The sequence below is a fragment of the Sphingobium jiangsuense genome (genome assembly GCF_014196495.1).
Lineage (GTDB): Bacteria > Pseudomonadota > Alphaproteobacteria > Sphingomonadales > Sphingomonadaceae > Sphingobium > Sphingobium jiangsuense.
On the sequence record NZ_JACIDT010000010.1, the window covers coordinates 1 to 115,343 of the forward strand.

The 115,343-nt window shown below is 66.4% G+C and carries 92 protein-coding genes, 2 tRNA genes and 1 riboswitch (1 of these 95 running past the window's edge); of the genes, 54 read left to right on the forward strand and 40 right to left on the reverse strand.

Features of this window, described 5'->3' with window-relative positions; all coding sequences use genetic code 11:
• Positions 1–148 precede the first annotated feature (148 nt).
• Positions 149–235: transfer RNA gene (locus GGR43_RS14005), tRNA-Leu, on the reverse strand.
• A 210-nt stretch (positions 236–445) separates the two neighbouring features.
• Here GGR43_RS14005 and GGR43_RS14010 point away from each other — a divergent pair.
• The 5 genes from GGR43_RS14010 to GGR43_RS14030 all read left to right on the forward strand — a co-directional run bounded on the left by GGR43_RS14010 (position 446) and on the right by GGR43_RS14030 (position 9,446).
• Positions 446–1,363 (forward strand): complex I NDUFA9 subunit family protein, encoded by a 918-nt coding sequence (locus tag GGR43_RS14010; protein WP_188072616.1) that lies wholly within the window; start codon positions 446–448, stop codon positions 1,361–1,363.
• A 292-nt stretch (positions 1,364–1,655) separates the two neighbouring features.
• Complete coding sequence (locus GGR43_RS14015) at positions 1,656–3,107, forward strand: NAD(P)-dependent oxidoreductase (RefSeq protein ID WP_188072617.1); 1,452 nt, start codon at positions 1,656–1,658, stop codon at positions 3,105–3,107.
• Entirely contained in the window at positions 3,104–3,901 is a 798-nt protein-coding gene (locus GGR43_RS23895) for a DUF2059 domain-containing protein (RefSeq protein ID WP_188072618.1), read from the forward strand. The genes GGR43_RS14015 and GGR43_RS23895 overlap by 4 nt, the downstream gene beginning before the upstream one ends.
• Positions 3,898–8,436, forward strand: coding sequence for a glutamate synthase large subunit (gltB, locus tag GGR43_RS14025; RefSeq protein ID WP_425502223.1), 4,539 nt, complete (start codon positions 3,898–3,900; stop codon positions 8,434–8,436). The genes GGR43_RS23895 and gltB overlap by 4 nt, the downstream gene beginning before the upstream one ends.
• Positions 8,437–8,660: 224 nt before the next feature.
• Entirely contained in the window at positions 8,661–9,446 is a 786-nt protein-coding gene (locus GGR43_RS14030; RefSeq protein ID WP_188072619.1) for an META domain-containing protein, read from the forward strand.
• A gap of 108 nt (positions 9,447–9,554) precedes the next feature.
• Here GGR43_RS14030 and GGR43_RS14035 read toward each other — a convergent pair whose 3' ends face one another.
• The 3 genes from GGR43_RS14035 to GGR43_RS14045 all read right to left on the reverse strand — a co-directional run bounded on the left by GGR43_RS14035 (position 9,555) and on the right by GGR43_RS14045 (position 13,679).
• Positions 9,555–11,681 carry a malate synthase G gene (locus GGR43_RS14035; protein ID WP_188072620.1) on the reverse strand — a complete coding sequence of 709 codons (2,127 nt, stop codon included), beginning with the start codon at positions 11,679–11,681 and terminating at the stop codon, positions 9,555–9,557.
• 172 nt (positions 11,682–11,853) lie between these two features.
• Positions 11,854–12,015 carry a hypothetical protein gene (locus GGR43_RS14040; protein WP_188072621.1) on the reverse strand — a complete coding sequence of 54 codons (162 nt, stop codon included), beginning with the start codon at positions 12,013–12,015 and terminating at the stop codon, positions 11,854–11,856.
• Between the two features lie 68 nt (positions 12,016–12,083).
• Positions 12,084–13,679, reverse strand: a complete 1,596-nt coding sequence (locus GGR43_RS14045) for an isocitrate lyase (RefSeq protein WP_188072622.1) — start codon at positions 13,677–13,679, stop codon at positions 12,084–12,086.
• Between the two features lie 172 nt (positions 13,680–13,851).
• On the opposite strand from GGR43_RS14045, the gene GGR43_RS14050 reads away from it, so the two are divergent.
• From GGR43_RS14050 to GGR43_RS14075, 6 genes are all read left to right on the forward strand, one after another.
• Positions 13,852–15,252 (forward strand): helix-turn-helix domain-containing protein, encoded by a 1,401-nt coding sequence (locus tag GGR43_RS14050; RefSeq protein ID WP_188072623.1) that lies wholly within the window; start codon positions 13,852–13,854, stop codon positions 15,250–15,252.
• A 132-nt stretch (positions 15,253–15,384) separates the two neighbouring features.
• Positions 15,385–18,210 carry a TonB-dependent receptor gene (locus tag GGR43_RS14055; RefSeq protein ID WP_425502228.1) on the forward strand — a complete coding sequence of 942 codons (2,826 nt, stop codon included), beginning with the start codon at positions 15,385–15,387 and terminating at the stop codon, positions 18,208–18,210.
• 356 nt (positions 18,211–18,566) lie between these two features.
• A complete protein-coding gene (locus GGR43_RS14060) occupies positions 18,567–19,955 on the forward strand; it encodes a TIGR03013 family XrtA/PEP-CTERM system glycosyltransferase (protein WP_188072625.1) in 1,389 nt (462 codons plus the stop codon).
• A gap of 4 nt (positions 19,956–19,959) precedes the next feature.
• On the forward strand, positions 19,960–22,035 hold the full coding sequence (gene prsK, locus GGR43_RS14065; protein WP_188072626.1) for an XrtA/PEP-CTERM system histidine kinase PrsK: 2,076 nt from the start codon (positions 19,960–19,962) through the stop codon (positions 22,033–22,035).
• An 8-nt stretch (positions 22,036–22,043) separates the two neighbouring features.
• The gene (prsR, locus tag GGR43_RS14070; protein WP_188072762.1) at positions 22,044–23,426 is read left to right on the forward strand and encodes a PEP-CTERM-box response regulator transcription factor; all 1,383 of its coding nucleotides are present in this window, start codon (positions 22,044–22,046) and stop codon (positions 23,424–23,426) included.
• Positions 23,410–25,470, forward strand: coding sequence for a tetratricopeptide repeat protein (locus GGR43_RS14075; protein ID WP_188072627.1), 2,061 nt, complete (start codon positions 23,410–23,412; stop codon positions 25,468–25,470). The genes prsR and GGR43_RS14075 overlap by 17 nt, the downstream gene beginning before the upstream one ends.
• Here the strand turns inward: GGR43_RS14075 and GGR43_RS14080 are convergent.
• Complete coding sequence (locus GGR43_RS14080; RefSeq protein ID WP_188072628.1) at positions 25,465–26,055, reverse strand: nitroreductase family protein; 591 nt, start codon at positions 26,053–26,055, stop codon at positions 25,465–25,467. The two genes, GGR43_RS14075 and GGR43_RS14080, sit on opposite strands and share 6 nt — an antisense overlap.
• 184 nt (positions 26,056–26,239) lie before the next feature.
• On the opposite strand from GGR43_RS14080, the gene GGR43_RS14085 reads away from it, so the two are divergent.
• Entirely contained in the window at positions 26,240–27,763 is a 1,524-nt protein-coding gene (locus GGR43_RS14085) for a peptide MFS transporter (RefSeq protein ID WP_188072629.1), read from the forward strand.
• A gap of 22 nt (positions 27,764–27,785) precedes the next feature.
• Here the strand turns inward: GGR43_RS14085 and GGR43_RS14090 are convergent, their stop codons facing one another.
• Positions 27,786–27,935, reverse strand: coding sequence for a cation:dicarboxylate symporter family transporter (locus GGR43_RS14090; protein ID WP_188072630.1), 150 nt, complete (start codon positions 27,933–27,935; stop codon positions 27,786–27,788).
• Positions 27,936–28,069: 134 nt separating this feature from the next.
• Here GGR43_RS14090 and GGR43_RS14095 point away from each other — a divergent pair, with 134 nt between their 5' ends.
• A complete protein-coding gene (locus GGR43_RS14095) occupies positions 28,070–29,017 on the forward strand; it encodes a VOC family protein (RefSeq protein WP_188072631.1) in 948 nt (315 codons plus the stop codon).
• Between the two features lie 109 nt (positions 29,018–29,126).
• The gene (locus tag GGR43_RS14100; RefSeq protein WP_188072632.1) at positions 29,127–30,170 is read left to right on the forward strand and encodes an aromatic ring-hydroxylating dioxygenase subunit alpha; all 1,044 of its coding nucleotides are present in this window, start codon (positions 29,127–29,129) and stop codon (positions 30,168–30,170) included.
• 58 nt (positions 30,171–30,228) lie between these two features.
• On the opposite strand, the gene GGR43_RS14105 is transcribed toward GGR43_RS14100, so the two are convergent.
• A complete protein-coding gene (locus GGR43_RS14105) occupies positions 30,229–31,536 on the reverse strand; it encodes a DUF3422 domain-containing protein (RefSeq protein WP_188072633.1) in 1,308 nt (435 codons plus the stop codon).
• A gap of 155 nt (positions 31,537–31,691) precedes the next feature.
• Complete coding sequence (locus GGR43_RS14110) at positions 31,692–32,993, reverse strand: aminomethyl transferase family protein (protein ID WP_223177461.1); 1,302 nt, start codon at positions 32,991–32,993, stop codon at positions 31,692–31,694.
• 323 nt (positions 32,994–33,316) lie between these two features.
• On the opposite strand from GGR43_RS14110, the gene GGR43_RS14115 reads away from it, so the two are divergent.
• The 3 genes from GGR43_RS14115 (at position 33,317) to GGR43_RS14125 (ending at position 36,099) form a co-directional block, all read left to right on the forward strand.
• Positions 33,317–34,186, forward strand: a complete 870-nt coding sequence (locus GGR43_RS14115; RefSeq protein WP_188072634.1) for a methylenetetrahydrofolate reductase — start codon at positions 33,317–33,319, stop codon at positions 34,184–34,186.
• Positions 34,187–34,235: 49 nt separating this feature from the next.
• On the forward strand, positions 34,236–35,087 hold the full coding sequence (gene purU, locus GGR43_RS14120) for a formyltetrahydrofolate deformylase (protein ID WP_188072635.1): 852 nt from the start codon (positions 34,236–34,238) through the stop codon (positions 35,085–35,087).
• A 115-nt stretch (positions 35,088–35,202) separates the two neighbouring features.
• Complete coding sequence (locus tag GGR43_RS14125) at positions 35,203–36,099, forward strand: LysR family transcriptional regulator (RefSeq protein ID WP_188072636.1); 897 nt, start codon at positions 35,203–35,205, stop codon at positions 36,097–36,099.
• A gap of 221 nt (positions 36,100–36,320) precedes the next feature.
• On the opposite strand, the gene GGR43_RS14130 is transcribed toward GGR43_RS14125, so the two are convergent.
• Together GGR43_RS14130 and GGR43_RS14135 are read right to left on the reverse strand one after the other, a co-directional pair.
• Positions 36,321–38,540 (reverse strand): TonB-dependent receptor, encoded by a 2,220-nt coding sequence (locus GGR43_RS14130; protein WP_188072637.1) that lies wholly within the window; start codon positions 38,538–38,540, stop codon positions 36,321–36,323.
• 400 nt (positions 38,541–38,940) lie between these two features.
• Positions 38,941–39,822 carry a VOC family protein gene (locus GGR43_RS14135; protein WP_188072638.1) on the reverse strand — a complete coding sequence of 294 codons (882 nt, stop codon included), beginning with the start codon at positions 39,820–39,822 and terminating at the stop codon, positions 38,941–38,943.
• A gap of 151 nt (positions 39,823–39,973) precedes the next feature.
• On the opposite strand from GGR43_RS14135, the gene GGR43_RS14140 reads away from it, so the two are divergent.
• A complete protein-coding gene (locus tag GGR43_RS14140; RefSeq protein ID WP_188072639.1) occupies positions 39,974–40,543 on the forward strand; it encodes a carboxymuconolactone decarboxylase family protein in 570 nt (189 codons plus the stop codon).
• A 24-nt stretch (positions 40,544–40,567) separates the two neighbouring features.
• On the opposite strand, the gene GGR43_RS14145 is transcribed toward GGR43_RS14140, so the two are convergent.
• The 5 genes from GGR43_RS14145 to GGR43_RS14165 all read right to left on the reverse strand — a co-directional run bounded on the left by GGR43_RS14145 (position 40,568) and on the right by GGR43_RS14165 (position 46,807).
• Complete coding sequence (locus GGR43_RS14145) at positions 40,568–41,974, reverse strand: MFS transporter (RefSeq protein WP_223177462.1); 1,407 nt, start codon at positions 41,972–41,974, stop codon at positions 40,568–40,570.
• Between the two features lie 104 nt (positions 41,975–42,078).
• Positions 42,079–43,116 (reverse strand): Ldh family oxidoreductase, encoded by a 1,038-nt coding sequence (locus tag GGR43_RS14150; RefSeq protein ID WP_188072640.1) that lies wholly within the window; start codon positions 43,114–43,116, stop codon positions 42,079–42,081.
• Between the two features lie 26 nt (positions 43,117–43,142).
• Positions 43,143–44,585 carry an aldehyde dehydrogenase family protein gene (locus GGR43_RS14155; RefSeq protein ID WP_188072641.1) on the reverse strand — a complete coding sequence of 481 codons (1,443 nt, stop codon included), beginning with the start codon at positions 44,583–44,585 and terminating at the stop codon, positions 43,143–43,145.
• Positions 44,586–44,588: 3 nt separating this feature from the next.
• Positions 44,589–46,028, reverse strand: a complete 1,440-nt coding sequence (locus GGR43_RS14160; RefSeq protein WP_188072642.1) for an NAD-dependent succinate-semialdehyde dehydrogenase — start codon at positions 46,026–46,028, stop codon at positions 44,589–44,591.
• Positions 46,025–46,807 carry an alpha/beta fold hydrolase gene (locus GGR43_RS14165; RefSeq protein ID WP_188072643.1) on the reverse strand — a complete coding sequence of 261 codons (783 nt, stop codon included), beginning with the start codon at positions 46,805–46,807 and terminating at the stop codon, positions 46,025–46,027. The genes GGR43_RS14160 and GGR43_RS14165 overlap by 4 nt, the downstream gene beginning before the upstream one ends.
• A gap of 226 nt (positions 46,808–47,033) precedes the next feature.
• Between GGR43_RS14165 and GGR43_RS14170 the strand changes: the two genes are divergently transcribed.
• Genes GGR43_RS14170 through GGR43_RS14185 form a run of 4 tightly spaced genes read left to right on the forward strand, consistent with a single transcriptional unit; the run spans position 47,034 to position 49,627 of the window.
• The gene (locus GGR43_RS14170; protein ID WP_188072644.1) at positions 47,034–47,831 is read left to right on the forward strand and encodes a fumarylacetoacetate hydrolase family protein; all 798 of its coding nucleotides are present in this window, start codon (positions 47,034–47,036) and stop codon (positions 47,829–47,831) included.
• 38 nt (positions 47,832–47,869) lie between these two features.
• The gene (locus tag GGR43_RS14175) at positions 47,870–48,271 is read left to right on the forward strand and encodes a VOC family protein (protein ID WP_188072645.1); all 402 of its coding nucleotides are present in this window, start codon (positions 47,870–47,872) and stop codon (positions 48,269–48,271) included.
• A 33-nt stretch (positions 48,272–48,304) separates the two neighbouring features.
• Positions 48,305–48,748: a GlcG/HbpS family heme-binding protein gene (locus GGR43_RS14180; RefSeq protein WP_188072646.1), complete on the forward strand. Its 444-nt coding sequence runs from the start codon at positions 48,305–48,307 to the stop codon at positions 48,746–48,748.
• 18 nt (positions 48,749–48,766) lie between these two features.
• The gene (locus GGR43_RS14185; RefSeq protein ID WP_188072647.1) at positions 48,767–49,627 is read left to right on the forward strand and encodes a uroporphyrinogen decarboxylase/cobalamine-independent methonine synthase family protein; all 861 of its coding nucleotides are present in this window, start codon (positions 48,767–48,769) and stop codon (positions 49,625–49,627) included.
• A 255-nt stretch (positions 49,628–49,882) separates the two neighbouring features.
• On the opposite strand, the gene GGR43_RS14190 is transcribed toward GGR43_RS14185, so the two are convergent.
• The 3 genes from GGR43_RS14190 to GGR43_RS14200 all read right to left on the reverse strand — a co-directional run bounded on the left by GGR43_RS14190 (position 49,883) and on the right by GGR43_RS14200 (position 53,973).
• Complete coding sequence (locus GGR43_RS14190; protein WP_188072648.1) at positions 49,883–51,574, reverse strand: thiamine pyrophosphate-binding protein; 1,692 nt, start codon at positions 51,572–51,574, stop codon at positions 49,883–49,885.
• Between the two features lie 123 nt (positions 51,575–51,697).
• A complete protein-coding gene (locus GGR43_RS14195; protein WP_188072649.1) occupies positions 51,698–52,576 on the reverse strand; it encodes an amidohydrolase family protein in 879 nt (292 codons plus the stop codon).
• Between the two features lie 110 nt (positions 52,577–52,686).
• Positions 52,687–53,973, reverse strand: a complete 1,287-nt coding sequence (locus GGR43_RS14200) for an MFS transporter (RefSeq protein WP_188072650.1) — start codon at positions 53,971–53,973, stop codon at positions 52,687–52,689.
• A 250-nt stretch (positions 53,974–54,223) separates the two neighbouring features.
• Here GGR43_RS14200 and GGR43_RS14205 point away from each other — a divergent pair, with 250 nt between their 5' ends.
• Positions 54,224–54,652 carry a cupin domain-containing protein gene (locus GGR43_RS14205; protein WP_188072651.1) on the forward strand — a complete coding sequence of 143 codons (429 nt, stop codon included), beginning with the start codon at positions 54,224–54,226 and terminating at the stop codon, positions 54,650–54,652.
• Between the two features lie 57 nt (positions 54,653–54,709).
• Positions 54,710–55,594: a LysR family transcriptional regulator gene (locus tag GGR43_RS14210; RefSeq protein WP_223177463.1), complete on the forward strand. Its 885-nt coding sequence runs from the start codon at positions 54,710–54,712 to the stop codon at positions 55,592–55,594.
• A gap of 18 nt (positions 55,595–55,612) precedes the next feature.
• On the opposite strand, the gene GGR43_RS14215 is transcribed toward GGR43_RS14210, so the two are convergent.
• Entirely contained in the window at positions 55,613–55,912 is a 300-nt protein-coding gene (locus GGR43_RS14215) for an antibiotic biosynthesis monooxygenase family protein (RefSeq protein WP_188072653.1), read from the reverse strand.
• A gap of 144 nt (positions 55,913–56,056) precedes the next feature.
• Here GGR43_RS14215 and lhgO point away from each other — a divergent pair, with 144 nt between their 5' ends.
• From lhgO to GGR43_RS14240, 5 genes are all read left to right on the forward strand, one after another.
• The gene (lhgO, locus tag GGR43_RS14220; protein WP_188072654.1) at positions 56,057–57,259 is read left to right on the forward strand and encodes an L-2-hydroxyglutarate oxidase; all 1,203 of its coding nucleotides are present in this window, start codon (positions 56,057–56,059) and stop codon (positions 57,257–57,259) included.
• A complete protein-coding gene (locus GGR43_RS14225) occupies positions 57,256–57,534 on the forward strand; it encodes a 2Fe-2S iron-sulfur cluster-binding protein (RefSeq protein WP_188072655.1) in 279 nt (92 codons plus the stop codon). Before lhgO ends, GGR43_RS14225 begins: the two co-directional genes overlap by 4 nt.
• A 17-nt stretch (positions 57,535–57,551) precedes the next feature.
• Positions 57,552–58,307, forward strand: a complete 756-nt coding sequence (locus tag GGR43_RS14230) for a siderophore-interacting protein (RefSeq protein ID WP_223177464.1) — start codon at positions 57,552–57,554, stop codon at positions 58,305–58,307.
• Positions 58,308–58,361: 54 nt separating this feature from the next.
• Positions 58,362–58,535: a hypothetical protein gene (locus GGR43_RS14235; protein ID WP_188072657.1), complete on the forward strand. Its 174-nt coding sequence runs from the start codon at positions 58,362–58,364 to the stop codon at positions 58,533–58,535.
• Between the two features lie 127 nt (positions 58,536–58,662).
• Positions 58,663–61,356 carry a M1 family metallopeptidase gene (locus tag GGR43_RS14240; RefSeq protein WP_188072658.1) on the forward strand — a complete coding sequence of 898 codons (2,694 nt, stop codon included), beginning with the start codon at positions 58,663–58,665 and terminating at the stop codon, positions 61,354–61,356.
• A 356-nt stretch (positions 61,357–61,712) separates the two neighbouring features.
• On the opposite strand, the gene rplL is transcribed toward GGR43_RS14240, so the two are convergent.
• From rplL to GGR43_RS14260, 4 genes are all read right to left on the reverse strand, one after another.
• The gene (gene rplL, locus GGR43_RS14245; protein ID WP_188072659.1) at positions 61,713–62,090 is read right to left on the reverse strand and encodes a 50S ribosomal protein L7/L12; all 378 of its coding nucleotides are present in this window, start codon (positions 62,088–62,090) and stop codon (positions 61,713–61,715) included.
• A 72-nt stretch (positions 62,091–62,162) separates the two neighbouring features.
• Positions 62,163–62,678 (reverse strand): 50S ribosomal protein L10, encoded by a 516-nt coding sequence (rplJ, locus tag GGR43_RS14250; protein ID WP_188072660.1) that lies wholly within the window; start codon positions 62,676–62,678, stop codon positions 62,163–62,165.
• Between the two features lie 318 nt (positions 62,679–62,996).
• A complete protein-coding gene (greB, locus tag GGR43_RS14255; RefSeq protein ID WP_188072661.1) occupies positions 62,997–63,479 on the reverse strand; it encodes a transcription elongation factor GreB in 483 nt (160 codons plus the stop codon).
• Positions 63,480–63,495: 16 nt separating this feature from the next.
• Positions 63,496–65,586, reverse strand: coding sequence for a lytic transglycosylase domain-containing protein (locus GGR43_RS14260; protein ID WP_188072662.1), 2,091 nt, complete (start codon positions 65,584–65,586; stop codon positions 63,496–63,498).
• Between the two features lie 102 nt (positions 65,587–65,688).
• Here GGR43_RS14260 and dapA point away from each other — a divergent pair, with 102 nt between their 5' ends.
• The 7 genes from dapA (at position 65,689) to alaS (ending at position 74,940) form a co-directional block, all read left to right on the forward strand.
• Positions 65,689–66,567, forward strand: a complete 879-nt coding sequence (gene dapA / locus GGR43_RS14265) for a 4-hydroxy-tetrahydrodipicolinate synthase (RefSeq protein ID WP_188072663.1) — start codon at positions 65,689–65,691, stop codon at positions 66,565–66,567.
• A 46-nt stretch (positions 66,568–66,613) separates the two neighbouring features.
• Complete coding sequence (smpB, locus tag GGR43_RS14270) at positions 66,614–67,096, forward strand: SsrA-binding protein SmpB (RefSeq protein WP_188072664.1); 483 nt, start codon at positions 66,614–66,616, stop codon at positions 67,094–67,096.
• A gap of 2 nt (positions 67,097–67,098) precedes the next feature.
• Complete coding sequence (locus tag GGR43_RS14275) at positions 67,099–67,647, forward strand: DUF2062 domain-containing protein (RefSeq protein WP_188072665.1); 549 nt, start codon at positions 67,099–67,101, stop codon at positions 67,645–67,647.
• 309 nt (positions 67,648–67,956) lie between these two features.
• Positions 67,957–70,419, forward strand: coding sequence for a hybrid sensor histidine kinase/response regulator (locus tag GGR43_RS14280; RefSeq protein WP_188072666.1), 2,463 nt, complete (start codon positions 67,957–67,959; stop codon positions 70,417–70,419).
• 102 nt (positions 70,420–70,521) lie between these two features.
• Positions 70,522–70,893, forward strand: a complete 372-nt coding sequence (locus tag GGR43_RS14285) for a response regulator (protein WP_188072667.1) — start codon at positions 70,522–70,524, stop codon at positions 70,891–70,893.
• Positions 70,894–70,987: 94 nt separating this feature from the next.
• Positions 70,988–72,061, forward strand: coding sequence for a recombinase RecA (recA, locus tag GGR43_RS14290; protein ID WP_188072668.1), 1,074 nt, complete (start codon positions 70,988–70,990; stop codon positions 72,059–72,061).
• Positions 72,062–72,291: 230 nt separating this feature from the next.
• A complete protein-coding gene (gene alaS / locus GGR43_RS14295) occupies positions 72,292–74,940 on the forward strand; it encodes an alanine--tRNA ligase (RefSeq protein ID WP_188072669.1) in 2,649 nt (882 codons plus the stop codon).
• 466 nt (positions 74,941–75,406) lie between these two features.
• Here alaS and GGR43_RS14300 read toward each other — a convergent pair whose 3' ends face one another.
• A complete protein-coding gene (locus tag GGR43_RS14300) occupies positions 75,407–76,369 on the reverse strand; it encodes an isopenicillin N synthase family dioxygenase (protein WP_188072670.1) in 963 nt (320 codons plus the stop codon).
• Positions 76,370–76,508: 139 nt separating this feature from the next.
• On the opposite strand from GGR43_RS14300, the gene GGR43_RS14305 reads away from it, so the two are divergent.
• From GGR43_RS14305 to GGR43_RS14350, 10 genes are all read left to right on the forward strand, one after another.
• Positions 76,509–76,919 carry an EVE domain-containing protein gene (locus tag GGR43_RS14305; protein ID WP_188072671.1) on the forward strand — a complete coding sequence of 137 codons (411 nt, stop codon included), beginning with the start codon at positions 76,509–76,511 and terminating at the stop codon, positions 76,917–76,919.
• A gap of 433 nt (positions 76,920–77,352) precedes the next feature.
• Entirely contained in the window at positions 77,353–78,537 is a 1,185-nt protein-coding gene (locus tag GGR43_RS14310; RefSeq protein ID WP_188072672.1) for a serine hydrolase domain-containing protein, read from the forward strand.
• The gene (locus GGR43_RS14315) at positions 78,530–79,420 is read left to right on the forward strand and encodes an acyl-CoA thioesterase (protein WP_246343758.1); all 891 of its coding nucleotides are present in this window, start codon (positions 78,530–78,532) and stop codon (positions 79,418–79,420) included. Before GGR43_RS14310 ends, GGR43_RS14315 begins: the two co-directional genes overlap by 8 nt.
• A 164-nt stretch (positions 79,421–79,584) precedes the next feature.
• A complete protein-coding gene (locus GGR43_RS14320) occupies positions 79,585–80,004 on the forward strand; it encodes a hypothetical protein (protein ID WP_188072673.1) in 420 nt (139 codons plus the stop codon).
• Between the two features lie 164 nt (positions 80,005–80,168).
• Positions 80,169–81,101 carry a formylglycine-generating enzyme family protein gene (locus GGR43_RS14325; RefSeq protein WP_188072765.1) on the forward strand — a complete coding sequence of 311 codons (933 nt, stop codon included), beginning with the start codon at positions 80,169–80,171 and terminating at the stop codon, positions 81,099–81,101.
• 250 nt (positions 81,102–81,351) lie between these two features.
• Entirely contained in the window at positions 81,352–82,467 is a 1,116-nt protein-coding gene (locus GGR43_RS14330) for an FAD-dependent oxidoreductase (RefSeq protein WP_188072674.1), read from the forward strand.
• Between the two features lie 12 nt (positions 82,468–82,479).
• Positions 82,480–83,394 carry a VOC family protein gene (locus GGR43_RS14335; protein ID WP_188072675.1) on the forward strand — a complete coding sequence of 305 codons (915 nt, stop codon included), beginning with the start codon at positions 82,480–82,482 and terminating at the stop codon, positions 83,392–83,394.
• 2 nt (positions 83,395–83,396) lie between these two features.
• Positions 83,397–84,554 carry an alpha/beta hydrolase family protein gene (locus GGR43_RS14340; RefSeq protein WP_188072676.1) on the forward strand — a complete coding sequence of 386 codons (1,158 nt, stop codon included), beginning with the start codon at positions 83,397–83,399 and terminating at the stop codon, positions 84,552–84,554.
• A complete protein-coding gene (locus GGR43_RS14345; RefSeq protein WP_188072677.1) occupies positions 84,551–85,345 on the forward strand; it encodes a cyclase family protein in 795 nt (264 codons plus the stop codon). Before GGR43_RS14340 ends, GGR43_RS14345 begins: the two co-directional genes overlap by 4 nt.
• Complete coding sequence (locus tag GGR43_RS14350; protein WP_188072678.1) at positions 85,342–86,316, forward strand: fumarylacetoacetate hydrolase family protein; 975 nt, start codon at positions 85,342–85,344, stop codon at positions 86,314–86,316. Before GGR43_RS14345 ends, GGR43_RS14350 begins: the two co-directional genes overlap by 4 nt.
• 140 nt (positions 86,317–86,456) lie before the next feature.
• Here GGR43_RS14350 and tenA read toward each other — a convergent pair whose 3' ends face one another.
• From tenA to GGR43_RS14365, 3 genes are all read right to left on the reverse strand, one after another.
• Positions 86,457–87,119, reverse strand: a complete 663-nt coding sequence (gene tenA / locus GGR43_RS14355) for a thiaminase II (RefSeq protein WP_188072679.1) — start codon at positions 87,117–87,119, stop codon at positions 86,457–86,459.
• A gap of 19 nt (positions 87,120–87,138) precedes the next feature.
• Entirely contained in the window at positions 87,139–89,334 is a 2,196-nt protein-coding gene (locus tag GGR43_RS14360; protein ID WP_246343760.1) for a TonB-dependent receptor, read from the reverse strand.
• Positions 89,326–89,455: riboswitch (TPP riboswitch) on the reverse strand. Its footprint overlaps the gene before it by 9 nt.
• An 86-nt stretch (positions 89,456–89,541) precedes the next feature.
• Positions 89,542–90,315: an AraC family transcriptional regulator gene (locus tag GGR43_RS14365; RefSeq protein WP_188072680.1), complete on the reverse strand. Its 774-nt coding sequence runs from the start codon at positions 90,313–90,315 to the stop codon at positions 89,542–89,544.
• Between the two features lie 106 nt (positions 90,316–90,421).
• On the opposite strand from GGR43_RS14365, the gene GGR43_RS14370 reads away from it, so the two are divergent.
• Both GGR43_RS14370 and GGR43_RS14375 read left to right on the forward strand, forming a co-directional pair.
• The gene (locus GGR43_RS14370; RefSeq protein ID WP_188072681.1) at positions 90,422–91,636 is read left to right on the forward strand and encodes an MFS transporter; all 1,215 of its coding nucleotides are present in this window, start codon (positions 90,422–90,424) and stop codon (positions 91,634–91,636) included.
• A gap of 78 nt (positions 91,637–91,714) precedes the next feature.
• Positions 91,715–92,017 (forward strand): DNA-binding protein, encoded by a 303-nt coding sequence (locus GGR43_RS14375; RefSeq protein WP_188072682.1) that lies wholly within the window; start codon positions 91,715–91,717, stop codon positions 92,015–92,017.
• Positions 92,018–92,118: 101 nt separating this feature from the next.
• Here the strand turns inward: GGR43_RS14375 and GGR43_RS14380 are convergent.
• The 3 genes from GGR43_RS14380 to moaA all read right to left on the reverse strand — a co-directional run bounded on the left by GGR43_RS14380 (position 92,119) and on the right by moaA (position 94,059).
• Positions 92,119–92,193: transfer RNA gene (locus tag GGR43_RS14380), tRNA-Asn, on the reverse strand.
• 64 nt (positions 92,194–92,257) lie between these two features.
• Positions 92,258–93,040: an NAD kinase gene (locus tag GGR43_RS14385; RefSeq protein WP_188072683.1), complete on the reverse strand. Its 783-nt coding sequence runs from the start codon at positions 93,038–93,040 to the stop codon at positions 92,258–92,260.
• Positions 93,037–94,059, reverse strand: coding sequence for a GTP 3',8-cyclase MoaA (gene moaA / locus GGR43_RS14390; protein WP_246343762.1), 1,023 nt, complete (start codon positions 94,057–94,059; stop codon positions 93,037–93,039). The genes GGR43_RS14385 and moaA overlap by 4 nt, the downstream gene beginning before the upstream one ends.
• A 187-nt stretch (positions 94,060–94,246) precedes the next feature.
• On the opposite strand from moaA, the gene GGR43_RS14395 reads away from it, so the two are divergent.
• The gene (locus tag GGR43_RS14395) at positions 94,247–95,992 is read left to right on the forward strand and encodes a putative bifunctional diguanylate cyclase/phosphodiesterase (protein ID WP_246343763.1); all 1,746 of its coding nucleotides are present in this window, start codon (positions 94,247–94,249) and stop codon (positions 95,990–95,992) included.
• Between the two features lie 22 nt (positions 95,993–96,014).
• On the opposite strand, the gene GGR43_RS14400 is transcribed toward GGR43_RS14395, so the two are convergent.
• The 4 genes from GGR43_RS14400 to GGR43_RS14415 all read right to left on the reverse strand — a co-directional run bounded on the left by GGR43_RS14400 (position 96,015) and on the right by GGR43_RS14415 (position 101,032).
• Positions 96,015–96,746 (reverse strand): TorF family putative porin, encoded by a 732-nt coding sequence (locus tag GGR43_RS14400; protein WP_246343764.1) that lies wholly within the window; start codon positions 96,744–96,746, stop codon positions 96,015–96,017.
• Between the two features lie 2 nt (positions 96,747–96,748).
• On the reverse strand, positions 96,749–97,162 hold the full coding sequence (locus GGR43_RS14405; RefSeq protein ID WP_188072685.1) for a hypothetical protein: 414 nt from the start codon (positions 97,160–97,162) through the stop codon (positions 96,749–96,751).
• 107 nt (positions 97,163–97,269) lie between these two features.
• Entirely contained in the window at positions 97,270–100,746 is a 3,477-nt protein-coding gene (gene mfd / locus GGR43_RS14410) for a transcription-repair coupling factor (RefSeq protein ID WP_188072686.1), read from the reverse strand.
• A 19-nt stretch (positions 100,747–100,765) separates the two neighbouring features.
• The gene (locus GGR43_RS14415; protein ID WP_188072687.1) at positions 100,766–101,032 is read right to left on the reverse strand and encodes an FAD assembly factor SdhE; all 267 of its coding nucleotides are present in this window, start codon (positions 101,030–101,032) and stop codon (positions 100,766–100,768) included.
• Positions 101,033–101,111: 79 nt separating this feature from the next.
• On the opposite strand from GGR43_RS14415, the gene recG reads away from it, so the two are divergent.
• Together recG and GGR43_RS14425 are read left to right on the forward strand one after the other, a co-directional pair.
• Positions 101,112–103,178: an ATP-dependent DNA helicase RecG gene (gene recG / locus GGR43_RS14420; RefSeq protein ID WP_188072688.1), complete on the forward strand. Its 2,067-nt coding sequence runs from the start codon at positions 101,112–101,114 to the stop codon at positions 103,176–103,178.
• Positions 103,179–103,576: 398 nt separating this feature from the next.
• Positions 103,577–104,629 (forward strand): mechanosensitive ion channel family protein, encoded by a 1,053-nt coding sequence (locus GGR43_RS14425; protein WP_343054494.1) that lies wholly within the window; start codon positions 103,577–103,579, stop codon positions 104,627–104,629.
• A 25-nt stretch (positions 104,630–104,654) separates the two neighbouring features.
• Here GGR43_RS14425 and tyrS read toward each other — a convergent pair whose 3' ends face one another.
• Positions 104,655–105,869 carry a tyrosine--tRNA ligase gene (gene tyrS, locus GGR43_RS14430; protein ID WP_188072690.1) on the reverse strand — a complete coding sequence of 405 codons (1,215 nt, stop codon included), beginning with the start codon at positions 105,867–105,869 and terminating at the stop codon, positions 104,655–104,657.
• 30 nt (positions 105,870–105,899) lie between these two features.
• Between tyrS and GGR43_RS14435 the strand changes: the two genes are divergently transcribed.
• Together GGR43_RS14435 and GGR43_RS14440 are read left to right on the forward strand one after the other, a co-directional pair.
• Positions 105,900–106,445 (forward strand): DOMON-like domain-containing protein, encoded by a 546-nt coding sequence (locus tag GGR43_RS14435; protein WP_246343766.1) that lies wholly within the window; start codon positions 105,900–105,902, stop codon positions 106,443–106,445.
• A complete protein-coding gene (locus GGR43_RS14440; RefSeq protein ID WP_188072691.1) occupies positions 106,442–107,644 on the forward strand; it encodes an exo-beta-N-acetylmuramidase NamZ family protein in 1,203 nt (400 codons plus the stop codon). Before GGR43_RS14435 ends, GGR43_RS14440 begins: the two co-directional genes overlap by 4 nt.
• A gap of 318 nt (positions 107,645–107,962) precedes the next feature.
• Here GGR43_RS14440 and GGR43_RS14445 read toward each other — a convergent pair whose 3' ends face one another.
• Positions 107,963–109,141, reverse strand: a complete 1,179-nt coding sequence (locus GGR43_RS14445; protein WP_188072692.1) for a vWA domain-containing protein — start codon at positions 109,139–109,141, stop codon at positions 107,963–107,965.
• Between the two features lie 125 nt (positions 109,142–109,266).
• On the opposite strand from GGR43_RS14445, the gene GGR43_RS14450 reads away from it, so the two are divergent.
• Positions 109,267–110,646: a methyl-accepting chemotaxis protein gene (locus GGR43_RS14450; protein ID WP_188072693.1), complete on the forward strand. Its 1,380-nt coding sequence runs from the start codon at positions 109,267–109,269 to the stop codon at positions 110,644–110,646.
• Between the two features lie 41 nt (positions 110,647–110,687).
• Here the strand turns inward: GGR43_RS14450 and GGR43_RS14455 are convergent, their stop codons facing one another.
• From GGR43_RS14455 to dnaG, 4 genes are all read right to left on the reverse strand, one after another.
• Positions 110,688–111,530 carry an AAA family ATPase gene (locus GGR43_RS14455; RefSeq protein WP_188072694.1) on the reverse strand — a complete coding sequence of 281 codons (843 nt, stop codon included), beginning with the start codon at positions 111,528–111,530 and terminating at the stop codon, positions 110,688–110,690.
• A 72-nt stretch (positions 111,531–111,602) separates the two neighbouring features.
• On the reverse strand, positions 111,603–112,283 hold the full coding sequence (locus GGR43_RS14460) for a DUF6975 family protein (RefSeq protein WP_188072695.1): 681 nt from the start codon (positions 112,281–112,283) through the stop codon (positions 111,603–111,605).
• 691 nt (positions 112,284–112,974) lie between these two features.
• On the reverse strand, positions 112,975–115,005 hold the full coding sequence (gene rpoD / locus GGR43_RS14465) for an RNA polymerase sigma factor RpoD (protein ID WP_188072696.1): 2,031 nt from the start codon (positions 115,003–115,005) through the stop codon (positions 112,975–112,977).
• A 32-nt stretch (positions 115,006–115,037) separates the two neighbouring features.
• Positions 115,038–115,343, reverse strand: partial view of a DNA primase gene (gene dnaG / locus GGR43_RS14470; protein ID WP_188072697.1) — the 3' end only. It continues 1,566 nt past the right edge of the window; 306 of the gene's 1,872 nt are visible here — the last part of the coding sequence; its start codon lies beyond the right edge, outside the window; its stop codon occupies positions 115,038–115,040.

The following is a 115,343-nucleotide window of genomic DNA, read 5'->3' on the forward strand; positions in this document are numbered from 1 at the left end:
TAGCAAATCCGGCCCTCAACAGGCACGCTTTTGCGGGATTTTCGGCCTGATGTTGGGCCATTTTCCCGTAGCAGTTTGGGGTAGCAGATGCTCTCTGGGGACCGTTTTTCGGACGATCCCCGAGAGATTTCAAGCACTTGAGAAGTGCTGGTGCCCAGAAGAGGACTCGAACCTCCACGACCTTGCGATCGCCAGCACCTGAAGCTGGTGCGTCTACCAATTCCGCCATCTGGGCACGGGGTAGGCCGCGGCATCTAGCTGCCGGGTCGGGGGCTGTCAACGCACAAAAATGAAAAAAATGAAATTCGCGCCCAGGCCGGAAAACGGGTGCGGAAAAACGGCCGGGAAAAACGGGCATTGTCTCCTCCGGCGCTCTGGTGCATGGGGAGGCCGAAGGCGCGTCCGGCGCGTCGATAGAGTCCAGTTGAAGAACGGGAAGAGCATCATGTTGGTGACGATATTCGGTGGCGGCGGCTTCGTGGGGCGCTATGTCGCGCAGGAATTGCTGGCCAGGGGGATGCGCGTCCGTGTCGCGGGGCGCAATCCGGGCGATGCGATGCGGGTGAAGCCGCTGGGCGGCCTCGGCCAGACGCAGCTCGTCCGCGCCGACGTCACCGATGCCGCCAGCGTGGCGCGCGCCGTCGCGGGCGCCGATGCCGTGGTCAATCTGGTCGCGGTGCTGGACGGCAAGCTCGACGCGATCAACCATCAAGGCGCGGCCAATGTCGCCCAGGCCGTCGCCGATGCGGGGATCGAAACCTTCGTCCATATCTCCGCCATCGGTGCCGACCCCGCCAGCGATTCGGCTTATGGCCGGTCCAAGGGACAGGGGGAGCAGGCCGTCCGCGCCGCCTGTCCGAATGCGATCATCATCTGCCCGTCGATCATCTTCGGGCGTGAGGACCAGTTCACCAACCGCTTCGCCGGCATGGCCCGGCTGATGCCGGTGCTGCCCGTGCTGGCGCCGGAAACGAAATTCCAGCCCGTCTATGTCGTCGATGTCGCCCGCGCCATTGCCGAGGCGGTCGCGAACGGCAAGGTCCATGCCGGGCGCACTTTCGAGCTGGGCGGACCGCAGTTGATGAGCATGCTGGAGATCAACCGCTTCATCGCCGAGCATAGCGGGCATGGCCGCGCGCTGCTGCCGATGCCCGATGTTGCGGGATCGCTGCTTTCCCTCATCCCCTGTTCGCCGATCACGCGCGACCAGTGGAAGATGCTGGCGCGCGACACCGTCGTCGGCCCGGATGCGGCGGGGCTGGCCGATCTGGGCATCGCGCCCACGCCGATGGGGGCGGTCGCGGACAGCTGGCTGGTGACCTATCGCAAGCATGGGCGCTTTTCCCGCCGCGCAAGGGCCTGAAGCCCGGCGGCGGGTGCCGGTTCTACCAGCTTCTATACCGTTCGAACGGCGATCGCGATTTTCCGCGGTCGCCGTTTTCTTTTTCCCGGAGGAGGCGAGTTCGGCAGGCTTATAGTACAGTATCGGACCTATATTCTTGCTGGAAATCTATTGAGATCGATTCTCAAAAAGAAAAAGCGTAAAAATAAGACAATATCTCTTACCTTAATTGCAGAATCCGCGTGACTCCGTCGCTCCGATCCCTTATGGGCGGGGCGAGCCCCACAATTTGATTGGCGCAGGAGCAACGACTATGGGCGATAACCCCATGCTGAAATTTGTCGGCACGCGGCAGGATTATCCCGACAAGCGCGCGGCGCAGGATCGCGCCCACGATTTTGGCGAGATCAGCCGCAGCTTCGTGATCGACAAGGCGGAGGAGCAGGCTTCGCGGTGCTCGCAATGCGGCGTGCCCTATTGCTCGACCCATTGCCCGCTGCACAATCACATCCCGGACTGGCTGCGCCTGACCGCCGAAGGCCGCCTGCGCGAGGCCTATGAGCTGTCGAACGCCACCTCCACCATGCCGGAAATCTGCGGCCGCATCTGCCCGCAGGACCGGCTGTGCGAGGGCAATTGCGTGATCGAGTTCTCCGGCCACGGCGCCGTCACCATCGGCAGCGTGGAAAAGTTCATCACCGACACCGCCTGGAAGGAAGGCTGGGTCGAGCCGATCGTGCCCGGCAAGCCCAGCGGCCAGTCGGTCGCGGTGATCGGCGCGGGCCCGGCGGGCCTGACGGCGGCGGAATATCTGCGCGTCGCCGGGCATGAGGTGCACGTCTATGACCGGCACGACCGGCCCGGCGGGCTGCTGACCTACGGCATCCCCGGCTTCAAGCTGGAAAAGGACGTGGTGATGCGCCGCATCGATCGCCTGAAGGAAGGCAGCATCGTCTTTCACCAGAATTTCGAGGTCGGTCGCGACGCGACGCTGGAGGACCTGCGGCGCAAGCATGGCGCGGTGCTGATCGCGACCGGTGTCTACAAGGCGCGCGACATCAAGGCGCCGGGCGTCGGCGCGCCGGGCGTGGTCAAGGCGCTCGATTATCTGACTGCCTCCAACCGCGCGAGCTTCGGCGACGATGTGCCTGAGCATCGCGACGGCAGCCTGCTGGCGAAGGACAAGCATGTCGTCGTCATCGGCGGCGGCGACACCGCAATGGATTGCGTGCGCACGGCCATCCGCCAGGGCGCCAAGTCGGTGAAGTGCCTCTATCGCCGCGACCGGGAGAATATGCCCGGCTCCCAGCGCGAGGTGCAGAATGCCGAGGAGGAAGGCGTCGAGTTCGTCTGGCTTTCCGCCCCGGTCGCGTTCGAGGGGACGGAGCAGGTCAGCGGCGTCAAGGCGATCCGCATGCGTCTGGGCCAGCCCGATGCGTCGGGCCGCCGCTCGCCCGAACCCGATCCGGGCAGCGAATTCACGCTGCCCGCCGATCTGGTCGTGCAGGCGCTGGGCTTCGAGCCGGAGGACCTGCCCAGGCTGTTCGGCGCGGAGGATTTGTCCGTCACCCGCTGGGGCACGGTGCGCGTCGATCACAAGACGATGATGACCTCGCTCGACGGCGTGTTCGCCGCCGGCGACATCGTGCGCGGCGCCTCGCTGGTGGTGTGGGGCATTCGCGATGGCCGCGACGTGACCGAGCATATGCACCGCTATCTGAAGGCGAAGGCTGCGGCGGGCGTGAAAGAGAAGGAAGCGGCGTGAGCAGGGCCGTGCGTCTTTGCGCGCTTGTCGGCGCGTCGCTGCTGGCCTGTGCGGCTCCGGCGGCCCTTGCTGTTGAAGGCAAGGTGGCGGCCGACGCCTCCGCCGCTCCGATCGCGCCCGCGCAGATCGATGCGGCGCGGCCGGTGGTCGAAAAGCTGTTTCCTGTCGGCACCTATCGGCGCATGATGGGCGAGAGCCTGTCGCGGGTGATGGACGGCATGATGGACGGCTTCATGAAGATGCCGGTCGCCGATCTCGCCCGCATCGGCGGGGTGTCCGCCGAAAAGCTGGCCGGGATGGATGCCGCCTCGATGGAGGAAGTGTCCGCGATCGTCGACCCCCATTATCGGGAGCGGACGAAGCGCGGCATGGACGCGATGATGGCGGGCATGACCGACCTGATGGACGGGTTCGAGCCGCGCGTGCGCGAGGCGCTGATCCGGGCCTATGCCCGCAAGTTCACCTCCGGCGAGCTGGCGGAGCTGGGCGCGTTTTTCGCGACGCCCGCAGGCGGGAAATATGCCGCCCATTCGATGAGCATCTTCATGGACCCGGAGATATTGGGCGAGATGCAGGCGCTGATGCCGGAGATGATGAAGCAGATGCCGGAACTGGCGCAGCGCGCGCAGCAGGCGACGGCATCGCTGCCGCCGCCGCGCAGGCTTTCCGACCTGTCGAAGGCGGAGCGCAAGCGGCTGGCCACGATATTGGGTGTCAGCGAGGACGATCTGAAGGACAGGCCCGCTCCGGCCTGGCCTGGTGAAGAGAACAGCGAAGAAGGGACCGAGCAATGACCGGGCAGATGAGCTTCATGGCCAGCCCCGAGGAACGGGATCGGATCGCCCGCGAGGGCATGTACCGCCCCGATCTGGAATCCGATGCGTGCGGCGTCGGCCTCGTCGCGGCGATCGACGGCAAGCCCTCGCGGCGGGTCGTGGTGTCGGCGATCGACGCGCTGAAGGCGGTGTGGCATCGCGGCGCGGTCGACGCGGACGGCAAGACCGGCGACGGCGCGGGCATCCATGTCGACCTGCCGGTGCGCTTCTTCGACGACGCGATCGCCGCCTCCGGCCACAAGCCGCTGCCCAACCGACTCGCGGTCGGCATGGTGTTCCTGCCGCGCACCGACCTCAGCGCGCAGGAAACCTGCCGCACCATCGTCGAGAGCGAGATCATCGAGGCGGGCTACACCATCTACGGCTGGCGCCAGGTGCCCGTCGACGTGTCGGTGATCGGCACCAAGGCGCAGGCCACCCGCCCGGAAATCGAGCAGATCATGATCGCCGGGCCGATGCCGGAAGAAATGGACATGGCGGAGTTCGAAAAGGAACTCTACCTGATCCGCCGCCGCATCGAAAAGAAGGTGGTCGCCGCGCAGATCAACGATTTCTACGTCTGCTCGCTCAGCTGCCGCTCGATCATCTACAAGGGGCTGTTCCTCGCGGAATCGCTGTCGGTCTTTTATCCGGATCTTCAGGACGAGCGATTCGAGAGCCGCGTCGCGATCTTCCACCAGCGCTATTCGACCAACACCTTCCCGCAATGGTGGCTGGCCCAGCCGTTCCGTACGCTCGCGCACAATGGCGAGATCAACACCATTCGCGGCAACAAGAACTGGATGAAGAGCCACGAGATCAAGATGGCCAGCCTCGCCTTCGGCGAACGGTCGGAGGACATCAAGCCGGTGATCCCGGCGGGCGCGTCCGATACCGCCGCGCTCGACGCGGTGTTCGAGGCGATCTGCCGCGCGGGCCGCGATGCGCCCACCGCCAAGCTGATGCTGGTGCCCGAAGCGTGGCAGGGCGACGGCAGCACGCCGCAGGCGCATCTCGACATGTATAATTATCTCGCCTCGGTGATGGAGCCGTGGGACGGCCCCGCCGCGCTGGCGATGACGGATGGCCGCTGGGTTGTCGCGGGCGTGGACCGCAACGCGCTGCGCCCGCTGCGCTACACCCAGACGACCGACAACCTGCTGATCGTCGGCTCCGAGACGGGCATGGTCGTGGTGCCGGAATCGACGGTGCTGCGCAAGGGCCGCATGGGTCCGGGCCAGATGCTCGCGGTCGACCTCAACGAAGGCGTCATCTACAACGACCGCGAGATCAAGGACAGGATCGCGGCCGAGCGCCCCTATGGCGAACTGGTCGGCGGCTTCCGCACGATGGACTCGCTGCCCGCCGCGCCGGAGGATGAGCGCCTCGTTTACGATCGCGCGGAACTGACCCGCAGGCAGATCGCGGCCAATATGACGCTGGAGGACATGGAACTGATCCTCTCGCCGATGGTCGAGGATGCGAAGGAGGCGGTCGGTTCCATGGGCGACGACACGCCGCTGGCCGTCATTTCTGACAAGCCGCGCACGATCAGCCATTTCTTCCGCCAGAATTTCAGCCAGGTCACCAACCCGCCGATCGACAGCTTGCGCGAGCGGCATGTGATGAGCCTCAAGACGCGCTTCTCCAACCTCGCCAACATCCTGGAGGAAGGGTCGCAGAACGAGCATGTGCTGGTGCTGGATTCGCCGGTGCTGACCTCGCGCGACTGGGCGCGGCTGAAGAGCTATTTCGGCAAGACCGTGGCGGAGATCGACTGCACCTATCCGGCCGACAGCGGGCAGGAAGGGCTGCGCGCCGCGATCGCCCGCATCCGCAACGAGGCGGAACAGGCGGTCCGCGCCGGGCAGAGCGAGGTGTTCCTGACCGACGAGGCGATCGGTGAGGACCGCATCGGCATCGCGATGGTGCTGGCGGCGGCGGCGGTGCACACGCATCTCGTCCGCAAGGGGCTGCGCTCCTATGCGTCGATCAACGTGCGCTCGGCCGAATGCCTCGACACCCATTATTTCGCGGTGCTGATCGGCGTCGGCGCGACGACGGTGAACGCCTATCTGGCCGAAGCCTCGATCGCGGACCGCCATGCGCGCGGCCTGTTCGGCGATTTCGACCTCGACAGCTGCGTCGAGCGTTATCGCATCGCGATCAACGAAGGGCTGCTGAAGATCATGTCCAAGATGGGCATCGCGGTCATCAGCAGCTATCGCGGCGGCTATAATTTCGAGGCGGTGGGCCTTTCCCGCGCGCTGGTGAACGACCTGTTCCCCGGCATGCCGTCGAAGATTTCGGGCGAGGGCTATGCGTCGCTGCACTACAGCGCGCGGCTGAAGCATGAGGCGGCCTATGACAGCGCGGTCGCGCGCCTGCCGATCGGCGGCTTCTACCGCCAGCGCAACGGCGGGGAGGAGCATGCCTATTCGGCGCAGCTGATGCACCTGCTCCAGACCGCGGTGGCGACCGACAGCTATTCGACCTATCTGCAATTCTCGCGCGGCGTGCGGGATCTGCACCCGGTCTATCTGCGCGATCTGCTGGAGTTCAACTATGCGAACGAGCCGGTCGCCATCGATGAGGTCGAGGCGATCACGGAAATCCGCAAGCGCTTCGTGACGCCGGGAATGTCGCTGGGCGCGCTGTCGCCCGAGGCGCACGAGACGCTGGCGATCGCGATGAACCGCATCGGCGCCAAGGCCGTGTCGGGCGAGGGCGGCGAGGACAAGAAGCGCTACACCCCCTATGAGAATGGCGACAACGCCAACTCCAACATCAAGCAGATCGCGTCCGGCCGCTTCGGCGTCACCGCCGAATATCTGGGCGCCTGCGAGGAGATAGAAATCAAGGTCGCGCAGGGCGCCAAGCCCGGCGAGGGCGGCCAGCTGCCCGGCTTCAAGGTGACCGAGTTCATCGCCCGCCTGCGCCACTCGACGCCCGGCGTGACGCTGATCTCGCCGCCGCCGCACCATGACATCTACTCGATCGAGGATCTGGCGCAGCTCATCTACGACCTCAAGCAGATCAATCCGCGCGCGCGGGTCTGCGTGAAGCTGGTCAGCCAGTCGGGCATCGGCACCGTGGCGGCGGGCGTCGCCAAGGCCCATGCCGACGTCATCCTCGTTTCCGGCAATGTCGGCGGCACCGGCGCGTCCCCGCAGACCAGCATCAAGTTCGCCGGCCTGCCGTGGGAAATGGGCCTGTCCGAAGCCAATCAGGTGCTGACGTTGAACGGCCTGCGCCACCGCGTGAAGCTGCGCACCGACGGCGGCCTCAAGACCGGGCGCGACGTGGTGATCGCGGCGATCCTGGGCGCGGAGGAATTCGGCATCGGCACGCTGAGCCTCGTCGCCATGGGCTGCATCATGGTGCGCCAGTGCCACAGCAACACCTGCCCGGTGGGCGTGTGCGTGCAGGACGAGCGGCTGCGCGCCAAGTTTACCGGCACGCCGGAGAAGGTCATCAACCTGATGACCTTCATCGCCGAGGAAGTGCGCGAGATACTGGCGCGGCTGGGCGTGCGCAGCCTCGACGAGATTGTTGGGCGCACGGAGCTGCTGCGGCAGGTCAACCGCGGCGCGGAGCATCTGGACGACCTCGATCTCAACCCGATCCTCGCCAAGGTGGATGCGCCGGACGAACTGCGCCGGTTCAACATCCCGACCCATCGCAACACCGTGCCCGACAGCCTCGACGCGCAGATCATCGCCGACGCCAAGGCGGTGTTCGACCGGGGCGAGAAGATGCAGCTGACCTATACGGTGCGCAACACGCATCGCGCGGTCGGCACGCGCTTCTCGGCTCGCATCACCGAGAAGTTCGGCATGTCGACCTTGCAGGACGGCCATGTGCATATCCGCCTGCGCGGGTCGGCGGGGCAATCCTTGGGCGCGTTCCTGTGCAAGGGCGTGACGCTGGAGGTGTTCGGCGACGCCAACGACTATGTCGGCAAGGGGCTTTCGGGCGGCATCATCGCGGTGCGCCCGATGGTGTCCAGCCCGCTGGAAAGCCAGCACAACACGATCATCGGCAACACCGTGCTCTATGGCGCGACGGCGGGCAAGCTGTTCGCGGCGGGGCAGGCGGGCGAGCGCTTCGCGGTCCGCAATTCGGGCGCGCAGGTGGTGGTCGAAGGCTGCGGCGCCAATGGCTGCGAATATATGACCGGCGGCATGGCGGTGATATTGGGCGAGGTCGGCGCCAATTTCGGCGCGGGCATGACCGGCGGCATGGCCTTCGTGCTGGACATCGACAACAGCTTCGCCCGCAAGGCCAATGACGAGAGCATCGTCTGGCAGCGGCTGGACAGCGCCCATTGGGAAGCCGTGCTGCGGGACATGATCCAGCAGCATGTCGATGCGACGGGCAGCAAATGGTCGGCCAGCATTCTGGAGGACTGGTCGCGCTGGCGCGATCATTTCTGGCAGGTCTGCCCGAAGGAAATGGTCGCCCGCCTCGCGCACCCGCTGAGCGATCGCACGGCGGTGGAAGCGGCGGAGTAAGCGGCGCTTCTTCCGGGAGATAAGGAGGCGGGGAGGGCGATGCTCTTCCCGCCTCTTTCCGTTTGGGCGGAAAGGGCTATGATGCGGCGGCACCGCGACCTGGACTCGTTCCTGGTCTGGATTGAACCGGAACGAGCCAGAATATTTCTTTGTTTGCCGTGATTTCCGAGCCGGCAGGTGATTCCACCTGCCTCGAAATCACTCTGAAGGGAAGGGATGGCTTCATGAAAATCGGACGTCTGGCGATGGCCGCATTGCCGCTTCTGCTGGCGGGCGGAGGGTGTGCTCCCGTTGCCACGCAGGCGGGCGGGGCCGACGCCGCCCCGGATCCGGCTCATAGTTCGCGCAATGCGCTCGACTGGGCGGGCACCTACAAGGGCGTGCTGCCTTGCGCGGATTGCGAAGGGATCGAAACCATCGTCACGCTGGGCGGGGACGGCGCCTATTCCACCCGCTCCCGCTATCTCGGCAAGGGTGACGGAAACAGTTTCTCGACGCAGGGCCGCTTTACATGGGACGACCGGGGAGGCAGCATCCTGCTGTCCGGCGATCAGCCCGCCCGCTATCTGGTCGGGGAAAACCGGCTGATCCGGCTGGCGCAGGACGGCAGCCGGATCACGGGCGCGCTGGCCGATCATTATGTGCTGGTGAAGATGGACGAAAGCATCACGGAAAAATATTGGAAGCTGGTGGAACTGCACGGCAAGCCGGTGCCCGCGCTGGACCGCGAGCCGCATTTCATCCTGAGCGCGCAGGACAATCGCATCAGCGGCTATGCCGGATGCAACGGCTTCGGCGGAAGCTATACGCTGGATGAAAAGACCTCCCGCATCCGGTTCGGGCAGATGGCCTCGACCATGATGGCGTGCGACAAGGGCATGGACGTGGAGCAGGGCTTTCACGATGTCTTGCGGCAGGCGGACAATTATTCGCTGAACGGCGACAGCATGACCCTCAACCGCGGACGCATGGCGCCGCTCGCCCGGTTCGAGGCGGTCTATCTGCAATAAATTGGGCGGGCTGACCTTCGCCCCATGGCCGAAAACGGCCATATGACGCAGTGAAAAGGCGCCGGAATTGCTCCCGGCGCCTTTTTGATATCGTCAGGCCCGCGCGGGTCAGGCCGGTTCGGCCTCGCGCTCCGCGTCCTGCGCTTTCAGCTTCGCGCGCCAGGCGTGGAGCAGCGGCTCGGTATAGCCATTGGGCTGCTCGACGCCCTTGAACACCAGGTCGCGCGCCGCCTGCCAGGCGAGGCTGGTCGCCTCATGTCCCGCCATCGGACGGTAGAGTGGATCGCCCGCATTCTGCGCGTCGACCTTCGCGGCCATGCGCGCGAAGGCGGCGTCGATATCCTGCGCGCTCACCACGCCGTGCAGCAGCCAGTTCGCCATATGCTGCGAACTGATGCGCAGCGTCGCGCGGTCCTCCATCAGGCCGATGTCGTTGATGTCCGGCACCTTGGAACAGCCGATGCCCTGATCGATCCAGCGCACCACATAGCCCAATATGCCCTGCGCGTTGTTGTCCAGCTCGGCGCGGATATCCTCCGCCGACCAGTTGACGCCTTGCGCTACGGGAAGGGTCAGCAGCCGGTCGAGCGAGGCGACGCCCTCGGCGCGGCGCTCTTCCTGCCGGGCGAACACGTCGACCAGATGATAATGGGTCGCGTGCAGCGTCGCCGCCGTCGGCGAAGGCACCCATGCGGTGTTCGCGCCGGTCCTGGGATGACCGATCTTCTGGTCGAGCATGTCGGCCATGCGGTCGGGCGCGGCCCACATGCCCTTGCCGATCTGCGCCTTGCCGGAAAGGCCGCAGGCGAGGCCGATCTGCACATTGCGATCCTCATAGGCGGCGATCCAGTCGGACGCCTTCATGTCGCCCTTGCGGATCATCGGCCCGGCCTGCATCGAGGTGTGCATCTCGTCGCCGGTGCGGTCGAGGAAGCCGGTGTTGATGAACATGATGCGGTGCCTCACCGCCGCGATGCAGGCGGCGAGATTGGCCGAGGTGCGGCGTTCCTCGTCCATCACGCCCACTTTGAGCGTGTGGCGGGCGAGGCCGAGCAGGTCCTCGATCGCGTCGAACAGCCGGTCGGTGAACGCGCATTCCTCCGGCCCGTGCATCTTGGGCTTGACGATATAGACGCTGCCGGTGCGGCTGTTGACGAAGGCGCCGTTGCGCTTGAGGTCGTGCATCGCGATCAGGCTGGTGACGATGCCGTCGATGATGCCTTCGGGCGCCTCGCCGCCATCGGGCAGCAGGATAGCGGGCGTCGTCATCAGATGGCCGACATTGCGCACGAACAGCAGCGAGCGGCCGGGCAGGATGAAGGTGGTGCCGTCGGGCGCGGTGTAGCTGCGGTCGCCGTTGAGGCGGCGGGTCATCATCGCGCCGTTCTTCTCGAACGTGTCCTCAAGGTCGCCCTTCATCAGGCCGAGCCAGTTGGCATAGGCCAGCACCTTGTCCGCCGCATCGACCGCCGCGACGCTGTCCTCCAGGTCGCAGATGGTGGTGAGCGCAGCCTCCAGCACGATATCGGCAAGGCCAGCCTTGTCGGTGGCGCCGATCGGATGGGCGCGGTCGATCACCAGTTCGATGTGGAGGCCGTTGTGGCGGAGCAGGAGAGTGTCGCCCGCGCGGCCGACGAACTGGCCGGGATCGGCGAGATCGGGCTCGCCGCCCGGCCAGTCGCTCCAGCTCCCTGCACGGAGCGGAACGGCCTTGTCGAGAAAGTCGCGGCCCCAGGCGATGACCTGCGCGCCCCGCGCCGCGTCATAGCCCCTGCCCGCGGGCGCGCCGGGGATCGCATCGGTGCCGTAGAGCGCATCATAGAGGCTGCCCCAGCGCGCATTGGCGGCGTTGAGGAGGAAGCGGGCGTTGAGGATCGGCACGACGAGCTGCGGCCCGGCCATGGTCGCCAGCTCCGCGTCGATGTTTGCGGTCGTCACCTCGAACGGCGCGGGTTCGGGCACGAGATAGCCGATATCGCGCAGGAACGCCTGATAGTCGGCCTGATCGACCGGCTTGCCCGCGCGCCCGCGGTGCCAGCCGTCGATCCGCGCCTGCAAATCGTCGCGCTTTGCCAGCAGCGCCGCATTCTCCGGCACGAAGCGCGCCAATATCCCCGCCGTGCCGGACCAGAAGGCCGAGGCGTCGATGCCCGTGCCGGGCAGCGCCCGCTCCTCGATGAAGCGGGCCAGATCCTCCGCGATCCGAAGACCGGCGCGCTCAACCATGGTGGTCATGTTCTTCTCCATTGCAATCAGGGGCGCAAGGCCGCCGTCCCTTCATCCAGGCCCCTTCATCCGGGCCCCTTCATCCGGGAAGGGATGGCGGAAGTCGACCCGCCGCGGCTGGCGTGCGCAGCCCCGACGGGTCGACTCTTTCCTCCCCAGGAAAGCCCTTGTCGTCCGTCCGTCAGCCGAGGCGGCCGAGACGGTGGTACAGGTTCACGAATTTGGAGGAACGCGGTTCGTCCTGGATCTTCTTGATATATTCCCCGACCGCTTCCTTCATCAGTTCGAAGTCCTCGGTCGAAAAGACCGCGCGGGACCGGGTGGGTTCGGTGGTCGTCGTCATATGCTGCTCCTTTCTTCCGGGCGGGGACGGGTCGAAAGGGAAGACCCGTCCCCTGGTGATCGAAATGCTCAGGCGGCGAACTGGTTCATCGTGTTGTCCTTGCCGCCCGCCTTGAGGGCCGCTTCGCCGGCGAAATATTCCTTATGGTCGTCGCCGATGTCGGAACCGGCCATGTTCTGGTGCTTCACGCAGGCGATGCCCTGGCGGATTTCCTGCCGCTGGACGCCCAGAACATAACCCAGCATCCCTGCTTCGCCAAAATATTCCTTCGCCAGATTGTCGGTCGACAGGGCGGCGGTGTGATAGGTCGGCAGCGTGATGAGATGGTGGAAGATCCCGGCCCGCTTCGAAGCGTCGCGCTGGAAGGTGCGGATGCGCTCATCCGCTTCCTGCGCCAGTTCGGTGCCGTCATAATCCACGCTCATCAGCTTCGCCCGGTCATAGGCCGACACGTCCTTGCCTTCCTCGATCCAGCGGTCATAGACCTGCTGGCGGAAATTCAGCGTCCAGTTGAAGCTGGGCGAGTTGTTGTAGACCAGCTTCGCATTGGGGACGGCCTCGCGGATGCGGTCGACCATGCCCGCGATCTGCTCGATATGCGGCTTTTCCGTCTCGATCCACAGCAGGTCCGCGCCGTTTTGCAGCGAGGTGATGCAGTCGAGCACGCAGCGGTCCTCGCCGGTTCCGGGGCGGAACTGGTAGAGGTTGCTCGGCAGGCGCTTGGGGCGCATCAGCTTGCCGTCGCGGCTGATCAGCACGTCGCCATGACCGAGATCGGCGGCGGAAACCTCGTCGCAATCGAGGAAGCTGTTATACTGGTCGCCGATATCGCCCGCCTCGCGGACATAGGCGATCTGCTTGGTCAGGCCCGCGCCCAGCGAGTCCGTGCGGGCGACGATGATGCCGTCGTCGATGCCCAGTTCCATGAAGGCGTAGCGGCAGGCGCGGATTTTCGCGAGGAAATCCTCATGCGGCACGGTGACCTTGCCGTCCTGATGGCCGCACTGCTTTTCGTCGGACACCTGATTTTCGATTTGCAGCGCGCAGGCACCCGCCTCGATCATCTTCTTCGCGAGCAGATAGGTCGCTTCCGCATTGCCGAAGCCCGCGTCGATATCCGCGATGATCGGAACGACATGGGTTTCGTAATTGTCGATCGCATGCAGCAGGCGCTGTTCCTCGAGCCTGTCGCCGGTTTCGCGCGCCTTGTCGAGATCGCGGAACAGCATGCCCAGCTCGCGGGCGTCGGCCTGCTTGAGGAAGGTGTAGAGTTCCTCGATCAGCGCGGGCACGCTGGTCTTTTCATGCATCGACTGGTCGGGCAGCGGGCCGAATTCGCTGCGCAGCGCCGCGACCATCCAGCCGGAGAGGTAGAGATAGCGGCCCTTGGTCGATCCGAAATGCTTCTTGATGGAGATCAGCTTCTGCTGGCCGATGAAGCCGTGCCAGCAGCCCAGCGACTGGGTGTAGTTGGCCGGGTCGGCATCATAGGCGGCCATGTCCCCGCGCATGATCTTCGCGGTGTAGCGGGCGATGTCGAGGCCGGTGCGGAAGCGGTTCTGCACCTGCATGCGGGCGACCGATTCCGCGTTGATCCCGTCCCAGCGGCCATCATGGCTCTGGATTATCTGGCCGGTGCGGTTGATCTGTTCCTGATAGGACATGGCGTATTCCTCATTATCGATGAACGATTGTCAGGCGCTTTTCCTCCTGACCACGCTTCGATGATGAGGCCCCCGGCATCGCCGCGCCATATAATTTGTCAAAAAAACTGGAAATATGGTCAGCATTGCCGTATCAATTTCTGTGAATTTGTAATTAATTTACAGGCAGGGCATGACGGCGGAGCGGAAGATATTGGCGGGCCATGCGGTGCGGCGGCTGCGGCGGTCTGGCGGGCTGACGCAGGTGGCGCTGGCCGATGCGCTGGATATCTCGCCCAGCTATCTCAACCTCATAGAGAAGAACCAGCGCCCGCTCTCCGCCGCGCTGATGCTGCGGCTGGCCGAGCGGTTCGACGTCGACCCGCGCCAGTTCGGCGGCGAGGCGCCGGGCGGCGGCATCGAGGGGCTGCGGCGCCGGCTGGCTGATCCGCTGTTCGCCGACCTGTCGCTCGACCGCGCCGAGATGGAGGAATGGCTCGCCGCCGCGCCGGGCGGGGTGGAGGCGTTCACCCGCGCCTTCGACCGGATGATCGAGGGCGGCGACGCTGCCGCCAGCGGCGCGGCCGAGGCGATGCCGGTCGCGATGGTGCGCCGGGAAATCGAGCGCTGGCGCAACCATTTCCCCGATCTCGATGCGCAGGCCGAGGCGCTGGCCGACGAACTGCGCCTCGCCAGCGGCGACCTTTACGGCGCACTGGGGGAAAGGCTGCGCCAGCGGCATCAACTCGCGATTCGCATATTGCCCGCCGACGTGATGCCGGACCATGTGCGGCGGCTCGATCTGCATGCGCGGCAATTGCAGCTGTCGGAAATGCTGGAGGGCGCCTCGCGCACCTTCCATGCCGCCTGGCAGATCGCGGACCTGGAGGCGCGAGCGGAAATCGACGCGCTGGTCGCGGGCGCGGCCTTCGCCGACCGCCATGCCGAGCGGCTGTTCCGGCGTCATCTCACCGCCTATTTCGCCGCCGCGCTGATGATGCCCTATGCCCGCTTCCTGCGCGCCTGCGAGGCGAGCGGCTATGACCTGCTGTTGCTGCAACGCCGTTTCGGCGCGAGCTATGAGCAGGTCGCGCACCGGCTGACGACGCTGCAACGGGTGGGCGCGCGCGGCCTGCCTTTCTTCATGATCCGCATCGACCGCGCCGGGCAGTCGTCCAAGCGCTATGCGGGGGCGTCCGCCGCGCCGATCGTCGAGCAGGACAGCCGCTGCCCGCTCTGGGCGTTGCACCGGGCGTTCGGCAATCCGTCAGAAATCCTGCCGCAGCTGGTCGAACTGGAAGATGGCGAGCGCTGGTTCACCCTCAACCGCGCCACCATCGGGCAGGCGGCCGGGTTGCGGCAGGTGCAGGCGACCTTCGCGATCGCTCTGGGGGTGAGGGCAGATTATGCGCGCTCGCTCATCTATGCGCGCGGGCTCGATCTCGACCGGGGCGATGCGCAGCCCATCGGCCTTGGCTGCGCGGCCTGCACCCGTTCGTCCTGCACCCAGCGCAGCACCCCGCCGCGCGGCCGCCCGCTGCGCTTCAACGAACGGGAAAGGGGCCTGTCACCGTTCGATTTTGCGGCTGATTGACATTCGCAACCGACAGGCGACGGCCGAGCGAGGTTCATCATCAATTCATCGTCCATCGCCAACAGGGCGGATGTGGGATCGGCCGTGCCGCATCGGGCATGGCCATCGGCAATAAAGGGTTGCTGTTTCGTGATGTTTTTCCGGGAATTCGCGGCGGAATGCCGCCTGTCTCTGCTTCGTTCCGTTTCGGCAGGCGCGCTGCTGGCCGTGCCGGTCGCGGCATCGGCGCAGGTGCAGGACGGGAATGCGGCAGGGGCGGGGGCTTCCGTGGAGCAGCCGGCGGCGGCGGCCGATGATGCCGCCTATGACGAGGAGGATATCGTCGTCACCGGACGGGCCGTGCCGGGGGCGGTGATCGGCGACATTCCCCCGGAAAACCAGTTGCGCCCCGCCGATATCGCGGCCTTCGGCGTCAGCTCCGTCAGCGAGCTTCTCGACGAGATCGCCGAGCAGACGCAAAGCGCGCAGGGGCGCGGCTCCGGCGGCCCGGTCATATTGGTGAACGGCAAGCGCATTTCCGGCGTCAACGAGGTGGGCGACCTGCCGACCGAGGCCATATTGCGGGTCGACATATTGCCGGAGGAAGTCGCGCTGAAATATGGCTATGGCGCGAGCCAGAAGGTGGTGAACATCATCCTGCGCCGCCGCTTCCGCTCGATGGTCGCGGACGTGCGCGGCGAAATCGCGACCGAGGGGCAGGGCGAGCAGGCGCGGGGGAACTTCACCTATACCCGCATCCAGGACAATGACCGGCTCAACATCGCCGCGCGGGTCAAAACCGAGGCCTCGATCCTCGAAAGCGAGCGGGACATCACGCCTGCCAACCGCAACGCGACCGACCCGACCGGCACCTTCCCGCCCGAAACCCGCTATCGCATGCTGAACCCGAGCGCGCGGGACTATTCGCTCAACACCGTCTATTCCCATGGGGTGAGCAACAAGGTGACGGCGGTGCTGAACGGACGCGCGTCCCTTTCCACCAGCCGCGATCTGCAAGGCTTCGCGTCGGATGAGCTGACCGTCCCGGCGGGCAGCCCCTATGCGCAATCCCCGTCGGGCGAGGTGATCGACCGCTATCTGTCGGACCGGGTGCTGGTGCAGAACAGCCGCACCGCGCAGCTGCATGGCGGCCTTTCGGTCAACGCGACGCTGCCGAAGGACTGGCAGCTTTCGGTCGTGGGCAATTACGACCATGGCGACAGCCGCACCGGCACGGACAGGGGGTATGACATAACCGCTCTCCAGACGGCGATCACCGCCGGGGACCCGGCCGTCAATCCCTATGGGCTGCTGTCCCCGTCGCTGCTGGGCGACGTGCTGCGGGACAAGGCGCGGTCGCGGTCCGACACCGGCGACGCCAGCGCGGTGGCGATGGGCAAGCTGTTCAAGCTGCCCGCGGGCGATGTGCGGACCAGCCTGCGCGTGGGCGGATCGGTGAGCGCCATCGATTCGGAGGTGACGCGCGCCGGGGTGCTCACCAGCGCCAGCGAGATGAGCCGGTCGGAGTTCAACACGCAGGCCAGCCTCGACATTCCCCTCGCCAGCAAGAAGGCCGGTTTTCTGGGCGAGCTGGGCACGCTGACGGCCAATCTCAACGCATCGGCCACGCGGGTCTCGGATTTCGGGACGCTGGGCACCTTCGGCTATGGCCTCAACTGGTCGCCCACCGGCTGGATCAGCCTGATCGCCTCGGTCAACGAGGACAGGAGCGCGCCGAGCCTGTCGCAGCTGAACAGCCCGCTGGTGACGACGGAGAATGTCCGCGTCTACGACTATGTGCGCGGGGAGACGGTCGCCGTCACGCGCATCAGCGGCGGCAATGCGGACCTGCGGGCCGACGACCGGCATGTGCTCAAGCTGGGCGTGACGCTGAAGCCCGCCAGCCGCCTGACGCTGACCGCCAATTATATCGACAGCCGGATCGAGAACGGCGTCGGGTCGCTGCCCGGCATCACCGCCGCGATCGAGGCCGCCTATCCCGACCGCTATGTGCGGAACAGCAGCGGGACGCTGATCCAGATCGACAACCGGCCGATCAATTTCGCCCGGCAGGACCAGCAGCAGCTGCGCTGGGGCATCACCTTCACCAAGGTGCTGCGCGAGCCGGTGCGCCCCGCGCGCCCGCCGCGCGCGCCGGGCGAGGGCGGCGGTGCGTCATGGCGGGCGCGGGCGCAGGGCGGCGAGGCCGGAGCGGGTGCGGAACGGAGCCCCCCGCGCGGCGAGGCGGCGGAGAGCGCATCGCCGCAAGCGCAGGATCGCGACATCGTCGTCAACGGCGACCGGCAGGAGGGCGGCGATTTCGGCCCGCCGCCGCCCGACGGCTTCGGCTTTCCGCGCGGCGAGCGGCGCGACGGCATGGGGCCGCCGGACGGGTTCGGGCCTCGCCCCGGCGGGATGGCGGGCGGCGGTCCGGGCGCGGGCGGTCCGGGCGGTCCCGGCGGCTTCGGTCCGCCGCGCGGCTTCACGCCCGGCGGCAACGGCGCCAATCTGCAATTCTCGCTCTTCCACAACTGGTATCTGCGCGATCGCCTGCTGCTGGCGGATGGCGGCCCGTCGATCGACCTGCTGGACGGCGGTGCGGGGGGCGGCACGGGCGGCGGCCAGCCGCGCCACGTGGTGCAGTTCAACGGCGGGGTCACCGATAACGGCATCGGCCTGCGCCTCAGCGGCGTGTGGCAGAGCGCGACGAAGGTGAGCGCCGACCAGTCCTCCTCCACCGGCACGCTGCATTTCTCGTCCCTGCTGACGATGGACCTGCGCCTCTTCGCCAATCTGGCGAACCGCCTGCCCCGCGAACAATGGGCACGGGGCATGCGCGTCAGCCTCGGCATCGACAATCTGTTTAACCGGCGGCAGACGGTCACCGACGACAGTGGCGCAACGCCGCTCGCCTATCAGAAGGGCTATCTCGACCCGATGGGGAGGACCGTCTCCCTGTCGGTCCGCAAGACGTTCTAGGGTGGATTGACATTCAGCCCATGCGGGCCTGTGAAGCGCGCTATTCTGTGCTTCGGTGCTCATGGACCCTCAAGTCCGCTGTGCTCCGATGCTCGAACAGCACGCTTCTCGGCTCTACCTGAGCTGAATTTCGATCCACCCTGAGATCATCGACATTCGCCCCTGATCGCCGGCTATTTTGCCCTATGGCTTCAAGCGCGCTTTCTTTCCCTTGCGCTTGTTTCGTTCAGATGCGTAAAATATTCCGACATTCTCAACCAAATATTCGTGAATTGGCGCGATAGGGCTAAAGGCGGTTGCGGCCGGCGGACGAAATGTCGGCCATGGCATGCAATGCGGAATAGGCGTGGGGACGGATGGTTCGCGTTTTTAAACATTATGTGCCGCACGCGGTATTGTTTCTGGGGCTGCTCGATTTCATCGTGCTGCTCTGCTCCGCCGAGGCAAGCTGGGTCATCCGCGCGCGCGAAATCGGCATGGATGTCGATTACATCCTCAACCGCGCCATTCCGCTGCTCAGCTTCGCGATCGCCTTTCAGGTCGCGATGATCGCGGTCGGCGTCTACGGCAACGAGGCGCTGCAATCGCGTCGCCACGCGCTGGCGCGGCTGGGCGTCGCGGCCTCGTTGAGCTTCATCTTCCTCGCGATCCTCTATTTCCTCGTGCCCGCTTTCACGCTGTGGCGGTCCCACGCGCTCTACGCGATGCTGATCGCGACCACCGGCCTCGCGCTGGTGCGCCTGCTGCTGGGGTCGATGTTCGGCGGCGAGGTGTTCAAGCGCCGCATCATGGTGCTGGGCGCGGGCAACCGGGCCGACCGCATCCGCAAACTGGAAAAACGCCCCGGCGCCAGCTTCGTCGTGGTCGGCTATATCGGCATGCGGGACAATGAAACCGCCGTGCCCGAAGCGATAAGCCGCGAGGCCATCCACAACCTGTCCGACTATGTGCTGCGCCTGGGCGCGAGCGAGGTGGTGCTGGCGATGGAGGAGCGGCGCAACTCCATCCCGATGGGCGACCTGCTGCGCATCAAGACCACCGGCGTCAACGTCAGCGACTTCTCCACTTTTCTGGAGCGCGAGACGGGCCGCGTCGACCTCGACAGCGTCAACCCGAGCTGGCTGATCTTTTCCGACGGCTTCCTCGCCGGGCGGCGGCTTTCGGGGCTGGCCAAGCGCCTGTTCGACGTGACCGCCAGCCTGATCCTGCTGGTGCTGACGGGGCCGCTGATCCTGCTGGGCGCGATCCTCGTCAAGCTCGACAGCAAGGGCCCCGCCTTCTACCGCCAGCGCCGGGTCGGCCTGTTCGGGGAGGAGTTCTGGATCATCAAGCTGCGCACGATGCGCGTCGATGCGGAGATCGACGGCAAGGCGGTGTGGGCGGAAAAGAACGATCCGCGCGTCACCCGCCTCGGCCATTGGCTGCGCAAGCTGCGCATCGACGAACTGCCGCAAAGCTGGGTGGTGCTGAAAGGCCAGATGAGCTTCGTCGGCCCGCGCCCGGAACGGCGCGAATTCGTCGAGAATCTGGAAAAGGAACTGCGCTATTATGCCGAGCGGCATATGGTGAAGCCGGGCATCACCGGCTGGGCTCAGATCAACTATCCCTATGGCGCGTCGCTGGAGGACGCCCGGCACAAGCTGGAATATGACCTTTATTACGCGAAGAACTATACGCCTTTCCTCGACCTGCTGATCCTCATCCAGACGGTGCGGGTCATCCTCTGGCCGGAAGGCGCGCGCTGACGCCATGAGCGGCCCTGTGCAATTCATCGGCGACTGGGGCCACGCGCTGGGGGCCGCGCTGTTCGCCGTGCTGGCGATCTGGACCGCGCGCCGGGTGGCCGGGCAGCGGATCGGCAAGCTGCTGGTCGCGGCGCTGTCGCTCACCGCCATCTGGTCGCTGGCGATCGCCTTCGACGGGGTGGACGAGACGCATGCGGGCCTGATGGAAGGCCTGCGCAATTGCGGCTGGCTGCTCTGCCTTTCGCTGTTCCCGATGCGCACGCAGATCCGCCATCTGCGCGGCACCTGGCCGCTCTATGTGGTGCTGGCGCTGATGCTGCCCGCCCAATATGCGCTCGACATGGCGAGTGCGATCCTGCCCTTGTCGCGATCGGCGGACGCCGCCGTCGCGGACGGGCGACTGATCCTGCACATATTGTGGGCGCTGGGCGCGCTGGTGCTGACGCAGCGTGTCTACCGGACCTGCGAGGCGAAGGACGCCGCGCAGATGGCCCCGCTTGCCGCCGCGATGGCGGCGATGTGGGGCTATGACCTGCTGCTCTACGCATCCGGCCTGTTTCCGGGCGATGCGATGCCGCTGCTGTTCGCGCTGCGCGGCGTGGCGATGGCGGCGCTGGTCCCGGTCATCGCGCTGACGCTGCGCTGCCGGGGTGGCCAGCCGGTGCGCGCCTCGCGCACGCTGACATGGTATGGGCTGTGGACGGTCGTCGCGGCGGTTTCCACCGTCGCGGTGATGGCGGTGCTGATGACGGTGGAGATGATCGCTTCCCCGCTGGGCCGCGCGATCGTGACCGGCCTGCTGTTCGCGCTGGTCGCGGGCGCGCTGCTGCTGCTGTCGGCGACGCGCTATTCGGCGCTGCTGAAGCTGTGGGTTTCCAAGCATCTCTTCCCCCACCGCTATGATTATCGAGAGCAATGGATGGCCTTTGTCGACACGATCGACAGCGCGGGCGCATCGGGCGCGCCGCTCTACGACCGGTTGCTCAAGGCGATGGCCGACATCACCACCTCGTCGGGCGCGGTGCTGCTGATGCTGGACGAGGACGGGCAGTTTTCCTGCGACGGCGTGTGGAACTGGAAGGGGGAGGCGCCGCAGGGCTTCGCCGCTGATCCCGGCATGCTGGAACTGATGCGCAAGAAGACATGGGTCGTCGATATCGGCCAGGCGAGGCTGGCGAAGGACGGCGCGCTGCCCGCATGGATCGCACAGGACGACACCGCCTGGGCGATGGTGCCGCTGCTGCATTTCGGCAAGCTGCTGGGTGCGATCCTGCTCGGCCGCCCGCCGCTCGTCCGTCCGCTCGATTGGGAAGATTTCGACATGCTGCGCGCCGCCGGGCGGCAGGTGGCGAGCTATATCGCCGAGGCGCGCGGCCAGCAGGAGCTGGAGGAAGCGCGCCGGTTCGAGGAGTTCAACCACCGCTTCGCCTTCATCATGCACGACATCAAGAATCTGGTCAGCCAGATCGCGCTCGTCGCCCGCAATGCGGAGCGCCATGCCGACAACCCGGCCTTCCGCAAGGACATGATCCTGACCCTCACCGAATGCACGGACAAGATGAACATGCTGCTCGCCCGCCTGTCGCGCCACAGCGTGCGGGGCGAGGGCGACCGCGCGCTGTTCGCGCTGGGCGATGCGGTGCGGCAGGCGGTGGCGGGCAAGCGGAAAAGCCATGCGGTGCTGATCGAGGGCGCGCTGGGCGCGGCGGTCGAGACCGATCGCGCCTCGGTCGAGCAGATCATCGCCCATCTCGTCCAGAATGCGATAGAGGCGAGCGCGCCCGACATGCCGGTCATCGTCCGGGTGGAGCGGGCGGGCGCGACGGCGCGGATAGCGGTGATCGATCATGGCTGCGGCATGTCGGCGGAATTTCTGCGCGACCAGCTCTACCGCCCGTTCGCCTCGACCAAGCAGGGCGGCTTCGGCATCGGCGCGTTCGAGGCGCGGGAACTGGCGCAGGCGCTGGGCGGGCAGCTGAAGGTCGAAAGCGTGGTGGGCAAGGGCAGCACCTTCACCCTCGTCCTGCCGCTGGCGGACGGGTTGGCCGACACCCGGCCGGACAAGGAAAGGGCCGCCTGATGACCGCAATGCCGTCGCGCCTCATGCCCAAATTGCTGGTGGTCGAGGACGATCCCGGCCTGCAACGGCAATTGCGCTGGGCCTATGACGATTATGAGGTGCTGTGCGCCAGCACCCGCGCCGAGGCCATCGATTTGTTGCGCGCCGAGGAGCCGGGCGTGGTGACGCTCGACCTCGGTCTGCCGCCCGATCCCGACGGGGTGAGTGAGGGCTTCGCCGCGCTGGAGGAGATACTCTCGCTCAAGCCCGACACCAAGATCATCGTCGCGTCCGGCCATGGCGCGCGGGAAAGCGCGCTGCGGGCGATCGCCGGAGGGGCGTGGGATTTCTACCAGAAGCCGGTCGACATCGACACGCTCGGCATGATCGTCAAGCGCGCCTTCCATGTGCATGCGCTGGAACAGGAAAATGCCCGGCTGGCCGAGCGCGCCACCGACGAGTGGCGCGGCAGCGGTGGGCCGGTGCTGGGGCAGATCATCACCGCCGCGCCCGAAATGCTGAAGATCGCGCGGACGATCGAGCGGCTGGCCGATACCGGCGTTTCGGTGATGCTGCTGGGCGCCAGCGGCACCGGCAAGGAATTGCTGGCGCGCGGCCTGCACGATGCCAGTCCGCGCCGCGACGGGGCCTTCATCGCGATCAACTGCGCAGCCATTCCCGAAACGCTGCTGGAATCGGAGCTGTTCGGCCATGAAAAGGGCGCGTTCACCGGCGCGGTCAAGACCATGCCCGGCAAGATCGAGCTGGCCGAGGGCGGCACGCTGTTCCTCGACGAAGTGGGCGACATACCGCTGCCGTTGCAGGTGAAGCTGCTGCGTTTCCTTCAGGAACGGGTGATCGAGCGGATCGGCGGACGCCAGCCCATCCCGGTCGATACCCGCATCGTCTGCGCGACCCATCGCAATCTCGACGAGATGATCGCGCAGGAAACCTTCCGCGAGGATCTCTATTACCGCCTCGCCGAAATCGTCGTGCGCATTCCGTCGCTGGCCGAGCGGCCCGGTGACGCGGTGCTGCTTGCGCGCCATTTCCTGAAAGTTCACGCCGACGCGATGAACCGTCCGGTCAAGGGTTTCGCCGCCGACGCGCTGGCCGCGATCGACGCGTGGAACTGGCCGGGCAATGTGCGTGAACTGGAGAACCGGGTGAAGCGCGCCGTCATCATGGCCGACGGCAAATATGCGACGGCGGCCGATCTCGACCTTGCGGCGGCGGGCGAGGAGGAGGGCGACATCCTCAACCTCAAGGCTGCGCGGGACATGGCCGACCGCGCCGCCATCCGCCGCGCGCTGGCGCGCAGCCAGGGCAACATAGCGGCCGCCGCGCGCCTGCTCGGCATCAGCCGCCCCACGCTTTACGATCTGCTGAAGAACCATGGCATCCAGATTTAGGGGCAGATTCAGCAGGTTCGTCCTCGTCTTGCTTTCGGGCGGCCTTGCGCTGGCGGCGGTGCCGGTTTCCCCGGTGCATGCCGACGCGCGGGCCGATGCGCGCGCGGCGATGCAACGCGGGCAGGCGGCGATCCTGCGGGGCGACCCCCGCGCGGCACGCGTCGAGCTGATGAACGCGATCAAGGCCGATCCGCAGCTGGCCGAGGCGCGGGTGTTGCAGGCGCGCGCGCTGCTTATGCTGGGCGACGGGCGCGGCGGGCAGCAGGAGCTGGAGCGCGCACAGGCGCTCGGCACCAAGGCCGGGCCGATCCGCCATCTGCTCGCCCATGCGGCGCTGTTGCAGGGGCGCTATGACGAGGCGCTGGCGCAGGCGACCGCGAAGGATGCCGATCCGCGCGAAGCGCCGTTCCTCGCGCGCATGGAGGGGCAGGCGTTGCAGGCGCTGGGCCGCTATGACGAGGCCGTCGCTGCCCTCGCGCGGGCGGAACGGCTGGCGCCGAAGGACGGCGCGGTGCGCGCCGATTCCGCGCGCCTGCACCTCGCGACCGGCAATATGGCCGCCGCCCTGCGCGCGGGCGACGAGGCGCTGGCGCTGGCGCCGCGCAATGCCGATGTGCTGCTGTTGCGCGCGTTGCTGGTGCGGGAGCAATATGGGCCGGAGGCGTCGCGGACGTGGTTCGACCAGGCACTCGGCGTCAGCCCGTCCTATGTCCCCGCGCTGATCGAATATGCCGCGACGCTGGCCGATCTGGGGCAGGCGTCGCAGGCGCTGGCCCTTACCCGCCGGGCGCTGGCGCAGGCACCGGGATATCCGCGCGCTTATTATATCCAGGCGCTGATCGCCGCGCGCGCGGGCGCCTATGATCTGGCGCGCGGCCTGCTGGATCGCACCGGCGGCGCGCTGGACGGGGTGGCGGGCATGCGCCTGCTGCGTGGGGTGCTGCATCTGGAATCGCACAATGCGACGCTGGCCGCCGGGCAACTCGCGCCGCTGCTGGAGAGCCAGCCGCTCAACGTCAGGGTGCGCCTGTTGCTCGCGCGCGCCTATTATGACGACGCGCAATATGCCGAGGCGGAGCGGACGCTGTTCCCGCTGGTGGAGCGCGCCGACGCGGGCAGCTATGCGCTGACGCTCGCCGCCTATATCCACGAAGCGCTCGGCAACCGCCCGCTGGCCGCCGACTTCGCCCGCCGCGCCGCACGTCTGGCGGCCGGATCGTCCGATGTCTATCGCGGCGCGGGCAGGCCGGAGGAGGTCGCCGCCGCGGCCAATGCGGACCCGGCGCGGGCGGGCCCCAATCTGCGTTATATCCGCGCGCTGCTGGAAGCGGGGCAGGGGAATGCCGCCATCGCGCGGGCGCGGACGCTCTCCGCCGCCAATCCGGGCGCGCCCGCCGCGTCGCTGGCGCTGGGGGACAGCCTGATGGCCGCCGAGCGCTATCATGAGGCCGCGCTCGCCTATGCGCGCTCGGCCAATATCCGCTTCCGTCAGGACAATGCGCTGCGGCTGGCCGATGCATGGCGGCGGGCCGGAGAGACGGAGAGCGCCGAGCGGGCACTGGGGCTGTTCGTCGCGCAGAACCCGATGGACGTGGAAGGGCAGCGGCTGGTCGCCTCGCTGCTGCTCGCCGCCGGGGAGCATGACCGCGCCTGGCGCCTGCTGTCGGTGCTGCGCGCGCGGCTGGGCAACCGGGACGCGCTGCTGATGACCGACATGGCGCGCGCGCTGGTCGGCCTGCGCCAGCCGGAGCGCGCCTTGCCCTACGCCGCCCATGCCTATCGCCTCCAGCCGATGAGCGCGGTGACGAGCGACATATTCGGCTGGACGCTGCTGCGCGCGGGGCGCAGCCGGGCGCAGGCGCGCGAGCTGCTGGAAAAGGCGCGGTCGCTCGCGCCCGGCGAGCCGCTGGTCCAGTGGCATCTGGGCCAGCTCTATGCCGCTGCCGGGGAGAAGGATCTGGCGCGCGCCGCCCTTTCCGCCGCCGCCGGCGCACCCGGCTTCCCGGAGCGGGCCGAGGCAAAGGCCGCGCTTGAGGCGCTATAGCGAAGCGACGGGCTTCCAGTCCGAAACGACATCGTCATAGGCCGGGCGGGGGCGTTCCTGAAGCTCCCGCGCGGGCGTGCCGATGAAGATGAACCCGGCGATCCGGTCCTTCTCCGTGCCGAAGGCGTCGCGCACCTGATCGCTATAGGCGGCCCAGCCGGTCAGCCAGCCGCCCGCAAAGCCCATCGCATGGGCCGCGTGCAGCAGGTTCATCGCCGCCGCGCCTGCCGAGAGTTCCTGTTCCCAGACGGGAATGGGCCGTGTCAGGTCGGGGCGCGACAGCAGCACGACGAGGGCGGGGGCCTGCAACGCGAATTCGCGCGCGGCCTCCACATCCTTGTCGGTTGCCTCGGGCTTTTCGGTGCGCAGCGCCTTTTCCAGCAGGCGGGCGAGCGCCTCGCGCTGGTCCTGCCCGACGATGACGAAGCGCCACGGGCCGATCTTGCCGTGATCAGGCGAACGGATCGCGATTTCCAGCATCTCGCGCAGTTGCGCGGCGTCGGGGCCGGGCGCGGCGAGATCGCGCGGCTTGCCGGAACGGCGGGTCCTGAGGAGCGAAAGCGGGGAGGAGAGATCGTTGAACATGAGCGCCCTTTTGGGGGCGGATGCGCGACAAGGCAAGATGCCTGTGGCGTTGGGGTGTTTCGGAGTGGAAGCCCGTCGCGTCGCCGCTTCCTCACTATCGATTTGCGGTCGCGCGTTTTTCCTTTAGGTTCGCTGGCCAATCATGATCGAGCGCATGTCCCTGTGCGCCAACCAAGGGGGTTTCATGTCGGTGTCACCTGCCCAGCAGCCAGCGGAAGGAAAGGGCACTTTGCTCGGCCATCCCAAGGGGCTGTTCATCCTGTTCTTCGCCGAAATGTGGGAGCGCTTCTCCTATTACGGCATGCGGGCGCTGCTCGTCCTGTATCTCACCAAGCATTTCCTGATGTCGGACGGCGAATCCGGCATGGTCTACGGGGCCTATACCAGCCTCGTCTACATCACGCCGGTGATCGGCGGCTATCTGGCCGACCATTATCTGGGGCAGCGCAAGGCGGTGCTGTTCGGCGGCATATTGATCGCGGTCGGTCATATATTGCTCGGCGTCGAAGGAGATGGCGGGCAGGGCGGCTTCGCGATGAACATGTTCTGGCTGGCGCTGGCCTTCATCATCGTCGGCACCGGCTTCCTCAAGGCGAACATCTCCGCCATCGTGGGCCAGCTCTATCCGCGCGACGACATGCGCCGCGACCCGGCCTATACGATCTTCTACATGGGCATCAATGTCGGCGGCATGATGGGGCCGATCATCTGCGGCATATTGGGCGAGACGGTCGGCTGGTCCTGGGGCTTCGGCGCGGCGGCGATCGGGATGATCGCGGGCATCATCGTGTTCGTGCTGGGCAAGCCGCTGCTGCTGGGCAAGGGCGAACCGGCCGAGCCGGAAAAGCTGACCGCGCCCCTCGCAGGGCCGGTGTCGGTGGAATGGGGCATCTATATCCTCTCCGTCGCCTCCGTGTTCGGCGTCGCCTGGCTGGTGCAGAACCATGACGCGGTCGGCTGGCTGCTGATCCTCTGCGGCGCGGGCGCGGTGCTCTATCTGCTGTGGGAAGCCTTTGGCCGCATGGGAAAGATCGACCGCGACCGGATGCTGGCGGCGCTGTTCCTGCTGGCGCTCAATCCGCTGTTCTGGGCGCTGTTCGAGCAGGCCGGGTCGTCGCTCAACCTGTTCACCGACCGCCATGTCGACCGGCATTTCCTGGGGTGGGAAGTGCCCGCTTCCGCCTTCCAGTCGATCAACTCGATGTTCATCATCCTGCTCGCGCCCTTGTTCGCGGCGCTGTGGGTGATGCTGGCGCGGCGCGGGCTGGAGCCTTCCACCCCCGCCAAATTCGGCCTCGCGCTGGTGCAGGTGGGGCTGGGCTTTCTCGCGCTGGTCGCCGGGGCCTATTGGGCCGGGGTCGACAATGCGACGCCTGCGATCTTCATCTTCCTCCTCTACCTGCTGCACACCATGGGCGAACTGTGCCTCTCCCCGGTCGGGCTGTCGGCGATGTCGAAGCTGGCGTTGCCGCGCATGCTGGGGCTGATGATGGGCGTCTGGTTCCTCGCCACGGCGGCGGGGGATTTCATCGCGGGCATGATCGCCGCCAATATCGGCAACCGGGCCGAAGGCGCGACCGATCCCAATCTGGTGACGCTGTCGGTCTATCAGTCGGTGGGCCTGTGGGGCATCGGCATCGGCGTCGTCGTGCTGTTGCTCGCGCCGTTCGTGAAGCGGCTGATGCACCTCGACAAGCTGGCCGATTGAGGCGCGGGAAGGGCGGAGGGCGTCAGGCCGCCCGCCCTTGCTCCCCATCTCCGCGTTCGTCGAGGGTCGCGGTCACGGCCATGTCCATCGTCACATTGGCGAGCGTGCGCATGATGTCGGGGAAGGTCTCGACCGCCACCAGCAGGCCCAGCGGCTCGATCGGCAGGCCCATGGCGAGGCAGATCGGCGCGCGATCGAGCTGATGAAGCTGATCGATCCGGGCAGAAGGAGGTGCTCGACTATCTACTGGACGTGGCGACGCGCGCCTGGGGCATCGATTTCTGATCCGGCCGGGGGGAGGGCGCCATGACCATATATCGCATCGAAGAACTGGTCTTCGGGGTCGAGGACCGTGCCGCCTGCGCCCGGTTCCACGCCGATGCCGGGCTGGACCCGGTCGTGCTGGACGGGGAGGGGCCGGACGGGGAGGGGGACGCGGATGTCTTCACCACCCCCGAAGGCCAGAGGATCATCCTCAAATCCATTGGCGATCCGTCGCTGCCGCCCCCGGCGGAGGCAGGGTCCGGCCTGCGCGAGATCGTCTGGGGCGTGGGCGATCGCGCCGGGCTGGACCGGATCGCCGGGGATCTGGCGCGGGACCGGGCGGTGCAGGTGGATGGGGAAGGCGTCGTCCACAGCCGGGACGAAACCGGTTTCGGCATCGCCTTCCGGCTGCGGCGGGAGCGGCAGGTCGCGACAGAGCCTTTGCCGCGCGTCAACTCCGTCCGGCAGGTCCAGCGCTGGAACGACCCGCCGCTGCTGCCCGGCACGCGGCCGCGCCCGGTGCGGATCGTCCATCTGGCGCTCAACATCCCGAAGGCGGGGCATCGCGAGGCGATCGATTTCTACCTCCGCCGCCTGCGCTTCCGCGCGACCGACGATATCGCGGACACCGGCACCTTCATGCAGTGCGAAGGGGATGTGGAGCATCACAATTTCTTCCTCTGCCACCGGCCGGACAGCGCGGGCATCAACCATTTCGCGCTGGAAATGCGTCATTTCGACCAGCTTATCGAGCGCGGCAACCATATGGTGAGCTGCGGCTGGAGGGAATCGCGCGTGCTGGGGCGGCATCTGCTGGGGTCGAACCTCTACCGCTTCTTCGCCTCGCCAGCGGGCGGGCGGCTGGAATTCGCCTGCGACATGGACCGCATGGACAAGGACTTCCCGACCCGCCGCTGGGATCGCAACCCCGGCCACCATATCTGGACGCTGAAAAGCTCCGGCATCGGCGCGGAGGGGCGGAACGGCTGAGTGCGCGTCCCATCGGCGCGAGCGTCAACATAATGTTCACCGCACGGCCTCTTCCTTCGCCCCCGCGCGCGCGACATAGTCGCTTCCGATAAGAACGAGGGAGAGAGACATGACCACATTCGTCCGCAACAGCTGGTATGCCGCCGCCTGGGTGGACGAGGTGGGCGACGCGATGGTGGCGCGGCGCATATTGGGGGAACCGCTGGTCCTCTTCCGCAGCGCCGACGAGGGCATCGTCGCCCTGCTCGACCAGTGTCCGCATCGCCTGCTGCCCTTGTCGATGGGCGTGGTGGCCGAAGGGCGCATCCAGTGCGGCTATCATGGGATAGAGTTCAACGGCGCCGGACGCTGCGTGCGCGTGCCGGGTCAGGACATGATCCCTCCCACCGCGAAGGTGCGGACATTCCCGGTGGTCGAACGCTTCGGCCTCGTCTGGGTGTGGATGGGCGACGAGGAGGCCGCCGATCCGGCGCTGCTGCCCGTGGTGGAGCGCTATGGCGCGCCGGGCTGGGCGCTGCTCGACGGCGGCTATCAGCATCATGCGTCCAACTATCGCAACATCATCGAAAATCTGATGGACCCGGCGCACACCACCTTCGTGCACAAGGGCACGATCGGCAATCCCGCCGCGACCGACGAGCCGGTGAAGGTCGGCAAGCTGGACGGCGGGCTGGTCGCCTATCGCTGGGTCGAGAATTCGCCGCCTTCGCCATTCGACCGGCTGGTGATGGAGGTGACGGGCAGTGTCGATCGCGGGCAGTTCTTCTATTATTATCTGCCGGGCACCTCCTGCGTCGACATCATCTCCATCCCCGCCGGGACGGAGCGGGAGGACGAGGTGATGGACGCGAAGGGCATGCGGGCGTTCAGCTACAAGTTCCTGACGCCGGAGGACGAGCGCAACACCCATTTCTTCTGGCTGCACCTGCGCAATTACCGACTTGAGGACGAGGAATGGGCGGCGGGGTTGCGCGCCAATCTCGACAAGACCTTTCTGGAGGACGCGGTCATCGTCAAGGCGATCCAGGACGAGCAGGACCGCACCGGCCTGCACCAGCGCACCGCGCTGGCGATCGACCGCGCGCCGGTGATGGCGCTGGCGATGCTCGACAAGATGGTGCGGGAGGAAGGCGCCGCCGTTGCGGCCGAATAATCTCGCCGGGTGAGGAAGAGGGGGAGGGAGGCGCCGCGGCGTTCTTCTCCGTCAGCCTTCAATGCGGTTGCGGGCCGGGCCGCTTTACCTTGCGGATCCGGCGGATGCCTGCCCACACCCCGGCCATGATGACCGGGATCAGCACGATGTCGAGCCAGCCGGGCAGATGCGTACCCTGGTGCTCCGCAGCCTCGCGCAGATGGTGCCAGATGCCCAGCGCATAATAGCTGACCGCGACCACCGACAAGCCCTCGACCGTATGCTGGAGCCGCAGTTGCAGGCCGGTGCGGCGGTCCATCGAGGCGAGCAGGTCGCGGTTGCGGCGGGCCAGTGCGGTGTCGATGCGGGTGCGCAGCAGGTCGCTGGTCCAGGCGGCGCGGCGGGAAAGGTCCTCCAGCCGCCGGGTGAAGGCGTCGCAGGTGCGCATCGCGGGCAGCAGCCGCCGTTCGGTGAAATCGTCGAGCGAGCGATAGCCGCGCACCGGCGCCACCGACAGCCGCCGGATGCGGTCGAGGCACAGCTCCGCATAGGCCTGCGTCGCAGCCATGCGATAGCGGGTGCGCGCGACGATCTGCGCCAGTTCCGCGCTCAGCGCCGACAGGTCGTCCAGCACCGCGTCGTCGTCGCTGTCGCGCGCGGCGATATGGGCGGTGATGCCGGTCAGCCGCTGTTCGAGCGCGGCCAGCAGCGGCGTCGCCTGCTGCGCTTCGGGCAGGCCCAGCAGCGTCATCTTGCGATAATTGCCCAGTTCCTGAAGGCGCTGGACCAGCTGCGCCATCTCCGCTCCTTCCAGCCCCCGGTCCTCGATCAGCAGGCGGCCGAAGCCGTCGCCGTGCAGGCGGAAATCGCTCCAGATGCGGGCATGCCCCTGCGCCACATCGGAGATGATGAGGTCGTCGGTCGCGAAATGCGCGGCGATCTCCGCGTCGGAGGGCGGCCCGGCCACCAGGCTGATCTGGGTGGAGCGGATGATCCGGCCGGGCAGGCGCGCCAGCCATCGCGGCACCTCAGCGAACGGGGAGAGGTCGAACAGCCCGCCGTCGCCGAGCCGCTCGTCACCGGCGGGCTGGCTGGCGATGAAGCTGTAGGTCATGAATTCGGTATGGCGCTCGCAGGCAAAGCCGAGCGCGCCGATGGCGCAGGCGAAGAAGCGCTCGCCGCGGTCGGGCGCGACGCCATGGGGCGCGAGCAGCTCCGCCAGCGCCGCATGGCTCGCCCGCGCTTCCTCCTCGTCCACCAGCAGCACGAATTGCAGCAGTCGGGCCGGGGCGGCAAAGCGCGGTATCGGCCGGGCATGCATTTCCCGCGACAGCGAGGCGCGGAGCGGATGGCTGCGATCCTGCAACCGTGCGAAGGCGTCGTCCATGCTCGCGTCCTCCCTGTTCGATGGCCCCGGCGTGAAAGGACCGGACGCACGGGCGCCCGGTCGCTCTGATGTTATTTACTCGGAGTAATTGTGCAGCGCAACCGGCGTTTCAGACCGCGTCGGCCTTTTGCCGGTAGGCGGTGCGCGCATGCTCGTTATAGGGCGAGGGCGCGACCGTGGCGCGGATGCGGGGGAAGCCCAGATCGGCGTCGGCCGGGGTGCCGGGGCCGGGATGCTCGCCCCACAGCACCTCGACCTGCGTGCCCGGCTCGGCATAACGCTCGTCCACCAGCGACAGCGCCAGCACGGTGCCGACCGGGGTCGATGAAGCCGGTGTAGAAGGTCATGCCCGCCAGCGCGCCGCCCGAGCCCTCGATCCGGTAGCGGGCATAGCTCAGCACATAGCCGGGATCCTCGCCCATCACCCGCTTCACGTCGTCGAGGTCGAACACCAGCGTCACCTTCCTGCGGTGGACGCCCTCGCGCGCCTTTTCCAGCGCGTCGCGGCCGATGAAGTCATGGTTGAACGCGATCGACTTGCCATAGCCCAGTTCGAAGGGGGAGGTGTAGTAATCCTCGATATTCTCGGAAAAATAGCTGCCGTGCAGCGGCTTTTGCCCTTCGAAGGAAAAGAGGCTGATCGACCGGCGATACTCCTCCAGCTCCGGCGCGGAATAGATGGCCGGGGTCGGCGTCGGTATCCAACCGCTTTCGATGCCGTTGGTGAAATAGGCCTTGCCGCCGACATGGACGAGGCCGAACGCTTCGCCCGCTTTCATCAGCGCATCCTTGACCGCCGCGCCGTCTTCCCAGTCGCCGATGAACTCATAGCCCGCCTGTCCCGCCATGCCGTGGCGGAAGGCGCGGAACGACCGGCCCGCCAGCGTCACCGGCGTCGAGTGGAAGAATTTGGTCTGCGGCAGTGGCCCGCCAAAGGCGCGGGCGACCAGATCGAGCGCCAGGGGCCCCTGTATCTGGTAGCGGAACAGCTTCGGCCCGCCTTCCTTGCGGACGCCCGAATCCGGGTCGAAGCTCCAGCTGACGTCATAGCCGCCTTTCTTCGCATGATAGGCGACCCAGTTCTGCGCGGCGGGAACGCCGGAAAGCACATAGCTTTCCTCCCCGCTGCGCATCAGCACGCCGTCGGTGATCAGCAGGCCCTGCTGCGTCACCGGCACGAACTGCTTGGCCTGGCCGACGACGAAATTCTCGTAATTATTGGCGCTGACCTCCATCAGCAGGCGGCGGGCATCGGGCCCTTCGATGAAAAGGTCGGACATATGGTGGGAGAGGTCGGAAATGGCGACCGACGCCCGCCACGCCATCTGCTCCTCGCGCCAGCCGACATATTCCGGTTCCACCACGGGGACGGTCCAGTGCCGGGCATTGGGTTTCCAGAGCAGCCCGATCGGCGAGCCCGCCTTGTCGATACCGTCCTGTAGGCTGGGGGGATTCATCTCTTCTCTCTCCTCATGTCGAATGCTGCCCGGCATTCTTACGCCGAAAGGACGGGGCGCATAGAGGGACGGCGCCCGACCTTATGTTGCAGATTCCGCAATAGCGCGCCGCATCCGGCCCCCGCGCCATTCCCCGCCAATTTCGTGCCCGGTCGAAGCTGCATCTTAGTGTTGACCGAAATGCGCCTTCCGGGCCGCGCCGCTCCGGCGTAGCAGGAAGGGGCCGGACGGAAGGGCGCAAGGCCGCCCCGCCGCCGGTTCGCCGAACCGAGGAAACAGAGAACGCCGAAGGCTGCGCTTCCGGCGGAGGGAGAGCTTGCATCATGGGGAAGGCCGTTGCCCGCTTGCTGGACGACTATTCGCTGGAAGCGACCGCGAAGGATATCGATGCGCTGGAACAGGCGGCGCCCGCGCTGCGGCCGGGAACGCTCGTTTCCGTGCCCTGGCTGCCCGCCGAAACCATGGCGGCGCGGTGCGCGGCGGCGGTCGCCATCCGCCGCCTGGGCTTCACGCCGGTGCCGCACATCGCCGCGCGCCGGGTGAAGTCGCGGCAGGCGTTGCAGGACTTTCTTGCCCGCTGCACCGGCGAGGCGCGGGTCGATCATCTGCTCGTCATCGCCGGGGACAGCGCCGAGCCGGAGGGCCCCTATCGCGATGCGCTCGCGGTGATCGAAAGCGGGCTGCTGGCCGATCATGGCATCGCCGCCGTGACCGTTTCGGGCCATCCCGAAGGGCATCCCGCCATCGGCCGCGAGGCGCTGATGCGCGCGCTTCAGGACAAGAGCGCGGCGCTTGGCGCGCAGGGCATGGACTGCCGGATCGCCACCCAGTTCGCCTTCGACGCCGACGCGATCCTGCGCTGGCTGGCGGAGATACGCGCGGCGGGCATCGGCCATCCGGTCAGGATCGGCGTGCCGGGCCCCGCCTCGATCAAGGCGCTGCTGCGCTTCGCCGCGCTGTGCGGGGTGGAGGCGTCGACCAAGGTGCTCGCCAAATACGGGCTGTCGCTGACGCGCCTGATCGGCACGGCCGGGCCGGACCGGCTGGTCGATGCGCTGGAGGCGCGGCTGGACGGCGATGTGCATGGGCTCGTTCAGGCCCATTTCTACCCCTTCGGCGGCATAGGACGCACCGTGCAGTGGGCCGTGCAATGGGCCGCCGCCCGGCAGTCAGCCGCCGAGACCGCCGCTTGACCCGCGCTGGCTGACCTTTCTCATTTTCGCTGTTTTCAGGATCATCATCATGCCCCAATCCCATATTCTCACCTTGTCCTGCGAAGACCGGCCCGGCATCGTCGCCGAGGTCAGCGGCCTCATCTTCCGCCATGGCGGCAATATCCTGGACGCGCGGCAATTCGACGATCACCAGACCGGCCTGTTCTTCATGCGGGTGCTGTTCGAAAGCGAGGAAACCGGCATCATGCTGCACTCCGCCATCGCCGACATGGCGTGGCGGCGGGAGATGAACTGGCGGCTGTCCCCGGAAAAGAGGCGGCAGAAGGTAATGCTGATGGTCAGCAAATTCGACCATTGCCTCGGCGACCTGCTCTATCGCCACCGCATCGGCGAGCTGGACATGGAGGTCGTCGGCATCCTTTCCAACCATCCGTTGTCGGCGCTGCGCATCACCGATATCGGCGATATTCCCTTTCACCACCTGCCGGTGACGAAGGAAACAAAGCCGCAGCAGGAGGCGCGGATCAAGGCGCTGGTCGAGGAAAGCGGCGCGGACCTCGTCGTGCTGGCGCGCTATATGCAGATATTGTCGGACGACCTGTCCGCCTTCCTCGCCGGGCGCTGCATCAACATCCATCACAGCTTCCTGCCCAGCTTCAAGGGCGCGAAACCCTATCATCAGGCGCATGCGCGCGGGGTGAAGATGATCGGTGCGACCGCCCATTATGTGACCGAGGACCTCGATGAAGGGCCGATCATCCATCAGGATGTCGAGGCGGTCACCCATGCGGATTCGCCGGAGGATCTGGTGCGCAAGGGCCGCAACATCGAACAGCGCGTGCTCGCGCAGGCGGTGCGCCTGCACTTGCAGCAGCGGGTGCTGCTCAACGGCCGCAAGACGGTGGTGTTCAGCGACTGAAGCCGTGGCGTCACCGGTCCGGCTGTTCTATCGTTGCAGGACAGGCGACGATGGAGTGCATTGAACCGGATTCGGCAACGCCGCGCGGCGCCCCGGCAGAGGAGGAAGGACAAGGATGGACAGGCTGGCGACCATGGCGACCTTCGTCCGGGTGGTGCGCAACGGCAGCTTTGCCGGAGCGGGCGGCGAAACCGGCATTTCGCGCGCGCTGGTGTCGCGCCATATTTCCGATCTGGAGGCGCATCTGGGCGTCCGGCTGCTCAACCGCACCACGCGATCGGTGACGCTGACCGAGGCGGGCAAGCATTATTATGAAAGCTGCCTGCGCGTGCTGGACGAGGTGCGCGTCGGCGAGGAAGCGGTGCAGACCATGCAGTCGGCGGTGGAGGGGAATATCTCCATCATCGCGCCCAAATGGGTCGGCTATCTGGAGGTCAGCGCCGCGCTGGCGCAATTCTGCAACCGTTTCCCCAAGGTCAATGTGCATCTGACGCTGGGTGGCCTGTCGACCAAGATGCACGATTTCCTCGATCGCGGCTTCGATGTCGCCTTCCAGACGAAGAAGCTGCCGGATTCGGGCATCCGCGTGAAGAAGATCGCGGACATATCCTACGCCACCTATGCGTCCCCCGGCTATCTGGAGAAGAACGGGGTGCCCGCCAGCCCGCAGGATCTGGAGCATCATGCCTGCCTGATGCAGGCGATGGACGCGATCTGGCGCTTCACCCGCGACAGCGAGGTGTTCACCGTGCGCACCCCGCCGCGCTTTTCGTCGAACAGCTATGCGGTGCTGTGCATGACCGCGCTCAACGATCTGGGCGTGACAGTGGTGCCGCAACGGGTCGCCGACAGCTTTTCCGGCGGCGGCGGGCTGGTGCGCATCATGCAGGACTATGAACTGGAGGACCGCCCGCTCTACGCCGCCTATGCGCCGGGCGGCACCCCGCCGCGCAAGGTACGGGAACTGCTCGGCTTTCTGGGCGAATGGTTTCGCGAGCATCCGCTGAAATAGGGCGGGGGATCAGGAGGCGGTTTTCCGACATCAGCCCCTCCCCTTCAGGGGAGGGGTTGGGGTAGGGTTCGGCCTCGAAATCCGGCATTTGTGCCCTGCGGCACACCCCACCCCTCGGTCTCCTCCCCTGAAGGGGAGGGAAGGATTGATGTCCACAGATATCACCACACAAAAAAAGAGAGGCGGGCGGTCCGTCAAGACCACCCACCCTTTTCGCTTCATCAGAACCGGAAGCCCGCCGTCACGCCATAGGTGCGGGGCGCGGCCTGGACGCCGTTGTCGCTGAAATTACTGGCGCCCAGCTGCTGGAAATAGAAGGCGTTGGTCAGGTTCTTGCCCCAGACGCTGAACGTCAGGCCGCTCTGGGCCCGCCAGCTCAATGAGGCGTCGAGCAGGTCATAGGAACCTTGCGCCACCCGGTTGTCAGGGTCGGCCGCCCAGCCGTCATTATGATAATAGTTGGCGCCGATGGTGAAATCACCGATCGAGGTCGGGATGTCGTAGGTCGCGCCGAGGCTGAGCGTCCAGTCGGGCACGTTCTGCAACCGCTTGCCGCTGGCGTCGCCGATGGTCAGCGTGTTGCCGCCCGCCGCATTGGGGATGGAGATCACCGCCGTATCGAAATTCTTGTAGCGGGCATGGGTGACGTTGACGCCGCCGGTCAGGGTCAGCCCGCCGAACGGGCGGATCTGAAAATCGGCGTCGACGCCGTAAATCTCTGCCCCGTCGGCATTGTAGACCGTCTGGATGCCGTTCTGGATCTGCATGACCTGAACGTTCTTCTGGTCGTAATAATAGCCGGCGACGTTGAAGCGCAGGCGCCGGTCGAACAGGTCGGTCTTCAGACCGACTTCATAGGCGTCGACGATTTCCGGCTTCAGCACCTTGTTTTCCAGCGGGGTGTTGAGCCCGATGTTCTGCGCGACGAAGGCGGCGCTGCGGAAGCCCCGGTTGTAGCTGGCATAGGCCATCATCTCCGGCGAGAAGCGATGGTCGATCGACAGCCGCCACGTCGCGCGAGGGAAGGTCTTGCGGTAGGATTCGATGACCCCCTGTGGGAAGGTCTGCACCGGCAGCGGCTGGCCGGTGGTCGCGCTGTAGGTGATGCGGGAGCCGACCGCGCGGCGCTGGTCGCGGGTATAGCGAATGCCCGCGGTGACGTTGGTGGCCTCGCCGAGGCGATAGGTGCCCTGCGCGAACGCCGCCATGGATTGCAGCGTCTGCTTCACCTCCAGATCGGTGTAGGAGCGCTGCACATTGGTCTGGAACGCGTTGACGTTCCGCGACGGCTCGTAGCGGCCTTCGCCCCACATGTAGAATCCGCCGAGTACCCACTGGAAGCGGCTATCATTGTCGGACAGCAACTGCACCTCATGGGTCAGCTGCGTGTCGATCTGGTTGTTGTCGATGATGAAGCCGTGGGAAAAGCCGAGCGGCGGCGCGTTGGCGGCGGGAACGGCCGCCCAGTCGCCCTCGGTCGTGCCGTCCGGGTCGAAGCTGACGCGCAGCTTCATCTTGCGATAACCGGTCAGGCTCATGAAATCGACGGTGCCGAAATCATGGCGCAGCTCCACGCTGCCGCCATATTGGCGCGAGCGCAGCGTGGGATCGATGTCGGAATCGATGTCGCGGCGCCCGCCGTCGGCGAACTGCCCGCGCACATTGCGGGTGAGCGGACGGAAGGCCGGGCTCGCGGCGTTGACGCGGGAGAAATCGGCCGAGAGGGTCAGCGAGCTGGCGTCGTCTATCTCCCACAGCAGCTTGGCGCGACCCGCATAGGACTTTTCGGTCATTATCTCGTTGCCGGTGTTGACGTTCACGCCATAGCCGTCGCGGCGATTGTCATATTTGAACGCGACGCTGGCGGCCAGATTGCCGGCGAGGCCGCCCGAAAGATAGGCGCTGCCGCCGATGGTGTCGTAATTGCCGTAGCTGGCCTTGAAATCGCCGGTCAGGTCGTAGGACGGCTTCTTCGTCGTGATCTGGATGAGGCCGCCGGTCGCGTTGCGGCCGAACAGCGTGCCCTGCGGCCCCTTCAGCACCGCAACCTGCTCGATATCGTTGAGCGTCATCATCGCGCCGGTGGCCGAGCCGATATAGATGCCGTCGATATAGGTCGCGACCGGGTTCTCGATGCCCGGCCCGGTGCCGGTCGAGCCGACGCCGCGGATGCGCGGCAGGCCGAAGCCGCCGACCGCGGTGTTGAAATTGAGGCTGGGGGCGACCGCCTTCAGGTCGGAGGTGTCGCGCACGCCCGTCGCTTCGAGCGTTTCGGCGTTCAGCGCGGTGACGGCGATCGGCACGTTCTGCATGCTTTCCGCGCGCCGTTGCGCGGTGACGACGATATCCGCGATGCCGATCGGGGCGGCGCTTTCCTGCGGATCGACGGCTTGCGCCCATGCCGGTGTCGAAAGGGCGGACGCCGCGAAAAGGCCGGCCATCACCAGACGCCTGCGCGTGCCGTGTCCGGATGCAATATGGAATGACGCCATCCCCATTTGCCTGTCTCCCATCCTTATGTCTCCCAAAGCCCGCCTGTTTTGCGGTGCTCGTTATTCGATAAAGGCCATCAGTCTCGCCGGGCCGTTAGCGCAGGAGGCCGGGTCGGGAACGGCGCGTCCTTTGCGCAACCGGCTTTCCGTCCAGCCTTCGAACCCGACTATAGGCCGTGTCGATTGGGCGTCGATCCGCAGATAATTGATAGTTATGTTCACCCGGCAAGACTAATGACACCGCCAAACCCCAATATCGGTATCATTTTGCTGCACAATGCGACGCGGCGCCGACGAAGAAGGATCGTCGGCGCCCGCCCGGAATTCTCGATAGGGTGCGAAGGGCGGGTCAATCCTGCCCGTTTGTCTTGAGCATCCAAAGATGATGGGGCGGGCTGGTTTCCCAGTGACGGTGCGGCTCTTCCTTGCGGACCTGATCCATGTCCGCGACATATTCGAACCGCCCGCCCATGGGCGTGGCGAAGAAGCGGAATATGTTGGACCCGACCGTGTGACGGCCCAGCCGCCGGGTTTCCTTCCACCCCTGGCTGACCAGATGGTTGCCGCCTTCCACCACCTCGTCGAAATCGCGCACCTCGAAGGCGACATGGTTGGTGCCCTTGCGGTCGGTGCGGTGGCAGAGGAAGAGCTGGTGATGATCCGTCTCGCCCTCGGCTTGCAGGAAGGTGCCGGTGGGCGCGATGGTCTCCACCGCCTTGAACCCCAGCCGCCCGGTGTAGAAGGCCACCGCCTCGTCCTTGCCCTGCTTCGGTATGTCGAGCGCGACATGGGCGATGCGCAGCGGGCGGGCGCGGCCATAGGTGCCGAGCCGGTCGTTCCAGCGCTCCACCTGTCCGAAGCTGTTGACCGGCCGCCGCTCCGCCGTGGGCGTTTCGACGCTTGCCAGCCGGAAGCCGATGACGAAGCCGGTTTCGTCGCTGGTCAGGAAGCCGCCGTCCGGCTCGTCCACGACCGCGCGGTCGCGTGCCATTTCCGCGCGGATCGCGGCGAGGGCCTGCGCCGTATCGACGCCCCAGACGATGCGGGCGATGCCGCTTTCCTCGCCTTCCCCGGCGGGATCGATGGCGATGACCTGCCCGGTGCCGGTGGCGAAGCGCGCGGCATGGCCGTCCGGCTCCAGCGGCCGCAAGCCGAAATCCGCGCAATAGCGGGCGGGGGCGTCGATATCGGCGACATGGTAGAGGACTTCCTCGGTCCTGATGATGGTCATGGCTCTCTTCTCCCGGCCTTGATCTAGGCCATGGGGCGGGGGGTGGTGTCAATCCGGCCTTGTCCAGCGAGCGCAAACCCTTTGTTCACGAAACGGGGCATTCCGCTCGCGCGCAATCCGATTAGCAGACAAGGGGAGAAGGAGATGAAATATGCGTTTGCCCGATCTGGATTTGACCACCCTCACCGACCGGCAGAAGGAATTGCACGACCGCATCGCCGGAAAGCGCGGCCATGTGCGCGGGCCGTTCCTGCTGTGGCTGCGCAGCCCGGAACTGTGCGACAAGGTGGAGGCGCTCGGCGCCTTCCTCCGCTTCGATTCCGTGCTGCCGCTGCGCATCCGGGAACTCAGCATCCTCGTCACCGCGCGCTTCTGGGATGCGCAATATAGCTGGGCGGCCCATGCGGAAAAGGCCGTCGCCGCCGGAGTGGACGCGCAGGCGGTCAAGGATCTGGCCGAGGGGCGGGTGCCTGCCTTCACCAATGAGGACGAAACCGTTTTCTACAATTTCGCGATGGACCTGTTGCAGAACCACTTCGTCAGCGACGCAAATTTCGACGCCGCGCTCCGCGCCTTCGGGGAGCAGGGGATGATCGACATCATCGGCGCGATGGGCAATTTCTCGATGCTGGCGATGCTGCTCAACACCTTCCAGGTGCCGCTGCGCCCCGGCATCGAGGCGCCGTTCCCGGATATCGAGAATTTCGCCAAGGTGAAATGATGCGGGCGGCGTGGCGGCCCGGCATCAGGCCGCCGCGCCCCGCATCGCCTCGCCCGCGTCGCGCGGCAGGCGCATATAGATGAGTGAGGCCGCCGCCATGAGGATGCTCACCGCCGCGAACGGCATCAGGAAGCTCGATGCGGTCAGCGCGCCGCCGCTGGTTTCCCGCCCCAGATGGATCAGCAGGCCACCCAGGCTCACCCCCATGGCCAGCCCCAGCTGTTGCAGCACCGACGCCATGGTGGCCGCGTCCGACACCTCCGCATCGTCCAGCTCCGAATAGGCGAGCGAGTTGTTCGCGGTGAACTGCATCGACCGGCTGAGCCCGCCGGTGATCAGCACTGCGTACATCAGCAGCAGCGGCGTCGCGTTGCTGAACAGATAGGGGAAGAAGGCCGCCACCGACGCCGCCAGATTGCAGGCGATCAGCGCGTTGCGGAAGCCCAGCCAGCCGATGACGCGCGGCGCGAAGGGCTTGGCGAGGATGACGCCGATGCTGTGGCCGATGATGATGCCGCCCGCTGCCAGCGGCGACCAGCCGAGGCCGATCTGGAAATAGAGCGGCATCAGCAGCGGCCCCGCCCCGAACCCCAGCCGCACCACCGTCCCGGCGATCATGCTGAGGCGGAAGGTGGTGTAGCGGAACAGCTGGAGGTTCAGCACCGGCCGCTCCCGCCGCAGCGCATGGCGGATGTAGCCCGCCATCAGCAGCAGCGCGCCCGCCACCGCGCCTATCGAGAAATAGAGCGGCAGGCCCACGCCGCTCAGCTCGATCGCGCCGATGAACAGGATCATCGCGCTGGCGGTCAGCACGAAGCCCTGCATGTCGAAGGTGCGGATGTTCCGGTCCTCCGCCGTTTCGGGCACCAGCAGGCGGATGGCGACGATCGCCAGCACCGACACCGGCAGGTTGATGAGGAAGATCCAGTGCCAGTTGGCGATCGACAGGATGAAGCCGGACAGCGGCGGCCCGATCAGCGGGCCGAGCAGCCCCGGTATGGTGAACCACGCCATCGCCGACACCAGATTTTCGCGCGGGGTGGAGCGCACGATGATCGTGCGCGCGACCGGCAGCATCAGCGCGCCGCCCAGCCCCTGAAGGAAGCGCGCGGCGACGAGCATGGCAAGGTTGGCGGAAAGCGCGCAGGCGAGCGACCCGGCCATGAAGATGCCGATCGCGATCATGTAGACGCGCCGTGCGCCGAACCGGTCGGACAGCCAGCCGCTCGCCGGGATGAACATGGCAAGCGCCAGTACATAGGTGGTGAGCGCCAGCTTCAACTCTTCCGGCGGAATGCCGAATTCGCGCGACAGTGTGGGCAGGGCGGTCGCCAGCGAGGTGCTGTCGATGAACTCCATCAGCAATCCGCCCGCCACCGCGATGGAGGTCAGCCGCGAGCGCAGCGGGGAAGGGGAAGACGGTGCGGACATGGCGGGCCCTATACGCAAAAAGGACAGGGAACGATAATGCGTTCCCTGCCGTCGGGTGGCGGAGCGGGCATGGCCGTGCCCGGCATGGTGGTCATCGCGGGCGCTCAGTCCACGGCGATGCCCAGCGCGGCGGCGGTCTGGCTGATATCCCCCCAAAGTTTGGGCGCGACGACGATGCCCTTTTGCGCCCGCTCGGCCGCCGCCGCCGCGCCCCGTTCGCCGGGGGCGAGCACCGGCACTGCCTCGTCGGCGCGGGGCAGGGCATGGAGCGCGCCGACCGCCTCCGACACGGCGGCGCGGAAGGCCGCGACGTCCCCGAAGGCGGCGGGATCAACGGCGATCAGCGCAGCGTTCTGGCGATGCTTCTTCGCGCCCTCCGCCCTGGCGTGGAAGGGAGCGAAGGTCGGTACGCCCGCCAGCACGCCGGTCAGTATCTCGAACATGAAGGACATGCCCGATCCCTTGGGCCCGGCCATCGGCGTCGGGATCGCGGCGAGGGCGGGATCGGTCGTCGGCTCGCCCGCCTCGGTCAGCGCCGCGCCTCCGGGCAGCGGCAGGCCCTTCGCCTTGTACTGCTTGATGCGGCCGAGCGCGATGGTCGCGGTCGCCATGTCGAGCAGCACGGCGCCCTTTTCGGAGGGCGCGGCGATGGTGAGCGGGCTGGTCGCGACGGCGGCGCCCTTCACCCCGGCATAGCCCATGTTCGGCATGCCCGCGCAGATGCCGATGCCGACCATCCCCGCTTTCGCGATGCGCTCCGCATAATAGCCGATCGCGCAGATATGCGTCGTCATCGCCACCGACGCCCAGCAGGTGCCGGTTTCGCGCGCGACGGCGATCGCCTCGTCGGCGGCGCGGGTCATCGCCACCGGCCCGGCCGCGCGGTCCGCATGGATGGCGAGCACCGCCGCGCGGGGGCGCTCCACCCGGATGGCGGGCGCGGCCTTGACGATGCCCTTGTCGATCCACTCCATCGTCGGCACCAGGCGGGTGATGCCGTGGGAATCGACGCCGCGCAGGCTGGCCCAGACCAGCACCTCGGCCATGGTCGCGGCATCCTGTTCGGGCATGCCCTTGGCCGCCAGCATCTTCGCGGCGAGGGCCCGGAGCGCGTCGGCGCCGATGGTCTTGCGTTCGGACATGAAAATTCTCCGTTGGAAAGGATGGCTCAGCCGGCGGCGGTGTAGGCCGTCTTGACGCTGGTGTAGAATTCGGCGGCGTAGCGGCCCTGTTCGCGCGGGCCGTAGCTCGACCCCCGGCGGCCGCCGAAGGGCGCGTGATAATCGACGCCCGCCGTGGGCAGGTTCACCATCACCATGCCCGCATTGCTGTTACGCTTGTAATGGCTCGCATATTTGAGGCTGGTGGTGCAGATGCCCGACGACAGGCCGAATTCCGTGTCGTTGGCGACGGCGAGGGCTTCCTCATAATCCTTCACCCGGATCACGGCGGCGAAGGGGCCGAAGGTCTCCTCCCGCGCGATTCTCATGTCGCTGGAAACGTCGGTGAACAGCACCGGCGTCATGTAGAAGCCGGGCGTGCGCGCCTGCGTGCGCTCGCCTCCGAAGGCGAGCGTCGCGCCCGCCTCGCGGCCGAGGCGCACATAGTCGAGATTGCTGTCGAGCTGGCCTTCGCTGACCACCGGGCCGACGATCGTGTCCGGGTCGAGCGCATGGCCGACCTTCATCGCGGAGAGCTTCTCGATCGCGGCGGCGACGAAGCGATCGTGAATGCCTTCGGCCACGATCAGCCGCTCCGGGCTGGTGCAGCGCTGGCCGGTCGAGAGATAGGCGCCGTTCACTGCCACGTCGACCGCGACGACGAGGTCGGCGTCGTCCAGCACGATCAGCGGGTTCTTGCCGCCCATTTCGAGCTGCACCTTCTTCATCGGGCTGGCCGCGACGCAGGCCGCCGCGACCGAACGGCCGGTGCCGACCGAGCCGGTGAAGCTGATCGCGTCGATGCCGGGGTGGGATGTCAGCGCAGTGCCGACGACCCGGCCCTTGCCGAAGACGAGGTTGAACACGCCAGCGGGCACGCCCGCCTCCACCAATATCCGCGCCAGCGCATAGGAGGAGGCCGGGACCATTTCGGCGGGCTTGAACACGACGCAATTGCCGAAGGCGAGCGCCGGGGCGATCTTCCACGCGGGGATGGCGATGGGGAAGTTCCACGGCGCGATGATGCCGACCACGCCCACAGGCTCGCGGGTGATCTCCACGTCCACGCCGTCGCGGATCGAGGGCAGTTTCTCGCCGCCCAGGCGCAGGGCCTCCCCGGCGAAGAAGCCGAAGACATGGGCGGCGCGCACGACCTCGCCGATCGCCTCCGCGATGGGCTTGCCTTCCTCGCGGGCGAGCAGCGTGCCCAGTTCCTCGCGCCGCGCCATGATCGCGTCGGACGCGCGGCGCAATATGTCGTGGCGCAGCTGGATGTTGCTGCGCGCCCAACCGTGCTTCGCGGCCAGCGCGGCCTCGATCGCCGCATTGACCAGCGCTTCGTCGCCGGTCGGGAATTCCCCGACGATCTCGCCGGTGTCGGACGGGTTGATATCGGGGACGAGATCCGTCCCCGCGATCCACTCGCCGCCGATCAGGTGATGCCCCTTCATCGTTTACCTCAGCCTGTGCGAGATGCGCTTGGTGACGAGATAGGCGTCGAGCGCCTCGGCCCCGCCTTCGCGGCCATGTCCGCTTTCCTTGACCCCGCCGGAGGGGGCCTCGCTCACCGACCCGCCGGTGTGGTTGATCGAGAGGATGCCCGCTTCCAGCCGCCGGCCGAGGTCCGCCGCCGTCGCCGCGCTCTCGGTGAAGCCGTAGGCTGCAAGGCCATAGGGCAGGCTGTTGGCGATGGCGAAGGCGTCCTCGATGTCGGAAAAGGCGACGACCGGCGCGACCGGGCCGAACGGTTCCTCCTTCATGATGCGCGCATCGAGCGGCACATCGCGCAGCACGGTGGGCGCGTAGAAATTGCCCGTCTCGCCGATGCGATGCCCGCCGGTGGTCAGCGTCGCGCCCGCCCGCACCGCGTCCTGCACCAACTCGTCGACGGCGGCGAGGCGGCGGGCATTGGCGAGTGGACCCATCTGCACGCCGTCCTTCAGTCCGTTGCCGACCTTCACCGCCTTCGCGGCCTCGGTCAGCGCCTCGACGAAGCGCTCATAGAGGCTTTCATGCACGATGAAGCGGCTGGGCGAGGTGCAGACCTGCCCGGCATTGACGAACTTGCCCGCCGCGCAGGCCTTTGCGGCCTTCACCGGATCGGCATCGGCGCAGATGATCACCGGGGCATGGCCGCCCAGCTCCATCAGCGTCGGCTTCATTTGCGCGGCGGCCATGGCGGCGAGCTGCTTGCCGACCGGGATCGAGCCGGTGAAGGCGACCAGCCGGATGATGGGCGAGGCGATGAGATGTTCCGAAATCGTCGGCGGATTGCCGAAGACGAGGTTGACGACGCCCTTGGGCACGCCCGCCTCGACAAGGCATTCGACGATGGCGACCGCCGTGGCGGGGGTTTCCTCCGAGGGCTTGAGCACCACCGAGCAGCCCGCCGACAATGCTGCGGCAAGCTTGCGCATCGGCGATCCGGCCGGGAAGTTCCACGGCACGAACGCCGCGACCGGGCCGATGGGCTGGCGGATGACGGAAAGCTGCGTGTCCGGGTCGGTCGGGATGATGCGGCCATAGGCGCGGCGGGATTCCTCCGCGTCCCATTCCAGCGTGCCCGCGACGCGCTGCGCCTCGCCGGTCGCTTCCTTGATCGGCTTGCCCTGTTCCAGCGTCATCGCCTCGCCGACACGCGGCGCACGCTCGCGCAGCAGGCGCGCGGCGGTGCGCAGGATGCGGGCGCGCTCCGCCACAGGCGTGTCGCGCCACACGGGGAAGGCGCGCTCGGCGGCGGCGAGCGCGGCGTCGAGATCGGCGATGGTCGCGTGCGGAACCGTGCCGATCGTCTCGCCGGTGACGGGATTGACGACGGGAGAGCTCTCGGTGCCGCTGCCTTTCGTCCATTCCCCGTCGATCAGCAGGCGGATTTCGGGATAGGAAACGCTCATGCCGCCATCTCCGGGTAGATGGTCAGCAGCGCCCGGTGCACCACATGGTTGAACACGTCCGGCATCTCCCAATACATTGAATGCGGGCCGTTGGGGACGATGGTGAGGTGCGATCCGGGCAGCTTTTCATGGGCGCGCCGGACGGTGGAGTTCCACAGCACCGCGTCGCGCTCCCCGGCGATGAAGTGCAGCTTCGGGGCGATCGCCTGCACCTGCTCCAGCGAGGGGCCTTCCGCCGACAGGTTGCGCAGATCCTGCATCGTTGCATGGTTGAACGTGCCCATCTGCCTGAACAGGAAGGTTTCGGCCGGGCGGCCCGACTGGAATTCCTTCGTCAGCAGCCGGTCGATCACCGGCAGCTTTTCCGCCTCGGCACGATTGGCGGCGGCCAGCTGCTTCAGCTCCGGGTCGGAAATGCCGCCCAGCGAATGGGCGAGCAGCACGCCGGACACGCGTTCGGGCTGCTCCACCGCGATGCGCAGCGCCGGGCTGGCGCCGATCGACTGGCCGAGAATGGCGCAGGGGCCGACGCCGCTATGGTCGAGCACGGCGGCGATATCGGCGGTGAAATCGCGCGCATCCGGGCCGCCCTCCACCGGATCGCTGTTGCCGAAGCCGCGCAGGTCGATCGTCAGCACCGTGAACCAGCGCGACAGATAGGCGGTCTGGCGCCACCAGGCGGTATGATGCCCGCCCGACCCGTGGACGAACAGGATGGCGGGGCCGGTGCCGTGGCTTTCATAATAGATATTGACACCACTCGCATTGGTATAGGGCATGAATCTCTCCTGATCCGCAGGTCCGGCGCGGACTTGATGACGCATAATGTCTAGTCGCCGGGATCGCGAAAGGGGAGAGCGCGGACTGTAAAAGCAGTTTTGCCTATTTGTAACCAAAGGACAGGAAACTGGTTACGCTGGTGCAACCAACTGTCCACCCGGCGGCCGCTATACAGGCCCGCCCGCCCGACCTATCCAGAAGGCTGCGAGGAAAGGAGCATTCGGGATGAAGCTGTGTCGGGTGGCCGGTGCGTCCGGCCCTGTTTACGGCATTGTGAAGGAAGAAGACGAGGTGGTCGCCCTTGCCGGCGATCCCTTCGGCGCGCATGGCGAGGGCGAGGTGATCGGGCGGCTGGCCGACCTTACCCTGCTTCCGCCAGTGATACCCAATGTCTTTTACGCGGCGGGCCTCAACTTCTATCATCATATCGAGGAGGCGCGGCGCAAGGGCAACATGAAGGCGGTGGTTCCGCAGCGCCCGGATATCGGCCACCGCGCCAATAATGCGCTGGTCGGCCATGGCGCCGATATCGTCCGTCCCGCCGATTTCGAAGGGCGCCTCGAATATGAGGGCGAGATCGTCGCCGTGGTGGGCAAGACGCTGCGCCGCGCCAGCCGCGAGGAGGCGAGTGACGCCATTTTCGGCTGGACGCTGGGCAATGACGTCAGCGCGCGCGAATGGCAGCATGGCGACCGCACCATGTGGCGCGGCAAGAACAGCGACAGCTTCAAGCCGATGGGCCCGTGGATCGACACCGACGCGCAGCCGATGGGCGAGGACCTGTCCGTCATCATCAACGGCGTGGTGGACAGCGACTATCGGCTGGATGGCATGATCTACGACGCCGAGGATTTCATCGTTGAAATCACCCGATATATCACGCTCACGCCGGGCGACATGATCTGGCTGGGCACCGACCGCACCGCCGGAATGCAGGTGGGCGACCTGGTGGAGGTACATGTTCCCTGCCTCGGCACGCTGTCGAACCGGGTTGTTCATGAAATATTACATGATATATCTTAATTGATTTCAGATATATTCCTATCAGGAGAGCACAGCCCATGAGCCATCTTCCCCATACCATTCACCATGTGAATTTCCCGACCACCGATGCCGAGCGTACCAGGGACTGGTACGGCAAGGTCTTCTCGATGAAATGGGTGGATCCCAAGAGCAATACCGACGTGCTGCTGATGACGCGCGGCAACTGGGACCTGCATTTCACGCCCGTTCCCAAGGACGAGATGCCGCGCATGATGCCGTCCCATTTCGCGATCGAGGTCGAGGATTTCGAAGGCTTTCTCGCGCATCTGAAGGGGCTGGGCATCCGCTATACCAAGCCGGTCGAGCGGCCGCAGAACAACAGCAAATTCTGCTACATCACCGACCCGGACGGCACCGTGATCGAGCTGACCTATCATGGCAAGCTGCACATGGAATCCTCCGTGGACATGAACGCCTGAATCCCGAACCCGAACAAGCCTGAAGGACAGAAAATGGGACCGACCCTTGCCGAGGCAAAAGCCTTGATCGCGGCCGCGCAGAAGGTTGCCGCCGAAATCGACAAGCCGATCACCACCGTGGTGGTCGACAGCGGCGGCTTCATCGTCCCCTGCGAGCGGATGGAGGGCGCGCGCCCGCTGACGCCGAGCATCGCCACCGCCAAGGCCTACACCGCCGCGATCATGCAGCGCCCGGCCAAGATGCTGAAGACCTGGTGCCAGACGCAGCCGGAATTCTTCGCGCAGGTGTCGCGCATGGGGCATCACCCGATCGTCGCGACCGAGGGCGGCGTGACGCTGAAGCGTGAGGGCGTGCTGCTGGGCGGCATCGGCGTTTCCGGCGGCACCGGGGACGAGGATCAGGAAATCTGTGAGAAGGCGCTGGCGGCGACCGGCTATGATATCGATTTCGCCGAGTGGAACCGGGTGAAGAAATAAGGAGGGAGGAGCGCCGCCATGGCCAATCAACTGCGTTTCCGGTCCGACCATGTCGGCCTGCTGATCGCTCCGCCCGATGGCGGGGAAGGGGATGCGCTGCGCCGCAAGCTGATCGCGATGCAGCGCGCGGCCAATTGCTCGGTCGCGACGGACGGGGAGCTGTTCCGTTCCCATTTCATCGAGGCGATCCAGACCGCCGACGCGCCCATCCTCGCGGAGGCGGAGGGCAAGCCGATGGTCGCGCTCGCCAATATGGACGTGAAGGTGTCGCTGCCGTCGGCCTCGGCGCTGATGGAGCGGACCGGCATGACCGAGGGCGCCGCCGTCGGCGCGATCCGGCGCGAGGTCGCGGCGCTGATCGAGGCGGGGGTGCCCTATATCCAGCTCAACGGCACCGCCTACGGCCCGCTGCTCGACGAGGGCAGGGATATCGACGCCCAGCTGGCGGCCGACCGCGCCGTTGTCGATGGGCTGGCGGGCGGGGAGGAGCATCGCCTGGCGCTGCGCATCGGCCGGCAGGGCGCTTCGCCCGAATGGAATGCGGACGATGCGCGGCTGAAGGCGCTGTTCGGCCTCGGCTATGACCGCTATCTGCTCGATTTCGGCACGCAGCCGCGCGGGTTCGAGGTGCTGGCGCTGATCCCCGATCCGGCGATGGTGGTGCTCGGCCTGATCGACCAGAGCGTCGCCGAATTGCAGCCGATCGACCCGATACTCGACCTGATCGACGCGGCGGCGGAGGTGATCGACGGCGACAGGCTGGCGCTCAGCCCGCGCGGGGGCTTTTCCGCCAAATCCGGCCTCAGCTGGGCCGATCAGGACAGGAAGCTGGCGCAGGTGGCCGATGTTTGCGTGCGCTGGTGGGGATTCGCGCGCTGATCCTCCGCCCGATATTTACCACGAAAGCCCGCTGTTCCACGGAATGGCGGGCTTTTTTGATGGCGCGTTGCCGTTGTGGGAAAACCGTTCGGGCTGAACTTGTCGACCGACCGGCTGTCGTTCTTCGTTCAAAGAAGTACAGGGCTTCGGCAGGCTCAGCCCGAACGGTGTGGGGGGCGGGCGATCATCGTCTCCAATCCGCTTGGGGAGCCGAGGCCCGCCCCGCTCGGAGGCGGAGCGGCTTCTGGAGCCCGCCTATTTCTCCAGCATCACGTTCAGGATCGCGGAGCGGCCGCCTTGCACGGCGGCGACCGCGTCGGCCAGCGCCCGTTCCAGTTCGGCGGGGTCGCTCACCGCGGCGCAATGCATGCCGAACGGCTCGCCAAAGGCTTCCAGCGGCGGCTGGCCGGAGAGGTCGACGCCATATTCATAGCCGCCCGCCTTCGTCACCCCGTCCGGGTAGAAGCGCATATGGTTGTAGTGCATCGACAGATATTTGCGGTTGTTGAACACGAGGATCAGCACCGGCAGATCATTGTTCCGCGACGCCGCGAGCGCCTGCACGATCGGGTTGTAGAGCAGCGAGCCGTCGCCCACGGTCAGCACGACGAAGCTCTGCGGCGCGGCGAGCTTCACGCCCAGCGCGACGCCGATGCCCTGTCCGAGCCCGCCCTGCACATAGAAATAGCGATGGGGCTCGTCCCAACTGAGATGCTGCTGCACGATGCGGCTGTGGGTGATGGTTTCATCGACGAAGATCGTGTCGTCCGGCACCGCCTCGCGCAGGGCGGCGACGAGGCCGGGCGCGGTGATGCGCGGGCTGTCCTTCGCGGCGGCTTCCGCCCTGGCGATGCGCTCGCGCTGCGCCTTGTGCGTTTCGGCATGGCGCGCGCGGCGGGACGCATGATCGGCGGGGGCGGCCTGTTCGGCGGCGCGGCGCAGCGTGTCGGCGATCTCGCCCTCGATATAGCGGTCCGCGAACAGCACCTGATAGACCGACTGCGGCCGCTGCGGCACCGGATCGATGACGATGGTGCGCGCCTGCGCGGGCTTGTTCGACGGCGCATACCAGGGCGCGCGGCAGGCGACCAGCAGCACGAGGTCGGCCGTGTCGCGCAGCGCGCCGATCTCATTGCCGAGATAGAGCGGATGCTCCTTCGGGAAATTGCCGCAGACGGTCGACTGGGGCTCGATCACCGGGATGCCGAACGCCTCGGCGAACTGCACCAGCGCGTGGAAGCCTTCGGGATCGCGCCCGGCGGATTCGGTCATGATGACCGGCTCCCTGGCCGCACGGATCGCCTCGACCAGCGCGTCGATATCCTCCTGCGGGCTGATCTTGCGGGCGGGCGGGGCGACCTGCATCGGGAAGGGCGAGGGTTTCCATTCCTCCAGCAGCACCTCGACCGGCGCATTGAGATAGACAGGGCCGCGCGGCTGGCGCTGGCTGATCTCGCCCGCGCGCTTCACCATCTCGTAGAGGGTTTCGATGCCGGGGATCTGGTTCGACCATTTGACGAAGGGCGCGGCGAGCCCGTGCGGCCCGCCGACGATCGACAGGTTGCGATACCATTGCGAGCCGGGATCGACGCTTTCCCGCTCGCCATAGCTGTTGGCCTCGGAGGAGAAGACGAGCATCGGCACCTCGGCCAGCAGCGCGCCATGGATGCCGCAGGCGCCCTGCAACAGCCCCGGCGCGGCATGCAGCAGCACCGCCTGCATCCGCCCGGTGACGAGGCCGTAGCCGATCGCCATGTCCACCGCGAGCGTTTCGTGCCAGAGGTCGATATAGCGCGGGCCGGGCGCGCCCGCCTCGGCCTGGCGCGCGACGGCTTCCCACAGCGGCGCCCATTCGGAACCGGGCGAGGAAAACACATAATCCACCCGGAGGTCGCGAAACGCCTCCAGCAACCCTTCGCCGCCATCCTGATAGATACGCCCCGTCATGCTCGCTCCTCTGGCCGGACCTTCGCCCCGATGCGCGGGACCGATCCCGTTCTTCTCCATTCCGTGAAAAGTCTCAACCGTGCCGGGGAGGGGGGAGAAAGTCCCTCCCCGGTTCCGGTCGCGTCAGGCCGCGGCCTGCTCGGCGGTGACCGGCCAGTCGAGCGCCTTGCAGATGCCCAGGCCCATCACCTGCTCCAGCGCCTCCTGCGACAGGCCCATATGCTTGGTGAAATGCTCGACCGTCTGGAGGTAGGTAAGGCCCTTGGCGTCCATCAGGCGGGTGAGGTCGGTGCCCCAGAAGCAGCGATCCGGCCCCATGCGCTCGATCATCTTACGGACATAGCCGTTGATGTTCTCATAGGGATAGGGGTGGGTCGAATAGCCCGGCACCGCCGACACCTTGACGTGGATGTTCGGGTGGACGTGCAGGTCGGCGGTCTCGTCCATCCAGTAGCCGATCGCGTCGTCCACCGAGCGGGCGAGGATGCCCATGTGGTCGATGATCAGCTTGAGGCCGGGGTGGCGGGCGGCGATCGCGCCCATTTCCGCCTTCCAGATCGGCGCGTGGATCATCAGCGGCAGCTGCAGCTCCTCGGCCAGCGGCCAGATCCAGTCGCAGGTGCCGTCGATCATCCAGTTGCGGTCCTGCGGGCGGTGGAAGGTCAGGCGCAGGCCCTTGATCGCGTCCACGGTGGCGAAATCGCGCATCATCGCCGCGCCTTCGACCGGGTCGTTCTGGACCACGCGGGCCATCACGCAGAAGCGGTCGGGGTGCTTTTCCGACGCCTCGATGCCGTAATCGACGCGATCGCCTTCCCACGAGGGCGGGACGATGCAGACGCGGTTCACGCCCGCGCTGTCCATATGCTCCAGGCATTCCTCATAGGTGAAGGGTTCGAGGCGGTGGCCGTTCAGCACCATGCGCTCGCGCGCGCCGGGGATCCACGGGCGGTCCGGGGTTTCTTCCTTCCAGATGTGAATTTGGGAATCAACGATGAACATGGGTGTTCCTTTTCCTGTGAAAGCTGATTTTGACTATTCCGGTCGATTGGAAATTACATCTGGCCCAATCTTGGCCTTTGCGTTCATGCCCGGTTGACAATGGACCCGGCTCAGGCGGCGCCCTGCGGCGCCTTGGCCGCTTCCCGCGCACCGGCGGCCGCTCCCCCTTCCAGATCGGTCTTGCGCGCGGTGGTGAGGGCGAGGATGAGCAGACCGGCGACCAGCGCGACGGGCGCCATCACCAGCACCGCCTGGTTCTCCGAGGATCCCCTGCCGATGAAGCCGCCGATCAGGATCGGGCCAAGCACCGATCCGATCCGCCCCATCGCCACCGCTATGCCGACGCCCGATCCCCGTCCGGCCAGCGGATAGAGGCGCGGTGCCACGCCGTAGAGCGAGAATTGCGCGCCCAGCACGCCGAAGCCGACCAGCCCCGCGACCAGCAGCAGCGCCGCCGGCGTCTGGGTATGGGCGAAGACGAACAGGCTGGCGGCGGTGGTGAGGTAGAGGCCCAGCATCGGCCAGCGCACGCCGTGCCGGTCGATCAGCCGGCTGATCGCGATGCCGCCGATGATCCCCCCGACATTGAGCGCGATGATCGCGTTGAGACCGACGAACCTGGGCAGGCCCTTGCCCATGACGAGCAGCGGCGTCCAGCTGAGCAGCACCGAGAGCAGCGCCAGCGTCACGATGAAGGCGAGCCAGAGCAGCACGGTTCCGGCCGCGCGCCCGTCGTGGAACAGCGCCTGCGCGGTGGTCAGCGCCTTTGCCCCGCCGCCACCTTGCCCGCGGCCATGCGCCGATCCGCCCGGCTTCGTTTCCGGCAGCCCCCAGACCAGCAGCGGCGCGACCAATATGGTCAGCGCCCCGCCGATCAGGAACAGGCTCTGCCAGCCATAATGGGAGGCGATGGTCTGGCCGACCAGCGCGGAGATGATGCCGCCGGTCGGCTGGCCGCAGATCATCGTGGTGACGGCGCTCGTCGTCTTGCCGCCGCCGGAAACCTCGGCCACCAGCGCGATCAGCGTCGGCATCGCGCCGCCCAGCCCCACGCCCGCGAGGATGCGGATGACCAGCAGGGATTCGAAATTATACGCATAGGCGGTCGCCACCGTGAAGATGCCCAGCGCCAGCACCGATCCGATCAGCGCGGGCTTGCGCCCGAACCGGTCGGCCATCCAGCCCCCGGCGATCGCGCCGAAGGCGAGGCCGATCAGGCTGGCGCTGAAGAACCAGCCGATCTGGCCGGGGCTGAGGTTCATCGCCGCGCGCAGTTGCGGCCCGGCGGAGGAAATGACCTGCAGGTCGTATCCTTCCAGCACGGCGACGAGAAAACAGAGCGGCATGGTAAGCCGCGAAGCGGGCGACGCCGGTGAAGGTCCGGTCCCAGGCTGCATCCGAAAATCTCCTTATCCTGTCGTTCTGATGGCCTAGCATAGTGCGACTTGGCCGGTCCCGAACCCGCGCAATCCGCGAAACTAATGTTCGTGTGGCGTGACCAATCCCGGTGGGTATCAATCAATATATTGAAAATATTCGGATATTTCCGGTTTCAGGGTCAAGCCGGAGGAGCGGGGCGTAATTGACAATCGACGGGGCAAGGCAGACCTCGTCTCCATTCCCATGGAGAACAGAGGCAAAAGGACAATGAGCGAAGAAACCGGCCCCACCATCGTCAAGATAGAGGATGTCCGCGTCCTCGAACGCGGCAGCGGCATCCGCACCTGGCCGCTCATCACCCACCACAATGCGGCAGGCGCGAAGTTCACCACCGGCATGAGCGTCTATCCCAGAGGTGAGGGCGCGCCGATGCACTGCCATAATTGCGACGAGCAGGTGACCTTGCTGGAGGGCGTGGGCGAGGTGGAGATAGACGGCGTGGTGACGCCGCTGGTGCCCTATGATTCCACCTATATTCAAGCCAATAGGCAGCATTGCTTCCGCAATCGCGGCGATGGACCGATGCGCATTCTGTGGATATACGCTTCGCAGAATGTCACGCGCACCTTTGGCGACACCGGCGAGACCGTGGAGCATCTCTCCGCCGCCGACCTCATGGGCGCGCCGGACGAATAAGGCGCCGGGACGGATATCGTCACCGGCAGCAGCGGGGGGAAGAAGATGGACCGTTTCATGACCATGACCACCTTCGTGCAGGTGGTCCGCAAGTCCAGCTTCACCTCCGCGGCGCGCACGCTCGGCATATCGCGGGCGCTGGTGTCTCGGCACATTGCGGAGCTGGAGGCGCATCTGGGCGTGCGCCTGCTCAACCGCACGACGCGCTCGATCAGCATGACGGAGGCAGGGAAGGATTATTTCGATTTCTGCACCCGCATCCTCGACGAGATTTCCAGCGTCGAGGGGCAGATCACCGACCGCAATGACGAGGCGGAAGGCAATTTGTCGGTGATCGTGCCCAAATGGATCGGCAGCATGGATATCGCCGATGCCGTCACCGAATTCTGCCTCGCCTATCCCGGCATCACGATGAACCTGCATCTGGGCGGCATGTCGCAGAAAACCTATGATTTCATCGAGCGCGGCTTCGACGTCGCGCTGCACACGCGCAATATTCCCGACTCGCTGGTGCGGGTGAAGAAGATCGCGACGCTGCATTATGCGATGGTCGCGACGCCCGGCTGCATCGCCCGGCACGGCATGCCGGAGCATCCCCGCGACCTCGCCGAAAAGCCCTGCATCACGCAGGATACCGACCAGAGCTGGCGCTTTCTCGCCGGGGATACGACCCTTACCGTCAAGGGCAAGGTGGCGGCGTCGTCCAACACCTATCTGGTGCTGCGCAAGATGGTGCTGGGCGGGCTGGGCTTCGGCGTCCTCCCGCGCCAGATGGTGCGGGAGGATATCGTCGCGGGCGAGCTGGTCGACGTGCTGCCGGAATATCCGCTGCCCGAACGCCCGCTCTATGCGGTGTTCGCGCCCGGCGGCACGCCGCCCAAGAAAATCCGCGTGTTCAACGAATTCCTGTCGCGCTGGTTCAAAAAGCATCCGATCGAGTGAGTTCCGGCATCGGCTGACTCAATCGGAAAACGCGACGATCTCGCTGTGCTCGACCACCGGGGCGGCGGCGAAATACTGCCCCACCGTCGCCCGCCATGTCTGGAAATCCTCTGACTCGCGGAAGCCGATGATGTGGTCCTCCAGCCTGTCCCATTCGACCAGCAGCTGATAGCGGCCGGGCACCTCGATCACCCGGCGCAGCGACATGGCGCGGCATCCCTTCGCGCGGGCGAACAGCGGCCGGCACCGGCCCACGCCTGCCTCGAACGCGGCTTCCTGGCCCGGCACTATGTCGAAAATCGCAACTTCCAAGATCATGGGACTTCCTCCTTTCCCCCTGCATGGCCGCACCGGGCGGCGGATGCAATTTCGCCGCGCGCCGGATTGGTCATGCTGCGCGTCTTATAGGTTTACCGCTGATCCCGTTGTCATCGGCGCGGGCCGCCCATAGCGTCCCTGTTCATGAACGACTTCATCATCATCGGCGGGGGGATCGTCGGACTGGCGACGGCCCTCGGCATATTGGAACGCTGCCCCGGCGCCTCGCTCGTCCTGATCGAGAAGGAGGGGCAGGTCGCCCGGCACCAGACGGGGCATAACAGCGGCGTCATCCATTCCGGCATCTATTATGCGCCGGGCAGCCTGAAGGCGCAGCTGTGCCGTGAGGGGGCGAGCGCGACCGTCGCCTTCTGCCGCGACAACGGGATCGACCACGAGGTCTGCGGCAAGATGATCGTCGCCACCAACGATCTGGAGCAGGGGCGCATGAACGCGCTCTTCGCCCGCGCGGCGGAGAACGGCATCGAGTGCGAGCGGATCGACGCAGCCGAGCTGAAGCGCCGCGAGCCCAATATCGAGGGGGTGGGCGCGCTCTACATCCCGTCCACCGGCATCGTCGATTATCCGGCGATGTGTCGCGCGATGGCGCGACGGATCGGCGAGCAGGGCGGGGAGATCGTGCTGGGCGCGGGCGTCACGGCGATCGAGGAAGGCCCGGCGGGCGTCACCGTCCGCGCCGGGGAGCGCACATGGCAGGCAAGGCAACTGATCGCCTGCGCCGGGTTGCAGGCCGACCGCATCGCCCGGCTGGGCGGCATCGTGCCCGATTTCCAGATCATCCCGTTCCGGGGCGAATATTATCGCCTGCCGCCGGAAAAATCGGGGATCGCCAAGACGCTGGTCTATCCCGTGCCGGACCCGGACCTGCCGTTCCTCGGCATCCACCTCACCCGCATGATCGACGGCGGCATGACGGTGGGGCCCAATGCGGTGCTGGGCTTCGCGCGGGAGAAATACGCCAAATTTTCGTTCGACCTGCGCGACGTGGCGACCTATGCGCGCTTCCCCGGCTTCTGGCGGGTGATCGGCGCCAATCTTTCCTCCGGCCTTGTCGAGATGCGCAATTCGCTGTCCAAGCGCCATTATCTGGAGGCCTGCCGCAAATATTGCCCGCAGCTGGAACTGGACGACCTCCAGCCGGAAGAAGCGGGCATCCGCGCGCAGGCGGTGATGCGGGACGGGGCGATCGTGCATGATTTCCTCGTCCGCACCACGGCGCGGTCCGTCCATGTCTGCAATGCGCCGTCGCCTGCCGCGACCTCCGCGCTGCCGATCGGGGGGATGATCGCCCGCATGGTGCTGGAGCAGCGGGAAACACTGGGATGAGCGATAGCGACGCGCCCTTCCGCCTCGTCGCCGCCCGGTCGGGCCGTGCGCTGGAAGTGGGCGTGGACCAGAGCATCGCCGAGGCGCTCGCCGCGGTGGGGGTGGAGGCGCGCACCGGCTGCCTGGGCGGCGGCTGCGGCGCCTGCATCACGCGGATCGTGCAGGGAACCGCCGACCATCGCGATGCTTATCTGACGCAAGAGGAACGGGACAGCGGCCTCATCGCGATCTGCGTGTCGCGCGCGCTGGGGCCGGAACTGGTGCTCGACATATGAGGAGAGGAGAAGGCGCGATGGAGGAAGAACGCAGGATCATCCGCATGCGTCATGAAACGAGGCGCCGCACACTGACCGTCGCGGCGCGGGAGCAGGTAACGCCGAACCTGCTTTCGATCCGGTTCACCAGCGACGAACTGCACGATTTCATCTCGGCCTCGGCCGACGATCATGTGAAGCTGTTCGTGCCGGACGCGGCGCGGGAGGGGGAGAGGCCGCCGATGCGCGATTATACGCCCCGGTCCTTCGACGCCGACGAGGGCGAGATCGTGATCGAGTTCGCTCTGCACGACGACCCCGGCCCGGCAACGGCCTGGGCTATGGCGGCGCGGCCGGGCGACAGCATCCAGATCGGCGGGCCGCGCGGGTCGGTGGTGATACCGGACAGCTATGACTGGTATTGGCTGATCGGCGACGAGACGGCGCTGCCCTCCATCGCCCGGCGCATTGGGGAATGGCCCTATTGCAGCATCTATGCGCTGGTCGCGGTGACGGGGGCGGAAGAGGAAATCGCATTCGAGCGGCGTCCGGGCCTGACCGTCGACTGGGCGCATCGCCCGGCCGCCGCCGCGCACGACCCGGCAGCCCTGCTCGACCGGATACGGGACCGGCCCTTCCCGCAAGGGGACGGCTTCATCTGGATCGCGGCCGAGGCGGGCGTCGCCAGGGCGCTGCGCCAGCATGTCCTCGACCGGGGCCATCCCCCCGCGCGGATGAAGGCGGCGGGATATTGGACCCACGGCGCCGCCGATACCACGGAACGTTTCGACTGACACGGGAAAGGACGGGACGCCCGCATTGCAGGGCTTGCCGCGAAAGGGAAAGATATGAACGAGAAACTGGCCGGGCCCGCCGCGCTGGCGCAACGGAGACGTCAGCAGCCGCCCACCGCCTATCCGGCGGCCCGCCCGCGCGTGGCGGGATCGGGCGTGGGGTCGCGTGCGCTGGCGGCGGCGCTGCTCTATGCCGGAAGCGCGGCGGCGCGGCGGAAAGGGGGCTGATCGCTCCCGCCCCGGCAATGCGAAGATGGATAGTGGCAGGATGACAGGTTGACCGGGTCGAGGATTTCGCCCAACCCTGTCGGCCCATGCATAGTCTGCATTTCACTGCTTGTCGGAGCAAATCGAAATGGAAATATCCCGCAGGTTCAACCGTCTGAAACGCGCCTCGGCGCCGCTGGCGCTCGCGCTGGCGATCATGGCCGCGCCGCAAGGGATGGCGCAGACCGGCGACGGCCCGGCCGCCGGCGTCACCACCCAATTGCCGCGCGGCGTCGTACCCGGCCATTATGCGATCCGCGTTACGCCCGATGCGGCCAATCTCCGCTTCACCGGCGAGGTGACCATCGACCTGACGCTGGCGCAGGCGACGAACGCGATCACGCTGAACGCCGCCGACCTCGCTTTCGCCTCCGCCGCCATCGCCCCCGAAGGGAAGGGCAAGGCCGCGAACGGCACGGTGGCGGTGAATGCGGCCGCGCAGACGGCGACGATCCGCTTCGCCAAGGAGCTTGCGCCCGGCAAGTACAAGCTTTCCATCCGCTATTCCGGCGTCATCAACCAGCAGGCCAATGGCCTGTTCGCGCTGGATTACAAGGACGGTTCGGGCGCGGACAAGCGCGCGCTCTTCACCCAGTTCGAGGCGCCCGACGCGCGCCGCTTCGTGCCGAGCTGGGACGAGCCGAGCTACAAGGCGACCTTCGACCTGTCGGTCGTCGTGCCCAAGGGGCAGATGGCGGTCGGCAACATGCCGATTACGCAGAGCACCCCGCAAAAGGATGGCTCCACGCTCGTCACCTTCGGCACCACGCCCAAAATGTCGACCTATCTGCTGTTCCTCGGTCTGGGCGAGTTGGAGCGGATGACGACGAAGGTGGGCGAAACCGAGCTGGGCGTCGTCACCGGCAAGGGCAATGTGAAGAAGGCGCAGCTCGCGCTCGACGCCTCGGCGGAGATATTGCCCTGGTTCAACGACTATTTCGGCGTCCCTTTCCCGCTGCCCAAGCTCGACAATGTGGCCGGGCCGGGACAGAGCCAGTTCTTCTCCGCAATGGAGAATTGGGGCGCGATCTTCACCTTCGAGCGCGCAATGCTGGTCGATCCCAAATCCACGTCCGAGGCGACCCGGCGCACCGTCTATGAAATCGTCGCGCATGAAATGGCGCATCAATGGTTCGGCGATCTCGTCACCATGGCGTGGTGGGACGACCTTTGGCTGAATGAGGGCTTCGCCAGCTGGATGGCCACCAAGGTCACCGACAGGATGAAACCCGAATGGGACATGTTGCTGACCCGCGTCGACGGGCGGGAGCGGGCGATGGGCCTCGATGCCTATGCCACCACCCATCCGGTGATCCAGCAGGTGCGCACCGTGGACGAGGTGAGCCAGGCGTTCGACGCGATCACCTATCAGAAGGGCGAGGCGGTCATCACCATGCTGGAAAGCTTCGCCGGCGAGGATGTGTGGCGTGAGGGCATCCGCGCCTATATGAAGGCCCATGCCTATGGCAACACCGTCACCAACGACCTGTGGACGGCGGTCGAGAATGCGGGGGCGAAGGGGCTGACCGCCATCGCCCACGACTTCACGATGCAGCCGGGCATTCCGCTGGTGAAGGTCGATGCCGCGCAATGCGTGAACGGCACGACGCGGCTCGCCCTGTCGCAGGGCGAGTTCAGCCGCGACGCGAAGGACAAGACGCCGCTGAAATGGCACGTGCCGATAAAGGCGCAGGTGGCGGACGGCGAAACCCGCTCGATGATCCTGGAAGGCAAGGGCACGCTGGAGCTGCCCGGTTGCGGCGCCTATGTGGTCAATCTGGGGCAGGCGGGTTATTATCGCTCGCTCTATCCGGCGGAAAATGTCGCTGCACTGGCGAAGGACTTCACCAAGCTCGCGCCGATCGACCAGAGCGGCCTGCTCGCCGACAACTGGCAGTTGGGCCTCGGCGGCTATCAGCCGATGAGCCGGGCGATGGATCTGGTCGATGCGGTTCCTTCCGACGCCAGCGACATCATCCTCGCCGACCTGCCCGCCTATATGAACGGGCCGCGCGACATCTTCGTGGGCGACGAAGGGACGCAGAAGCGGATATTGGCGTATAGCTCGGCCAAGCTGACGCCGATCCTCACCCGCATCGGCTATGACGCGAAGGAAGGCGAGGGCGCGCAGGTGCCGGTGCTGCGCCAGAGCATCATCGCCACGCTGGGCGGCATGGGTGACGAAGCCGTGCTGGCCGAGGCGCGCCGTCGCTTCGCCGCGCTGGAGGAGAACCCGGCCGCGCTCGACGGGCCGCTCAAGTTCGTGTGGCTGGGCGTCGTCGCCCAATATGCGGACCAGCCGACATGGGACAGGCTGCGCGCGATGGCCAATGCCGCGCCTTCCGCGCTGGAGCGGAGCCAGCTCTTCACGCTGCTGGGCCGCGCGAAGGACCCGGCGCTGGCGGAACAGGCGCTGAAGCTCGCGCTGACCGACGAGCCGGGCAAGACGACCAGCGCCGCCATCATCGCGGCGGTGTCGGTCGATCATGACCGGCGCGCGGTCGATTTCGTGCTCGCCAATCGCGAGAAATATGAGGCGCTGATCGACGTTTCCGCGCGTAGCCAGGCGCTGGCGCGGCTGGGCGGCAATTCGGCCGACCTTGCAATGGCGGACAAGCTGAACGCCTATGCCGACCGCTATCTGACGCCGGAATCGCGCAAGGTGATCGACCGCGCCATCGCTGCGATCCGCACGCGGGTGGTGACCTGGGCGCGGCTGAAGCCGGAGATCATCGCCTGGCTGGACGCGAAGGAGAAAGCGGGCGCGGCGCGCAGGCGCTGACGGCGAGGCGCGGCTTTGCCTCGCTGGACGCGTAACGGCAGGAGGAAAGGGCGGGGCTTTGCGGCCTCGCCTTTTTCCTTTGCGCACATCGCTAAGGAAAATCGTCATGCTGAACTTGTTTCAGCATCCATCAAGCCCAACAGGCCCTTGGTCAGTTCGACGAAATGGACCCTGAGCCGAAGGCCAGCGCAGCTAAACAAGTTCAGGGTGACGATAAGGGGTGAGGCCGACCAATCAGGCGAAAGCAACAACGCCGCCGGCATCTGCTCGACCCACAAGAAAAGGGCGGCCCCATGTGGGTGCCGCCCTCTCTTTTTCGGAAGGATCCGAAAGAACCCGCGTATCGCGGAACCGAATTACTTCAGTTCGACGGTCGCGCCAGCTTCTTCCAGCTTCTTCTTCAGTTCTTCGGCTTCCGCCTTGCTCACGCCTTCCTTGACGGCCTTGGGCGCGCCTTCGACGAGCGCCTTGGCTTCGGTCAGGCCGAGGCCGGTGATCGCGCGGACTTCCTTGATGACGTTGATCTTCTTGCCGCCGTCGCCGGTCAGGATCACGTCGAATTCGGTCTGCTCTTCGGCGGCCGGAGCGGCGCCGCCAGCGGCGGGAGCAGCAGCGACCGCAACGGCGGCGGCAGCCGAAACGCCCCACTTTTCTTCCAGAGCCTTGCTGAGTTCAGCGGCTTCGAGGACGGTGAGAGCCGAAAGCTGTTCGACCAGAGCTTGGATATCAGCCATGTTTAACCATTTACCTTTCTGGGCGGGGCGTGGCCCCTGATACTAGAGTGAAAACAAAGAAATTGGGTATGCTCAGGCGGCTTCTTTTTCCGCATAAGCATTGAAGACCCGCGCCAGCTGCGCGGCGGGAGCCTGGGCGATCTGGGCCAGCTTCGTTGCCGGGGCCTGAATGAGGCCGACAAGCGTAGCGCGCATTTCGTCCAGCGACGGCATCGAGGCGAGCGCCTTGATGCCTTCCGCGTCGAGCAGGGTGCTGCCCATCGCTCCGCCAACGATTTCGATCTTGTCGTTGGTTTTCGCGAACTCGATCGCGACCTTGGCGGCGGCGACCGGATCGGCCGAAGTGGCAAGCGCGATCGGACCAGTCAGCATGTCGCTGAGCTGCTCGTACTGCGTATCCTTCAACGCGATCTTGGCGAGGCGGTTCTTCGTAACCTTGAAGGTAGCGCCGGCATCACGCATCTTCTGCCGCAGGGCCGTCGACTGGGCGACGGTCATGCCGAGGTTGCGCGTCACCACGACGACCCCGATTTCGGCAAAAGTAGCATGCAGCGTGGTCACCACCTCAGATTTCTGGGTACGATCCATGCCATTCTCCAGTTACGTCCTGCCGGACCATCCGGCAGGATGAAGCGGCCATGCCGGGGCATGACTGCGAATTGTCCGAAGGGGGAAGGATCAACCGCGCACTCTGACCCCGAAAGGGCAGGAGAGGCAGGGCCGGAAACGGTGCGCAAGGGCACGCGGCCGGCAAGAAACTTGTCCCCGTCTAGGCCGGGAATTAAGAAGGGCCAATTCCCTTCACCGACTGTCTCGGACGGCGCATCGAGGGGGAAACCCCGCAATGCAGGGCCGCCCTTAGCGGATGGCGGGGCGCTTGTCCAGCCCCCTCGGCTCCGCGCGGGCTCAGCCGGGGTAGCTGATCTCCATCACCTCATATTCCTTTTCCCCGGCGGGCAGGCGGACGGTGCGCAGGTCGCCCGGCCCCGCGCCGCGCAACGCGCGGGCGAGCGGTGCGTCCCAGCCGATGCGCCCGGCGCCGCTGTCCGTCTCGTCATTGCCGACGAGGGTGACGGTGCGCCGGTTGTCGTCCTCGTCCGCGATGGTGACGGTGGCGCCGAAGAAGACGCGGCTCTTGTCCGGCTGCCGCGCGGGGTCGACGATGCGCGCATCCTTCATCTTGCGCGCGAGGCGGCGGAGCTGGCCGTCGATCTCGCGCATGCGCTTGCGGCCGTAGAGATAGTCGCCATTCTCGCTGCGGTCGCCATTGCCCGCCGCCCAGCTGACGATCTCCACGATCTTCGGGCGCTCCTCGCCCAGCAGCCGGTCATATTCGGCGCGCAGCGCGGCGAAGCCCTGAGGCGTGATGTAGTTGGTCTTTCCCTGCATGACGGCGGCGCGTCTATCAGCCCGGCGTGGTCTTGCCCAGATAGAAGCTCAGCGGCGCGGCGGGTAGCTTCGTGCCGTTCTTCTCCGCGCGCATAGCGTCGTAGACGACCGCATTCTCCAGCACCCGCTGGACATAGTTCTTCGTTTCGTAGATCGGGATGTTCTCGATCCAGCGGAGAATGTCGACGCCGGGCTGGCGCGGGTCGCCATTGGCGGCGAGCCATTTGTTCACATTGCCGGGTCCGGCATTATAGGCGGCGACGGCCAGCGGATAGCTGCCCCCATAATAATTGAGCATGCGGCGGAAATAGGTGCTGCCCAGCTGGATGTTGTAGCTGGTGTCGGTGGTGAGGCCGCCCAGATTGTAGGACAGGCCGATCTTGCCCGCCGTTTCCCGCGCGGTGCCGGGCATCAGCTGCATCAGGCCGCGCGCGCCCGCATGGCTGACGGCGGCCTTGTCGAACTGGCTTTCCTGCCGCGATATCGCATGGATCATCGTCCAGTTGCCGCTATGGTCGCCGGGCACGCTGATGCTGGGGAAGCTCGCCGTCGCATAGCTGGTGCTGCCGTCCGGGCGGGCGCGGCGGCCGACCATCACGCCGAGGTCAGGGCGGCCGATCCGCGTCGCCAGCTCATTGGCCAGCACCCGGTCGCTGTCCGTCGTCACATTGGCGGCGATGGCGCGCAGGAAGGTGCTCTGGTCCTGCCAGCGGCCCATCGTGCCGAGCGCGCGCGCGGCCCGGACGAGGGAGTTCCGCTCGAACATGCTGCGTTCCTCGGCGCTGACCTGCACCCGGTCGGCGATCGCGGTCGGCGCGGTGATGCCCTGGCCGAGGCGCTCGCGCGCCAGCTGGCCGTAGAACTGGTCGGGATAGGCCGACGCCATGGCGAGATGGCGGTTGCCCTCGGCCGCGTCTCCGGCGTTGAACGCGGCGCGGCTCGCCCAGTACCAGCCCTTGGTCATGGTCTGGGGCGAGCGGGCGGCGGTGGCGTAGCGATCGAACATCGCCATCGCCTCGCGCGGGCGGTTCAGCTGGTAATAGGCGGTCGTGCCCGCCAGCCAGGCGAGGCTGGTATAATCGTCGCGCTCGCCGATCGGGCGCAGGCTGACGTCGGTGCCGGCGGGATAGGCGTCGTCCAGCTTGCTGGCGATGTCATAGGCCGTGGTCCACTGATTGTCGTTGGCGGCGGCGCGGGCATGGGTCAGCAGCACCTCATACCATTTCTCGACATTGGCGGGACGCACGGCAAGCGGCGGCCGTCCGGCCAGCAGCGAACGGGCGAGGATGCTGTTGCCGCTGTCGCGCAGCCAGGTCGCCTTGTCGGCGAGGAAGCCGGCATGGCCGCGCGCATAGGGTTCCGCCGCCTGCATCTTCGCCGCGGCGTCGGCGGCGTTGCGCTGGAAGGCGATGCGGGCCTCCGCGATCGGGCGCTCGTTGGGCGAGAGGAAGGGCAGCGCCCGTTCCGCCGAGGCGGGGTTGCGCGCCCACAGCGCGGCATCGGCATGGGCGTCCTGATCGGCGGCGGTGAGCGCGGTGCCGAAGAGGGAGAGCAGCTGCATCTCGTCCTGCGGGGCCATCGCGCCCATGCGCCACGCGGCGCGGGCGGCCTCGCGCGCCTCGGCGGCGCGGCCGGTGGCGGACAGGGCGAGCGCGTTGCGCGCCTGCCCCGTAGCGCTGCGGGCCGGATAGCGCTGGAAGAAGGCGACGACGCTCGACGGGCTGTAGCTCATCGGGTTGATCGAGCTTTCGGCGAGGCGGCGCATCCGGTCCTCGGCGGGCCAGCCGGGGTTGGCCATCAGGAAAGAGGCATAGGCGTCGAAGCCCAGGCCGTCGCTCTGTTGCAGCGCCTTCCACCGGTCCACCGTGGCGATGATCGCGCTGTCGCCGGTCTGCGCGATGGTGCTGCGCGCGGCGTTCCAGTCCGATCCGGCCTGCGCCGGGGCGGTGGAGGAGGAAGAGGATGCGGAAGGCGTGACGCCGGGCAGCGGCTGCACAATTTCCTTGCGCCCGCTGTTGATCTGCGCAACTGCAACCGACGCAAGCGATACGACGCCCAGAAGCGGAAGATGGCGAAGCTTTATCCGGTTGGTGAACGTGCTGGACATGGCCCTGATCTGAAGCATCCCTGTTGGCGGTGATCGATTGGAAGATTATGGCATAACGATGCTTATGCCCAGATGAATGATCGGGTTGGAAGGAGTTTTTGCATGTTTTCCGGGTCCATTCCCGCTCTGGTGACGCCTTTTCGGGACGGAGCGCTGGATGAAGAGGCTTTCCGGGCGTTCGTGGACTGGCAGATAGAAGAGGGCAGCAGCGCCCTCGTCCCCTGCGGCACGACGGGCGAGAGCGCGACCATGACGGTCGAGGAGCATAACCGCGTCATCGCCATCTGCGTCGAGCAGGCCGCCGGGCGGGTTCCGGTGATCGCGGGCTGCGGTTCCAACGACACCCGAATCGCGCTGGAGCATATGTTCGCCGCGCAGGCCGCCGGAGCCGACGCCGCGCTGGTGGTCGCGCCTTATTACAACAAGCCGAGCCAGGAAGGCGTCTATCAGCATTTCGCCCATCTGGCGCGCCATTGCGACCTGCCGATCATCCTCTACAACGTGCCCGGCCGCACCATCACCGACATCGGCGTGCCGGTGCAGCACCGGCTGGTGAGCGAGTTCCGCACCATCGTCGGCATCAAGGACGCGACCGGCAATCTCGGCCGGGTCAGCGCGCAGCGGCTCGCCTGCGGGCCGGATTATGTGCAGCTTTCGGGCAATGACGAAACCGCGCTCGGCTTCAACGCGATGGGCGGGCGGGGCTGCATCTCGGTGACGGCGAACGTCGCGCCGGCGTTGTGCGCGCAGTTCCAGGCGCTGCTGGCCGAAGGCAAGTGGGACGAGGCGTTGCTGGTGCAGGACAGGCTTTATCCGCTGCACGATGCGTTGTTCAGCGATTCTTCACCTGGGCCGGTCAAATATGCGCTGTCCCGTGTTCGCCCGGAAATGCCGGTCGAGGTGCGCCTGCCGATTACCTGGCCCAGCGCGTCCTCGCAGGCAGCGGTGGACCGCGCGCTGGAGATTGCGGGACTGGTATAAGGAGCCTGCGCTCCCCATATCGCACCCGCAAGGAGATTGTCGACCGATGGCCCGCCCCCGCCCCGAAACGTTCAAGAAGGTCAAGACCGTGGCCGAGAACCGGCGCGCGCGCTTCGACTATGCGATAGACGAGGTGTTCGAGGCGGGCATCGTGCTTCAGGGGACGGAGGTGAAATCCCTCCGTTTCGGCGAAGGCTCGATCGCGGAAAGCTATGCCGAGGTGAAGGATGAGCAGGTCTGGCTGATCAACAGCAATGTGCCGGAGTTCAGCCACGGCAACCGCTTCAACCATGAACCCAAGCGCCCGCGCAAGCTGCTGCTGCATGAGCGGGAGATCGCCAAGCTGCATGGCGCGGTCGCGCGCAAGGGCATGACGCTGGTGCCGCTGTCGATCTATTTCAACGATCGCGGCCGCGCCAAGGTGGAGCTGGCGCTGGCGCGGGGCAAGAATGCGCAGGACAAGCGCGCCACCACCAAGGAACGCGAATGGAAGCGCGAGCAGGGCCGCCTGCTGAAGGAGCACGGCTAGAGATGAGCAGCCGTATCGTTCGCTGGTTCCGTGACAATGCGCCCAAGCGGGAAACTTTCGAAAACAGCAGGATACTGGCGCCGGTCGCCCACCGGGTGCTGGCGCCGGAGCTGTGGCGCTTCACCCGCCGGTCGGTGCCGCGCGGCGTGGCGCTGGGGCTTCTGGTCGGGATCTTCCTGCTGGTGCCGGGCATCCAGATCGCGGGCGCGGCGCTGTTCGCCCTGCCGTTCCGCGCCAACATCCCGATCGCGGCGGCGATGACCTTCCTCAGCAACCCGGCGACGACGCCGCTGATCCTGTGGGCGTCCGTCTATATCGGCAACTGGACGCTGGGCCGCAATGCCGACATCTCCCGCTTCATGACGCTGGTGCATGAGCATGCCGGGATCGGCGAATGGTGCGGCTGGCTGTTTTCGGAGGCCGCGCCCGCGCTGCTGTTCGGCCTGACGGTGATTTCCGTCGCGGCGGCGGTGGTCGGCTATTTCGCGGCGGACTGGATGTGGAAACTGCATCTTGGGCGGCGGTGGAAAGCGCGCCAGCGCCAGGATTGATCGAGATTTCGTCCATGCGGGCCTGCGAAGCGCGCTATTCTGCGCTTCGGTGCTCACGGACCTTTAAGTCCGCTGCGCTCCGATGCTCGAATAGCACGCCTCTCGGCTCCACCTGAACGAAATCTCGACCAATCCTATCCTGATTATCGCGCGCCGCGCCGGGTCGTCGCGGCAAGATTTCGCTTCATCCCTATCCGCTCTTTGCTAAGCTCCGCCAAAGGTCCATAGAGCGCCGCTATGTTTAGGCATATTGGGTTTGGACGCATCGGGCTCGGACGGATCGCAGGAACGGGGAAATGGCTGCCGGATATGGCGGGGGCGACAGGCAACAGCTACAAGCATGAGATCGTCTCGCTGGCCTCGGACAAGGGCGGGCGGTTCGTTCTGCCGCTGCTGATCGGCGCAGCGCTGCTGAGCGCGGCGCTGATCGTCTGGGCGGTGGGCGACTGGGCGCTGGGCGCCGGATTCGCCGCCACCATCGTCGGCCTAGCCGCGCTGCTCCACCTCGTCCGGCCGCAACGCGCGCCCGCCGCGCTGGTGCGCGAGGTCGCGCCGGACTGGACGGTGACGCGCGCGGCGGCCAATGCGCTGGGCATGGCGGTGGCGGTGACGGACCGCAGCGGGCGGCTCGTCTGCGCGAGCGACCTCTACGGCGAGTGGTTCCCCGGCTATCCCGCCCCGCCGTCGCTGCCGCTCGACCGTGACGGCGCGGCGCTGCTGGCCGAGGCGGGCCGCGCCGCCTGGCGCGACGGCGAGGCGAGTTGCGACACCCTCTCGCGCGGGGCGCTCAAGGCCGAGGCGCGCATCACCCGCACGGGCCGCTCGGACGATTATCTGCTGTGGCATTTCTCGCCGGTCCGGCAGGTCAGCCTGATCGAGCAGTTCACCGCGATGGTTATGGGCGAGATGGGGACGCAGCTGGGCGAGGCGGGGCTGATGGCCGCGATCATCGGCGCGGAAGGGCGCATAAGGGGCGCGAACGAGGCGTTCGTGCTGCGCGCCGCCGGGCGCGGCGACGCCGACCTGACCGGGCGCGACCTCGCCGCCTATTTCCGGCGCGACGAGGAAGGCCGCATCTTCTTCGCGCGAGAGGCGCCGGGCATGCTGCCGATCGCGATCTTCCGCGTGCTGCTGCGCGCCGACCAGCCCGACGGCCCGGCGCTCGTGCTGCTGGTCGACCAGCCCGGCAATGTGGCGGCGGGCGGATCGTCGCTTTCCTATTTCCAGGCGCTGCTGGCGCTGATGCCCTTCGGCCTTGCGATGACCGACCGGGACGGGCGGCTGCTCTTCCTCAACGAAAGCTTCGCCCGCGCCGCCAACGTGCCCGACGGCCACCGCCCTGCCTATCCCGGCGATCTGGTGGTGACGGAGGACCAGGCCGCGCTCGCCGCCGCCGTGCGGCGCTACGCGGTCGGCCCGCAGATGACCGGCGATATTGCGGTGCGCCTGCGCAACCGGCCGGAGGAGCCGGTCGCCCTCTCGCTCGCGGGCGTGCGCGGGCTGGGCGAGGCGGCGGTCATCCTGACGCTGAAGGACAATGACGAGGAAGGGCGCCTCAAGCGCCAGGTCGCGCAGGCGACCAAGATGCAGGCGGTGGGCCAGCTCGCCGGCGGCGTCGCGCATGATTTCAACAATATCCTCACCGCCATCATCGGCCATTGCGACCTGATGCTGATGCGCCACACGCCGGGCGACAGCGATTATGACGACATCCAGCAGATCAAGTCCAACTCCAACCGCGCGGCCAGCCTGACGCGGCAGTTGCTCGCCTTTTCCCGCCAGCAGACGCTGCGCCCGCAGGTGATCCAGCTGCCCGACATCGTCGCTGACGTCTCCAACCTGCTGAAGCGCCTGATCGGCGAGAAGGTGAAGCTGGAGGTCAGCCATGGCCGCAATCTGGGGCTGGTCCGCGCCGATCCGGGGCAGATGGAGCAGGTGATCGTCAACCTTGCCGTCAACGCCCGCGACGCGATGCCGGGCGGGGGGACGCTCACCATCCAGACCTTCTCAATCTCCGCCGCGCAGGTGCGGGAAATGCGCTCGACCGTGCTGCCCGCGGCCGACTATACGGGCCTGCGCGTCTCCGACACCGGCATCGGCATCCCGCCGGACATGGTCACCAAGATATTCGAGCCTTTCTTCACCACCAAGGAGGTGGGCAAGGGCACGGGGCTGGGGCTCTCCACCGTCTATGGCATCGTCAAGCAGTCGGGCGGCTATATCTTCGCGGAATCGGCGCCGGGGCAAGGGACGAGCTTCACCATCTACCTGCCCGTCCATGTCGCCAGCGCGGACGAGAAGCAGGCCGCCACCATCCGCACCCCGCCCTCCCGCAAGGTGAGCTGGGGCACCGGCACCATCCTGCTGGTGGAGGACGAGGACATGGTCCGTGCCGTCGCCGAGCGCGCGCTGACGCGGCAGGGCTATACCGTGCTTACCGCCGCCGACGGGGAACAGGGGCTGGAGGCGCTTTCCGGTGCGGACAGGGTGGACCTGCTGATATCCGACGTGGTGATGCCCAATATGGACGGCCCCGCCATGGTGCGGGAAGCGCGCCGGTCCATGCCCGCGCTGCCGGTGCTGTTCATGTCCGGCTATGCCGAGGAGCAACTGCGCAAGTCGATCGACATCGCCAATGTCGCCTTCCTGCCCAAGCCCTTTTCGGTGGCCCAGCTGTCGGAGGCGGTGGCCGATGCTTTCGCCCGGACCCAGCCCGACGGCGACGCGCCGGATAATGGCGAATCATCGCCCTGGCGCGACGGCATGGCATAGTTTCGCTTGCCGAAACTCTGTTTTTGGGCAAGTTTCCGCCGCATGGCGGGACAGCCGCCGGGATGACGCCCGGCGGACTATACAGGATTGGCTTCCTTCTTGATGACATTTGCGACTTCACCGGCGCGGCGCTCCATCCTGATCGTGGAGGATGAGGCGATGATCGCGATGATGCTGGAGGAATTTCTCGAAACGCTGGGGCATCAGGTGCGCGGGGTGGCCGCCACGCTGACCGAGGCGCGCGACAGGGTGCGCGACGGCGGCTTCGACCTCGCCATACTGGATTGCCATCTGGACGGAGAGGAAGTCTGGCCGATCGCGGAGATGCTGGACCGGGCGGACATTCCCTTCATCCTGAGCTCCGGCGGCGCGATGGATGAGGTTCCCGCACCCTTTGCCGGGCGTCCGATGCTGGCCAAACCCTATACGATCGGCACGATTTCCGACATTCTGGCGGCCAGCGGGGAAAAATGACCTCGATATTTGTTCCCCTCTTGTTCTTTTGGAACAAATAGGGTACATGGGCCTTCGTTCCAGTGCCGTGTTGCACTTGGCAGGAGACAGGCCCATGACCGCAATGCTCAAGCTTATCGATTCCGACAAGAAGACGGGGACTATGGACAGACAGAAGGCATTGGAGGCGGCGCTCTCCCAGATCGATCGCGCATTCGGCAAGGGCAGCGCGATGAAGCTGGGCAGCCGGGAGAAGATCGAGATAGAGGCGATTTCCTCCGGTTCGCTGGGACTGGATATCGCGCTGGGCATCGGCGGCCTGCCGCGCGGGCGCATCGTGGAAATTTACGGGCCGGAAAGCTCCGGCAAGACGACGCTGGCGCTGCACGCCATCGCCGAGGCGCAGAAGGCGGGCGGTACGGCGGCGTTCGTCGACGCCGAGCATGCGCTCGACCCGGTCTATGCGAAGAAGCTGGGCGTGGATATCGATGAACTGATCGTCTCCCAGCCCGACACCGGCGAGCAGGCGCTGGAGATCGTGGATACGCTGGTGCGCTCCAACGCGATCGACGTGCTGGTGGTGGACTCGGTCGCCGCGCTGGTGCCGCGCGCCGAAATCGAGGGCGAGATGGGCGACAGCCATGTCGGCCTTCAGGCCCGCCTGATGAGCCAGGCGCTGCGCAAGCTGACCGGCTCCATCTCCCGCTCGCGCTGCCTGGTGATCTTCATCAACCAGGTGCGCATGAAGATCGGCGTGATGTACGGCAACCCGGAAACGACGACGGGCGGCAACGCGCTCAAATTCTACGCGTCGGTGCGCCTCGACATTCGCCGCACCGGCCAGATCAAGGATCGCGAGGACATCATCGGCAACACCACCCGCGTCAAGGTGGTGAAGAACAAGGTGGCGCCGCCGTTCAAGCAGGTCGAATTCGACATCATGTACGGCGAAGGCATCTCCAAGATCGGCGAGATTCTCGATCTGGGCGTCAAGGCCGGGATCGTCGAGAAATCCGGTTCCTGGTTCTCCTATGATTCGGTGCGGATCGGCCAGGGCCGGGAAAATGCGAAGACCTTCCTCAAGGAAAACCCGGAACTGATGGACCGGCTGGAACAGGCCATTCGCGGCAAGACGGATGCGGTCGCGGAAGGCATGATGACCGGCCCGGAGGAAGGGGACGACCTCTAGGGGCCAAGGATGAGGCGACCGCCGCGCGGCCCTTTGCGACAAGGGCACGCGGCGTCCCGCCTCCATCCGCTGCGCGCGGGACATGGTGTCTTTCGCATGACCCGGCCGGGCCTCGTTCCGGTGAAGAGAATAGAGGGAAGGCGTTGATCGTTTTTGTGACAGGTCGGGCTTGTTGTTACAGCATATTGCCGCTTGTCTCGGATCAACGCCTCGCTTAAGCGGCATCTGTCATGACATCCACAAACGATATCCGCCGCTCCTTTCTGGATTATTTCGTGGCTCAGGGCCATGAGCAGGTGCCGTCCGCGCCGCTGGTGCCGCATAATGATCCGACGCTCATGTTCACCAATGCGGGCATGGTGCCGTTCAAGAATGTGTTCACCGGCCTGGAAAGCCGCCCCTACAGCACCGCGACCTCCGCGCAGAAATGCGTGCGCGCCGGGGGCAAGCACAACGATCTCGACAATGTCGGCTATACCGCGCGGCATCATACTTTCTTCGAAATGCTGGGCAATTTCAGCTTCGGCGATTATTTCAAGGAACAGGCGATCCATCATGCGTGGACGCTGATCACCCGCGAATGGGGCATATCCCCCGACCGCCTGACGGTGACTGTCTATCACGACGATGACGAGGCCTTCGGCTTCTGGCGCAAGATCGCGGGCCTGCCGGAGGAGCGGATCATCCGCATCGCCACCTCCGACAATTTCTGGTCGATGGGCGATACCGGCCCCTGCGGCCCCTGTTCGGAGATTTTCTACGATCATGGCGACCATATCTTCGGCGGCCCGCCCGGATCGCCGGACGAGGATGGCGACCGGTTCGTGGAGATCTGGAACCTGGTCTTCATGCAGTTCGACCAGTCTGTCGACGGCACGCGCGTCGACCTGCCGCGTCCCAGCATCGACACCGGCATGGGGCTGGAGCGCATCGCGGCGGTGCTTCAGGGCGTGCACGACAATTACGACACCGACACCTTCAGGGCGCTGATCGCGGAATCGGGGTCGCTGACCCACAGCGCGACCGACGGCGCTCACAAGGCGAGCCATCGCGTGATCGCGGACCATCTGCGCTCCTCCGGTTTCCTGATCGCCGACGGCGTGCTGCCCGCCAATGAAGGGCGCGGCTATGTGCTGCGCCGGATCATGCGGCGGGCGATGCGCCATGCCCATTTGCTGGGCGCGGCCGAGCCGCTGATGCACCGGCTGGTCGGCGCGCTGGTGCGTGAGATGGGCGGCGCCTATCCCGAACTGCTGCGCGCGCAGCCGCTGATCGAGGATACGCTGCTGCGCGAGGAAACCCGTTTCCGCCAGACGCTCGACAAGGGGCTGAAGCTGCTCGACGAGGCGACCGGCGGCATGAAGACGGGCGACGTGCTGCCCGGCGAGACGGCCTTTCGCCTCTACGACACCTACGGCTTCCCCTATGACCTGACCGAGGATGCGCTGCGGGCGCAGGGGCTGGGCGTCGACCGCGCCGGCTTCGAGGCCGCGATGGCCGAGCAGAAGGCCGCCGCCCGCGCCGCCTGGAAGGGTTCGGGCGAAAAGGCGTCGGACGAGATCTGGTTCGATCTGGCCGAGGAACTGGGCGCGACCGAATTCACCGGCTATGGCGCGAACAGCGGCGACGGGCAGGTGGTCGCGATCGTGCGCGACGGCGCGCGGGTCGACAGCGCGGGCGCCGGGGAAACGGTGACGTTGCTGACCAACCAGACGCCCTTTTACGGGGAAAGCGGCGGCCAGACCGGCGACAGCGGCCGCGTGACCAGCCTTGACGGGCTCTCCGCCACCGTCAGCGATACCGGCAAGGCGCTGGGGCGTCTCCATACCCATCAGCTGACGATCGAAAGCGGCACGGTCCGCGTGGGCGACACGGTGCATCTGGTCGTCGACACGGCGCGGCGCGATCGCATCCGCGCCAATCACAGCGCGACCCACCTGCTGCACGCGGCGTTGCGCGAGCGGCTCGGCAAGCATGTGACGCAGAAGGGCAGCCTTGTCGCGGAGGAGCGTCTGCGCTTCGACTTTTCGCATCCCGACGCGCTGACGCCTGCGCAGATCGCGCAGATCGAGGCGGACGTGAACGCGCAGATCCGCGCCAACGAGCCGGTGCTGACCCGGCTGATGACGCCGGACGACGCGATCGCGGCGGGCGCGATGGCGCTGTTCGGCGAGAAATATGGCGACGAGGTCCGTGTGCTGTCCATGGGGCAGGATCAGGACCGCAGCTATTCGGTCGAGCTGTGCGGCGGCACCCATGTCCGGGCGCTCGGTGATATCGGCCTGTTCAAGATCATCGGCGAAAGCGCGGTTGCCAGCGGCGTGCGCCGTATCGAGGCGCTGACCGGTGAAGCGGCGCGGCTCTGGCTGGCGGAGCGCGAGGAGGCGCTCAGGACGGCCGCCGCCACGCTGCGGACGACGCCGGAGGAGGTGCCCGCGCGCGTGACCGCGCTGGTCGACCAGGCGCGCAAGCTGGAGCGGGAGCTGGCCGAGGCGAAGAAGGCGCTCGCGCTGGGCGGCGGCGGGGCCGCCGTGGCGGACAAGGGGCCGGAGACGATCGGCGACGTCGCCTTCATCGGTCAGGTGATCGAAGGGCTGGACCCGAAGGAATTGCGGGGCCTTGTCGACGAGAACAAGAAGCGCATGGGCAGCGGCATCTCCGCGGTGATCGCGGTGACGGATGGCCGCGCGTCGATTGCGGCGGGCGTCACCGACGATCTGACCGGCCGCTTCAACGCGGTCGATCTGGTCCGCGCCGGTGTCGAGAAGCTGGGCGGCAAGGGCGGCGGCGGCCGTCCCGACATGGCCCAGGGCGGTGGCCCGGATGGCGGCGAGGCGGCCGCGGCGCTCGACGCCGTGCGTGCGTTGATCGCGGGCTGACTTCTCCTTCCTTCGGGAGGACGGGTGATGACGGGCGATTGCCGGTGATTGACTGTCGCCGCCGGAGGTGAGGGCTGCTTTGGGCCTGCAATGAAGTTGCCGATAGGGTCGCCGGCAGGCTGCGTATTGGGTTCAACCCGTTCTTTGAAGCCGACCGATCAGGGAGAGAGAGCGATTGATCTATATTTTTCCCCATTTCAGGGAAAGACGGGCTGCGGCGAACTCGGTCCGACGGTCGGATGATGTGGATTGGCGGTTATGGAGTTTGCAAATCTCCTTGTGGAGTAACGGCTTTGGGGTGGTTGGCAGTCTTTCCTGAACCGTCATGCTAACCAAGTTCAGGGTGATGATAAGGGTTATGTCCGCCTTTGGCCGCAACCCGCATCGGGCAGGCGCCGGGTTCGCAAGCGCTCCGGATCGGTTCATCACGCGCGCTAATCCCCGATCGAGGAGCGCTGCCGCCTTCTCAACGTTTTTCGCCGGTCAGCCCGATTTCGCGCAGCCGCTCGTGGAGATAGTCGTCCGCGGTGATCGGCTCATGGCGGCGCGGATTGGCGGCGGTGACGCAGCCGGGCAGCGGGTCGATCAGGAAGTCCGGGCGCAGGTGCAGGAAAAAGGGCATCGAATAGCGCGACAGCCCCTGCCGCTCCGGCGCAGGGTTCACCACGCGATGAGTGGTGGAGGGCAGCACATGATTGGTCAGCCGTTGCAGCATGTCGCCGATATTGACCACCAGCGCGCCCTCCGGCGGGCGGATGGCGCGCCAGCGGCCCGTCCGGTCGAGCAGTTGCAGCCCGGCTTCCTCCGCGCCCAGCAACAGGGTGATGAGGTTGATATCCTCATGCGCGCCCGCGCGCACCGCGCCTGCTTCCGTCCGGTCGGCATCGGCGATCGGCGGATAATGGAGCAGGCGCAGGATGCTGTTCCCCTGCCGGGTCGGCCCCACGAACCAGTCCGGGTCGAGCGCGAGGTCGAGCGCGATGGCGCGCAGCAGCCGGGCGCCCAGGCGGTCGAACTGGTCGAACAATCGGGTGAAGCAGGCGCGAAAACCGGGCAGCGCCTCGTCGGGCCAGACATTGGCGGGCATGCCGTCGGGCAGGGGGAGACCGCCCTGCGGTTCGCGCCCCACATGCCAGAATTCCTTGAGGTCGTGCGCCTTTGCATTTTTGGCGATTTCCCGGCCGAACGGGGTGTAGCCGCGCTGTCCCCCGCCGCCTTCGACCAGATAGCGCCGCTTCTCCGCCTCCGGCAGCGCGAAGAAGCGGGCCGTGAGGTTCCAGCCTTGCGCGACCAGATCGGGCGGGATGCCGTGGTCGGCGACGATCGCGAAGCCATAGTCGCGGAAGCTCCGGCCGAGCGCGGCGGCGAACGCCCCGGCGGGCATCTGTTCGATGGAAAGGGCGGGAATCGGGGCGTCGTTCTCGGTCATGCCGGGGGTGTAGAATATATGCGATGATGAGGCGAGAGGGGCGGGCCGGCCTTCTCCGCTTGATCTGCGCGCCGCCGCTGTGCATGGCGACAGAAAGGATCGCAACTTGGACCCGTGAACCGGGCCGGAAAGGACGCGCATGAACTACTGGCTGATGAAATCCGAACCCGATGCCTTTTCCTGGGACGATCTGGTCAGGCAGAAAAAGGCGGAGTGGGATGGCGTGCGCAATCACCTTGCCCAGCGCCACATGAAGGAGATGAAGAAGGGGGACCGCGCCCTTTTCTACCACAGCAATATCGGGCTGGAGGTCGTCGGCATCATGGAGATCGTCGAGGAGGCGGCGCCCGACAGCACCGATGAGACCGGCCGCTGGATCGCGGTGCATGTGTCGCCGGTGGAAAAGCTGCCCCATCCGGTGACGCTCAAGACGATGAAGGCCGATCCGGCGCTGGCGGACATGGTGATGATCCGTCAGTCGCGCCTGTCCGTTTCTCCGGTCACGCAGGCGGAATATCGCCACATCCTGAAACTGGGCGGGCTGAAGTAACCGTGCGGCTTTCGCGCAGTAACGGATAAGGAAAAGAAGCCCTTGCTGTCCCGATGGAACGGCAAGGGCTGTCAAGTTTCGATAGAGAGGGGGGTGTTCGTCAAAATAATCGTCAAGTTCAGCCGAAGAGGCTGAGATACGCCATTGCGGGCGCGCTGAGCGAGATCACACCAGCGAAAACGGTGAAGCCGATCTGCGAGAGGTTCGTCATTGCCTTTACTCCTGTGAAAGCCTTCACGGCTCCTCTTCGTTTGTGTTCGTTGTTGAGCGCGCATATGGTTTGGGGTGTCCCGATCCTCAAACGCAAAAGACACAGTGCCGATTGCATTTTTTGCAATGCAACATGAAGTGAGCGGTTGCGATATGGGCTTTGCGGGCCCTGCCGCACCCGAAAAAGCAAAGGATTTGCGCCCTGAACAGACTGCAACAGGCCATGGAAGCGCTCTGTGACAAATATGTTACAGCAGGCCCGTTATCGCACCTGCACCTGTTTCTGGCGCGCGATGGCGAGGTTCTGGTGGACCTGCGCCGGGGCATGGCGCGGGCCGAGGGCTCGCTGCTGGCGCCCGACTCGCTCTACCGCATCGCCTCCATGAGCAAGCCGCTCACCATCGCGGTGGCGTTGACGTTGGTCGAGGAAGGGCGACTGTCGCTGGAAATGCCGGTCGCCGATATCCTTCCGGAATTCACCGGCATCGGCGTGTGGACCGGCGAGATGGACGGCGAGGGCGTATTCGTCAGTACGCCCTGCCGCAGGCCGATGACGGTCCTTGACCTGATGCGCCACACCGCCGGGTTCAGCTATTCCATCCACGCCGCCTCGCCGCTGGACGCGGCCTATGCCGAGCGCAGCCTCGACACCTTCCGGCAGCGCCGCTCCGGCGCGGACTATGCCGCCGCGCTCGCCGAACTGCCGCTGCTGCATCAGCCGGGCGAGCGGTTCCACTATTCCGTCTCCATCGACGTGCTCGGCCTCGTGATGGAGCGGGCGACCGGGCAGCGGATCGAGGAACTGATGCAACGGCGCCTGTTCGACCCGCTCGGCATGAAGGACAGCTTCTTCGTCGTGCCGCCCGATCATATCGACCGACTGACCGATGCCTGGCTGGTGGAGCGGGAGGGGAGCGCCCCCATCCTCTACGACCGCGGCGCGCACAGCCGCTGGCGGATGCAGCCGCACTGCGCCTCGGCGGGCGGCGGGCTGGTGTCGAGCGTGGGCGATTATCACCGCTTTCTCCACATGATGATGCAGGGCGGGGAACTGGACGGCGCGCGGATCCTGTCGGCGGAAAACGTCGCGCTGATGATGCGCAACCAGCTGCCGGGCAATGCGGATCTCGCGCAGATGGGCGCGGCGCCGCTTTCCGAAACGGGCCTGCACGGGGTCGGCATGGGGCTGGGCGCGGCGGTGCTGCTCGATCCCGCGCGCGCCGGCATGGCGGGTTCGGCGGGACTGTGGTTCTGGGGCGGGCTGCTGTCGACCGGCTTTTTTCTCGACCCCGCGCGGCGCTTGATCGGCCTTGTGATGACACAGCTGATGCCTTCGGGCACGACGCGATTGCGGGAAGATTTCCGGTGCGCTGTATATGAAGCGATCATGGAGGAACGGCATGGATGAGAAACAGGACGGCAAGGCCGGCATGACGCACGCGGAACTGGTGCAGGAACTGCTGACGCTGCTGGATGTCGAGCAGCTTGGCGAGCATCGCTTCCGGGGGATGCGCAAGCGCGGCGGCGTCGGCCGCGTCTATGGGGGGCAGGTGGTGGCGCAGGCGCTGGCCGCCGCGGTCAAGACGGTCGATCCCGCGCGGGCCGTGCATTCGCTGCATTCCTATTTCCTGCGCGGCGGCAGCGAGGATCATGAAATAGAATATCGCGTCGAGGCCGATTTCGACGGGGGCAGCTTTTCCAATCGCCGCGTCGTCGCCAGCCAGGAGGGCAGGGTGATCTTCAACCTCGCCGCCTCCTTCCATCACGCCGAGCCGGGGCACAGCCACCAGCCGGACATGCCCGACGTGCCCGCGCCCGAGGACCTGCCGACGGTGCTGGAATATCTGGAGCAGCATCCCGAACATCCGCCCCGTATCCCGAACCGCCTTTACCGCACCGCCTCGCCGATCGAGGTGCGTTGCGTCGGCGTGCCGCCCTTTTGCGAGGCCACGCCGGTGGAGCCCAGCCTTTCCATGTGGTTCCGCGCGGCGGCGCCGGTCGAGGCGCCGCAGTGGATGCATCGCGCGCTGGTCGCCTATGCCAGCGACTTCGCGATGATCACCACGGCGCTGCGCCCCCATGGCCGGTTCGAGGTGCAGGCGGCGAGCCTCGACCACAGCCTCTGGTTCCATGACGATGCCGATGCGGGCGACTGGCTGCTCTACACGACGGAAAGCCCGTGGACGGGGCATGCGCGCGGCTTGACCTTCGGCCGTATATTCGACCGGTCGGGCAGGCTGGTCGCCAGCGTCGCGCAGGAAGGGCTGATCCGCGATCGCAGCCTGAAATGAGGCGCTGAATGAGGCGCCCGCGCTCGTCGAGCCGGGCCGCCGGGGGCGGGGCGTGGGGATTGCCGGGTGGATTGCCGGAGAGGCGCTTGCCAAATGGCGTCTCGCAGGTTATTATTGCGAATAATTATCAATAAGAGGGGTCGAGCATATTAGAGGACTGGACGATGACCTTTGAATTTTCCCCGCCGATCGGCCGCACGGCCACCGCCTATCCGGCCCTGCTGGTGAACGCCGCGCGCTGCTGGCGGGGAGCGAGGGATGATCGTCAGCCGATCCAGCCGCTTCTGGTCTCGCTCCTCTCCCGGCAGGGATGCGCGATCCTCGCGCCCGTGCTCGACAGCCTGATGCATTGCTATGAAACCGCGCTGGGCAGGCCGCTCGCGGTCGGCGCGGACGGCGAACTGACCGACGACGAGCGGTTGCTGGTCGCGCTGGTCAGCGGCTCCGCGCGCCGCGCCGCCTGCCTCGATTGTCCGAAGGAGGCCGCGCTCACCCTCGATTGCGCGCTCTGTTCGGCGCGGATCATGCTGGCGCTGGAGCAGATGATGGCGCCGCCGGAGGCCGCGTCCCTGACCCTGCAATAGATAGCGGGCCATCGGAGGCCGCGCTGGGAGATGCGTCCGATCCCTGTTATGCCCTCCCTTGCACAATGAGTCGGCGCCGGAAGGCCAGAAACGGAGAGCGGGCAGGAATGAGCGGAATCGCGCAGGAACAGAACGTTCATTTCGAGGACATGCGCCATAAGGGCATGCGCCGTCTTTCGGGCGGGACCTTCTCCATGGGGTCGGAGCGTTTCTACCCTGAGGAGGCGCCCGTGCGGCAGGTGCGGGTCGATCCGTTCTGGATCGATGAGGCGCCGGTGACCAACCGCGATTTTCAGCGCTTCGTCGAGGCGACCGGCTATGTGACCTTCGCGGAGATCGCGCCCGATCCGAAGGATTATCCCGGCCTGCTGCCCGAACTGGCGCAGCCCGGATCGCTGGTGTTCCGCCGCACGCGCGGCCCGGTGGCGATGGACGATTTCAGTCAGTGGTGGAGCTTCGAGCTGGGGGCGGACTGGCGCCATCCCTGGGGGCCGGAAAGCTCGATCGAAGGGCTGGAGGATCACCCCGTCGTGCAGATCGCGTGGCAGGATGCGGAGGCCTATGCGCAGTGGGCGGGCAAGCAGCTGCCGACCGAGGCGGAATGGGAATATGCCGCGCGCGGCGGGCTGGTACGGGCGGAATTCGCCTGGGGCGACGAACTGGCGCCGGGCGGGCAGATGCTCGCCAATTACTGGCAGGGCAATTTTCCTTACGCCAACCAGATGCTGGACGGGTGGGAGCGGACCTCGCCGGTGCGGACTTATCCTGCCAACGGCCATGGGCTGTTCGACATGATCGGCAATGTGTGGGAGTGGACGGTCGACTGGTGGTCGCTGCCTTCCCCGATGAAGAAGGCGAGCAAGGGCGCCTGCTGCATCCCGGCCAATCCGCGCGGCGGCAAGGAACGGGAGAGCTACGATCCGTGCTCCCCCGATGTCCGCATCGCGCGCAAGGTGCTGAAGGGCGGGTCGCATCTGTGCGCGCCCAATTATTGCCAGCGCTATCGCCCGGCGGCGCGCCATCCCCAGCCGGTGGACAGCCCGACCAGCCATATCGGCTTTCGCTGCATCGTGCGGGAAACGGTCGAAAAGGGCTGAGCACCCCGCTTTTACGATTGGATAAATGCGTCATCGCACTGGTGCCGGAAGGGCCGGCGCGGCCGGGCGGGCCTGTGCGCATCCCGTGCTCCAGATCAATCATATTATTGATCGAAAAACATACAGATTAAAAATTTGATTTATGACGCCGGGCCTGCGAGCAGAGGCAGGGTCGAATGCGTCCTGCCTCTTGCACCGCCTTTTCGCGTGCCGGGGCCGACCGTTCCTTCGGATCGAATATGAGAGGATTATGAAGACAGCGGAAATTCTGGTCATCGGCGGCGGCATCGGCGGCCTTACCTCCGCCATCGCGTTGCGCGAGCGCGGCTTTTCGGTGGAGGTGATAGAGCGCGACCCCGACTGGTCCGTCTATGGCGTGGGCATCATCCAGCAGGCCAATGTCGTGCGGGCGGTGGCGGACCTCGGCATATTGGAGGATTATCTGGCCGCCGGGGTCGAATTCGACGCGGTGGAGATTTTCGCGCCCGACGGCACGAAGGTCGCCCGCATTCCCTCGCCCCGTCTGGCGGAAGGCTATCCGCCCTGCGTCGGCATCGGCCGCCCCGCGCTGCACAAGGTGCTGGGGGACAAGACGCTGGCCGCGGGCGCGCGGGTGCATCTGGGCATCACCGCCGACAGCATCGAGGATGACGGGACGAAGGTGCATGTCCGCTTCTCCGATGGGCGGGAGGGCGACTATGACCTCGTCATCGGCGCGGACGGCGTCTATTCGCAGACCCGGTCGATGATCCTGCCCGACGCGGAAAAGCCCGAATATACCGGGCAGGCGGTGTGGCGATACAATTTCCCCCGCCCGGAAGGGATGGACAGCCTCCAGGTGTTCAACGGCCCGACCGGCATCGGGCTGGTGCCGATCAGCGCCGATCTGATGTATATGTATGTGACGACGCCGGAGCCGGGCAATCCCCGCTATCCGCGCGAGGGGCTGGCGGCGGCGATGCGCGGCAAGCTGGAGCATGCCGCGCCCGCGATCCGCGCGCTGGCCGGGCAGATCACCGACGATGACGGCGTCGTCTATCGCCCGCTCGAAGGGATGCTGGTCGAGGGGCCATGGCACAGGGGGCGCGTCGTTCTGCTGGGCGATGCCGTCCATGCGACGACGCCGCATCTGGGGCAGGGCGCAGGGATGGCGATCGAGGACAGCCTCGTGCTCGCCGACGAACTGGCCCGCCATGACGATATCGAGGAGGCGTTCGCCGCCTATCGCGCCCGGCGGTTCGACCGCTGCGCCTATATCGTCCGCTCCAGCCTCGCGATCTGCGACGGCCAGCTGGGCAAGGGGCCGCCGGTCGACAATGCGAAGGCGACGGCAGACATGTTCGCGGTTATCGCGCAACCCATCTGAAGGAAGAAGGCAATGAGCAGAGTGACCGAAATCCGCTATGTCGGCTATGGCGTGGCGGATTATGAGGCCGAGAAGGCCTTTTACGAGGAAATCTGGGGGCTGGAGCCGGTGCCGAGTCCCGTTCCGAGCGATGACGGCATGGCGTGGTTCAAGGCGCCGGGGCATGACGAGCATCATGTCGTGCGGCTGCGCAAGGCGGAGGAAAACCGCATCGACCTGATCGCGCTGGCCGCCGAGAGCCGCGCCGATGTCGAGGCGCTGTACGAGAAGGTGCGCGCGGCGGGCGCGAGGATCGTCAGCGAGCCGCAGGACATGACGACGCCGGGCGGCGGCTACGGCTTCCGCTTCTTCTCGCCCGACGGCCTGCAATTCGAGATTTCGAGCGACGTTGCGCGCGGCGCCAAGCGGGAAATCGGGCGCTGGGAAGGCGTGCCGGTGAAGATCAGCCATATCGTGCTCCATTCGCCGGATCATCAGGCGCTGGTGACGTTCTTCACCGACGTGCTGGGGTTCAAGGTCTCCGACTGGCTGGGCGACTTCATGTGCTTCCTGCGCTGCAACGAGGCGCATCATCGCATCGCCGTGCTGCCGGGGCCGCCCTGCCTCAACCATGTCGCCTATGACATGGAGGGCGTTGACGGCATGATGCGTGGCGCGCACCGGCTGAAGATCAAGGGCATCGACATCGGCTGGGGGCCGGGCCGCCATACGGCAGGCAACAACACCTTCAGCTATTTCGTGACGCCGGGCGGCTTCGTCACCGAATATACCTCCGACCTGGAGGAGGTGGATTTCGAGGCGCACCAGCCGACCGTCTACACCCCGGCGCCGATGGTCATGGACCAGTGGGGCATCGGCACCGGCGGGCCGCAGACGCTGCCCCATCCGCACCCCAACCCCGGCCTGTTCGTGGCCGTGGAGGCATAGACATGGCGCTATTCGAATATTTCCCCAATTATATCTGGAACCTCTCGGTCGCGATCGCGCTGGAAAGCGGCGGGCGGATCGGCGAGATCGTCGATATGTGCCAGCCGATCCGGGATGCGGCGGCCAATGGCGCGGATGCGGGCACGCCGCAGTTCATGGCGCAATGGGTGGCGATGGCCGACAAGCTGATCGAGCTGGCCGCCGAGGATGAGGCGCGGGGGCGCGCCTTTTCCGCGTCGGACAAGCTGGAACGCGCGGCGCTCTACATGTTCACCGGCGAGCGCATGCAGGGCCATGGCCATCCGGGCCGCAAGGAAACCTATGCCAAGGCCCGCGCGGCGTTCGACAAATCGACGGCGCTGGGCAGGATCAACCGCGAGCGGGTGGAGATTCCGCTGGAAAAGGGCACCATGCCCGCGCTCTTCACCCGCGCACTCGGTGAGGGGCGCAAGCCGGTGGTGGTGTATTGCAACGGCCTCGACAGCTGCAAGGAGCTGCTCTACTGGTCGCGCCTGCCCGAAGCGCTGGCCCGGCGCGGCATCTCGACCCTGTGCGTCGATCAACCGGGCAGCGGCGAGGCGCTGCGCCTTCAGAACCTGCCGATCGATCCGCACAGCGAGAGCTGGGCGTCGAAGGCGGTGGACTGGCTCGAAGCGCAGCCCGAGATCGACCCTGCCCGCATCGGCATGACCGGCATTTCGCTGGGCGGCCATTTCGCGCCGCGCGCGGTCGCCTATGAGCCGCGCTTCGCCTCCGGCGCCTGCTGGGGCGCGAACCATAATTGGGCCGAGGTGCAGCAGAAGCGTCTGAAGCGCGAGGGCGAGAACCCGGTGCCGCATTACTGGGCGCATGTGATGTGGGCGTTCGGCGCGAGCGACATGGACGATTTCCTCAGCCGATCCGCCGACATGAACCTCAACGGCCATATGGACCGCATCACGGTGCCGTTCCTCGTCACCCATGGCGCGCAGGACCGGCAGATCAGCGTCGATTACGCCCATCAGGCCTTCGAGCAGCTGGTGAACAGCCCCCGGAAGGAACTGAAGCTCTTCACCCCGCGCGAGGGCGGGGTCGAGCATGTCGGCGCCGACAACATGGCCTATGGCCGCGACTATATCGCCGACTGGTTCGCCGATACGCTGGGAGGGCACATCGCATGAGCCGCCGTTTCGTCGATCTTTCGATCTATCTCGAAAATGACGTGATCACCGATCCGCCGTTCCTGCGCCCGCATATCGACTATCAGAAGCATGGCGAGACGATGGCGGAGCTGCAGCATTTCTTCCCCGGCGTGACCGCGCAGGACACGCCCGACGAAGCGGGCTTCGCGGCGGCGGAGTGGGTGAAGCTGACGACGCATAACGGCACGCATCTCGACGCGCCGTGGCATTATCACCCGACGATGGACGGCGGCAAACCGGCGATGACGATCGACGAGGTGCCGCTCGAATGGTGCTTCCAGCCGGGCGTGAAGCTGGATTTCCGCCATTTCGCGGACGGCTATGTCGTGACCGCCGCCGATGTCGAGGCGGAGCTGAAGCGCATCGGCCATGAGCTGAAGCCGCTGGAGATCGTGCTGGTCAACACGGCGGCGGGCGGCGCGCTGGGCAACCCAAACTTCGTCAATATCGGTTGCGGCATGGGCTATGAGGCGACCATGTACCTGCTGGAACGCGGCATCCGGGTAACCGGCACCGACGCGTGGAGCTGGGACGCGCCGTTCAGCTATACCGCCGAAAAGGTGAAGGAAACCGGCGACATGTCGCTGATCTGGGAAGGGCATAAGGCGGGGCGGGACATAGGCTATTGCCACCTCGAAAAGCTGCACAATCTGGAGGCGCTGCCGGGCGACGGCTTTCTCGTTTCCTGCTTCCCGCACAAGATCAAGGGCGCGTCGGCGGGGTGGACCCGCGCGGTCGCGATTTTCGAAGACGGGGCCGTCGCCGCATGAGGCTGGCGACCTTGCGCGACGGCACGCCGGACGGCGCGCTGCTGGTGGTGGGGAGCGGGGGCGACAGGGCCGCGCCCGCCGCCGCCGTTGCTACGACGCTGCAACAGGCGATGGAGAACTGGGCGGCCGTCGAGCCGGCGCTGCGGGCGATCGCCGCGCAGGTCGAGGCGGGCACCGCGCCGGGCCTCTTCGCGCTGGCCGAAGGAACGCCGCTCGCCGCGCCGTTGACCCGTGCGTGGCAATGGCTCGACGGCTCGGCCTATCTCCAGCATGGCGAGCGGATGCAGCAGGCGTTCAACCTGCCGCCGATCGAAACCGACCGACCGTTGATGTATCAGGGCCTGTCCGATCGCTTTTACGGCCCCGCCGACGACATTCCCTTTCCGGCGGAAGAGGATGGCGTGGATTTCGAGGGCGAACTGGGCGTGATCGTCGACGCCGTGCCGATGGGCACGAGCGCAGAAGAGGCGCTGGCGCATATCCGCCTGATCGTGCAGATCAACGACTGGTCGCTGCGCACGATCGCGCCGGTGGAGATGAAGACCGGCTTCGGCTGGGTGCAGGCCAAGCCCGCCTGCTCGATGGCGCCTTTCGCGGCGACGCCGGACGAACTGGGCAATGCGTGGCGTGACGGGCGTGTCCATGGGCGGATGCGGGTCGAGTTGAACGGCGAGCGCTTCGGCGATGTCGAATCCGGTGAGGAAATGGCCTTCGGTTTCCACGAACTCGTCGCCCACGCCGCCCGCACCCGCGATCTGGTCGCCGGGACGATCATCGGATCGGGCACGATATCCTCGCGCCATTATGCCGAAATGGGCTCCACCTGCATTTCCGAGCGGCGCGCGATCGATATCGTCGCGGGCAGAGAGCCGACGCCGTTCCTGCGTTTCGGCGACGAGGTGGCGATGGAGGCGCGCGTCGGCGGTGAGGCGCTGTTCGGGGCCATCCGGCAGAAGGTGGTGAAGGGCTGAGAACGTCGCCTTGTTCCGTCACCCCAGCGCAGGCTGGGGGCGCAGGTCCAGAGTCTCAGGCCCAGAGTCTCAGGCCCAGAGGCCCAGACATGTCGCGCGCTACCTCCTGAGATGCCAGCCTGCGCTGGCATGACGGGGAATCAGACAGGCCAGCCCTCGCGGCGATAGGCCGAATCCCAGAACATCCACTCGTAGCGCGTGGCGGTGCGGAAGGCGCGGTCCATTGCGGCGCGGGTGGTGGCGCCCGCGTCCGCGGCGGCCTTGTCGACCAGCGCGCGCACACGGTCCGTCGCCTCGCCGAAGGCCGGGGCGGCATAGGTGTCGATCCACGCCGCATAGGGGTTGGGCGAGGCCGCGCGCGGCTTGATGTCGCAGCCGACCTCCCAATAGACCCAGAAGCAGGGCAATATGCCCGCGATCAGTTCCTCATAGCTGCGGGTCGCGGCCAGGCCGGAAAGATAGCTGGTATAGCCGAGGCAGGCCGGGGTCGGTTCCGTCGCATGGGCGAGGTCCGCGCTCACTCCGAACTGCGCGAAGAAGGACTGGTGCAGCGCTTCCTCGACCTGCACCGCCACTTTCGCCCCGTCCGAGAATTCGAGGCGGCCCGCGCCGTCGGGCGCCTTGGCCGCGGCGATCGCCAGCGCCCGCGCATATTCGGCGAGGTAAAGGCTGTCCTGCACGATATAATGGCGGAAGCTCTCCATCGGCAGAGAGCCGTCCGCCAGCTCGCCGAGGAAGGGATGGGCGAGGATCGCGCGGCGGAGCGGGGCGATATCCTCCCAGATGGCGTCGCAGAAACTCATCTTGCTCTACTCCCTTCCGTCAGAAGCGCCAGCCCGCCGTCGCGCCGAACTGGCGGCCGGTGTTGATGGTGAAGCTGTCGAACGGGCCGTTCGGGCCCAGCCCCAGCAACAGCGGCAATTGCTGCTGGCCGAAGGCGGAGATTGCCCAGCGCTTGTCGAACAGGTTCTTCGCCCACAGCTCCAGCGACCATGGCCCGCGCGTCAGGCCGATGCGGCTGTCGACCGACGCATAGCCGGGCGAATGGAGGATATTGTCGATCTCGAAATCGACGCGCGAGACATAGGCGACGCTCGCCCGCGCGCTGATGGCGACCGGCCCGGCCTCGCCCTGCCAGCCGAGGCCGCCATTGACCGTCCAGTCCGGCGCATTGGGCGTGCGCTTGCCCCTGAGGTCGAGGATGAGCGGTTCGCCCGGCTCCGGCGTCGGGTTGGGCGTGGTGTAGCGGCCGACGCGGCTGCGTGTCCACGCCAGCCCGCCATCGACGCGGAAGCCCGCGCCGAGATCCGCCTGCGCCGAGGCCTCCACCCCGTGCACATCGACCTGCGGCACCGACAGCACCACCGAATTGCCGAGGAACACGGTGTTCTGGAAATTCTCATAATCGGTGACGAACCCGGCGAGCGACAGCCGCACCCGGCCATCGGCAAGGCGCGCCTTCACCCCGGCCTCGACCGAGCGGGTGGTTTCGGCGGCGAAATCGGCCTGCCAGAGGTCGGACGGGCCGGGCAGCGGGTTGAAACCGCCCGCCTTGAAGCCGATCGCGCCGGTCACATAGGCGGTGAAATCGCCGGTCGGCCGCCATGCCAGCGATACCTTGGGCTGCCATTTGTCGAAAGTATGGGCGCGCCGGGCGAAGATCGCGCCGCTTTGCGTGCCGACCGTGTCCTCCTTGCGCCGGTCGCTGTCATAGCGCAGCGCCAGCGTCGCCTCGATCTGCGGCGTCAGGTCATAGCTCGCCTGCGCGAAGAGGCCGATCTGGTTGGAGCGGGTTTCCGCCCTGGGCGCTTCGGCGCCGAAGAGGAGCGGGCCGAAATCGTCGGTGCGGTCGCGCTCCAGCCGCTGGAAGAAGAAGCCGGCATGCCAGCGCAATGGGCCGGGATCGCGCGAGACGAGGCGCAACTCGCTGGTCCAGGCGCGGATATCGACCGGTTGGGCGATGGGCTGGAGGCCGCCGGGAAAGGGGAAGCCGTCCACGGTCACGACGGGATCGTTGCGGAAGTCGAGTTCCTCGACGAAATCCTTGTGATAATCGTCATGGCCGCCGGTCCAGATCAGGCGCAGGCTTTCCCCGATATCCTGCTCATAGGTGGCCTGCGCGCCCCACCATGTGCGCGAGGCGCGGCCCTCGAAATCGCCGAACGGATCGGTCAGCGCCGCGCCCGACAGCCTGCCGCCATATAGGCCGGTGACATTGCCGGACGAGATATAGGCCGCGCCGCCCTCTTCGTTCGCCCAGCCGAGCCGAAACCTGAGCGTGCCCGTTTCGGACAGCGCGACCTTCGCCTTCAGGCGCAGGTTGCGGCTGATGCTGCCGTCGACCTTCCTGTCGAGGAAACTGTTGCGGATGAAGCCTTCGCTGTTGCGATAGGACCCGGCGAGGCGCAGCTGCACCTGCTCCGAAACCGGCGCGTTGACCACGCCGTCGGCGGTCCAGGTGAAGCCGTTTCCGGCGCCGACAGAGGCTTCCCCACCCCAGTCCGGGCCGGGGTCGCCGGTCGTCATGTTGATCGCCCCGCCGGAGGCCGAGCGGCCGAAGAGGGCGCCTTGCGGCCCCTTCAATATCTCGACGCCCGCAATGTCATAGGGGCGCAGCGTGAACAGCTCCGCATCTGGCAGCGCCAGCCCATCGACGATATAGGCGATGGACGGCGACTGGTTGCGGTTGGTCGAAACGCCGCGCACGGAAATGAGGTTGGTGCCGGGGTCCTGATCGTGGATCATGAAGATGCCGGGCGTGGCGGCGATGAACTCGTCTATGGTGGTGAGCTTGCGCGCGGCGATATCGGCCGGGGTGTAGACGGCGATGCTGTCCGGCACCGCGATCTCCGCCTCGGCGCGGCCGCGCGCGGTGACGATGATCCCGTCCTCCGCGTCGGCGCCCGAAAGCGCACCGGCATGGGCGCTCGTGACGGACAGCGCATAGAGCCCCGCCCCGGCGAGGATGCCGCAAAGGGTCGAGACAGCAGACATGAAGGTGGTGGCGTTCTGGCGCATAATCCCTATTCCTCCGCCGGTGTGAGCCGGATCAGGTTCGCGGGTTTGCGGACTAGACGCGCCTGTCGCGCCCGATCCGCCTCTCAGCCCTGGCCGCGCCAGAACACCCCGTGGGTTGAAATCGGCCTCCCTCTAGGAAGAGTCGCCGCCGCCGTCAAATGATGAAGGGCGGGGCGCCGTTTTTTGTCCTGCTCGCCCCGTGCCCGGTCAGGCGGCGGCGGGGTGGTAATGGCTCGGCGCGACGCCGACCAGCCGCTTGAACATGGTGGTGAAGGCGGCGGGGCTTTCATAGCCGAGGTCGAGCGCGACCGTCGTCACCGCTTCCCCCGCCGCCAGCCGGGGCAGCGCGACGAGCAGGCAGGCCTGCTGACGCCACATGCCGAAGCTCAGCCCGGTTTCCCGCCGGAACGCGCGGGTGAAGGCGCGCCGTCCCATGCCCAGCTCGTCGCTCCACCGGTCGATCGTGTCGTGCGGGCTCGGCCGTTCGAGGAAACGCTGGCAGCGGCGGGCGATGTCGGGGCGCTTGGGAAAGGGCACCGCCAGCGGCACGGTCGGCGCGCGGGTGAGCTCTTCCAGCAGCAGCGCCATCACCATGCCGTCGCGCCCCGCCACATCATATTCCGGCTCGATCCCGCTCGCCGCCTCCAGCAGCGCGCGGAGCAGCGGGGACACCTGGATGACCTTGGTGCGCAGGCCGAGCGCGCCATAGGCGGCGGGTTCGACCAGCAGGCTGCGGGTGCTGACCGCGCCCACCATCCGCACCGAATGGCTGCATCCGCCGGGCGTCCAGACGGCGCGTTCGGGCGGCGCGACCCATGCGCCGGCGGGCGTGCTCAGCACGACGACGCCCCGCGCCGCGTAGAGAAGCTGCCCGCGCCGGTGGCTGTGCCAGTCCAGCTCGAAATCGGACGGATAATCGTTGCGTATCGCGACGATGGGCCGGTCGACATTTTCCATCAGCGTAACATCGTTGAGAAGCATGCAACTGTCCCACTCTCGAAATCGTTCGACCCATATAGGAAAGCGGGTCGGCGGGGAAAGCCCTATGGGCGCTCGATCGGACAATCAACGCGACGGACCGGACAGGATGAACGCAACCAAGGCCGAAAGGCCGACCCATGGCACCGAAACCACCGTGTTCGGCATCATTCTGGCGATCAGCTTCTGCCACCTTCTCAATGACATGATGCAGTCGCTGCTGCCGTCCATCTACCCCAATCTGAAGCAGGAACTGGGCCTGTCGTTCAGCCAGATCGGGCTGGTGACGCTGGTCTATCAGATGACCGCCTCGATCCTGCAACCGCTGGTCGGCCTCTATGCCGACAAGCGGCCGACGCCGATGGCGCTGCCGGGGGGCACGCTGTTCTCGCTGGCCGGGCTGATGGTGCTGTCCACCGCACACAGCTATGGCCGGCTGCTGGTGGGGGCGGCCCTGCTGGGCATGGGATCGTCGGTGTTCCACCCCGAATCCTCGCGCGTGGCGCGGATGGCGGCGGGCAGGCGGCATGGCCTTGCGCAGTCGCTGTTTCAGGTCGGCGGCAATGCCGGGTCGGCGCTCGGCCCGCTGGCGGCGGCGGTGGTCGTCGTGCAATGGGGCCAGTCCAGCCTCGCCTTCTTCGCGATGCTGGCGCTGCTGTCGGGCGGGATATTGTGGAACGTGGCGATCTGGTACCGCCACCACGGCCTGCCGCGCCTTCACCGCGCGCGGTCCTCGGCCACGGCGGCGCTGTCGCTGCCGCGCGGCAAGGTGCTGGGCGGCATCGCCATACTGCTCGCGCTGATCTTCTCCAAATATGTCTATCTGGCCAGCCTGACGAGCTATTTCACCTTCTATCTGATCCACCGTTTCGGCGTATCGGTGGAGGCCGCGCAGCTGCACCTGTTCGCCTTTCTGGCGGCGGTCGCGGTGGGCACGGTGGCGGGCGGGCCGCTGGGGGACCGGTTCGGCCGCAAATATGTGATCTGGTTCTCGATCGTGGGCGCGTTGCCGTTCACCCTGCTGCTGCCATATGCCAGCCTGTTCTGGACGGGGCCGCTCAGCGTCGTGATCGGCCTGATCCTCGCCTCCGCCTTTCCGGCGATCGTGGTGTTCGCGCAGGATCTGGTGCCGGGCAAGATCGGCATGATCTCCGGCCTGTTCTTCGGCTTCTCGTTCGGCATGGGCGGGCTGGGCGCGGCGATATTGGGCGAGGTCGCGGATCGCGCGGGGATAGAGACGGTCTACGGCATATGCGCGTTCCTGCCCGCGATCGGCCTGCTCGCGATATTGCTGCCCGATCCGCGCCGGGCATCCGCCGCCTGAGTACGGGCCGGCCGCTTTTTGAATTCAGGCGGAATGCGGGTAAGCTCGCCCTGTTTTTCACGACAGGAAGGCAGCGATATGGCGATCACCGGACCGCAGGCGCGCGCCGCGCGCGCATTGGTGCAATGGCCGCGCGACCATGTGGCGAAGCTGGCGCGGCTGGACGAGGCCGCGCTCGCCGCGTTCGAGGGCGGGCAGGCCGATCTGGATGAGGAAGAGCGGGCGCGGCTGATCCATGCGCTGGAACAGGGCGGCGCGATATTCCTGGCCGAGGACCGGAAGGCCGGCGCGGGCGTGCGCCTCAAGTTCACGAAGAGGGACGTGCGGGCGATCAACCGGCTGGAGGGAGAAGGCGGCCCTGTCGGCACCGACGATGTCTGATGGGGACGGACGGGATGCCGCCCATGGCCGACGCTGATCTGCGGCGCGCAGATTGAATGTGCGATCGCCAACAAGCCATTGAAATATGGGGATTTTTTGAATGGCTCCCCGAGTAGGATTCGAACCTACGGCCGTTCGATTAACAGTCGAATGCTCTACCGCTGAGCTATCGGGGAGTGGCCCCAGCACCGCTGGGGTGGAGCGCCTATAGCAGCGCTGTTCGAGAGATGACAAGGGGGATTATGCAATAAATTGTTCCGCTGCGATACGATCGTCCAAAGTATGTTCCGGATCGAACAGCAGCGTCAACGGGGAGGCGCGGTCCACCGCCACCTCCACGCAGTTAACGTCGCGCACCTCGCGATGATCGGCGACGGCGCTGACCGGGCGCTTCTGCGCGTCGAGCACGCGAAAGCGGATGCGCGTCTTTTCCGGCAATATCGCCCCCCGCCAGCGGCGCGGGCGGAACGGGCTGATCGGCGTCAGTGCGATCAGGCCGGATCCCAGGGGCAGGATCGGGCCGTGGGCCGAGAGATTATAGGCGGTCGATCCGGCGGGCGTGGCGACCAGCACCCCGTCGCACACCAGTTCGGGCAAGGCGGCGCGATCGTTGACCATCACCTCGATCTTCGCGGTCTGGCGCGTTTCGCGCAGCAGCGAAACCTCGTTGATCGCGGGCAGGGAGATATCCTCGCCGTCGATGGTGGTGACGTCCATGCGCAGCGGGTTCACCTTGAACGCCTTGGCGGCCTGTATCCGCTGGTCGAGCCGTTCCAGCCGCCATTCGTTCATCAGGAAGCCGACCGTGCCGAGGTTCATCCCGAACACGGGAATCCGGTGGCGGCGGGTTTCCAGCAGCGTGTGGAGCGTTTGCAGCATGAAGCCGTCGCCGCCCAGCGCGACGATCAGGTCGGCGTCGGCCGGGTCCACGAAATCATAATTGGCGCGCAGCCGCTCCTCCGCCGCGCGGGCGGCAGGGGTAGGGGAAGCGACGAGCGCCCGCCTTGTCTCCGGTGCGTTCATCCGCCGGTCACGCTCATGTGACGGCGCGTGACGCCGGTGACCCGATCCGGCCCGATGGCGAAATCATGGGCGAGCGGCTTGGCGATCAGCGCCCGGTCCAGCGCCGCGTCCACCGCCGCGATGCCGCCGGTGCGATAGGCGGTCTTGAGGTCGACATGATCCTCATGGCCGAGGCACATGAATATCTTCCCCTCACAGGTCAGGCGCATGCGGTTGCACCCGGCGCAGAAATTGTCGCTGAGCGGCGTGATCAGGCCCAGCCGGATGCCCGGCAGCCCCGCCGCCTCATAATAGCGCGCCGGGCCGCCGCTGCTGTAGCGCGAGGGCGTCAGCGGGTGGGCGGCCTCGATCTGCCGCACGGCCTCGGACAGCGGCAGATAGCGGTCCGTCCGGTCTTCCTCCACCTCGCCCAGCGGCATGGTTTCGATCAGCGTCAGGTCGTGGCCTTCGCCCGCGCACCAGCGCAGCATCGGCAGATAGTCGCGGTCGTTCAGCCCCTTGAGCGCGACCATGTTGATCTTGACGCGGATTCCGGCCGCGCTCGCCGCCCTTATCCCCTCCAGCACAGTGTCGAGCCGCCCGCCCCTGGTGACGAAGGCGTAGGTTTCGGGATCGAGGCTGTCGATGCTGACATTGATGCGGCCCACCCCGGCGGCGGCGAGGTCGTCGGCATGCCGGGCGAGGCGCGTGCCGTTGGTGGTCAGCGTCAGTTCCCAGAGCGTGCCGTCATCCAGATGGCGCCCGATGCGCCGCACCAGATCGCCGAAATCGCGCCGCACCAGCGGCTCGCCGCCGCTCAGGCGGATCTTGCGCACCCCGCGCGCGATGAAGCGATCGGCGATGATCGCGATCTCCTCCAGCGTCAGCACCTCGTTGCGCGGCAGGAAGCTCATCTTCTCCGCCATGCAGTAGCGGCAGCGCAGGTCGCAGCGGTCCGTCACCGAAATGCGCAGATATTCGATGCGGCGGCCAAAGCCGTCGATCATCGGCGCGGCGGGGACGGAATGAACCGGTGTCATATCCCCTAGCTATGTCATGCAGGCCCCCCGCGCAAGGGACAGCGCCGATGTCCCACGTCGGGAAAGGGAGGGAGAAAGAAGAAGATGTCGCCGATTGCGGTTGTCCTAAGGCATCGGTAACGTCCGCGCCTTAAAGATGGGCCGAACGCATGCGACAGGGTGGGGACCAAATGCCGGACAGGGCGGAATGACAGGACAGGACGAGCGGATCGTGCATATCGTCGCCCCCTGCCCGCCGGAGCGGGACGATGGGGGCGACCCCGTTTCGCGGCTGCCGTCGATCGGGTGGAAGGTCGTTCCGGCGGGGGATGCGCCGCGCGGAACCGGGGATGCGCTCCGCCTTTTCCTGCTGGATGCGCGCCTGCCCGATGCGCTGGAAAAATGGGAGGAACTGGCGGACGGCGAGGCCGCGGCCTGCCTCGCGCTGGTCGGGCGGGAGCAGGAAGCGGGCGACGGGCTGGTTGCGGCGCTGATCGCCGCCGGCATCACCCATTTGCTGCCCTGGCCCGCCGACGACCGGGAACTGGCGCTGGCGCTGGAGGCGGCGCGGGGGCTCGCCCTGCGGCGGGGGGCGGAACTGGCCGAGGCGGGAGGCGAGGGCGAGGAAAGCCTGCTCGCGCCGCTGCCCCATGATGCCCTGACCGGCCTTGTCAGCCGCGCCGCCGCGCGCCGCCGCCTCGCGCAGGAGCTTTCCGCGCCCGACGAGCCGGGACGAAACGGCGTCACCATTTGCCTGTTGATCGGCATCAGCCAGTTCGACAGCGTGAACGCCGCCTATGGCAAGCCGGTCGGCGATGCGGTGCTGGTGCAGATCGCGCGGCGCATCAGCCGCTGCGTGGAGCAGGTCGCGGGGCCGGAGGCGCTGGTCGCGCGCATGGGCGGCACCGAATATCTGGTCGCCTTCCGCAGCCGGGGCGGCCGTCTGGTCGAGGGCGAGGCGCGGGATCTCGCCCGGCTGATCCTGACCGACGTGGCGCGCCCCTTCTGCGCGGACGACAACATGATCCGCCTGACCGCGCGCTGCGGCATCGCCGAATGCGCGCCGGGCGACGACGCCGCGCGCCTGCTGCGGCGGGCGAGCGCGGCGCTGGCCGATGCGCGGCGATCGGGGACGAGCGACATCTGGTTCCGGTCGGGCAGGCGGCATGGCGGCGAGGGCGCCAGCGGCGACCCGGACCGGCTCGATGCCGACCTGCGCCTCGCGCTGGACCGCAACGAGATCGCGATCGTCTACCAGCCGCAATATGACAGCCTGAAGGACGTGATCGTCGGCGTCGAGGCGCTGGCGCGGTGGAACCACCCCGCGCTGGGGCAGCTCGACGCGGGCACGCTGTTCGCGGCGGCCGACCGGTCCGACTATCTGCTGCCGCTCTCCCTCCATATCCAGCAGATGGCGCTCAAGGAGGCGGGGCAATGGCCAGAGGCGCTGAACCGGCTGCGCCTGTCGATCAACGTCACCTCGGTCGACCTGGCGCAGGACGATTTCGTGGAGCGCCTGCTCGCGATGGTCGGGGAAAGCGGCTTTCCGCCCGGCAGGCTGACGGTGGAGATCACCGAAAGCGGCCTCATCGAGAATATCGAGCGCGCGGCGGCGATTCTGCGGGACTTGCGCGGCCGGGGCATCCGCGTCGCCATCGACGATTTCGGCACCGGCTATTCCAGCCTCGCCTATCTGAAGGCGCTCTATCCCGATTATCTGAAGATCGACCACAGCCTCAGCCGCGACATATTGGGCACCTCGCGCGACCGCATCATCCTGCGCGCGATCATCGCGATGGCGCGCTCGCTGGCGCTGACGGTGATCGCCGAAGGGGTGGAGAGCGAGGAGCAACTGACCCTGCTGGCGCGCGAGGGGTGCGAAATCTATCAGGGCTTTTTGCGTTCGGCGGCGGTGACGTCGGCCGGATTGGCGGAGCTGGTGGCAAAGGCCTGAAGGAGTTCTGAAGGCCCGGCCGCTATAGCTCCAGCGCGATGCAGGCGATGAGGCGCGGGCCGCCATGGGCGGCGGCATCCCTGTCGATGCTGCTGTCGGCATAGCGCAGCCCCGCCGACCAGCGCCCGCGATGATAGTCGAGCGCGACGCCGTGATCCCAATAGGTGCCGTCCGGGCGCAGGCGGCGCGAGCGAGCCGGGTCGTCGCTCTTGCCTGAGGAGCGCGCCAGATGGGCGGACAGGGTGAGCGGTGTGCGCGGGATGCCGATGGACAGGGCCGAGCCGAGCACCAGATTGTCCCCGCCCAGCGCGGATTGATCCGGCGCATAGCGGGCGAACAGGTCGAGCGCCGCCGGGCCGAACTGATAGCCGATGCCCCCGCCGATTTCGCCATAGCCCATGCCGGATGCGCCGGGGAAGGCGTGATAGCCGCCCAGCACCTGCCCCCGGAAAGCGCCCACCTGCCTGGCGTAGCGCGCGCCGACGTCGATCGCCGCATCGGCCCCGCCATGCCGCCCGCTGCCCCATAGCGACGTGGCCGCGATGTCGAAGGCCAGCGCGGAGCCCACCGGCAGGCTGGCCGAAGCCTTGAGGACGGGGGCGCCGTCGCTCCAGCTGAGCCCCCGGCGCCGCTCGTCGCCGGCCGCTTCCAGCTGGAGGGAGGGGCCACCGTCCATGCCTTGCGCGAGGGCGGGGAGCGGGGCGCTCCAGATCAGGCCGCCCCCCGCCAGAAGGAGGGGAGCCGCCCCCTTCATGCCTAGTTGGTTCCCCGGTGCCGGACCACGTCCAGCTCTGCCAGCAGCGGAGTGCGATCCCGCTCCGCCACCGCGAGCAGATGCGCGGTGATGGCGTCGTCGCGATTGGCGACTTCCTGCTCTATCGAGCGGCGCTTGCCTTCGGTGCATGCGCCCGCGCGGCTGCCCGACAGCTCGCGGTCGCTGGAAATGACGCGCGGCGTGGCGGGATGGCCGCCGAGCTGGCGTTCCACGACCAGCGTGGCCTTCCACAGGCAGCGGCGCATGTCGGCGCGGTTCGGCACATAGGCGCCGACGGTGCGCGTCTCTATGTCCGCGCGGGCGGTATAGACCGCCTCGACCGGCGACCCGGCATGCTGGATTTCGACATGATGCGTCGCGGCCGCAGCCGCGAGGAGGACGAGGCTAAAGGTCATGATAATCTCCTGCTCGACGCCGGGCTATCATGCCCGATCATCGGAGCCGGAATTAGGGCTCCACTGTTGCTCGACCATGTCTGAAGGGTGAAAAAGTCGGGCCGGGTTCAGCCCGCCACTTTCGCCAGCCCCTTGGAGAGTTGCAGCGCCGCGTGCAGTCGCGCCGCGCCGTCTTTCCATGCGCGGGTGATGACCAGCTTGTTGTCCGGGCGCAGCTTGGCCGTGCCCGCGAGGCGCTGGACATAGCCGATGAGGCCCGCCGGATTGGCGAACTGGTCGTTGTGGAAGCCCACCAATGCGCCCTTCGGCCCGACATCGAGGCGGGCGATTCCCGCCTTCACGCAATTCTGCTTGATCTGGATGAGGGTGAGCAGGTTCTGCGTCGCGGGCGGCAGCTTGCCGAAGCGGTCGATCAGTTCGGCGGCGAAGGCCTCCACCTCCTGTGCGCCGTCCAGCTCGTTGAGGCGGCGATAGAGGCCCATGCGCAGGTCGAGGTCCGGCACATAGTCCTCCGGTATCTGCACCGGCGCGTCGATGGTGATCTGCGGCGAGAAGGCGTCCTTGGGCACGAAATCGGTGCTGCCGCCGGATTTCGCCTCCAATATCGCTTCCTCCAGCATCGACTGGTACAGCTCGAAGCCGACTTCCTTGATGTGGCCGGACTGTTCGTCGCCCACCAGATTGCCCGCGCCGCGAATGTCGAGATCGTGGCTCGCCAATTGGAAACCCGCGCCCAGCGTGTCGAGATCGGACAGCACCTTCAGGCGCTTTTCCGCCGTTTCGGTGATGATGCGGTCGGCGGGCGTGGTGAAATAGGCGTAGGCGCGCGTCTTGGACCGGCCCACGCGCCCGCGAAGCTGGTAAAGCTGCGCCAGCCCGAAGCGGTCGGCGCGGTGGATGATGAGGGTGTTGGCGCTCGGAATGTCGAGGCCGCTCTCGACGATGGTGGTAGAGAGCAGCACGTCATATTTCCTGTCGTAGAAAGCCGACATGCGCTCCTCGACCTCGGAGGCCGCCATCTGGCCATGGGCGACGACCGGGCGGACCTCCGGCACCTGATCGCGCAGAAATTCCTCGATATCGGTTATGTCGGTGATGCGCGGCACGACGAAGAAGCTCTGCCCGCCGCGATAATGCTCTCGCAGCAGCGCCTCGCGGATGACGACGCCGTCCCACGGCATCACATAGGTGCGCACCGCGAGGCGATCGACCGGAGGTGTCTGGATGACGGAGAGCTCGCGCAGGCCCGACATCGCCATTTGCAGCGTGCGCGGGATCGGTGTCGCGGTCAGCGTCAGCACGTGCACATCGGTGCGAAGCTGCTTCAGCCGTTCCTTGTGGACGACGCCGAAGCGCTGTTCCTCGTCCACGATGACGAGGCCGAGGCGCTTGAACTCCAGCCCCTTGGCGAGCAGCGCATGGGTACCGACGACGATATCGATGGTGCCCGCCGCGAGCCCTTCCTTGGTCGCCTTGGCCTCGGCGGCGGGGACGAGGCGGGAAAGGCGGCCGATGTTGAGCGGGAAGCCGGCGAAGCGCTCCACGAAATTGCAATGATGCTGGCGGGCGAGCAGGGTGGTGGGGCAGATCACCACCACCTGCAACCCCGCCATCGCCGCGACGAAGGCGGCGCGCAGCGCGACTTCCGTCTTGCCGAAGCCGACATCGCCGCAGACGAGCCGGTCCATCGGGCGGCCCGCGCCCAGATCCTCGATCACGTCGCTGATCGCGCGGTCCTGATCCTCGGTCTCGTCATAGGGGAAGCGGTCGACGAAGGCCGGGTAGCCGCCGCTGTCCGGTTCCGCCACGGGCGCGGGGCGCAGTGCGCGCGCGGCGGCGACCTTCAGCAGTTCACCCGCGATCTCGCGGATACGCTCCTTCATCTTCGCCTTGCGCCGCTGCCATGCCTCGCCGCCGAGGCGATCGAGCGCCGCGCCTTCCTCCGCGCCATAGCGGGAGAGCACGTCGATATTCTCGACCGGCACATAAAGCTTGTCGCCGCCCGCATATTCGAGCGCGACGCAATCATGGGGCGCATTGCCGACCGGGATCGACATCAGCCCTTCATATTTGCCGATGCCATGATCGGCATGGACGACCAGATCGCCCGGCGTCAGCGTCGCCAGTTCGGCAAGGAAGGCGTCGGCGCTCTTCTTGCGTCGGGCGCGGCGGACGAGCCGGTCGCCGAGCATGTCCTGCTCGGTCAGCAGCGCGATATCGGCGCTGCTATAGCCATGGTCGAGCGGCAGCACGACGAGCGCGGCGCTGCCCTTCGCCGCCAGCCCCTGCGCCTCCTGCCAGCTGTCGGCGAGCGCGAGGCGGCTTGCCTTATGGTCGCTCAGCAGGCCGGAGAGGCGTTCGCGCGCGCCCGCCGAATAGCTGGCGACGATGACCTTGCGGGCTTTCTTGCGCTCATTGTCGATGTGGACGGCAACCGCGTCGTAGATGTTCGCGCCCTGCGTGCGTTCAGGCGCGAAATCGCGGGCGGCGTCGACCTCCAGATCGAGCACGGTCGCGCTTTCCGGTTCGTGGAAGGGCGAGGTGATGTGGATCGGGTGCGCAGCGACCTGCGCCGCCCATTCGTCGGCCGTCAGATAAAGTTGATCGGGGGCGAGCGGGCGATAGCTGCCGGGGTCGGACCCGCGCGAGGCGACGCGGTTGGCATGATAATCGGTGATCGCCTCGAACCGCGTCTGCGCCGCGCCGGTGACGCCGCCGTCGCGCAGGATCAGCGCATCCTCGCCGAAATGGTCGAGCAGCGGCACGAGGCGCTCCTCGAACAGCGGCAGCCAATGCTCCATGCCCGCCAGCCGTCGCCCGTCGCTCACCGCCTGATAGAGCGGGTCGCCGGTCGCGGTCGCGCCGAACAGGTCGCGATAGCGCGTGCGGAAGCGCTTGATCGTATCCTCGTCCAGCAGCGCCTCGGACGCGGGGAGCAGGGTGAAGCTCGCAACGTCGCCGGTCGAGCGCTGGGTGCCGGGGTCGAAGCTGCGCAGCGTCTCTATCTCGTCGCCGAAGAAGTCGAGCCGCATCGGTTCGGGCGCGCCGCCGGGGAACAGGTCGACGATGCCGCCGCGCACCGCGAACTCGCCCGCGTCATGCACGGTGTCGGTGCGCACATAGCCGTTTGCCTGCAACAGCGCGGTCAGCCGGTTGATGTCGATCCGCTCGCCCGGCGCGAGCCGAGCCACCAACTGCCGCACGCGGAAAGGCGTCAGCGTGCGCTGGGTGATCGCCGCCGCCGTGGTCAGCACCAGCTGCGGCGCCTTGACCGGCCCCTGCACGCCATGGAGGCCCGCCAGCCGCTGCGCCGCCGACCGCAGCGAGGGCGAGGCGCGGTCATAGGGCAGGCAATCCCATGCCGGGATGAGGACGATCTCCAGCTCCGGCGCGAACCAGGGCGCGGTGTCGGCGATCGCCTGCATCGCCTGCTCGTCGGGCGCGACGAAGACGGTGCGCGCGGGCTTGCCGCTCCCCGCACTGGCCCGCGCGAGGTCCGCCAGCAGCACCGGCAGGAAGCCGGTCGGCGTCCCCGACAGGGTAAGGGGCTGACGGGCGGAAAGGATGCGCTGGGGGTCGATCATCGGGACTGGCGTTCGGGCCTCAGTTGCGGATCTTGATGAAATCGAGCTTTTTGAAAGCGTCCATCATCGGGCCTTTGAACCGTTCGGGCACCTCCGCCGTTCCCATGCCCCATGCCATGATGTCGACATCCTGCTCATCCAGCAGCGTTTCGAACCACTGGAACTCCTCCTCATTCCATGTCGAGGCGTAGCGGTCGAAAAAGCCGCCGACCATATAATCGGCCTCTCTTGTGCCTCTGTGCCATGCCTGGAAATAGAGGCGGCGCAGGCGGGGGTCTTCGTACATGATCGTGTCTGTCCTGTCCGGGTCTGCCCCTTCGCATTTGATCGCGGCGGGGCACTGGGCTATCGGTCAGGCCATAGCCATGCGACCCGAACTTCTCAATCCGCTCTTTGCCGAAATCTCCGTGCTGAAAGGCGTGGGCAATGCGCTGTCGAAACCGCTCGACCGGCTCGGCCTTTCGCGCATGGTGGACCTTGCCTTCCATCTGCCGACGGGGTGGGTGGAGCGCAAAAGGGTGACGCGGCTCGACCCCGCCGATGTAGGGCAGACGATCATCGTCACGCTGACCCCGGTGGAGTATCGGGCGAGCGGCGGCGCGCGCGCGCCTTTCCGGGTGGTGGCGGAGGATGAGGCGGGAAACAGCGTCAGCCTCATCTATTTCGGCCGGAACAGCGGCTGGCCGAGGAAGCTGCTGCCCCTCAATGAACCGAAGGTGATTTCGGGCAAGCTGGAGGCATGGGGCGACTTTCTCCAGATCGTCCACCCCGATCATGTCTCCGAACCGCGCGAGGCCGCCGCCATTCAGGTGCGCGAGGCCGTCTATCCCCTGTCCGAAGGGATCAGCGGGGCGCGGATGCGCGACCTTGTCGGGCAGGCGCTGGAACGTGCGCCGGAGTTGCCCGAATGGATCGAACCATCGGTGCTGGCGCGGCGGGGGTGGAAGGACTGGCGCGCCTCGTTGCTCTCCGTCCATGCGACGCCCGACAGCCGCGATGCGCGCCGCCGTATCGCCTATGACGAGATATTCTCCGGCCAGCTTGCGCTGATGCTGGTGCGCGCCGCCGCCCGCAAGAGGAAGGCCGATCCGCTGCATCCCACCGGCAAGTTGCGCGATCTGGTGAAGCTGCCCTTTGCGCCGACCGGCGCGCAGCTGCGCTCGCTGGGCGAGATCGACGGCGATATCCAGCAATCCGCGCCGATGCTGCGCCTGCTGCAAGGGGATGTCGGCGCGGGCAAGACATGGGTGGCGCTGATGGCGCTGCTGGGTGCGGTGGAATCGGGGATGCAGGGCGCGATGCTGGCGCCCACTGAGATCCTCGCGCGCCAGCATTATGAGACGCTGCGGCGGATGCTCGCCGGGGTGCCGGTCAACATCGCGGTGCTGACCGGGCGCGACAAGGGCAAGGCGCGCGAGGCGACGCTGATGGGGCTGGCGGACGGCAGCATCGACATTCTGGTGGGCACCCATGCGATCTTTCAGGAGGCGGTGAGCTACAAGCATCTGGGGCTTGCCGTGATCGACGAGCAGCACCGCTTCGGTGTGGTGCAGCGGATGATGCTGACGGCGAAGGCGCGGCTCAATCCGCATGTGCTGGTGATGACGGCGACGCCGATCCCGCGCACGCTGACGCTGACCTATTATGGCGACATGGAGGTCAGCCGCCTCGACGAGATGCCGCCCGGCCGCCAGTCGATCAAGACGCTGGTGATGTCGGTGGACCGCCTCGATGAGGTGATCGAGGCGCTGGGCCGCCACATATCGGGCGGGGAGCAGGCCTATTGGGTCTGCCCGCTGGTCGAGGAAAGCGAGGCCAGCGATCAGGCGGCGGCCGAGGCGCGGGCCGAGGCGCTGCGCATGCGCTTCGGCGCGGACAAGGTCGCGCTGGTCCATGGGCGTATGAAGGGGCCGGAGAAGGACGCGGTGATGGAGCGCTTTGCAACCGGTCAGGCGAGCGTGCTGGTCGCGACCACGGTGATCGAGGTCGGCGTCGATGTGCCCAATGCCTCGCTGATGATCATCGAGGGCGCGGACCGCTTCGGCCTTGCCCAGCTGCACCAGCTGCGCGGGCGGGTGGGGCGCGGGGACAAGGCATCCACCTGCCTGCTGTTGCGCGGCAACGGCCTGTCGGAGACGGCGCGGGCGCGGCTGGCCCTGATGCGGGAGAGCAATGACGGCTTCCGCATCGCCGAGGAGGATCTGAAGCTGCGCGGCGCGGGCGATTATCTCGGCACGCGCCAGTCGGGCGACCAGAGCTTCCGCCTCGCCACGCCGGAGGATATCGGCGAACTGATCGACATGGCGCGCGACGATGCGAGGCTGCTGGTCGAGCGGGACGGCGGACTGGCCTCCGAACGCGGGCAGGCGGCGCGGATCTGCCTCTATCTGTTCGAGCGGGACGCGGCGGTGGGGTTGCTCAAGGCCGGATAAATAGGTTGGATCGTACGGATAGGGTGGAAAAGACAGCGATTAAAACCGTTCGGGCTGTCGAGCGAGTCACTCGCCTCGCTTCGATGTCGAAGCCCTGTACTTTCTTGGCCCAAGAGAAAAGCAGCCGTTGGGCTTTGCCCGCCCTATGGGTCGACAGGCTCAGGGCGAACGGAAGTGGGCCGTTCGATAAGTACCGAAAATAATATTACATTCCCCGTCATGCCAGCGCAGGCTGGCATCTCAGGAGGCTGCGCGCGACGTGGCCCACGACCCCAGCCTGCACTGGGGTGACGGCAAAGTCGAGGGGGCAGCTAACCTCCCGATCCGCATCCTCCCATCCCATCCACCAAAGACAACCGCCGCTGGAAAAGGCCGAATATCGGGAACATAATCTCCGCTTGCCCCTTTTATCCGCCATGCAGCCATCGCAATTCCATATCGCCCTGGGTCATGCGGACTGGCGTGCGCTGGCCGGTCTTGCCATTGGCGTCGCCGTCGCGCTGGTCGTCCATTTCCTGGTTTTCCACCTGATCCGCCGCCTGTCCGGGCGCACCAAGACGAGTGGGGACGACCTGTTGTTGCAGGCCATCTACCAGCCGTCCCGCTGGTTACTCGCGCTGCTGGTGCTGATGGCGGGCATGGAGGGGGTGTCGCTCGGCCCGCAGGTCGCGCGATGGTGGGCGATCGGATCGGCGATGGCGCTCGCCGCCCTTGCCGGATGGCTCGCTCTGCGCGTCGCGGCGGCGGTGCAGCGGGTGATCGAGCTGCATTCCGACATCACGGTGGAGGATAATCTCGCCGCCCGCCGCCGCACGACGCGGGTGCGCATCCTGCACCGCATCGCCCAGGTGGGAATCCTGTTCCTCACCATCGCCTTCATGCTGCTGGCGATACCGGGGGTGCGGGCGATCGGCGTGACGCTGGTGGCGTCGGCGGGGCTGGCCGCGCTCGCGGTCGGCGCGGCGGCGCAGCCCGCGCTCAAGAACCTGATCTCCGGCATGCAGATGGCCTTCACCGAGCCGATCCGGCTGGACGACATCGTCGTGGTCGAAGGGGAATGGGGCCGGATCGAGGATATTCGCCTGACCTATGTGGTGATGCGCCTGTGGGATGACCGGCGCATGGTGGTGCCGGTCTCCTATTTCCTCGAACGGCCGTTCCAGAACTGGACGCGGGAGCGGGCGGACCTGCTCGGCACCGTGCTGTTCCATGTCCATGCCTCGGCCGATATAGAGCGCATTCGCAAGGCGTTCGTGGAGGCCGTACAGACGAACCGGCATTGGGACGGGCGCGTCGCGCTCCTTCAGGTGACGGAGCAGCGGCCCGGCGCGCTGGAACTGCGCGGCCTGTTGAGCGCGCGTTATGCGGGCGTGGTTTTCGACCTGCGCTGCGAGGTGCGCGAGGCCGTGGTGGCGTTCATCCGCCGGGAAATGCCCGACGCCTTCGCCTGAGGCGAAGGCGAAGGCGTCGGGTGGTTCAGCCCTCCGCCACGATGCCGTGCTTCTTCGCGCCGAAGCTCAGCTTGTCGCCCGCCTTCAGCGCGAAATGGGGATCTTTCACCACCTCCCCGTTCACGCGGATCGCGCCTTCCTCCAGCTTGCGGCGGACCTCCTTGTTGGAGGCGGCGAAGCCCAGTGCGGTGGTCGCCGCCAGCACCGTGCCCGCCTGCGACAGCGCAACGCTCGGCAGGTCCGCGCCTGCGCCGCCCGCGAAGGTCGCCGCGGCGGTCCTTTCGGCGGTTTCGGCGGCCTCGCGCCCCCGGCACAGCGCGGTCGCCTCATTGGCGAGGATGCGCTTCGCCTCGTTGATTTCGGAGCCTTGCAGCGCGGAAAGGCGCTTCACCTCGTCCATCGGCAGGTCGGTGAACAGCCGCAGCCGGTTATACACATCGGCGTCGGCGGTGTTGCGCCAGAATTGCCAATAATCATAGCTCGGCAGCTGATCCTCGTTGAGCCAGACCGCGCCGCCGACCGTCTTGCCCATCTTGCTGCCGTCCGCATTGGTGAGCAGCGGCGTCGTCAGGCCGAACACATGGGTGCCGTCGACCCGGCGGGCGAGCTCGATGCCGTTGACGATATTGCCCCATTGATCCGACCCGCCCATTTGCAGGCGGCACGCCGACCGGCGCGACAATTCCAGGAAATCATAGGCTTGCAGGATCATGTAGTTGAATTCGAGGAAGCTGAGCGACTGCTCGCGGTCGAGCCGCATCTTCACCGAATCGAAGCTCAGCATCCGGTTGACCGAGAAATGCTGGCCGATATCGCGCAGGAACGGGATATATTCGAGGGCATCGAGCCATTCGGCATTGTCGAGCATGATGGCGTCGGTCGGGCCGTCGCCGAAGGTCAGGAAGCGGGCAAAGACGCGCTTGATGCTGGCGACATTCTCCGCGATCAGCTCGGTGGTGAGCAGCTTGCGCGCCTCGTCCTTGAAGCTGGGGTCGCCGATCTTGCCGGTGCCGCCGCCCATCAGCACGATGGGCTTGTGCCCGGCGCGCTGCAACTGGCGCAGCATCATGATCGACACCAGATGCCCGACATGCAGCGACGGCGCGGTCGGATCGAAGCCGATATAGCCGGGCACCACCTCTTTCGCGGCGAGCGCATCCAGCCCTTCCGCATCGGTCAACTGGTGGATATAGCCCCGCTCATCGAGCAGGCGCAGCAGATCGGATGTGTAGTTGGTCATGGGCGGCGCCCTTAGCATGGAGAAAAGCGGTTGAGTAGGGTTTTGGAACTGACTTGCCATCCGCAGACCCCTGCCAATGCCATCCGCAGGGTCCGGGTGGAATTGGGCCAGTCCTTCGATGGGCTGCTGCTGAGCTATTTTGTGGAAGGGAAGGAAGCGCTTTCCCTCGCCGCAGGGGCGCCATCGGAGCGAACCGCGAACCTCTGGCAGACCACCTGCTTCGAAATGTTCCTGCGGCCTGCCGGGGCGAGGGGCTATCATGAATATAATTTCTCGCCGTCCACCCAATGGGCGGCCTATGCGTTCGATGGCTATCGTGAAGGCATGACCGATTTGCCTTGCCCGGTCCCGCCATCCGTAGAGCGGGGGGAAGAGACGGGAGAGCCTTATGTCGTCCGCATCCATGTCGATCTGAACGATATTGCCAAAGGTCCCCTCCGGATCGGCCTCTCCGCCGTGATCGAGGAGAAGGACGGCACGAAAAGCTATTGGGCGCTCGCGCATCCGCCCGGCAAGCCCGATTTCCATCATCCGGCTTGCTTTGCGCTCGAACTCCCGGCACCTAGCGCATCATGAAGAACGGTATCGACCGGCTGATCGCCGACCCTTCCCTGCGCGCGCCTCTCGTCGGCAAGCGCGTCGCCCTGCTCGCCCATCCCGCTTCCGTCACGGCGGAGCTGACGCACAGCCTCGATGCGCTGGCGGCGCTGCCCGATATCCGCCTCTCTTCCGCCTTCGGGCCGCAACACGGGCTGCGCGGCGACAAGCAGGACAATATGATGGAAAGCCCGGATTTCACCGATCCGGCGCTCGGCATCCCGGTGTTCAGCCTTTATGGCGAGGTGCGCCGCCCCACGGCCGCGATGATGGACAGCTTCGACGTGCTGCTGTTCGATCTTCAGGACCTGGGCTGCCGCATCTACACCTTCGTCACCACGCTGCTCTATGTGCTGGAGGAAAGCGCGAAGCACGGCAAGTCGGTCTGGGTGCTCGACCGCCCCAACCCGGCGGGCCGCCCGGTCGAGGGGCTGAGCCTGCGTCCCGGCTGGGAAAGCTTCGTCGGCGCCGGTCCGATGCCGATGCGGCACGGGCTGACGCTGGGCGAGCTGGGCCATTGGTTCATCGCCCATTATGGCCTCGATGTGAACTATCGCGTGATCGCGATGGAGGGGTGGGAGCCGGAGGCGGCGCCCGGCTTCGGCTGGCCTGTCGATCGTCTCTGGATCAACCCCAGCCCCAATGCGCCCAATCTCAACATGGCACGGGCCTATTCCGGCACGGTGATGCTGGAGGGCGCGACGCTGAGCGAGGGCAGGGGGACGACGCGCCCGCTCGAACTGTTCGGCGCGCCGGATATTGATGCGCGGGCGGTGATCGCGGAAATGCGCGCGCTCGCACCGCAATGGCTTGAAGGCTGCGCGCTGCGCGAATGCTGGTTCGAGCCGACCTTCCACAAGCATGTGGGGCGGCAATGCGCGGGCGTGCATATCCATGCCGAGGGCGGTTTCTACGATCATGCGGCTTTCCGGCCATGGCGGTTGCAGGCGCTGGCGTTCAAGGCGATCCGGCGGCTGTACCCCGATTATGAGCTGTGGCGCGATTTCCCCTATGAATATGAATTCGGAAAGCTGCCGATCGACGTCATCAACGGCTCCCCATTGCTGCGGGAATGGGTGGACGATGCCGCCGCCACGCCCGCCGATCTCGATGCGCTGACCGCGCCGGATGAACGGGCGTGGAAGGAGGAACGCGGGGCGCATCTGCTCTATCGGTGATGGGGCGGGGGACCGCTTGCGGCCATGAGCTGACGCGGCCAGCCACGCATATATAATCACGCGGAGACGCGGAGGCGCGGAGATAATAATCGCGAAGCATTCTTTCCCATGCCGACGGTTGGGACCGAAGGCGAAATGGGCACAAAGAGCCTGCGGCTCATCCCCTCTCCGCGTCTCCGCGCCTCCGCGTGAACTTATTGCTTAAACGGTCGATGCCGCTCTCACGTCATGCCAGCGCAGGCTGGCATCGTTCTCGATCGTACGGAACATGGCCGTCAACGATACTGGCCGGTGCCGGAATGACGGAATTTTTCCCAATCACCGCTTCCGGCTCAGCTCCCGCATCGCCTCGTCCAGCCCGTCGAGCGTCAGCGGGTACATGCGGTCGTCCATCAGCTGCCGAATTATCCGGTTGGACTGGCTGTAGTCCCAGCTCTCCCGCCGGTCCGGGTTGATCCACACGGTCGCGGGATAGGTGTTCGTCACCCGTTCCAGCCAGAGCGCGCCCGGTTCCTCGTTATGATGTTCCACGCTGCCGCCCGCATGGGTCAGCTCATAGGGAGACATCGCCGCGTCGCCGACGAATATCACCTTATAATCATGGCCATATTTGTGGAGGATATCCCAGGTCGGCAGGCGCTCGGCGAAGCGGCGGCGGTTGTCCTTCCACACGCCTTCGTACAGGCAATTGTGGAAATAGAAGAATTCCAGATTCTTGAACTCGCTCACCGCCGCGCTGAACAGCTCCTCGGTCATGGTCACATAAGGGTCCATCGATCCGCCGACGTCGAGGAACAGCAGCAGTTTCACCGCATTGCGCCGCTCCGGCCGCATCCGCACGTCGAGGAAACCGCGCCGCGCGGTGCCGGATATGGTTGCGTCGAGGTCCAGTTCCTCGGCCGCGCCTTCGCGGGCGAAGCGGCGCAGGCGGCGCAGTGCGACCTTGATCGTGCGCGTGCCCAACTCGCGCGTGCTGTCGAGATTTGCGAACTCGCGCTTTTCCCACACCTTGACGGCGCGCCTGTGGCGGCTTTCCCCGCCGATGCGCACGCCCGCCGGATTATAGCCGCTGTTGCCGAAGGGCGAGGTGCCGCCGGTGCCGATCCATTTATTGCCGCCCTGATGCCGCCCCTGCTGTTCCTCCAGCCGCTGGCGCAGCGTTTCCATTATCTCTTCCCAGCTGCCCGGCGCCTCGATCTTCGCCATTTCCTCCGGCGTCAGGAATTTCTCCGCGACCGCGCGCAGCCACTCTTCCGGCAGGGAGGCCGCCTCTTCCCCCTCCGGACCGAGCGCGCCCCGGAAATGTTGCTGGAACACGCGGTCGAAGCGGTCGATCAGCCCTTCGTCCTTCACATAGATGGTGCGGGCGAGATAATAGAAATCTTCGGGCCTGTGCCCGGCCACGTCGCGGTCGAGCGCTTCGAGCAGAGTCAGATGCTCCTTGATGCCGACCGGCAGGCCCGCTGCGCGCAGAGCGTCGAGGAAAGACAGAAACATCGCCCCCGCTTACAGCAAGCCGGGCCTTCCCGCCAGAGCAAGGCTGTCGCCGGATGGTGGAGAAGTATCTTGCATCGCAACAAAATTGTTGCACTATGTCATTTCCGGCAACGGCAGGAAATAATATGGAAAACAATATTTTGCTTTCCGAGATCGGGGAAAGATGCGGCGATGTTTCATTGCAGTGCAGCGATATCGCGGGCTATCTCAACCAGCTGAACGCCAACATACAGGGGGACGTGTCGCGCCTGATCGACCTGCGGCAGGTGATGGCGGCCCTTTCCCGTACCCAGGCGGAAAACAGCAATGCCGCCCGCCATCTCCAGGACACGTCGCTCAGCGCCGAGGATATTATCGGCCAATGCCGCGCGGCCATCGCGGAATCGCTCGATCATGTGACCAGCCTCGTCCAGCGCGTGACGGGGCTGGAAAGCCGGTTGCGGGATTTCCTGCCGATCATCGAAACGGTCGGCGGCATTTCGGAACAGTTGCGAGAGATTGCGCGCAAGACGCGGATGCTGGGCCTCAATGCCTCGATCGAGGCCGCGCGCGGCGGCGAGGCGACGCGCAGCTTCACGGTGGTGGCCGACGAGATCCGCTTCCTTGCCGAACGGGCGGATCATTCGGCCGCGTCCGTGGGCGAGCAGCTGGGCGAACTGGACAAGCGCGCGCGCGCGCTGATCGGCGGGGTCGAGGAGAATATCCGGCAGGGGCAGAGCACCGGTATCCATATCGACGAACTGCGCACCGCGATGGACAGGATCGGCGGGCTGGTCACGGCATTCCGTGCCCGGTCCTCCGACATCGCGGACAGCACGGCCGAAGCCAGCCATGACGTCCGCCAGCTGTCGCAAGGGCTGGACCATTTCAGCACCGCCTCGATGGAGCATGCCCGGCAGCTCGATGAGGTGGTGGAGCGCGTCAACCGGCTGGAAGGTTATGCCAACGACATGTTCAACAGCGCCGCCCATGCGGGCCTCGAATCGCGCAACAGCCGGTTTATCGCGCTGGGGCTGGAAGGCGCGGCGGAGGTCGTCCGCGCGATCGAGGACGGCCTTGCGCGCGGGCTGCTGGGCCGGGCCGCGCTGTTCGATACCGACTATCAGCCGCTGCCGGGGACGGACCCGGTGCAATATCGCAACCGCTTCGTGCCCTTCGCCGACACGGCGATCCGCCCGCTGCTCGACGCGCAGACGGTCCGCGACCAGGCGATCGTCGGCTGTTGCCTGATCGACCGCAACGGCTTCCTGCCTACCCATATCAGCGAGAAGAGCCAGCCGCAGCGGCAGGGGCAGCGCAAGTGGAATCTGGAAAATGCGCGCAACCGGCAGATATTCATGGATTCCCAGACCCGTCGCGCGCTGGACGCTGAAGGGGATTTCTTCCTCTACAGCTATCGGCAGGATTTCGGCGACGGCCATTATCGCGCGCTGCGCAGCGTGTTCGTGCCGCTGCGCTTCGACGGACAGCGCTGGGGGCTATATGAGCTGGGCTATCTGATCTGAGAGCGGGCGGGCGGGCCGCCGGCTTCCCGTCCTTCGCGCCTTCACCGCTCCCGGCGGGCCATGAAGGCGAGGCGCTCGAACAGCATCACGTCCTGCTCGTTCTTCAGCAGTGCGCCGTGCAGCGGGGGGATCGCCTTGCGCACGTCGCGCGATTGCAGCACGTCGAGCGGCATGTCCTCGGCCAGCAGCAGCTTCAGCCAGTCGAGCAGTTCCGAGGTCGAGGGCTTCTTGCGCAGGCCCGGCACGTCGCGCACCTCGTAGAAGATGTCGAGCGCCCGGCTGACCAGCACCTTCTGGATGCCGGGGAAATGCACGTCGATGATCGCCTGCATCGTCTCCCGGTCGGGGAAGCGGATATAGTGGAAGAAGCAGCGGCGCAGGAAGGCGTCGGGCAGCTCCTTCTCGTTGTTGGAGGTGATGACGACGATGGGCCGCTCCTGCGCCTTCACCGTCTCGCCGGTTTCATAGACGTGGAATTCCATCCGGTCGAGTTCCTGCAGCAGGTCGTTGGGGAATTCGATATCGGCCTTGTCGATCTCGTCGATCAGCAGCACCGGCAGGCGCGGGGAGGTGAACGCCTCCCACAGCTTGCCCTTGCGGATATAGTTGCGGATGTCGTGCACCCGCTCGTCGCCCAGCTGGCCGTCGCGCAGGCGGGCGACCGCGTCATATTCGTACAGGCCCTGATGCGCCTTGGTGGTGGACTTGATGTTCCATTCGATCAGCGGCGCGTCCATGGCGGCGGCGATCTGCTGCGCCAGCACCGTCTTGCCGGTGCCGGGCTCCCCCTTCACCAGCAGCGGACGGCGCAGCATGACGGCGGCATTGACCGCGACCTTCAGATCATCGGTGGCGACATAATCGGCGGTGCCTTCAAAACGCACGGCGCAAATCCTCCTGTTGCGATACAGGAGCGGTAGAGGGCTTCGCGGATCGACGCAAGGCGCGGCGGGCGGTTATTGCTCCGCGCGCGTTTCCGCCCGGCTTTCGAGCATCGACCACAGGCTGTTGTGCTGGTGCAGCAGCTGGCGCCCGCCGAAGCGGATCGCGCGGGTCGTCAGTTCGGTCGCATCCAGCGCGCGCAGCAAATGCAGCGTCTCCACCTTGTTCGGCAGGGCGGACTGCACCGGTTCCAGCCCGGTGCGGATCGCCGCATGGTCGAGCAGGCGGCGGATCGCGATCCAGTCGATCGCCAGCGTCGTCGCGGCGCCGAGCGCGCAGCCATGCCGTTCCGACTGCGCCAGCATCTCGACCGCATGGCGCAGTTGCAGCACCGTCGCGTCGCTGTTGTGATGGCCCGGCGTGCTGGGCACCGGCCCAAGCTCCACCGCCAGGCGGGCGATATAGGCGCGTTCCTGCGCGAAGGCGTCGCAGGCGTCGATCAGCCACTGGCGCGCGGCATTGTCGATGATGTGGGTCGCGGCATAATCCATGACCGCGGGGAACTGCCCATGCAACAGGCCGAGATAATGAACGGCGTCGGCCAGCAGCGGCAGCGGCTGGGCCATGGGATCGGCGGCAAGGGCCATCAGCGTCCGCACATGGGCATGGGCTTCCGATCCGTCCTTCACGACGAGCAGATCGACGATCGAAGCGCCATCCTGAAAACTGACCTCGAAATTATGTGCCTGGTGCATGATATGCCTCTTTTATTCCTGCGATCGACCCGTCGAAGGTGCAGCCGAACTTATAGCGGAAACGGGGTAAACGGGCCGTTTATGAGCCACTCGGTTCGTCGCGTTTTCCTGTATCCCCTGTTCCAATATGAGGCAGGAAAACGATAAATAGGGTTAAGGGCGTGCTAGGTAAAAGCGGGGTGGATGGGGCGAGGGGCTTCGTCCGTTTCGCTAGCCCGGCGCGGGGCAGGGGACTGGGGCGATGGCGGGCGCTGCCTCCTGAGATGTCAGCTTGCGCTGGCATGAAGGGGAAATAATGGCTGGTTTGGGTAGGTTAGCGGACATATCGTGCTGGAGTAGAAAGTTCACGCGGAGACGCGGAGGCGCGGAGAAGGACGTTCCGGGCCGCAGGCCCCATTTCATTCTCCTTGCGTCGGTTGCCGGGGTGAATGACGAGGGAAAGCGCTTCGCGCTACCATCTCTCCGCGTCTCCGCGCCTCCGCGTGAAACCAATCTTTTACGTCCGCTTCTGGCCGAAAGCGCTTGTTCACCCCTGACCTGTCGGCAGAGGATATAATTGCTTTGCAGACGCCAACCCGCGCGGGCAGTCCGGCGGACGAGGAGGCGGAAAGCGGGAAGAGCCAAGAACCGCAAGAGGCCGGATCGGGGTGTTCCGATCCGGCCTCTTGCATCGTGCCGATGGCGCGGGGGCTTACTGGTCGAGGAAGCTGCGCATCTTGCGGCTGCGGCTGGGGTGTTTCAGCTTGCGCAGCGCCTTCGCCTCGATCTGGCGGATGCGCTCGCGCGTCACGCTGAACTGCTGGCCCACTTCCTCCAGCGTATGGTCGGTGTTCATGCCGATGCCGAAGCGCATGCGCAGCACGCGCTCCTCGCGCGGGGTCAGGCTGGCGAGGACGCGGGTGACCGTTTCCTTGAGGTTCGCCTGAATCGCGGCGTCCACCGGGATGATCGCGTTCTTGTCCTCGATGAAATCGCCCAGATGGCTGTCCTCCTCGTCGCCGATCGGCGTTTCGAGCGAGATCGGCTCCTTGGCGATCTTCATCACCTTGCGCACTTTTTCCAGCGGCATGGACAGGCGCTCGGCCATTTCCTCCGGCGTCGGCTCGCGGCCCTGCTCGTGCAGGAACTGGCGGGATGTGCGCACCAGCTTGTTGATCGTCTCGATCATGTGCACCGGAATGCGGATGGTGCGCGCCTGATCGGCGATCGAGCGGGTGATCGCCTGCCGGATCCACCAGGTCGCATAGGTGCTGAACTTGTAGCCGCGGCGATATTCGAACTTGTCCACCGCCTTCATCAGGCCGATATTGCCTTCCTGAATAAGATCAAGGAATTGCAGGCCACGGTTCGTATATTTTTTAGCAATGGAGATGACGAGACGCAGGTTCGCCTCGACCATTTCCTTCTTCGCGATGCGCGCCTCGCGCTCGCCTTTCTGCACCATGTTGACGATGCGGCGGAATTCGGACAGCGACATGCCGGTCGCCTGCGCGATCTCCGCGACCTCGCCCCGGATGCGGTCGACGGCGGCGACTTCGCTCTCCGCGAACTTCGCCCATTTCTTGTCGAGGCCCGCGACCTTGTCCAGCCAGCCTTCGTCAAGCTCATGATTGATATACTGGTCGAGGAAATCCTTGCGGGCCACCTTGTGGCGCTCGGCCAGGCGCAGCATCTGCCCGCCCAGCGTGGTGAGCCGGCGATTGTAGCTGTAGAGCTGGTCGACCAGATATTCGATCTTCTGCTGGTGAAACTGGACGCTCTCGACCTCGGCGGTCAGGTCCTCGCGCAGCTTCTGATAGTCTTCCTCGGCGGCGTCGCTGATCGTCTGGCCGCTGGCCATCGCGTCGAGGCGCGCGGCCTGCGCGGCGGCGAACTTGTGGAAGATTTCGGTGATGGCGGCGAACTTCTCCAGCGCCATCGGCTTGAGCGTCTCTTCCATCTGGGCGAGCGAGAGGGTGTTGTCGTCCTCATCCTCCTCCTCGACGCGGCGCGCACGGCGCTCGACCATCGAATCCTCGTCGTCCTCCTCGGTCTCTTCCTCGACCTCGTCCTCATCCTTGAAGGAAGGGCCAGCGGTCTTTTCGGAGATTTCGCCGTCATCGTCGCTGTCGTCGTCCGACAGGCTTTCGGGCGCGGGGTCCTTGGAAAGCATCGCGTCGAGATCGAGTATCTCGCGCAGCTGCATCTCGCCATTGTTGAGCGCGGTCGACCATTCGATGATCGCGTGGAAGGTCGTCGGGCTTTCGCACAGCCCCAGGATCATCGTATCGCGGCCCGCCTCGATGCGCTTGGCGATGGCGATCTCGCCCTCGCGCGAGAGCAGCTCGACCGCGCCCATCTCGCGCAGGTACATGCGCACCGGATCGTCGGTGCGATCGGTGGTTTCCTTCTTCTTCTCGATGGTGATGCGCTCGCCCATGCCGTCGTCGGCGGTGTCGATCGCCTCGACGTCATCGTCGCGATTGTCCTCGCCGTCCTCGCCGGCTTCCTCATTCTCGACGATGTTGACGCCCATGTCGTTGAGCGCGGACATCACATCCTCGATCTGTTCGGAGGACATCTGGTCCTGCGGCAGAGCGGCGTTCAGCTCATCATAGGTGATGTACCCGCGCTTGGTCGCCCGCGCGATCAGCTTCTTGACCGATGCTTCATTCAGGTCGAGCAGCGGCGCGTCGCCGCTTTCCATATCCTCGCCCTGACCTTTGTTCGCCTTGCTCGCCATTCGTTCGCCTTAGTCAAATCGGTGATGCGGCCTCAGGCGGCCATCATCTGTTCCTCGATATTCGCCTTCAATTCCCGCAGGCGCTCATCATTCCGCTGTTTCAGGGTGATAAGCGAGAGATGTTCCTGCCAGCGGGCCTCGTCCATTCCATCGTCGCCGTGCGCATAGAGATCAGCCTTCAATCGTTCAAGCTTTGGCGTGAATTCCTGCTCGAACAAAAGAATGTTTATGACTTCGCCCAGATCAGTTTCCGCCATGCTCCTGTCCGCGTCCGCTCTGAAGAACGAAAAACGCAGGTCATGCTTAATACTGCGGCGTTCCGGTTCAGGCAGGGAAGC

Coding starts and splice junctions, on each gene's coding strand:
- GGR43_RS14280 (WP_188072666.1), top strand. CDS start 67,957: ATGGCGGGGGCGACAGGCAACAGCTACAAGCATGAGATCGTCTCGCTG.
- GGR43_RS14320 (WP_188072673.1), top strand. CDS start 79,585: ATGACCTTTGAATTTTCCCCGCCGATCGGCCGCACGGCCACCGCCTAT.
- GGR43_RS14285 (WP_188072667.1), top strand. CDS start 70,522: ATGACATTTGCGACTTCACCGGCGCGGCGCTCCATCCTGATCGTGGAG.
- GGR43_RS14230 (WP_223177464.1), top strand. CDS start 57,552: ATGGAGGAAGAACGCAGGATCATCCGCATGCGTCATGAAACGAGGCGC.
- GGR43_RS14170 (WP_188072644.1), top strand. CDS start 47,034: ATGAAGCTGTGTCGGGTGGCCGGTGCGTCCGGCCCTGTTTACGGCATT.
- GGR43_RS14365 (WP_188072680.1), bottom strand. CDS start 90,315: ATGCTTCTCAACGATGTTACGCTGATGGAAAATGTCGACCGGCCCATC.
- GGR43_RS14180 (WP_188072646.1), top strand. CDS start 48,305: ATGGGACCGACCCTTGCCGAGGCAAAAGCCTTGATCGCGGCCGCGCAG.
- GGR43_RS14160 (WP_188072642.1), bottom strand. CDS start 46,028: ATGAGCGTTTCCTATCCCGAAATCCGCCTGCTGATCGACGGGGAATGG.
- GGR43_RS14110 (WP_223177461.1), bottom strand. CDS start 32,993: ATGAATCCCCCCAGCCTACAGGACGGTATCGACAAGGCGGGCTCGCCG.
- GGR43_RS14030 (WP_188072619.1), top strand. CDS start 8,661: ATGAAAATCGGACGTCTGGCGATGGCCGCATTGCCGCTTCTGCTGGCG.
- GGR43_RS14150 (WP_188072640.1), bottom strand. CDS start 43,116: ATGTCCGAACGCAAGACCATCGGCGCCGACGCGCTCCGGGCCCTCGCC.
- GGR43_RS14405 (WP_188072685.1), bottom strand. CDS start 97,162: ATGACCTTTAGCCTCGTCCTCCTCGCGGCTGCGGCCGCGACGCATCAT.
- GGR43_RS14205 (WP_188072651.1), top strand. CDS start 54,224: ATGAGCGAAGAAACCGGCCCCACCATCGTCAAGATAGAGGATGTCCGC.
- GGR43_RS14235 (WP_188072657.1), top strand. CDS start 58,362: ATGAACGAGAAACTGGCCGGGCCCGCCGCGCTGGCGCAACGGAGACGT.
- GGR43_RS14370 (WP_188072681.1), top strand. CDS start 90,422: ATGAACGCAACCAAGGCCGAAAGGCCGACCCATGGCACCGAAACCACC.
- GGR43_RS14140 (WP_188072639.1), top strand. CDS start 39,974: ATGCGTTTGCCCGATCTGGATTTGACCACCCTCACCGACCGGCAGAAG.
- rplL (WP_188072659.1), bottom strand. CDS start 62,090: ATGGCTGATATCCAAGCTCTGGTCGAACAGCTTTCGGCTCTCACCGTC.
- GGR43_RS14335 (WP_188072675.1), top strand. CDS start 82,480: ATGAGCAGAGTGACCGAAATCCGCTATGTCGGCTATGGCGTGGCGGAT.
- GGR43_RS14200 (WP_188072650.1), bottom strand. CDS start 53,973: ATGCAGCCTGGGACCGGACCTTCACCGGCGTCGCCCGCTTCGCGGCTT.
- GGR43_RS14345 (WP_188072677.1), top strand. CDS start 84,551: ATGAGCCGCCGTTTCGTCGATCTTTCGATCTATCTCGAAAATGACGTG.
- rpoD (WP_188072696.1), bottom strand. CDS start 115,005: ATGGCGAGCAAGGCGAACAAAGGTCAGGGCGAGGATATGGAAAGCGGC.
- GGR43_RS14450 (WP_188072693.1), top strand. CDS start 109,267: ATGGAAAACAATATTTTGCTTTCCGAGATCGGGGAAAGATGCGGCGAT.
- GGR43_RS14130 (WP_188072637.1), bottom strand. CDS start 38,540: ATGGCCGGCCTTTTCGCGGCGTCCGCCCTTTCGACACCGGCATGGGCG.
- GGR43_RS14310 (WP_188072672.1), top strand. CDS start 77,353: ATGGAAGCGCTCTGTGACAAATATGTTACAGCAGGCCCGTTATCGCAC.
- GGR43_RS14215 (WP_188072653.1), bottom strand. CDS start 55,912: ATGATCTTGGAAGTTGCGATTTTCGACATAGTGCCGGGCCAGGAAGCC.
- prsR (WP_188072762.1), top strand. CDS start 22,044: ATGCCGTCGCGCCTCATGCCCAAATTGCTGGTGGTCGAGGACGATCCC.
- GGR43_RS14050 (WP_188072623.1), top strand. CDS start 13,852: ATGACGGCGGAGCGGAAGATATTGGCGGGCCATGCGGTGCGGCGGCTG.
- purU (WP_188072635.1), top strand. CDS start 34,236: ATGCCCCAATCCCATATTCTCACCTTGTCCTGCGAAGACCGGCCCGGC.
- GGR43_RS14210 (WP_223177463.1), top strand. CDS start 54,710: ATGACCATGACCACCTTCGTGCAGGTGGTCCGCAAGTCCAGCTTCACC.
- GGR43_RS14040 (WP_188072621.1), bottom strand. CDS start 12,015: ATGACGACGACCACCGAACCCACCCGGTCCCGCGCGGTCTTTTCGACC.
- GGR43_RS14175 (WP_188072645.1), top strand. CDS start 47,870: ATGAGCCATCTTCCCCATACCATTCACCATGTGAATTTCCCGACCACC.
- GGR43_RS14055 (WP_425502228.1), top strand. CDS start 15,385: ATGTTTTTCCGGGAATTCGCGGCGGAATGCCGCCTGTCTCTGCTTCGT.
- GGR43_RS14375 (WP_188072682.1), top strand. CDS start 91,715: ATGGCGATCACCGGACCGCAGGCGCGCGCCGCGCGCGCATTGGTGCAA.
- alaS (WP_188072669.1), top strand. CDS start 72,292: ATGACATCCACAAACGATATCCGCCGCTCCTTTCTGGATTATTTCGTG.
- GGR43_RS14080 (WP_188072628.1), bottom strand. CDS start 26,055: ATGTTCAACGATCTCTCCTCCCCGCTTTCGCTCCTCAGGACCCGCCGT.
- GGR43_RS14460 (WP_188072695.1), bottom strand. CDS start 112,283: ATGCACCAGGCACATAATTTCGAGGTCAGTTTTCAGGATGGCGCTTCG.
- GGR43_RS14315 (WP_246343758.1), top strand. CDS start 78,530: ATGGATGAGAAACAGGACGGCAAGGCCGGCATGACGCACGCGGAACTG.
- GGR43_RS14185 (WP_188072647.1), top strand. CDS start 48,767: ATGGCCAATCAACTGCGTTTCCGGTCCGACCATGTCGGCCTGCTGATC.
- GGR43_RS14015 (WP_188072617.1), top strand. CDS start 1,656: ATGGGCGATAACCCCATGCTGAAATTTGTCGGCACGCGGCAGGATTAT.
- GGR43_RS14095 (WP_188072631.1), top strand. CDS start 28,070: ATGACCATATATCGCATCGAAGAACTGGTCTTCGGGGTCGAGGACCGT.
- lhgO (WP_188072654.1), top strand. CDS start 56,057: ATGAACGACTTCATCATCATCGGCGGGGGGATCGTCGGACTGGCGACG.
- mfd (WP_188072686.1), bottom strand. CDS start 100,746: ATGATCGACCCCCAGCGCATCCTTTCCGCCCGTCAGCCCCTTACCCTG.
- greB (WP_188072661.1), bottom strand. CDS start 63,479: ATGCAGGGAAAGACCAACTACATCACGCCTCAGGGCTTCGCCGCGCTG.
- moaA (WP_246343762.1), bottom strand. CDS start 94,059: ATGACACCGGTTCATTCCGTCCCCGCCGCGCCGATGATCGACGGCTTT.
- GGR43_RS14165 (WP_188072643.1), bottom strand. CDS start 46,807: ATGCCCTATACCAATGCGAGTGGTGTCAATATCTATTATGAAAGCCAC.
- GGR43_RS14105 (WP_188072633.1), bottom strand. CDS start 31,536: ATGGACGACGCCTTCGCACGGTTGCAGGATCGCAGCCATCCGCTCCGC.
- GGR43_RS14360 (WP_246343760.1), bottom strand. CDS start 89,334: ATGCGCCAGAACGCCACCACCTTCATGTCTGCTGTCTCGACCCTTTGC.
- GGR43_RS14075 (WP_188072627.1), top strand. CDS start 23,410: ATGGCATCCAGATTTAGGGGCAGATTCAGCAGGTTCGTCCTCGTCTTG.
- GGR43_RS14225 (WP_188072655.1), top strand. CDS start 57,256: ATGAGCGATAGCGACGCGCCCTTCCGCCTCGTCGCCGCCCGGTCGGGC.
- gltB (WP_425502223.1), top strand. CDS start 3,898: ATGACCGGGCAGATGAGCTTCATGGCCAGCCCCGAGGAACGGGATCGG.
- tenA (WP_188072679.1), bottom strand. CDS start 87,119: ATGAGTTTCTGCGACGCCATCTGGGAGGATATCGCCCCGCTCCGCCGC.
- tyrS (WP_188072690.1), bottom strand. CDS start 105,869: ATGACCAACTACACATCCGATCTGCTGCGCCTGCTCGATGAGCGGGGC.
- GGR43_RS14440 (WP_188072691.1), top strand. CDS start 106,442: ATGAAGAACGGTATCGACCGGCTGATCGCCGACCCTTCCCTGCGCGCG.
- GGR43_RS14340 (WP_188072676.1), top strand. CDS start 83,397: ATGGCGCTATTCGAATATTTCCCCAATTATATCTGGAACCTCTCGGTC.
- GGR43_RS14400 (WP_246343764.1), bottom strand. CDS start 96,746: ATGAAGGGGGCGGCTCCCCTCCTTCTGGCGGGGGGCGGCCTGATCTGG.
- GGR43_RS14010 (WP_188072616.1), top strand. CDS start 446: ATGTTGGTGACGATATTCGGTGGCGGCGGCTTCGTGGGGCGCTATGTC.
- GGR43_RS14125 (WP_188072636.1), top strand. CDS start 35,203: ATGGACAGGCTGGCGACCATGGCGACCTTCGTCCGGGTGGTGCGCAAC.
- GGR43_RS14300 (WP_188072670.1), bottom strand. CDS start 76,369: ATGACCGAGAACGACGCCCCGATTCCCGCCCTTTCCATCGAACAGATG.
- GGR43_RS14145 (WP_223177462.1), bottom strand. CDS start 41,974: ATGTCCGCACCGTCTTCCCCTTCCCCGCTGCGCTCGCGGCTGACCTCC.
- GGR43_RS14085 (WP_188072629.1), top strand. CDS start 26,240: ATGTCGGTGTCACCTGCCCAGCAGCCAGCGGAAGGAAAGGGCACTTTG.
- GGR43_RS14330 (WP_188072674.1), top strand. CDS start 81,352: ATGAAGACAGCGGAAATTCTGGTCATCGGCGGCGGCATCGGCGGCCTT.
- recA (WP_188072668.1), top strand. CDS start 70,988: ATGACCGCAATGCTCAAGCTTATCGATTCCGACAAGAAGACGGGGACT.
- GGR43_RS14305 (WP_188072671.1), top strand. CDS start 76,509: ATGAACTACTGGCTGATGAAATCCGAACCCGATGCCTTTTCCTGGGAC.
- GGR43_RS14195 (WP_188072649.1), bottom strand. CDS start 52,576: ATGTTCATCGTTGATTCCCAAATTCACATCTGGAAGGAAGAAACCCCG.
- GGR43_RS14260 (WP_188072662.1), bottom strand. CDS start 65,586: ATGTCCAGCACGTTCACCAACCGGATAAAGCTTCGCCATCTTCCGCTT.
- GGR43_RS14275 (WP_188072665.1), top strand. CDS start 67,099: ATGAGCAGCCGTATCGTTCGCTGGTTCCGTGACAATGCGCCCAAGCGG.
- GGR43_RS14090 (WP_188072630.1), bottom strand. CDS start 27,935: ATGGGCCTGCCGATCGAGCCGCTGGGCCTGCTGGTGGCGGTCGAGACC.
- dapA (WP_188072663.1), top strand. CDS start 65,689: ATGTTTTCCGGGTCCATTCCCGCTCTGGTGACGCCTTTTCGGGACGGA.
- recG (WP_188072688.1), top strand. CDS start 101,112: ATGCGACCCGAACTTCTCAATCCGCTCTTTGCCGAAATCTCCGTGCTG.
- GGR43_RS14325 (WP_188072765.1), top strand. CDS start 80,169: ATGCGCCGTCTTTCGGGCGGGACCTTCTCCATGGGGTCGGAGCGTTTC.
- prsK (WP_188072626.1), top strand. CDS start 19,960: ATGAGCGGCCCTGTGCAATTCATCGGCGACTGGGGCCACGCGCTGGGG.
- GGR43_RS14445 (WP_188072692.1), bottom strand. CDS start 109,141: ATGTTTCTGTCTTTCCTCGACGCTCTGCGCGCAGCGGGCCTGCCGGTC.
- GGR43_RS14115 (WP_188072634.1), top strand. CDS start 33,317: ATGGGGAAGGCCGTTGCCCGCTTGCTGGACGACTATTCGCTGGAAGCG.
- GGR43_RS14060 (WP_188072625.1), top strand. CDS start 18,567: ATGGTTCGCGTTTTTAAACATTATGTGCCGCACGCGGTATTGTTTCTG.
- GGR43_RS14045 (WP_188072622.1), bottom strand. CDS start 13,679: ATGTCCTATCAGGAACAGATCAACCGCACCGGCCAGATAATCCAGAGC.
- GGR43_RS14240 (WP_188072658.1), top strand. CDS start 58,663: ATGGAAATATCCCGCAGGTTCAACCGTCTGAAACGCGCCTCGGCGCCG.
- GGR43_RS14155 (WP_188072641.1), bottom strand. CDS start 44,585: ATGAAGGGGCATCACCTGATCGGCGGCGAGTGGATCGCGGGGACGGAT.
- rplJ (WP_188072660.1), bottom strand. CDS start 62,678: ATGGATCGTACCCAGAAATCTGAGGTGGTGACCACGCTGCATGCTACT.
- GGR43_RS14135 (WP_188072638.1), bottom strand. CDS start 39,822: ATGACCATCATCAGGACCGAGGAAGTCCTCTACCATGTCGCCGATATC.
- GGR43_RS14350 (WP_188072678.1), top strand. CDS start 85,342: ATGAGGCTGGCGACCTTGCGCGACGGCACGCCGGACGGCGCGCTGCTG.
- GGR43_RS14415 (WP_188072687.1), bottom strand. CDS start 101,032: ATGTACGAAGACCCCCGCCTGCGCCGCCTCTATTTCCAGGCATGGCAC.
- GGR43_RS14385 (WP_188072683.1), bottom strand. CDS start 93,040: ATGAACGCACCGGAGACAAGGCGGGCGCTCGTCGCTTCCCCTACCCCT.
- smpB (WP_188072664.1), top strand. CDS start 66,614: ATGGCCCGCCCCCGCCCCGAAACGTTCAAGAAGGTCAAGACCGTGGCC.
- GGR43_RS14100 (WP_188072632.1), top strand. CDS start 29,127: ATGACCACATTCGTCCGCAACAGCTGGTATGCCGCCGCCTGGGTGGAC.
- GGR43_RS14395 (WP_246343763.1), top strand. CDS start 94,247: ATGACAGGACAGGACGAGCGGATCGTGCATATCGTCGCCCCCTGCCCG.
- GGR43_RS14190 (WP_188072648.1), bottom strand. CDS start 51,574: ATGACGGGGCGTATCTATCAGGATGGCGGCGAAGGGTTGCTGGAGGCG.
- GGR43_RS14035 (WP_188072620.1), bottom strand. CDS start 11,681: ATGACCACCATGGTTGAGCGCGCCGGTCTTCGGATCGCGGAGGATCTG.